Source organism: Pedobacter sp. Leaf170 (genome assembly GCF_920984665.1).
GTDB lineage: Bacteria > Bacteroidota > Bacteroidia > Sphingobacteriales > Sphingobacteriaceae > Pedobacter.
This window is the reverse complement of record NZ_CAKLBP010000003.1, coordinates 1-115,343: the sequence shown is the minus strand read 5'-3', so window position 1 is coordinate 115,343 and position 115,343 is coordinate 1. Positions and strand designations below refer to the sequence as shown.

At 35.1% G+C, this 115,343-nt stretch carries 98 protein-coding genes (1 of these 98 running past the window's edge); 51 read left to right on the top strand and 47 right to left on the bottom strand.

Features of this window, described 5'->3' with window-relative positions; all coding sequences use genetic code 11:
* The 8 genes from LUA90_RS09215 to LUA90_RS09180 all read left to right on the top strand — a co-directional run.
* A protein-coding gene (locus LUA90_RS09215) for an MBL fold metallo-hydrolase (RefSeq protein WP_231490755.1) crosses the window boundary here: on the top strand, nucleotides 1–976 show its 3' portion. The gene continues 107 nt to the left of window position 1, outside the view; 976 of the gene's 1,083 nt are visible here — the last part of the coding sequence; the start codon falls outside the window, past its left edge; the stop codon is at nucleotides 974–976.
* Nucleotides 977–1,032: 56 nt separating this feature from the next.
* The gene (locus LUA90_RS09210) at nucleotides 1,033–1,395 is read left to right on the top strand and encodes a hypothetical protein (protein WP_231459452.1); all 363 of its coding nucleotides are present in this window, start codon (nucleotides 1,033–1,035) and stop codon (nucleotides 1,393–1,395) included.
* Nucleotides 1,396–1,469: 74 nt separating this feature from the next.
* Nucleotides 1,470–2,273, top strand: coding sequence for a hypothetical protein (locus LUA90_RS09205; protein ID WP_231490754.1), 804 nt, complete (start codon nucleotides 1,470–1,472; stop codon nucleotides 2,271–2,273).
* Between the two features lies 1 nt (nucleotide 2,274).
* On the top strand, nucleotides 2,275–3,204 hold the full coding sequence (miaA, locus tag LUA90_RS09200) for a tRNA (adenosine(37)-N6)-dimethylallyltransferase MiaA (RefSeq protein ID WP_231490753.1): 930 nt from the start codon (nucleotides 2,275–2,277) through the stop codon (nucleotides 3,202–3,204).
* A 118-nt stretch (nucleotides 3,205–3,322) separates the two neighbouring features.
* Nucleotides 3,323–3,844 carry a hypothetical protein gene (locus LUA90_RS09195; RefSeq protein ID WP_231459455.1) on the top strand — a complete coding sequence of 174 codons (522 nt, stop codon included), beginning with the start codon at nucleotides 3,323–3,325 and terminating at the stop codon, nucleotides 3,842–3,844.
* Between the two features lie 144 nt (nucleotides 3,845–3,988).
* On the top strand, nucleotides 3,989–4,531 hold the full coding sequence (locus tag LUA90_RS09190; protein ID WP_231459456.1) for a hypothetical protein: 543 nt from the start codon (nucleotides 3,989–3,991) through the stop codon (nucleotides 4,529–4,531).
* Nucleotides 4,532–4,627: 96 nt separating this feature from the next.
* Nucleotides 4,628–5,158, top strand: coding sequence for a DUF3347 domain-containing protein (locus LUA90_RS09185; protein WP_231459457.1), 531 nt, complete (start codon nucleotides 4,628–4,630; stop codon nucleotides 5,156–5,158).
* 132 nt (nucleotides 5,159–5,290) lie between these two features.
* Nucleotides 5,291–6,580: a citrate synthase gene (locus LUA90_RS09180; protein ID WP_231490752.1), complete on the top strand. Its 1,290-nt coding sequence runs from the start codon at nucleotides 5,291–5,293 to the stop codon at nucleotides 6,578–6,580.
* Between the two features lie 67 nt (nucleotides 6,581–6,647).
* Here the strand turns inward: LUA90_RS09180 and LUA90_RS09175 are convergent, their stop codons facing one another.
* From LUA90_RS09175 to LUA90_RS09155, 5 genes are all read right to left on the bottom strand, one after another.
* Nucleotides 6,648–7,772 carry a DUF3667 domain-containing protein gene (locus LUA90_RS09175; protein WP_231490751.1) on the bottom strand — a complete coding sequence of 375 codons (1,125 nt, stop codon included), beginning with the start codon at nucleotides 7,770–7,772 and terminating at the stop codon, nucleotides 6,648–6,650.
* A 22-nt stretch (nucleotides 7,773–7,794) separates the two neighbouring features.
* Entirely contained in the window at nucleotides 7,795–9,180 is a 1,386-nt protein-coding gene (locus tag LUA90_RS09170) for a nucleoside permease (protein WP_231490981.1), read from the bottom strand.
* Between the two features lie 169 nt (nucleotides 9,181–9,349).
* Nucleotides 9,350–9,964 (bottom strand): bifunctional nuclease family protein, encoded by a 615-nt coding sequence (locus LUA90_RS09165; RefSeq protein ID WP_231459460.1) that lies wholly within the window; start codon nucleotides 9,962–9,964, stop codon nucleotides 9,350–9,352.
* 73 nt (nucleotides 9,965–10,037) lie between these two features.
* On the bottom strand, nucleotides 10,038–11,006 hold the full coding sequence (locus LUA90_RS09160) for an electron transfer flavoprotein subunit alpha/FixB family protein (protein WP_231490750.1): 969 nt from the start codon (nucleotides 11,004–11,006) through the stop codon (nucleotides 10,038–10,040).
* Nucleotides 11,007–11,078: 72 nt separating this feature from the next.
* Complete coding sequence (locus LUA90_RS09155; RefSeq protein ID WP_231459462.1) at nucleotides 11,079–11,816, bottom strand: electron transfer flavoprotein subunit beta/FixA family protein; 738 nt, start codon at nucleotides 11,814–11,816, stop codon at nucleotides 11,079–11,081.
* Nucleotides 11,817–11,950: 134 nt separating this feature from the next.
* On the opposite strand from LUA90_RS09155, the gene LUA90_RS09150 reads away from it, so the two are divergent.
* Both LUA90_RS09150 and chrA read left to right on the top strand, forming a co-directional pair.
* On the top strand, nucleotides 11,951–12,286 hold the full coding sequence (locus LUA90_RS09150) for a tetratricopeptide repeat protein (RefSeq protein WP_231459463.1): 336 nt from the start codon (nucleotides 11,951–11,953) through the stop codon (nucleotides 12,284–12,286).
* A 27-nt stretch (nucleotides 12,287–12,313) separates the two neighbouring features.
* Nucleotides 12,314–13,531, top strand: a complete 1,218-nt coding sequence (chrA, locus tag LUA90_RS09145) for a chromate efflux transporter (protein WP_231490749.1) — start codon at nucleotides 12,314–12,316, stop codon at nucleotides 13,529–13,531.
* 485 nt (nucleotides 13,532–14,016) lie between these two features.
* Here the strand turns inward: chrA and dnaB are convergent, their stop codons facing one another.
* Entirely contained in the window at nucleotides 14,017–15,582 is a 1,566-nt protein-coding gene (gene dnaB / locus LUA90_RS09140; RefSeq protein ID WP_231490748.1) for a replicative DNA helicase, read from the bottom strand.
* A 179-nt stretch (nucleotides 15,583–15,761) separates the two neighbouring features.
* On the opposite strand from dnaB, the gene rlmB reads away from it, so the two are divergent.
* Complete coding sequence (gene rlmB, locus LUA90_RS09135) at nucleotides 15,762–16,526, top strand: 23S rRNA (guanosine(2251)-2'-O)-methyltransferase RlmB (protein WP_231490980.1); 765 nt, start codon at nucleotides 15,762–15,764, stop codon at nucleotides 16,524–16,526.
* 101 nt (nucleotides 16,527–16,627) lie between these two features.
* Here rlmB and LUA90_RS09130 read toward each other — a convergent pair whose 3' ends face one another.
* The gene (locus LUA90_RS09130; RefSeq protein ID WP_231490747.1) at nucleotides 16,628–17,719 is read right to left on the bottom strand and encodes a mannose-1-phosphate guanylyltransferase; all 1,092 of its coding nucleotides are present in this window, start codon (nucleotides 17,717–17,719) and stop codon (nucleotides 16,628–16,630) included.
* Nucleotides 17,720–17,734: 15 nt separating this feature from the next.
* Nucleotides 17,735–18,703 carry an SIS domain-containing protein gene (locus tag LUA90_RS09125; RefSeq protein ID WP_231490746.1) on the bottom strand — a complete coding sequence of 323 codons (969 nt, stop codon included), beginning with the start codon at nucleotides 18,701–18,703 and terminating at the stop codon, nucleotides 17,735–17,737.
* 91 nt (nucleotides 18,704–18,794) lie between these two features.
* On the opposite strand from LUA90_RS09125, the gene recQ reads away from it, so the two are divergent.
* The 3 genes from recQ (at nucleotide 18,795) to LUA90_RS09110 (ending at nucleotide 22,646) form a co-directional block, all read left to right on the top strand.
* Nucleotides 18,795–20,984: a DNA helicase RecQ gene (gene recQ / locus LUA90_RS09120; protein WP_231490979.1), complete on the top strand. Its 2,190-nt coding sequence runs from the start codon at nucleotides 18,795–18,797 to the stop codon at nucleotides 20,982–20,984.
* Nucleotides 20,985–21,114: 130 nt separating this feature from the next.
* Nucleotides 21,115–21,927, top strand: a complete 813-nt coding sequence (kdsA, locus tag LUA90_RS09115; protein WP_231490745.1) for a 3-deoxy-8-phosphooctulonate synthase — start codon at nucleotides 21,115–21,117, stop codon at nucleotides 21,925–21,927.
* A 2-nt stretch (nucleotides 21,928–21,929) separates the two neighbouring features.
* Nucleotides 21,930–22,646, top strand: a complete 717-nt coding sequence (locus tag LUA90_RS09110; protein ID WP_231490744.1) for a YqjF family protein — start codon at nucleotides 21,930–21,932, stop codon at nucleotides 22,644–22,646.
* Between the two features lie 514 nt (nucleotides 22,647–23,160).
* Here the strand turns inward: LUA90_RS09110 and LUA90_RS09105 are convergent.
* Nucleotides 23,161–25,047 (bottom strand): OmpA family protein, encoded by a 1,887-nt coding sequence (locus LUA90_RS09105; protein ID WP_231490743.1) that lies wholly within the window; start codon nucleotides 25,045–25,047, stop codon nucleotides 23,161–23,163.
* Nucleotides 25,048–25,085: 38 nt separating this feature from the next.
* Entirely contained in the window at nucleotides 25,086–25,709 is a 624-nt protein-coding gene (locus tag LUA90_RS09100; RefSeq protein ID WP_231490742.1) for a 7-carboxy-7-deazaguanine synthase QueE, read from the bottom strand.
* 106 nt (nucleotides 25,710–25,815) lie between these two features.
* Here LUA90_RS09100 and LUA90_RS09095 point away from each other — a divergent pair, with 106 nt between their 5' ends.
* Nucleotides 25,816–26,151 carry a Rieske 2Fe-2S domain-containing protein gene (locus LUA90_RS09095; RefSeq protein WP_231490741.1) on the top strand — a complete coding sequence of 112 codons (336 nt, stop codon included), beginning with the start codon at nucleotides 25,816–25,818 and terminating at the stop codon, nucleotides 26,149–26,151.
* 104 nt (nucleotides 26,152–26,255) lie between these two features.
* On the opposite strand, the gene LUA90_RS09090 is transcribed toward LUA90_RS09095, so the two are convergent.
* The 6 genes from LUA90_RS09090 to LUA90_RS09065 form a co-directional block, all read right to left on the bottom strand.
* The gene (locus LUA90_RS09090) at nucleotides 26,256–26,675 is read right to left on the bottom strand and encodes a PIN domain-containing protein (protein ID WP_231490740.1); all 420 of its coding nucleotides are present in this window, start codon (nucleotides 26,673–26,675) and stop codon (nucleotides 26,256–26,258) included.
* A 3-nt stretch (nucleotides 26,676–26,678) separates the two neighbouring features.
* On the bottom strand, nucleotides 26,679–26,939 hold the full coding sequence (locus LUA90_RS09085; RefSeq protein WP_231459475.1) for a DUF6364 family protein: 261 nt from the start codon (nucleotides 26,937–26,939) through the stop codon (nucleotides 26,679–26,681).
* Between the two features lie 147 nt (nucleotides 26,940–27,086).
* The gene (locus LUA90_RS09080; protein WP_231490739.1) at nucleotides 27,087–27,968 is read right to left on the bottom strand and encodes a bifunctional 5,10-methylenetetrahydrofolate dehydrogenase/5,10-methenyltetrahydrofolate cyclohydrolase; all 882 of its coding nucleotides are present in this window, start codon (nucleotides 27,966–27,968) and stop codon (nucleotides 27,087–27,089) included.
* An 85-nt stretch (nucleotides 27,969–28,053) separates the two neighbouring features.
* Nucleotides 28,054–29,841 (bottom strand): translation elongation factor 4, encoded by a 1,788-nt coding sequence (gene lepA, locus LUA90_RS09075; RefSeq protein WP_231490738.1) that lies wholly within the window; start codon nucleotides 29,839–29,841, stop codon nucleotides 28,054–28,056.
* Nucleotides 29,842–30,302: 461 nt separating this feature from the next.
* The gene (locus LUA90_RS09070; RefSeq protein ID WP_231490737.1) at nucleotides 30,303–31,727 is read right to left on the bottom strand and encodes an MATE family efflux transporter; all 1,425 of its coding nucleotides are present in this window, start codon (nucleotides 31,725–31,727) and stop codon (nucleotides 30,303–30,305) included.
* A 405-nt stretch (nucleotides 31,728–32,132) separates the two neighbouring features.
* Nucleotides 32,133–32,552 carry a thioesterase family protein gene (locus LUA90_RS09065; protein ID WP_231490736.1) on the bottom strand — a complete coding sequence of 140 codons (420 nt, stop codon included), beginning with the start codon at nucleotides 32,550–32,552 and terminating at the stop codon, nucleotides 32,133–32,135.
* Between the two features lie 350 nt (nucleotides 32,553–32,902).
* Between LUA90_RS09065 and LUA90_RS09060 the strand changes: the two genes are divergently transcribed.
* The 7 genes from LUA90_RS09060 (at nucleotide 32,903) to LUA90_RS09030 (ending at nucleotide 42,531) form a co-directional block, all read left to right on the top strand.
* Nucleotides 32,903–33,727 (top strand): carboxypeptidase-like regulatory domain-containing protein, encoded by an 825-nt coding sequence (locus LUA90_RS09060; RefSeq protein ID WP_231490735.1) that lies wholly within the window; start codon nucleotides 32,903–32,905, stop codon nucleotides 33,725–33,727.
* A 320-nt stretch (nucleotides 33,728–34,047) separates the two neighbouring features.
* Nucleotides 34,048–34,332 carry a 30S ribosomal protein S15 gene (gene rpsO / locus LUA90_RS09055; RefSeq protein ID WP_025146265.1) on the top strand — a complete coding sequence of 95 codons (285 nt, stop codon included), beginning with the start codon at nucleotides 34,048–34,050 and terminating at the stop codon, nucleotides 34,330–34,332.
* Nucleotides 34,333–34,509: 177 nt separating this feature from the next.
* Nucleotides 34,510–36,645: a polyribonucleotide nucleotidyltransferase gene (pnp, locus tag LUA90_RS09050; protein WP_231459480.1), complete on the top strand. Its 2,136-nt coding sequence runs from the start codon at nucleotides 34,510–34,512 to the stop codon at nucleotides 36,643–36,645.
* 255 nt (nucleotides 36,646–36,900) lie between these two features.
* Nucleotides 36,901–37,572: a ribulose-phosphate 3-epimerase gene (rpe, locus tag LUA90_RS09045; RefSeq protein WP_231490734.1), complete on the top strand. Its 672-nt coding sequence runs from the start codon at nucleotides 36,901–36,903 to the stop codon at nucleotides 37,570–37,572.
* Nucleotides 37,573–37,651: 79 nt separating this feature from the next.
* The gene (locus tag LUA90_RS09040; protein WP_231490733.1) at nucleotides 37,652–40,072 is read left to right on the top strand and encodes a TonB-dependent receptor; all 2,421 of its coding nucleotides are present in this window, start codon (nucleotides 37,652–37,654) and stop codon (nucleotides 40,070–40,072) included.
* Nucleotides 40,073–40,440: 368 nt separating this feature from the next.
* A complete protein-coding gene (serC, locus tag LUA90_RS09035) occupies nucleotides 40,441–41,514 on the top strand; it encodes a 3-phosphoserine/phosphohydroxythreonine transaminase (RefSeq protein WP_231490732.1) in 1,074 nt (357 codons plus the stop codon).
* A gap of 66 nt (nucleotides 41,515–41,580) precedes the next feature.
* The gene (locus tag LUA90_RS09030; RefSeq protein ID WP_231459484.1) at nucleotides 41,581–42,531 is read left to right on the top strand and encodes a D-2-hydroxyacid dehydrogenase; all 951 of its coding nucleotides are present in this window, start codon (nucleotides 41,581–41,583) and stop codon (nucleotides 42,529–42,531) included.
* Between the two features lie 78 nt (nucleotides 42,532–42,609).
* On the opposite strand, the gene LUA90_RS09025 is transcribed toward LUA90_RS09030, so the two are convergent.
* The 3 genes from LUA90_RS09025 to LUA90_RS09015 form a co-directional block, all read right to left on the bottom strand.
* Complete coding sequence (locus LUA90_RS09025; RefSeq protein ID WP_231459485.1) at nucleotides 42,610–42,756, bottom strand: hypothetical protein; 147 nt, start codon at nucleotides 42,754–42,756, stop codon at nucleotides 42,610–42,612.
* Nucleotides 42,737–43,309, bottom strand: a complete 573-nt coding sequence (locus LUA90_RS09020; RefSeq protein WP_231490731.1) for a hypothetical protein — start codon at nucleotides 43,307–43,309, stop codon at nucleotides 42,737–42,739. Before LUA90_RS09020 ends, LUA90_RS09025 begins: the two co-directional genes overlap by 20 nt.
* A gap of 143 nt (nucleotides 43,310–43,452) precedes the next feature.
* Nucleotides 43,453–44,232, bottom strand: a complete 780-nt coding sequence (locus LUA90_RS09015; RefSeq protein WP_231490730.1) for an S-adenosyl-l-methionine hydroxide adenosyltransferase family protein — start codon at nucleotides 44,230–44,232, stop codon at nucleotides 43,453–43,455.
* A 103-nt stretch (nucleotides 44,233–44,335) separates the two neighbouring features.
* On the opposite strand from LUA90_RS09015, the gene LUA90_RS09010 reads away from it, so the two are divergent.
* The 5 genes from LUA90_RS09010 (at nucleotide 44,336) to LUA90_RS08990 (ending at nucleotide 48,042) form a co-directional block, all read left to right on the top strand.
* The gene (locus LUA90_RS09010; RefSeq protein ID WP_231459488.1) at nucleotides 44,336–45,295 is read left to right on the top strand and encodes a PhoH family protein; all 960 of its coding nucleotides are present in this window, start codon (nucleotides 44,336–44,338) and stop codon (nucleotides 45,293–45,295) included.
* Nucleotides 45,296–45,326: 31 nt separating this feature from the next.
* On the top strand, nucleotides 45,327–45,605 hold the full coding sequence (locus LUA90_RS09005) for a glycogen/starch/alpha-glucan phosphorylase (RefSeq protein ID WP_231490729.1): 279 nt from the start codon (nucleotides 45,327–45,329) through the stop codon (nucleotides 45,603–45,605).
* 105 nt (nucleotides 45,606–45,710) lie between these two features.
* Nucleotides 45,711–46,655 carry a phosphoribosylaminoimidazolesuccinocarboxamide synthase gene (locus tag LUA90_RS09000; RefSeq protein ID WP_231490728.1) on the top strand — a complete coding sequence of 315 codons (945 nt, stop codon included), beginning with the start codon at nucleotides 45,711–45,713 and terminating at the stop codon, nucleotides 46,653–46,655.
* A 35-nt stretch (nucleotides 46,656–46,690) separates the two neighbouring features.
* A complete protein-coding gene (locus LUA90_RS08995) occupies nucleotides 46,691–47,068 on the top strand; it encodes an STAS domain-containing protein (protein WP_231490727.1) in 378 nt (125 codons plus the stop codon).
* Nucleotides 47,069–47,136: 68 nt separating this feature from the next.
* Nucleotides 47,137–48,042 (top strand): ribonuclease Z, encoded by a 906-nt coding sequence (locus LUA90_RS08990; RefSeq protein ID WP_231459492.1) that lies wholly within the window; start codon nucleotides 47,137–47,139, stop codon nucleotides 48,040–48,042.
* Nucleotides 48,043–48,113: 71 nt separating this feature from the next.
* On the opposite strand, the gene LUA90_RS08985 is transcribed toward LUA90_RS08990, so the two are convergent.
* The 3 genes from LUA90_RS08985 to LUA90_RS08975 all read right to left on the bottom strand — a co-directional run bounded on the left by LUA90_RS08985 (nucleotide 48,114) and on the right by LUA90_RS08975 (nucleotide 50,887).
* Nucleotides 48,114–49,067: an MlaD family protein gene (locus tag LUA90_RS08985; RefSeq protein ID WP_231490726.1), complete on the bottom strand. Its 954-nt coding sequence runs from the start codon at nucleotides 49,065–49,067 to the stop codon at nucleotides 48,114–48,116.
* Nucleotides 49,068–49,241: 174 nt separating this feature from the next.
* Nucleotides 49,242–50,021: an N-acetylmuramoyl-L-alanine amidase gene (locus tag LUA90_RS08980; RefSeq protein ID WP_231459494.1), complete on the bottom strand. Its 780-nt coding sequence runs from the start codon at nucleotides 50,019–50,021 to the stop codon at nucleotides 49,242–49,244.
* A gap of 2 nt (nucleotides 50,022–50,023) precedes the next feature.
* Nucleotides 50,024–50,887 carry an N-acetylmuramoyl-L-alanine amidase gene (locus LUA90_RS08975; RefSeq protein WP_231459948.1) on the bottom strand — a complete coding sequence of 288 codons (864 nt, stop codon included), beginning with the start codon at nucleotides 50,885–50,887 and terminating at the stop codon, nucleotides 50,024–50,026.
* A 74-nt stretch (nucleotides 50,888–50,961) separates the two neighbouring features.
* On the opposite strand from LUA90_RS08975, the gene LUA90_RS08970 reads away from it, so the two are divergent.
* The 4 genes from LUA90_RS08970 (at nucleotide 50,962) to trxA (ending at nucleotide 57,427) form a co-directional block, all read left to right on the top strand.
* The gene (locus tag LUA90_RS08970; protein ID WP_231459495.1) at nucleotides 50,962–53,619 is read left to right on the top strand and encodes a putative LPS assembly protein LptD; all 2,658 of its coding nucleotides are present in this window, start codon (nucleotides 50,962–50,964) and stop codon (nucleotides 53,617–53,619) included.
* 1 nt (nucleotide 53,620) lies between these two features.
* Entirely contained in the window at nucleotides 53,621–54,874 is a 1,254-nt protein-coding gene (locus tag LUA90_RS08965; RefSeq protein ID WP_231459496.1) for a competence/damage-inducible protein A, read from the top strand.
* A gap of 47 nt (nucleotides 54,875–54,921) precedes the next feature.
* The gene (locus LUA90_RS08960; protein WP_231459497.1) at nucleotides 54,922–56,268 is read left to right on the top strand and encodes a dihydrolipoamide acetyltransferase family protein; all 1,347 of its coding nucleotides are present in this window, start codon (nucleotides 54,922–54,924) and stop codon (nucleotides 56,266–56,268) included.
* Nucleotides 56,269–57,130: 862 nt separating this feature from the next.
* A complete protein-coding gene (gene trxA / locus LUA90_RS08955; RefSeq protein WP_231490725.1) occupies nucleotides 57,131–57,427 on the top strand; it encodes a thioredoxin in 297 nt (98 codons plus the stop codon).
* A 144-nt stretch (nucleotides 57,428–57,571) separates the two neighbouring features.
* Here the strand turns inward: trxA and pdeM are convergent, their stop codons facing one another.
* The 4 genes from pdeM to LUA90_RS08935 form a co-directional block, all read right to left on the bottom strand.
* Complete coding sequence (gene pdeM, locus LUA90_RS08950) at nucleotides 57,572–58,210, bottom strand: ligase-associated DNA damage response endonuclease PdeM (RefSeq protein WP_231459499.1); 639 nt, start codon at nucleotides 58,208–58,210, stop codon at nucleotides 57,572–57,574.
* 279 nt (nucleotides 58,211–58,489) lie between these two features.
* The gene (locus LUA90_RS08945) at nucleotides 58,490–60,967 is read right to left on the bottom strand and encodes a ligase-associated DNA damage response DEXH box helicase (protein WP_231459500.1); all 2,478 of its coding nucleotides are present in this window, start codon (nucleotides 60,965–60,967) and stop codon (nucleotides 58,490–58,492) included.
* Nucleotides 60,968–61,287: 320 nt separating this feature from the next.
* On the bottom strand, nucleotides 61,288–62,877 hold the full coding sequence (locus tag LUA90_RS08940) for an ATP-dependent DNA ligase (RefSeq protein WP_231490724.1): 1,590 nt from the start codon (nucleotides 62,875–62,877) through the stop codon (nucleotides 61,288–61,290).
* Complete coding sequence (locus LUA90_RS08935) at nucleotides 62,874–63,929, bottom strand: ligase-associated DNA damage response exonuclease (RefSeq protein WP_231459502.1); 1,056 nt, start codon at nucleotides 63,927–63,929, stop codon at nucleotides 62,874–62,876. The genes LUA90_RS08940 and LUA90_RS08935 overlap by 4 nt, the downstream gene beginning before the upstream one ends.
* 153 nt (nucleotides 63,930–64,082) lie before the next feature.
* On the opposite strand from LUA90_RS08935, the gene LUA90_RS08930 reads away from it, so the two are divergent.
* The gene (locus LUA90_RS08930) at nucleotides 64,083–64,694 is read left to right on the top strand and encodes a SatD family protein (protein ID WP_231459503.1); all 612 of its coding nucleotides are present in this window, start codon (nucleotides 64,083–64,085) and stop codon (nucleotides 64,692–64,694) included.
* Nucleotides 64,694–65,404, top strand: coding sequence for a DUF3307 domain-containing protein (locus tag LUA90_RS08925; protein WP_231459504.1), 711 nt, complete (start codon nucleotides 64,694–64,696; stop codon nucleotides 65,402–65,404). Before LUA90_RS08930 ends, LUA90_RS08925 begins: the two co-directional genes overlap by 1 nt.
* A 193-nt stretch (nucleotides 65,405–65,597) precedes the next feature.
* On the opposite strand, the gene LUA90_RS08920 is transcribed toward LUA90_RS08925, so the two are convergent.
* The 7 genes from LUA90_RS08920 to LUA90_RS08890 form a co-directional block, all read right to left on the bottom strand.
* Nucleotides 65,598–67,766 (bottom strand): S9 family peptidase, encoded by a 2,169-nt coding sequence (locus tag LUA90_RS08920; protein ID WP_231490723.1) that lies wholly within the window; start codon nucleotides 67,764–67,766, stop codon nucleotides 65,598–65,600.
* Nucleotides 67,767–67,858: 92 nt separating this feature from the next.
* Complete coding sequence (locus LUA90_RS08915) at nucleotides 67,859–68,515, bottom strand: DUF4412 domain-containing protein (protein ID WP_231459506.1); 657 nt, start codon at nucleotides 68,513–68,515, stop codon at nucleotides 67,859–67,861.
* Between the two features lie 22 nt (nucleotides 68,516–68,537).
* Nucleotides 68,538–69,314, bottom strand: coding sequence for an enoyl-CoA hydratase/isomerase family protein (locus LUA90_RS08910; protein WP_231459507.1), 777 nt, complete (start codon nucleotides 69,312–69,314; stop codon nucleotides 68,538–68,540).
* Between the two features lies 1 nt (nucleotide 69,315).
* Nucleotides 69,316–71,403 carry a ComEC/Rec2 family competence protein gene (locus LUA90_RS08905; protein ID WP_231490722.1) on the bottom strand — a complete coding sequence of 696 codons (2,088 nt, stop codon included), beginning with the start codon at nucleotides 71,401–71,403 and terminating at the stop codon, nucleotides 69,316–69,318.
* Nucleotides 71,404–71,406: 3 nt separating this feature from the next.
* Nucleotides 71,407–73,437 carry a helix-hairpin-helix domain-containing protein gene (locus LUA90_RS08900; RefSeq protein ID WP_231490721.1) on the bottom strand — a complete coding sequence of 677 codons (2,031 nt, stop codon included), beginning with the start codon at nucleotides 73,435–73,437 and terminating at the stop codon, nucleotides 71,407–71,409.
* Complete coding sequence (locus LUA90_RS08895) at nucleotides 73,427–74,227, bottom strand: hypothetical protein (RefSeq protein WP_231459511.1); 801 nt, start codon at nucleotides 74,225–74,227, stop codon at nucleotides 73,427–73,429. The genes LUA90_RS08900 and LUA90_RS08895 overlap by 11 nt, the downstream gene beginning before the upstream one ends.
* A gap of 416 nt (nucleotides 74,228–74,643) precedes the next feature.
* Complete coding sequence (locus tag LUA90_RS08890; RefSeq protein ID WP_121950206.1) at nucleotides 74,644–74,979, bottom strand: MerR family transcriptional regulator; 336 nt, start codon at nucleotides 74,977–74,979, stop codon at nucleotides 74,644–74,646.
* 117 nt (nucleotides 74,980–75,096) lie between these two features.
* Between LUA90_RS08890 and alaS the strand changes: the two genes are divergently transcribed.
* Both alaS and LUA90_RS08880 read left to right on the top strand, forming a co-directional pair.
* Nucleotides 75,097–77,733, top strand: coding sequence for an alanine--tRNA ligase (gene alaS / locus LUA90_RS08885; RefSeq protein ID WP_231459512.1), 2,637 nt, complete (start codon nucleotides 75,097–75,099; stop codon nucleotides 77,731–77,733).
* Between the two features lie 20 nt (nucleotides 77,734–77,753).
* Nucleotides 77,754–78,341 (top strand): hypothetical protein, encoded by a 588-nt coding sequence (locus tag LUA90_RS08880; protein WP_231459513.1) that lies wholly within the window; start codon nucleotides 77,754–77,756, stop codon nucleotides 78,339–78,341.
* A gap of 36 nt (nucleotides 78,342–78,377) precedes the next feature.
* Here LUA90_RS08880 and LUA90_RS08875 read toward each other — a convergent pair whose 3' ends face one another.
* On the bottom strand, nucleotides 78,378–78,878 hold the full coding sequence (locus LUA90_RS08875; RefSeq protein ID WP_231459514.1) for a hypothetical protein: 501 nt from the start codon (nucleotides 78,876–78,878) through the stop codon (nucleotides 78,378–78,380).
* 115 nt (nucleotides 78,879–78,993) lie between these two features.
* Nucleotides 78,994–79,587 (bottom strand): hypothetical protein, encoded by a 594-nt coding sequence (locus tag LUA90_RS08870; protein ID WP_231459515.1) that lies wholly within the window; start codon nucleotides 79,585–79,587, stop codon nucleotides 78,994–78,996.
* Between the two features lie 142 nt (nucleotides 79,588–79,729).
* Between LUA90_RS08870 and gatB the strand changes: the two genes are divergently transcribed.
* From gatB to LUA90_RS08855, 3 genes are all read left to right on the top strand, one after another.
* Entirely contained in the window at nucleotides 79,730–81,187 is a 1,458-nt protein-coding gene (gene gatB / locus LUA90_RS08865; RefSeq protein WP_231490720.1) for an Asp-tRNA(Asn)/Glu-tRNA(Gln) amidotransferase subunit GatB, read from the top strand.
* Entirely contained in the window at nucleotides 81,187–82,299 is a 1,113-nt protein-coding gene (locus tag LUA90_RS08860; RefSeq protein ID WP_231490719.1) for a redoxin domain-containing protein, read from the top strand. The genes gatB and LUA90_RS08860 overlap by 1 nt, the downstream gene beginning before the upstream one ends.
* A gap of 104 nt (nucleotides 82,300–82,403) precedes the next feature.
* Nucleotides 82,404–83,093 (top strand): response regulator transcription factor, encoded by a 690-nt coding sequence (locus LUA90_RS08855; RefSeq protein ID WP_231459518.1) that lies wholly within the window; start codon nucleotides 82,404–82,406, stop codon nucleotides 83,091–83,093.
* Between the two features lie 159 nt (nucleotides 83,094–83,252).
* Here LUA90_RS08855 and LUA90_RS08850 read toward each other — a convergent pair whose 3' ends face one another.
* Complete coding sequence (locus LUA90_RS08850) at nucleotides 83,253–84,368, bottom strand: PLP-dependent aspartate aminotransferase family protein (RefSeq protein WP_231459519.1); 1,116 nt, start codon at nucleotides 84,366–84,368, stop codon at nucleotides 83,253–83,255.
* A 124-nt stretch (nucleotides 84,369–84,492) separates the two neighbouring features.
* Here LUA90_RS08850 and LUA90_RS08845 point away from each other — a divergent pair, with 124 nt between their 5' ends.
* The 4 genes from LUA90_RS08845 to LUA90_RS08830 all read left to right on the top strand — a co-directional run bounded on the left by LUA90_RS08845 (nucleotide 84,493) and on the right by LUA90_RS08830 (nucleotide 88,298).
* Nucleotides 84,493–84,987, top strand: a complete 495-nt coding sequence (locus tag LUA90_RS08845) for a hypothetical protein (protein WP_231459520.1) — start codon at nucleotides 84,493–84,495, stop codon at nucleotides 84,985–84,987.
* Nucleotides 84,988–85,522: 535 nt separating this feature from the next.
* Nucleotides 85,523–86,716 carry an aminofutalosine synthase MqnE gene (gene mqnE, locus LUA90_RS08840; RefSeq protein WP_231459521.1) on the top strand — a complete coding sequence of 398 codons (1,194 nt, stop codon included), beginning with the start codon at nucleotides 85,523–85,525 and terminating at the stop codon, nucleotides 86,714–86,716.
* Nucleotides 86,717–86,827: 111 nt separating this feature from the next.
* A complete protein-coding gene (locus tag LUA90_RS08835) occupies nucleotides 86,828–87,451 on the top strand; it encodes a histidine phosphatase family protein (RefSeq protein ID WP_231459522.1) in 624 nt (207 codons plus the stop codon).
* A gap of 106 nt (nucleotides 87,452–87,557) precedes the next feature.
* Complete coding sequence (locus LUA90_RS08830) at nucleotides 87,558–88,298, top strand: menaquinone biosynthetic enzyme MqnA/MqnD family protein (RefSeq protein ID WP_231459523.1); 741 nt, start codon at nucleotides 87,558–87,560, stop codon at nucleotides 88,296–88,298.
* Between the two features lie 36 nt (nucleotides 88,299–88,334).
* Here LUA90_RS08830 and LUA90_RS08825 read toward each other — a convergent pair whose 3' ends face one another.
* The 5 genes from LUA90_RS08825 to LUA90_RS08805 form a co-directional block, all read right to left on the bottom strand.
* Nucleotides 88,335–88,649: an HPF/RaiA family ribosome-associated protein gene (locus LUA90_RS08825; protein ID WP_231459524.1), complete on the bottom strand. Its 315-nt coding sequence runs from the start codon at nucleotides 88,647–88,649 to the stop codon at nucleotides 88,335–88,337.
* 62 nt (nucleotides 88,650–88,711) lie between these two features.
* Entirely contained in the window at nucleotides 88,712–89,608 is an 897-nt protein-coding gene (locus LUA90_RS08820) for an AraC family transcriptional regulator (RefSeq protein WP_231459525.1), read from the bottom strand.
* A gap of 59 nt (nucleotides 89,609–89,667) precedes the next feature.
* Nucleotides 89,668–90,672 (bottom strand): aldo/keto reductase, encoded by a 1,005-nt coding sequence (locus LUA90_RS08815; protein WP_231459526.1) that lies wholly within the window; start codon nucleotides 90,670–90,672, stop codon nucleotides 89,668–89,670.
* A 147-nt stretch (nucleotides 90,673–90,819) separates the two neighbouring features.
* Nucleotides 90,820–91,971 (bottom strand): Na+/H+ antiporter NhaA, encoded by a 1,152-nt coding sequence (gene nhaA / locus LUA90_RS08810; protein WP_231490718.1) that lies wholly within the window; start codon nucleotides 91,969–91,971, stop codon nucleotides 90,820–90,822.
* A gap of 373 nt (nucleotides 91,972–92,344) precedes the next feature.
* Nucleotides 92,345–93,346, bottom strand: a complete 1,002-nt coding sequence (locus LUA90_RS08805; RefSeq protein WP_231490717.1) for a LacI family DNA-binding transcriptional regulator — start codon at nucleotides 93,344–93,346, stop codon at nucleotides 92,345–92,347.
* Between the two features lie 241 nt (nucleotides 93,347–93,587).
* Here LUA90_RS08805 and LUA90_RS08800 point away from each other — a divergent pair, with 241 nt between their 5' ends.
* From LUA90_RS08800 to LUA90_RS08765, 8 genes are all read left to right on the top strand, one after another.
* On the top strand, nucleotides 93,588–95,342 hold the full coding sequence (locus LUA90_RS08800; protein WP_231459529.1) for an alpha-glucosidase: 1,755 nt from the start codon (nucleotides 93,588–93,590) through the stop codon (nucleotides 95,340–95,342).
* Nucleotide 95,343: 1 nt separating this feature from the next.
* On the top strand, nucleotides 95,344–96,681 hold the full coding sequence (locus tag LUA90_RS08795; protein WP_231459530.1) for an MFS transporter: 1,338 nt from the start codon (nucleotides 95,344–95,346) through the stop codon (nucleotides 96,679–96,681).
* 11 nt (nucleotides 96,682–96,692) lie between these two features.
* Nucleotides 96,693–97,880 (top strand): glycoside hydrolase 100 family protein, encoded by a 1,188-nt coding sequence (locus LUA90_RS08790; protein ID WP_231490716.1) that lies wholly within the window; start codon nucleotides 96,693–96,695, stop codon nucleotides 97,878–97,880.
* Between the two features lie 4 nt (nucleotides 97,881–97,884).
* On the top strand, nucleotides 97,885–98,799 hold the full coding sequence (locus LUA90_RS08785; RefSeq protein WP_231459532.1) for a carbohydrate kinase family protein: 915 nt from the start codon (nucleotides 97,885–97,887) through the stop codon (nucleotides 98,797–98,799).
* A 104-nt stretch (nucleotides 98,800–98,903) separates the two neighbouring features.
* The gene (locus LUA90_RS08780) at nucleotides 98,904–99,623 is read left to right on the top strand and encodes a carboxypeptidase-like regulatory domain-containing protein (RefSeq protein WP_231490715.1); all 720 of its coding nucleotides are present in this window, start codon (nucleotides 98,904–98,906) and stop codon (nucleotides 99,621–99,623) included.
* A complete protein-coding gene (locus tag LUA90_RS08775) occupies nucleotides 99,608–101,926 on the top strand; it encodes a SusC/RagA family TonB-linked outer membrane protein (protein WP_370635330.1) in 2,319 nt (772 codons plus the stop codon). Before LUA90_RS08780 ends, LUA90_RS08775 begins: the two co-directional genes overlap by 16 nt.
* An 18-nt stretch (nucleotides 101,927–101,944) precedes the next feature.
* Nucleotides 101,945–103,453 (top strand): RagB/SusD family nutrient uptake outer membrane protein, encoded by a 1,509-nt coding sequence (locus LUA90_RS08770; protein ID WP_231459534.1) that lies wholly within the window; start codon nucleotides 101,945–101,947, stop codon nucleotides 103,451–103,453.
* A 75-nt stretch (nucleotides 103,454–103,528) separates the two neighbouring features.
* Complete coding sequence (locus LUA90_RS08765) at nucleotides 103,529–105,568, top strand: glycoside hydrolase family 65 protein (RefSeq protein ID WP_231490714.1); 2,040 nt, start codon at nucleotides 103,529–103,531, stop codon at nucleotides 105,566–105,568.
* Nucleotides 105,569–105,644: 76 nt separating this feature from the next.
* Here LUA90_RS08765 and treF read toward each other — a convergent pair whose 3' ends face one another.
* The 5 genes from treF to LUA90_RS08740 form a co-directional block, all read right to left on the bottom strand.
* Nucleotides 105,645–107,237 (bottom strand): alpha,alpha-trehalase TreF, encoded by a 1,593-nt coding sequence (treF, locus tag LUA90_RS08760; protein ID WP_231459536.1) that lies wholly within the window; start codon nucleotides 107,235–107,237, stop codon nucleotides 105,645–105,647.
* 491 nt (nucleotides 107,238–107,728) lie between these two features.
* On the bottom strand, nucleotides 107,729–107,956 hold the full coding sequence (locus LUA90_RS08755) for a hypothetical protein (protein WP_231490713.1): 228 nt from the start codon (nucleotides 107,954–107,956) through the stop codon (nucleotides 107,729–107,731).
* 365 nt (nucleotides 107,957–108,321) lie between these two features.
* Nucleotides 108,322–108,867, bottom strand: a complete 546-nt coding sequence (locus LUA90_RS08750; RefSeq protein WP_231459538.1) for a lipocalin family protein — start codon at nucleotides 108,865–108,867, stop codon at nucleotides 108,322–108,324.
* Between the two features lie 487 nt (nucleotides 108,868–109,354).
* The gene (locus tag LUA90_RS08745; protein WP_231490712.1) at nucleotides 109,355–109,648 is read right to left on the bottom strand and encodes a DUF3892 domain-containing protein; all 294 of its coding nucleotides are present in this window, start codon (nucleotides 109,646–109,648) and stop codon (nucleotides 109,355–109,357) included.
* Between the two features lie 69 nt (nucleotides 109,649–109,717).
* On the bottom strand, nucleotides 109,718–110,314 hold the full coding sequence (locus LUA90_RS08740; protein ID WP_231490711.1) for a master DNA invertase Mpi family serine-type recombinase: 597 nt from the start codon (nucleotides 110,312–110,314) through the stop codon (nucleotides 109,718–109,720).
* A gap of 152 nt (nucleotides 110,315–110,466) precedes the next feature.
* On the opposite strand from LUA90_RS08740, the gene LUA90_RS08735 reads away from it, so the two are divergent.
* Nucleotides 110,467–111,285 carry a TaqI-like C-terminal specificity domain-containing protein gene (locus LUA90_RS08735; RefSeq protein WP_231490710.1) on the top strand — a complete coding sequence of 273 codons (819 nt, stop codon included), beginning with the start codon at nucleotides 110,467–110,469 and terminating at the stop codon, nucleotides 111,283–111,285.
* On the opposite strand, the gene LUA90_RS08730 is transcribed toward LUA90_RS08735, so the two are convergent.
* Nucleotides 111,269–115,015: an Eco57I restriction-modification methylase domain-containing protein gene (locus LUA90_RS08730; protein ID WP_231490709.1), complete on the bottom strand. Its 3,747-nt coding sequence runs from the start codon at nucleotides 115,013–115,015 to the stop codon at nucleotides 111,269–111,271. The two genes, LUA90_RS08735 and LUA90_RS08730, sit on opposite strands and share 17 nt — an antisense overlap.
* Nucleotides 115,016–115,343 lie beyond the last annotated feature (328 nt).

Here is a 115,343-nt window from a genome sequence, read left to right as displayed (position 1 = left end):
CTTATCAAATTATAAAGATGGAGCTATACAAAATCTATCAGTAACCTTAATGCAACCCGAAGGGGTTAGTTTTTTTGAAGTTTTACGTAAATTTTTATTGTCAAAACAACCAAATAAAACTCCTTCCCATGCCCTGCCTTTTTTACATCCAGCCATTAAAGAGGCTCAGAAAAGTTCGCTACCAGAAATTATTTGGTTCGGGCATTCATCTTATCTGATAAAAGTTGATGGTCTTCGTATTTTAGTCGATCCAATTTTTAGTTCAACGCCATCGCCATTTTCTTTTATTGGAAGCAAAGCTTTTAAAGGAACAGATTTTATAAAGGCTGATGATTTTAAGGATATTGATGTTTTATTAATCACTCACGATCATTACGACCATTTGGATTATCAAAGCATTTTGAAAATAGCACCAAATGCTAAGATTATTATAACTTCCTTGGGTGTGGGCGCTCATTTAGAAAGATGGGGTGTTTCCACCAATAAAATCAAAGAGTTAGCTTGGAATCAATCTGTTAACATATTTGATAGTTTGACATTTACTGCGGTTCCGGCAAGGCACTTTACGGGTAGAAAGTTTAAGCGAAACCAAACATTATGGTCTGCATTTGTATTAAAATCTAGCGCTGCGAAAATGTTTTTAGGAGGAGATTCTGGCTACGATACACATTTCAAAACTATTGGAGATGAATTTGGTCCATTTGATATAGCGCTGCTGGAATGTGGTCAATACAACGAACTTTGGCCATACATACACATGTATCCAGAGCAAACCGTGCAGGCGGCTATAGATTTGAACGCAAAGGTTTTATTGCCGGTACATTGGGGCAAATTTAGTTTAGCTATGCATCCGTGGAATGAGCCGGTGGAAAGAGTTACAATTGCGGCTACAGAAAAGCAATTTCCATTAATAACGCCAAAGTTGGGTGAAACGGTAACTGTAGGCATCTCCCATACAAATGATAAATGGTGGTAATATATAAAATTTAAACAATAGCGGTTTGATGTTGTTTATTTCAAAAATAGCAGATTATGAAAACCGACCTTGTAGAAATTTTTCAGACCATTAGAGCAAGTTTACAACCTTTCGCAGCCTTGGGTTATACCGTTCACGAAAATTCGGAAACGGGATATGACTTATACAGCGAAAAAAATATTGAAGTTGACGGCGAAAAAATTACAGAACGCTTTTTTGCAGGGGTTTATATAAATGGATCTGAAGTAGAAGTGAAGGTAAATACACAAGAGTTTGAACCTTCAAATCCGAATATAATTAAATTTGATTCTGAGAAAGTAGGTTTAAAAGTTAATAGTTTGGATAATGAAAAGCTTAAAGAAATAGATACTTTGGTCGAAATTATAAACGTCCACTTTAAAGAAAAGGAGTGGGTTTAACACCTATTTCAATTCCAAAAGGTAAATTTGTAAGCAATAATTAAAATATTGCTTACAAATAAATAACATTATAATTGGATATCATAAGCAAAACGCTTCCATTAAATAATCTTAAATGGGTCGATGATCTCCTTTCTGCATTAAACGCAGCTGGTTTTAAATTTGAAACCATAAATGAAGAAGGTTATACCTTAATCTATGTTATGGATAGCGCTGTTGTTTTAAATTTAATTAACATAGATTCCAAACATATTCCGCAAACGCTTATAAATATTCAGCAATCATTTTACAGTCGTGGCTTAAGTCTTATCCATCTTTGGGAGGATGTTTTCAGAAATAAGCCACTTTTGGTTTTAGAGCGTATAAAATCTCTAGCAGGAAAAAATTCGAGAATCCATGGCAGAAAAACCAGGGTCTTAAAAATCGATAAACCTACGGCAGACGCATTTTTAAATGAAAATCATCTTCAGGGCGCTGTTATCAGTCGACATAAATTTGGTCTCTTTTTTGCTGATGAACTTGTAGCCGTTGCCACATTTTCTGCATTAAGAAAAATGAACCATACTGAGAACTATAAATCAATAGAGCTAATAAGGTTTGCGGTAAAAGCTGGCTTTTCAGTTAGTGGTGGCTTATCAAAGTTATTGGTATATACCCGCAAAAATCTTAATCCAGATGATATAATGAGCTATGCCGATAGAGATTGGTCGGCAGGTGCTTCATATTTAAAATTAGGTTTCGAACAAATTTCTTACACCAACGCCCAAACTTTTGAACTTGATACAAATTTATCTCGAAGTTTATCAAAAGCTGTTGTTCAAAATAATAAGGCTACCGTTTTTAATACTGGTAGTATTAAGTTTATTTTAAAATTTTAAAATGGATGAAAACCCACTAATTGTTATTTTGGGTGCTACGGCATCTGGCAAAACAAAACTTGCTGTGCAGGTAGCTGATGCTTTGAACGGCGAAATCATTAGTGCAGATAGCAGACAGATTTTTAAGCGTATGGATATCGGTACGGGAAAAGATTTGTCGGAATATTTTATCAACGGAAAAAAAGTTCCTTACCATTTAATAGATATTTTGGAACCCGGAGAGCGGTATCACGTTGATGCGTTTAAAAAGGATTTTTATCAAGCCTTTGAAGAAATAACTGCAGCGAAAAAAATACCAATTCTTTGCGGCGGTACCGGAATGTACATTCATTCTATACTGCAAAACCAGCCTTTTACTGCAGTGCCTAAAGATTTAACCTTGAGGGATAAGCTGGAAGATTATAGCAAAGAAGATTTAGTTTTAAAACTTGAAAATTACGATGATGCGCATATCAGCCATGTGGATAAATCATCTAAAAAACGATTAATTCGGGCTATTGAAATTGGAGAATATTTGAAACATAATACTTTAGAGCAAATAGATTATCCAAAATTTAAACCCTTAGTTTTTGGGTTGAAGAACGAAGTTGAAATAACCCGCACAAATATTTTAAAGCGTTTAGATATTCGCTTACAAAATGGAATGATAGATGAGGTAGAGGAGCTTATTAAGAGCGGCGTAAGTAAAGATATTTTGATTTTTTATGGATTGGAATATAAATTTATTGTGATGTATTTAAATGGCGAGTTAAATCTTGACGAATTAAAACTGAAGCTTGAAATAGCCATTTGTCAATTTGCCAAGCGACAAAATACATTTTTCAGAAAGATGGAAAAGGACGGAATTCCTATTATTTGGCTTGATGCAAAACTCGGAAGCAACCACTTAAAACAAAGCATTTTAGAAATGGTTTTAAAAAAAATAAAATAGGCTATTATGAGTTAAATATGACGTTCTAGTGCATTTAAATGGCATTATTCCATTATTTTGGCATAGGGTTTGTAAACAGTGTAGCTATATATTGATTACCCAAAATAAATAACTCATAATGAAAACAATTACTAAAATTCTCGCTACTTCAGCAGCTGCTGTAGCGTTATTTGTCTCTACAAACGTTAATGCACAAACAACACCAAGAAATTTAGGTGTTGGTATTATTGCTGGTGTACCAACTAGTGATGCATATAGTGTTGCATTAGGTGCTGATTTAAGATACCAATTTAACGTAGATAAACAATTATCAATTCCAGTTACAGCAGGTTATACACATTTCAGCGGAAAAGAAATCGGTAACACAGGTGTAGATTTTCCAAGTTTTGGGTATATACCGGTTAAAGTTGGTGCAAAGTATTTCTTCAATGAATCTGGTTCAGGTGTTTATGGTTTAGCTGAATTAGGTGCTGGTTTTGGCACAAAAGAAGGTAGTGGAACATCATTTGTTTATTCACCAGCTTTAGGTTATTCATGGAGCAACGGTTTAGACCTTGGTGTTAAATACGAAGGTTTATCAAGAAACAGTAACAACACAGGTTACGTTGGTTTACGTTTAGCTTATGGTTTCTCCCTATAGTAAATAATTTTATTCACACATAAAGCCTCTGATAATCAGGGGCTTTTTTTATTTCAAGAATTTCAATAAAATATATTAAATCTGTTTCATGTTATTTTTCGTAAGTAAACTAAACCCTTAATTAAATAACTTAAAAAAATTAACATGAAAACACTTACTAAATTTTTTGCAACAGCAGCAGCAATTGCAATTTTTACTACTGGTAGCTTAAAGGCGCAAACATCAACTACAACAATGACAACTAATAATGGTATGGCATTTAAAGTGGGTGTAGGCGTACAAGGTGGATTATTTCCTGATAAATCTGAAATGGATTATGGATACGGTGCTGATTTAAGATTACAATATGATTTAACTAAAGATGTTGCAATTACAGCTTCTGCAGGTTATACAAAACTTAAATGGAAAGGAAGCCCTTTAAATTTCGAATTCATTCCATTAATGGGTGGTGTTAAAGCATTTGTTGTAGACAGAATGTTCTTAACAGGTGGCCTTGGTACAGGTTTAGCATTAAAAGATGGTGCAAATATGAATTTTATTTACACCGGTGGTTTAGGTTACGAATGGAATAATGGATTAGAAGTTGGCGTAAAATATGAAGGTTACGTAAACAATAGCGATTCTGATTTATACTTCATGAAAACTGGTCAGTACGCTTTAAGAATTGGTTACAATTTTAAATTATAATCGAAACATCATATAATTGAAGCCTCCGAAATTTTCGGGGGCTTTTTTTGTCATTTTAATATTTTAATTGCTATTTTGAGCCGAAAACCAAATACAATGAAAAAAATATTCGGAATAGCGATATTAACAGTTCTCATGGCCTGCAATCAAGCAGAGAAAAAATCTGATGAAAAAGCAGATTCTACAATAGCTAAATCTTCAGGAACTTCAACAAGCGTTGTTATTGAAGATGAAAAAAAAGCAAAAATATTTGCTCATTATGTTCAGCTAAAAGATGCCTTTGTAAAATCAGATGCTGCTGAAGCCCAGAAATCAGCTGTTGAATTAGAAAAAAGTTTAGCCGCTTATGAGGGTTGCGAAACTACCGCAAGCATTGCCAAAAAAATTGCTGAAACAAAAAATCTTGTTGTGCAACGTAAAGATTTTACTGCATTAAGTATGGATTTAATTGCTTTCATAAAATCTACTCCAATAAAAAGCGGTAAAATTTATGTGCAGCACTGCCCAATGGCAAACAAAGGCGATGGTGGCGATTGGTTATCAACAGAAAAAGAAATTAAGAACCCGTATTATGGTAACGAAATGCTCGAATGCGGCAGAGTAACAGATGAAATCAAAGGAATATAATGCATTAATGACTGTTATATAATCATGATTGTTACGTCATTTTGATTAATAATTCATATTAATTTAACAGATTTGCTATGCATGTATATTAATTTTTATATAAATTAGAAGCTATAAACACAACACAATAATATGTCAGATATTGCAGAGATTAAAGTTGATGGTAAGACAATTGAATTACCGGTAATTACAGGAACGGAAGACGAAAAGGCGATTGATATTTCTAAGCTAAGGGATTTAACCGGTTTTGTAACTTTAGATACAGGTTTTAAAAATACCGGCTCTACAAAAAGTAAAGTAACTTTTTTAGATGGTGAAAAAGGTATCCTAAAATATAGAGGTTACTCAATTGAAGAGCTTGCTGAGAAAGCTAGTTTCTTAGAGGTTTCTTATTTAATTGTGTACGGTGAATTACCAACTCAAGCGCAACTTGATGATTTTCAAGGAGAAATTAGTAAGCATACATTGATTCATGAAGACATGAAGAAATTTTTTGATGGCTATCCGTCAAAATCTCACCCAATGGGTCAGTTAGGTTCTTTAATCTTCTCTTTATCAACATTTTATCCTGAGTGTTTAAAGCCAAATCAAACAGCTGAAGAGCAAAATTTAACCATTATTAAGTTATTGGCTAAATTACCAACAATTGTATCGTTCATTTACAAAAAGTCATTAGGACATCCACTTATTTACCCTAAAAATAAATATGATTACGTGACCAATTTCCTTTGGATGACTTTTGGTCAGCGTACAGAAGATTACGATGTAAACCCGATTGTGGTTAGTGCAATGAATAAATTGTTAATTTTACATGCAGACCATGAGCAGAATTGTTCAGCATCAACTGTTCGTATTGTTGGTTCATCTGATTGTAATTTATATGCATCTATAGCTGCAGGTATAGCTGCATTGTGGGGTCCACTACATGGTGGTGCAAACCAGGCGGTAATTGATATGCTCGAACTTATCAAAGCTGATGGTGGTGATACTGAAAAATGGATTGCAAAGGCTAAAGATAAAAATGATCCTTTCCGGATGATGGGATTTGGTCATAGAGTTTACAAAAATTTCGATCCGCGTGCTAAAATCATTAAAAAAGCATGTGATGATATTTTAGAAAATCTAGGTATTGATGATCCGATTTTAGAAATCGCTAAAAAATTAGAAGAAGCTGCATTAACTGATCAATATTTTATCGACAGAAAATTATATCCAAACGTAGATTTTTACTCAGGTATTATTTACAGAGCATTAGGCTTTCCATCAGAAATGTTTACGGTACTATTTGCTTTAGGGCGTTTACCAGGATGGATTGCTCAATGGAAAGAAATGCATGAAAATAAAGAGCCAATTGGTCGTCCGCGTCAAATTTACGTAGGTGAAACGGACAGAGCTTTCGTTGGCATTAAAGATAGAAAGTAAATATAAATAGCATAAAAAAAACCAGGTTTGAAAAAACCTGGTTTTTTTTATGCTATAATTTTGATGGTTATGTTGCTACGTAATAGATTAAGTTGAGCATTACCATTTCTGTAATTTTAAATGCAATAGCATACAGAATAAAAATCGTTATCATTTTGCCGATTACTTTTTTACGTTGATAGAATATTTTTAACGCATTAAACATATACCAGCAAATCCATGCAAAAATCCCCAAACCAATTATATTAGCCATCAAAGAATCTTCCCCAAAAACATACTTAATAAAAGGTTTTGTCAAAATTGATACAATGAAATAAGCGGTCATCCCATGTATGGTAAATATCAAATGGTCGAGGTAATAGATATGGTTTTTTCTAAAATTCCACATGATAAATAGTGCAAGCAAGGGCATTAGCAGAAAGTATTGCTTTGGCCTGTTATGCTCCAGAGTTTCTTGAATAACCTCAGCATTTTGCCCTAAAGTAATAGCACGTTTTTTACTTAGCTTTTCAATCCAATTATCCTGCTCTTCCGAGCTCAGGCTTTTTTGTCGGGATAAGTAAGCCGCATAAGTTGAATCATTGCGTTTAATATTAATCGCATTATATTGCTTAATAATATTGGTTAATGAATCTGTTTTGTTAGCCTTATTCTGTTTCCTAAGTTCCGCTAGTTTAATGTTTTGTTCATTTAAGCTAAGTTTTTTAAAAGCTTCCTTGTCAATTTCTTCTAAAATCTGTTTTTTAGCATGATTAAAAAGTGCGGGACTTGTGTTTTTTAAACCAATTTTGGTCAGTTCCTTATCGGCACTATCAAGTACTTTCTTAGTTTCTGATTTCGTTGGAGCTTTATTTTCATGCTCATTTGTATTAGTCTTGTGCTCAGGCGAATACGCGATTAAAAAGTAAACGATAGATACAAAAATGTACATACTTACCGGGTTGATATATCTAGCTCTTTTACCTGCTAAATAATCAAGTGTAACTTGTCCGGGTTTAGTTAGAAGTGGTGTTAATGTTTGAAAAAACTTATTATCGAAATGAAAATAATGGGCAATACTATGGCTAATAAAGCCCCAAAAGCTTTCTTTTAATTCTAAGTTAGGCTGACCACAACTGCTGCAATAATGGCTTTCTACATGAGAACCACAGTTTAAGCAATTATGTTCTTTTCTGTATTTACCTGCTGACATAAGGAGATTGCGTAATAAAAATTTAGTGTGTTATGGCTTCAATAGCTTTTTCTTCAGCTCGGGTATGCTTATGCTTAAATAAAATGGCAAATAATACGGTAATGATTAAGGCATAGATGGTAAATGAAAGCCATATGCTATGCCAGTCTTTCATGTGAATGGTTTTATCAAATGCTCCGTTATTTAAAATGCTAACGCCCTGACTTTTTACAAACGATAAAAGGTGGCTATTCGTTGATTCTGAACCTACAAATTCTGCTGTAGACTGTACATTTGTGAAAGATTTCGTGAAGTATTTATCTATCATCCAACCAGAAACTAAACTTCCGAACACAGCTCCGAAACCATTTGTCATCATCATAAACATACCTTGAGCGGAAGATCTTGTTTTAGCAGTAGTTGAGGTTTCTACAAATAATGAACCTGAAATGTTGAAGAAATCGAAAGCCATTCCATATACAATACACGATAGAACAATCATCCATAAATTTTCTGATGGATTTCCGTAAGCGAATAAACCAAAACGGAAAACCCAGGCTAGCATAGCGATAATCATCACTTTTTTTATACCGAACCGTTTAAGGAAAAATGGTATTGCAAGGATAAACAACGTTTCTGAAACCTGAGATATAGACATAATTATTGTTGAATATTTCACAACAAATGAATCGGCATATTTTGGGAAGTTTTTAAATTCATCTAAGAAAACATCACCATAAGCGTTGGTTAGTTGCAAGGCTCCACCTAAAAACATCGAGAAGATAAAGAATAAAGCCATTTTGTAATTCGCAAAAAGCTTAAATGCCTCTAAACCTAAGGTATGCATTAGAGAAGCTTCTTCTGATATCAATTTAGTAGGTTTGCATTTTGGTAAAGTAAATGCATATACACCCAACAATAGCGCACCTGTTCCGGCTATGTAAAACTGATAAGCACTAGCTTTATTGCCAGAAAGATTTGTAATCCACATGGCGGCGATAAAACCCACTGTTCCCCAAACACGTATAGGAGGGAAGTCTTTCACAACATCCAGATTTCTGGCCTTTAGTGTGGTGTAAGAAATAGAGTTACTTAAAGAAATTGTTGGCATATAAAAGCACATGGCAACTAATATGGTCCAAAAAAATGCATTCGGACTTTCTACTTGTGGCAAGTAAAATAAAACGGCAGCATATAGCATATGTAAAATGCCATACAAAACTTCAGCGTTAACCCATTTATCGGCTATAATTCCGGTTAATGTTGGCATAAATAAAGAAGCAAATCCCATGGTTGCAAATATTGCCCCGAATTGCGTACCATCCCATTGTTTTGTGCCAAACCAATAATTTGCAATTGTGATAAGCCAGGCGCCCCAAACAAAAAACTGCATAAAGCTCATCAGCGTTAAGCGAAACTTAACATTCATCATATTTTGTTGTGTTTGATTTTGAAAGTAAAGGCTGAATATAGAACTATTTTAAAATATAATTAAAAAATGAACCCAAATTATTTTGAATAATCTGGGTTCATTTTGATTTTAATAGTTATTGTATAAATTATTGTAAATAAAATACATCAGTTGAGCTATTTTATTACTAAGATGTGCCTCGTTTGTTCAATTCATCACGTAAGCGGGCGGCTTTCTCATAAGCTTCATCAGCAATTGCTTCCTGAAGTTTTTGCTGCAACTCCTCTACGGTTAAATCTGTATAACCTTGTTGGCTTGTAGATGTTGGTAAGGTGTCAGCATCAGGTTCTTTGGCAAGGCTATCCATGTTTTCAAGAAACAGAAAATCATTACCTTCAATTACAATTCCTGCAGATGCAAGAATGAATTCGTAAGTATAAATCATTGCGTTGAACCTTACCGCCAACGCGATAGCATCAGATGTTCTTGCATCGATTTCATGTGTGTTTTTACCATCACTGCAAATCAACTTTGCATAAAAAACACCATCAACCAGGTTGTAAATGATAATCTCCTGAACATTAATATGAAACGTTTCGGCCATCGATTTAAATAAATCATGCGTTAGCGGCCTACTTGGAGTCATCTTCTCAATTTCGATGGCAATTGCCTGAGCTTCAAAAGCTCCAATAATGATGGGTAAACGTCTTCTGCCATTAACTTCACCTAACACCAGCGCATAAGCACCAGATTGAGTTTGGCTATAAGATAAACCTACAATATCTAATTTTACTTTCTTCATATATGCTGATGTCACATTGAATTTATAGAAACACTGGTTAAGCTACGCATTTCTATAAACTCGTTATGACAAATTATGCTTTATGTGCTTTTAAAGCTTCAATTAATTTTGGAACAACTTCAAAAGCATCGCCAACAATACCATAATCAGCCACTTTAAAGAATGGTGCCTCAGGGTCTTTGTTAATTACAACAATTACTTTTGAAGAACTTACACCGGCTAAATGCTGAATTGCACCAGAAATACCAATTGCAATGTATAAATTTGGGCTAATTGCGATACCGGTTTGACCAACGTGTTCTGAGTGTGGTCTCCAATCTGCATCAGAAACTGGTTTTGAACAAGCCGTTGCAGCACCTAATAAGCCGGCTAATTCTTCAATCATTCCCCAATTTTCAGGGCCTTTTAAACCTCTACCTGCAGAAACTACCAATTCAGCATCAGGTAATGAAACTTTATCTGTAGCCCTTACAATATCTTTAATAACCGTACCTAAGTCTGATTGTTTAACATCAGCATTAAAATTTTCGATAGTAACATCTGTTGCATTTTCTTTAACGCCAAATGCATTTGGGTTTAAGGCAATAACTTTATTAGCAGAAGTTAATTCTGTAATGGCAAAAGCTTTACCCGAAAACGCCGTTTTTTTAACTGAAAATTTTCCATCAGTGCTTGGTAATTCTACAGCGCCATCTGCTAAACCAGCTTTAAGCTTTACAGCGATGCGTGGTGCTAAACCTTTACCAGAGAATGAGTTCGAAAGTACAACAACGTCTGCGCCTTCTTTTTCAGCTGCGCTTGAAATAACACTTGCATAAGCCTGATTTACAAAAGTTTTTAATTGATCTGTGCTAACATTTAAAACTTTTGAAGCGCCATATTTGCCTAATTCTTTTAATTCGCTTTCGGCAACATCACCAATAGAAATTGCTGTTAAATTAGTTGATTGCTGGTTGGCAATTGCTTTGGCATAAGAAACAGCTTCGAATACTGATTTTTTAAATTTTCCTTCAGCTTGCTCTACATATACTAATACTGACATATATTTATTTCTGAAATCCTTTGGAGGATTGTTTAACTAATTGTTTAATTTGATTGAAATCGTTTAAGCGAATTAAATCACTTTAGCTTCGCTGTGTAAAAGGTTAATTAATTCTGCTGTTTGCTCTGCCGGAATTAATTTCACAGTACCACGAGGCGCTGGCGTTTCATATTTAGCAACTTTTGTTACTTCTTCGATAGAAACTGCTTCTACAACCGTTAATGGTTTAGTTCTAGCACTCATAATACCACGCATATTCGGGATTTTTGGTTCAGCAACACCTTCAGCGCAGCTTGCAACAAACTTTCCAGATACGGTTAAAACTTCTTTACCACCTTCAATTTCACGTTCAATGGTTGCATTTGTGCCATCAGTATCTAATTTTTTTATGATAGAGATTGATGGGATATCTAAAAATTCGCCAACCATTGCAGCAACCTGATTTCCGTTGTAGTCAATAGATTCGCGACCAGTCAAAATCATATCAAAGTCTTTATCTTTTGCGTATTCTGCAATCTGCTTAGCCACAAAATAAGCATCACGAGGCGCTGCATTTACACGTACAGCATCATCAGCACCAATTGCCAATGCTTTTCTAATGGTTGGGTCGGTTGCTGCTTCTCCAACATTAATTACAGTTGTAGTTCCTTTACCTCCCTCTGTTAATTCAATCGCTCTAGCTAAGGCAATTTCATCGTAAGGATTTACGATATATTGAACACCTGCTGTATTGAATTCGGTATTATCATTAGTAAAAGTTATTTTTGTCGTTGTGTCGGGCACGTTACTGATACAAACTAATATTTTCATATGTATAAAATTGGGTTTAATATTATGTTTTTCTCAATATAGATTAACAAATTTATCCACTGGAAAACTCATAATTATTTAGATTTATATATTAGGTCTTTCTGCAAATTTAATTAAAAAAGCAAGGAAATAAAATGTCATCAAGCCGTTTAGCAAAGTTATTGGAGTTTTTAGAAAATGAACCGAACGATCCATTTATTCTATATGCCTTAGCCACAGAGTATAACAATCAAAATGATAAAGAAAAAGCTTATAATTTTTACCTTCAGCTAACTGAAAAACACCCGGATTATGTTGGTACTTATTATCATTTAGGTAAGTTATTTGAAAAAGATGGTGAAAAGGACAAGGCCATCGATATTTATCAAAAGGGTATGTTTGTAGCTAGAAATAAGCGTGATATGCATGCTTTTTCAGAGTTACAAGGTGCATATAATTCTGCCGCAGGATTAGATTACGAGGATGATTAATTTTAAGCAACCGGTTTAAATTTTTAAATGGAAACAAAGTCTATTTCGCCAAAGAGACAACTTCTTTTTTTACGAAATGTTATATTTTTTACATTCACATCTTTTGGAGGTGCTTCGGCTCATTTAGCCTTACTTTTAAAATATTTTGTGCACAATACAAAATTTATAACCGAAGAAGAATTACTAGAATTAAACGCTTTGGCACAGGTTTTACCTGGTCCTGCATCTACACAAACTTTAGTTGGTATAGCCTGGAAGGTTGGTAGAATTAAGTTGGCTGTTATAACTTTTCTCATTTGGATTTTGCCAACTGCAACCATAATGACTTTTGCTGCAATAAGTTATGCAGTTTTAGATCAACAACAAAAATTTGCAGACGTTTTAGAATATATACAACCAATTGCACTCGGCATTGTTGCTTATGGCGCATTCAAGTTAGGCAAAACAGTGTTAAAAAGTCAGGTTTCTATTTTTCTTTCTTTTGCAGCAGTAATAGCAACCTTAGTTTTAAAAAATGCTTACGTGTTTCCTCTGGCTATATTAATTGGTGGCATAATTTCTTCTGCAATAGAAACACCTCACGAAGAAACAGAACTTCGCGTAAACCTTTTTTCGAATATTAATCCACGTAAATTAATTTACTTTTTGGGTGCTTTATTATTGTTTGCTTTATTTGGCGCAATAATAAACCGAACTTCTCCATTTAGTTTGCCTATTCGTTTACTCGAAAATTTTTATCGTAATGGTATTTTGGTTTTTGGCGGCGGACAAGTTTTGGTGCCATTAATGTTTACAGAATTTGTAGAAATGAAGCATTATCTGAAAGCGCCCGGCTTTTTATCGGGTTTTGCATTGCAACAAGCTTTACCCGGGCCAACCTTTTCTTTTACCAGCTATCTTGGCGCACTAAGTATGCGGAATTTTGGTTATGGCATTGGCGGACAAATTTTAGGCGGCGTAATTGGTGTAATCGGGATAAATTTGCCAGGTTTAATTTTAGTTTTATTTATTGTTCCATTCTGGGATGATTTGAAGAAAATATCCAGAATTAGGCACAGCTTATCTGGTATTAATGCTGTAAGTGTCGGTTTTATATTTGCCGCGTTTATACTTTTATTAATGCCAATGGGTTTTAATTGGTTATTTATCGGCATTATGATAATTACATTTTTGCTGCTCAACTTTACAAAAATTAGTACACCATTAATTGTATTAGCAGGAATTTTGGTTGGCTATCTTTTTTAAATATTTTCTTGAAAAGCAGTGGCAGTGCAACTATTAAATGTTAGTCCTGCCATTTGCTCATACCTGCCTGCGGAAGGCAGGCGCCTGCAGGCCTTAAGCTCGAGGCCGGTATCCACACTGTCAGGTTTATGAAATCAGGCCGGTTTTGGTTAAGTATCAGATTTAACGCCATGCATACCCAACACGTCATTGCGAGGCACGAAGCAATCTTAAAGCGTTAGTTAACAAAACCCATAGTGGTAGGATTGCTTCGTGCCTCGCAATGACGAAGCGCAAAAAACCTAACAAATTGAAAGGCAAGAAACTTAAATAATTCTAAAAACTTAAGTTGTCTAAACCTGATGGAAATGACAGCTCCCGATTTTTTCATCGGGACTAAAATGAACAGCAGGGCAGGTTTCTCAAAAGAATTACTGAACATTCATTTTCAAAATATTAATCATAAAAAAAGGAGATATTAAAACATCTCCTTTTCTATTTAAATTTTAAAACGGTGGGTCTTCGTCACTATAATCATCCATTTTGGAAGGGCGAATTATGACGTTTCCTTGCTTTTCAAAATCTTGAGAAGGGTACATGCCGGATGACGGGCTATCGGCAGAGAATGAATTTGGAGCTGTAAAATCCTCTTCCAAATCGGTAAACTTAACAAACTTACCAACAAATCTAAGCGGCACAATTCCGGTTTCACCGTTACGGTGTTTTGCAATAATTACTTCGCCAATACCTGCTTGCGAACGTCCTTGCTCATCTTCTGTAATACCGTAATATTCCGGGCGGTATAGAAATAATACCATATCAGCATCCTGCTCAATCGAACCAGATTCACGCAAATCTGATAACATTGGTCTTTTACCTTGCAAGCCCGGTCTGCTTTCTACCGCACGACTTAACTGAGATAAAGCTAGCACCGGAACATCAAGCTCTTTAGCTACAGATTTAAGCGCTCTGGAAATACTACCAATTTCCTGCTCACGGTTTCCGCCGCCTTTACCGCCTTCGCCTTTACCATGCATTAACTGCAAATAATCTACAATTACCAACTGAATATCGTATTGCGATTTCAATCTTCGGCATTTTGCCCTGAATTCAAAAATATTTAAAGCTGGCGTATCATCAATAAGTAGCGGCGCTTCTGTTAACCTACCGATTTTACTGTGCAGTTGTTGCCATTCCCACTCTTGTAAATTACCTTTTCTAATTTTCTCCTGCTCAATTTCGGCTTCGCCGGAAATTAAACGATTCACTAACTGAACGGATGACATCTCCAGGGAAAATACAACTGTTGGCTTTGCAAAATCTACCGTTGCGTTTCTGGCGCAGGTTAGTACAAAGGCTGTTTTTCCCATCGCCGGACGAGCAGCAATGATAACTAAATCTTGCTTTTGCCAACCACCGGTAATTCTATCCAATCCTGTAAAACCGGTTGGAACACCAGTTAAACCATCAGTTTTTGTTCTTAATTCTTCTAACGTTGCTAAAGATTGTTTGATAATATCGTCCATCTTTTGCGTATCTCTGCGTAAGTTGTTCTGGGCAATATCAAATAAACCTTTCTCTGCGTGGTCTAATAAATCGAAAATATCGGTTGTATCTTCGTAAGCATTTGTAATAATATCTGTAGAAATTCTAATCAACTCACGCTGAATGTATTTCTGAGAAATAATCCTTGCATGGAACTCGATGTTTGCAGCAGAAGCAACACGATTAGTAAGATTTGTGATATAATAAGCACCTCCCACCATTTCCAAAGTTCCCATCTGGCGTAACTCTGAAGTAACTGTTAAAATATCTACAGGTTTAGATTTTTCGAACAGCATGTGTATTGCCGCAAAAATCTTTTGGTGTGCTTCGTGATAAAAAACTTCTGGTTTTAAGATATCAATAACAGCTGACAAGGCATCTTTCTCCAGCATTAAAGCTCCTAAAACCGCTTCTTCTAAATCTAATGCCTGTGGTGGAAGTTTGCCTGCAGTGCTTACAGTTGTGCTTAACCGTGCTTTTCTAGCTGATATACTATTCTTTCCGCCTTGTTCGTTATCGATACTCATATCACAAAAGTAGTTAAAAGTTTAAGGTGTTGTTTTAAGAAGTTATTAGGAGTTGCTAACAAACTGACATTTAAATAATTTGTTTTTTTAGTCGATTTTGACTGGCAAATATTTTTTTAAACAACAAAATGTGGATAAGGATAATTATTTCGGTTACTTTTGCACAACAATTTTTAGTAATGGATAATTTTAGAAGACCGCAACGGGTAAAGGAAAATAATGAGTTTGTTTTTGGTATTAGAGCTGTAATTGAGGCAATTAAAGCCGGCAGAGATATTGAAACAATTTATGTACAAAGAGGTTTAGGCGGCGATTTATTTCTGGAACTAAAAGCATTGCTTTCCGGAACCTTAATTCCACTGAATTCTGTTCCGATTGAGAAATTGAATAGAATGTCTCAGAAAAATCACCAAGGCGTTATCGCGGTGATTTCGCCAATTACTTACCAAAATATTGAAGATATTATACCTGCAATTTTTGAGAAAGGAGAGGTGCCTTTAATTTTAATTTTAGATAGTGTTACTGATGTTAGGAATATGGGTGCAATTGCCCGTACAGCAGCTTGTGTTGGCGTACATGCGATTGTTGTTCCATTAAAAAATGCTGCACAAATAAATGCTGATGCAATTAAAACATCTGCTGGCGCATTATTTAACATTCCAATTTGCCGACACGCAAATTTGCACAAAACCTGTTTGTTTTTACAAGATAGTGGTTTGCAAATTGTGGCTTGCACAGAGAAAACAAGCGATTTAATTTACAATCCTGATTATACAATGCCAACAGCAATTGTTATGGGCTCGGAAGATGAAGGAATTTCTAACGATTTGCTAAGAGTTGCTGATCATCTTGCAAAAATCCCTATGGCTGGCAAAATAGAATCTTTAAATGTTTCTGTTGCTGCTGGTGTCATTTTATACGAAGCCGTTAGACAAAGAGTTTAAGCCTTCTACATTTGGACTATAAAATCGAAGCCGCAGATTTACAGATTATCTTAAATGATATCTATAAATCTGTGGCTTTTTTATAATTGCTTCTTAGCTAATTATATGTATTTATTCCCAAATCTTGATTTAACTTCGGCAACAAATTCTTTTACTTTCTGTTCTTCATCTCTCGGACAAATCATTAAAGTATTATTACTTTCTACAATTATAAAATCATGTAATCCGTTTAAAATAACCAATTTATCTTTAGGTACGTTAACCATACAATTAGATGAATCGAACATGACAACCTGTTCTGATGGAATTACTGCGTTACCAACATAATCCTTTTCTGCCATGTCGTAAATAGATGCCCAGGTACCTAAGTCTGACCAGCCAAAATCTGCAGGTAGTACATAAACATTATCTGCTTTTTCCATAATTCCAAAATCTATTGAAATATTTGTGCATTGCAAATAGGCATTGTTTATAAAAGATTTCTCACGTGGTGTATTTAGTTCCGACCTGCCTGCGTTAAAAATATCATACATATCAGGTAAATGATTGCTAAACGCATTTAAAATTGTTTTAGCAGACCAAATAAATATACCGGCATTCCATAAAAAATCACCACTTTGTATGAATGATTTTGCGAGCTCTAAATTAGGTTTCTCGGTAAATGTTTTAACTTTATGTAAATCCTTATCCGTATTTAAAACGTGGTCAGTATGCTGGATATAGCCATAGCCGGTATCAGGTCGGTTTGGTCTTATACCCAAAGTTATCAAACAATCGTTTTCTGATGCTGCTTTTAAAGATTGTTCTATAGTTTCTGTAAAGGCAGGTAAATCAGCAATTGTATGGTCTGAAGGTGTTACAACAATTGTAGCATTTGGATTAATTTCAGCAATTTTTAAGCATCCATAAGCTATACAAGGTGCAGTATTGCGCAGTAGCGGCTCGGCCATTATCTGATTTTCAGATAGATTTGGCAATTGCTCTTTTATTAAATCAGTATAAATTTCATTCGAAACTATAAAAATATTCTCCGCAGGGCATATTTTTAAAAATCGTTCGTATGTACTTTGAATAAGGGTTTTGCCAACCCCGAAAAAGTCTATGAATTGTTTTGGGTATTGTGTTCTGCTTACTGGCCAAAAACGGCTTCCGACACCGCCGGCCATAATAAGTACGTAATAATTTTTATTCATTTGATGATTTGAAAATCACACAATTCCTTCGTTAAGCAAATCGTGTAAGTGAATGATGCCAAAGTAGGCATTTTGTTCTAAAACAATTAACTGTGTAATGTTATTTTTTTTAATAATATCTAATGCGTCAACAGCTAATGCATCGCTTTCAATAACTTTAGGATTTTTACCCATTATATCTTTTGCAAGCATTGGTGTTATATCAACATTATTCTCCAACATGCGCCTGATGTCGCCATCAGTAATAATGCCCAATATTTGGTTATTACCATCAACAACAGCTACAGCACCTAAACGGTTTTTGCTAATTTCAATTAATACTTGCTTAACCGATGCTTCTGGTTTTATGGATGGTTTTTCATTACTTAAAGCTAAATCTTTAGCCTTAAGATAGAGCTTCTTACCTAATGAACCTCCTGGATGATATTTAGCAAAATCTTGTTCATTAAATTCGCGTTGTTCTAAAAGGCATATTGCTAAAGCATCTCCTAAAGCTAACTGTGCAGTTGTGCTTGTTGTAGGTGCAAGGTTATGCGGGCAAGCTTCTTTTTCAACCGAAGTATTTAGAACCAAGTTTGCTTGTTGTGCTAAAAACGAATTTAGTTCGCCAACCATTCCAATTAAGATATTGCCTGCACTCTTTAATAGAGGCGCTAATACTTTAATCTCAGGTGTATTTCCACTTTTAGAAATGCATATAATGATGTCATCAATCTGAATCATGCCTAAATCCCCATGAATAGCATCGGCGGCATGCATAAATATTGCAGGTGTTCCGGTTGAATTAAATGTCGCAACAATTTTTTGAGCAATTATTGCACTTTTACCAATACCCGTAACAATTACCCGGCCTTTACATTCTAAAATACTCGAAACAACTTTTTCAAAGTCACTCCCTAGGTTTTTAGCAACGTTTAAAATTGCCGCTGCTTCTAGTTCAAGTGTACTTATTGCCGATTCTGTAGTTGATTTTTTACTTTTCAAAGAGAAAAAAATTGTTTGTTAATAATTGAAATTCTTGTAAAATTATGTTATTTTGGATAGAAAAATAGCATCGCATATTTTATTACACAAAATGGACGTGAAAAAGTCGTTATTTGATAACCTACAGAATTTTTTTGGGTTTGATAATTTCAAAGGTGATCAGGAATCGATCATTACAAATATTTTAGAAGGCAATAACACATTTGTTATAATGCCAACGGGTGGAGGGAAGTCTATTTGCTATCAATTACCGGCTTTAATGAGCGAAGGAACAGCTATTGTTATTTCTCCATTAATTGCTTTGATGAAAAATCAGGTAGATCAGTTAAGAGCATTTGGTGGAAATGATAGTATTGCACATTTTCTAAATTCATCCCTAAATAAATCTGAAATTACTCAAGTAAAATCTGACCTGCTAAGCGGGCAGACCAAACTATTATATGTTGCGCCAGAATCTTTGGCTAAGCAAGAGAACATTGAGTTTTTAAATCTGATAAAAATTTCATTCGTTGCTGTTGATGAGGCACACTGTATCTCAGAATGGGGGCATGATTTTAGACCAGAATACCGAAAAATTAAACAGGTTATTGCCGGATTAGGTAATAACATTCCAATTATTGCTTTAACAGCTACAGCTACTCCAAAGGTTCAGCAAGATATTATGAAAAACCTTGGCATGTCTGAGGCTACTTTGTTTAAATCATCCTTTAACCGACCGAATTTATTTTATGAAATCCGCCCGAAAAGGGATATAACAAAGGAAATTATTAAATATATCAAATCTAATCCTGGTAAATCTGGTATTATTTACTGCTTAAGCCGTAAAAAGGTAGAAGAAGTTGCCGAAGCTTTAAACTTAAACGGAATTAGTGCCTTACCATACCATGCTGGCTTAGAGCCGAAAGTTCGGGCAGAAACTCAGGATAAATTTTTGATGGAAGATGCAGAGGTAATTGTAGCTACAATTGCTTTCGGGATGGGGATTGATAAACCTGATGTTCGTTTTGTTATACACCATGATGTGCCTAAAAGTATGGAAGGCTACTATCAGGAAACCGGCAGAGCTGGTCGTGATGGTGGTGAAGGCGTTTGTATTGCTTTTTACGCACAAAAAGATGTTGATAAGCTTGCCAAGTTTATGAAAGATAAACCAGTTGCCGAGCGTGAAATTGGTACTCAGATACTTAAAGAAGTAATTGATTATGCCGAGTCCGGCGTTTGTCGCCGTAAGCAGATTTTACACTACTTTGGAGAGAATTTTAATGAAACCGGTTGCAACTGCATGTGCGATAATTGCAAAAAACCTAAAAAGCAGTTTGATGCTGAAGAGCAATTATCAACCTTGTTAAAATTTATTAATACCGCTGGAGAAAAATTTGATGATGCACATTTGCTGAATGTATTTTTAGGTTTAGAAACGGCTCAAACCATCGCTTATGAGCATAGTAAATTGCCTGAATTTGGAATCGGCAAGCAAGATGGAGAGTTACTTTGGAAATCAGTTATCCGCCAGGCGGTTTTAAATAATTTTCTTTTTAAGGATATTGATAATTATGGTTTACTAAAATTAACCAAGCAAGGGAAAGATTTCATCATCAATCCTTACAGCTTGAAGTTTATTTTAAATGAGCTCATAGAAACTAATGTTGCTGATGATGAAGACGATGTAAAACAAGGCACCGGAGCTTTAGATACTCATTTGCTACAGCTGCTAAAAGATTTGCGTAAGAAAATCGCGAAGCAAAAAAATGTTCCACCTTTTGTAGTTTTTCAAGATCCATCTTTAGAAGAAATGTGCACGCACTATCCAATTACTTCTGAAGAATTGAAACAGATTTCTGGTGTTGGTTCGGGTAAGGCTATGAAATTTGGAAGTCCTTTTATCGAACTGATTAAAAAATATGTGGAGGATAACGACATTGAGCGACCAATTGACCTGATTATCAAAACCCAGGCAAATAAATCGCAAATGAAAGTATCTATTATCCAAAATATTGACAGGCAGATTGGATTAGAAGATATTGCAGATTCTAAAGGTATAACCTATGAAGAAATTCTGAAAGAAGTTGAATCGATTGTAAATTCTGGTACCAAACTAAATTTGAATTATTTTATTGATGAAGTGATTGATGATGATAGGCAGGATGAAGTTTTTGATTACTTCCGTGCTGCAGAAAACGATTCGATTGATGAAGCACTAAATGAGCTGGGAGAAACAGATTACACCCGTGAAGAGATTCAATTAATGCGAATTAAATTTATGTCAGAACTAGGAAACTAGCTGTGATGTATGATGGTACATGTGAGATGGATGATGTGTCTTTTCGGTTATCCGATCTGACATCTTCCATTATCCATCTCACATCTTCCATTTTCTATCATCCATCTACCATTTTACATAACCTATCAAAATGCTTAACTACTTACACAATATAAAAAATACAGATTCGGGTAATTTCTTTTTAATGGCTGGCCCTTGCGCTATTGAGGGCGAAGACATCGCCATGCGTATTGCAGAAAAAATTATTACGATTACGGATAAACTTCAAATTCCTTACATTTTTAAAGGCTCTTACCGCAAAGCGAACAGAAGTAAAGGCAGTTCTTTTACTGGCATTGGCGATGAAAAGGCGTTGAATATTTTGGCAAAAGTTGCCAGGGAATTTGGCGTGCCAACTGTAACAGATATTCATGAAAGTGATGAAGCTTCTATGGCTGCTGCTTACGTTGATGTTTTGCAAATCCCAGCTTTTCTTTGTCGGCAAACAGATTTGTTAATTGCTGCAGCTGAAACCGGTAAGGTGGTAAATGTGAAAAAAGGTCAATTTTTATCTGCAGGTTCAATGAAATTTGCAGTAGAAAAAATTAAAGAGGCCGGAAATGATAAAGTAATTTTAACCGATAGAGGAAACACTTTTGGTTACCAGGATTTAATAGTTGATTATCGCGGCTTACCGGAAATGCAGAGTTTTGGTGTTCCTGTTGTGATGGATTGTACACACTCTTTACAACAGCCAAATCAAAGTAGCGGCGTAACTGGTGGTAAGCCCGAATTAATTTCTACAATTGCAAAGGCTGCAATTGCTGTTGGTGCTGATGGTTTGTTTATCGAAACCCATCCCGACCCGGCAAATGCAAAATCTGATGGCGCAAATATGTTGCACTTGGATTTACTAGAAGAAACACTTAGCAAATTAATCCGTATCAGACAAGCAATTTTGTAATTGTGGCGAATCCCAACGTCTTCCTTACTGCCGAATGGCGGAAATTAGCATTAGCTCAATATGCTGTTGATGCAGAAATTCTGAAAAAATATTTACCTGCGAATACAGAATTAGATGATTGGCAAGGTAAATATTATGTTAGTTTGGTTGGTTTTATGTTCGTTAACGTAGAGTTGAGGGGATTTAACATCCCTTTTCATACCAATTTTGAGGAAGTAAATCTTCGTTTTTATGTTAAATTTAAAGATGGCAATGAGTGGAAGCGAGGTGTAGTTTTTCTAAAAGAAATTGTGCCATTACCTGCGATTACTTTTGTGGCTAACACAATTTATAAAGAACATTACCAAACTTTACCCATGAAACATGCTTGGATTGAGCATAAGCAAGAATTAGAGGTTGAATATCTTTGGAAAAATAAATCATGGAATAAATTTTCTGTCGCGGCTTCACCAAAAGCTGAACCAATTGCAATTGGTAGTGAAGAAGAATTTATAACCGAACATTATTGGGGTTACACAAAGCTAGGTGTTAACAAAACATCTGAATATGGTGTAGAGCATCCTCGTTGGGAAGTATATCCAATTAAAGATTACAAAATTGATGTAGATTTTGGCGTGAATTACGGACCTGATTTTGCCTTTTTAAATAATGCAAATCCAGATTCTGTAATGCTAGCTGAAGGTTCTGAAATCAGGGTTTTAAAAGGGAAGAAGTTTTAGGTTTTACTATCGCCTTAACAATGTTAATTTTCTTTCGTAAAAGTTTAAACGATGTCTTTAAAACAGTCGTTATTGCGAGAAACTATTTTTCATAGTTTCGTGGCAATCTTATTGAGTTGAGCAAATCTCACAAAATTAGCATCACATGATTTTGGCCTAGCCTGACAGGAATTTTTCTTTGACAACAAAAGAAACAAAGCCGAGCATTTCTGGGAGTTCATTAATGCAATTAAAATAATAGAAACAGGTTAATAATCGCCGGCTGAAAATTTTTGTATTAAAGTAAGTGGTTCGGCTTTGACAGCTCATCCCAATTCCGTAAGTTCGGGATATTAGCCCAGTTTAAAGTGAAACGAAGAGTCGCTGCTTAGGTTTAGCTAAATGTCCAAATACCAGAAATTAATATCCTTGATTATTTCATATAAAAGGAACTATTGTGCATTAATGAACTTGTCTAAACAATTATTATTTTAGCGTTAACGATCTAATCAAAGCCATAACAGTTGCAGTAATTTTAGATTTTAGTAATTACAAAAGATGTTCTGCGGTTGTTTTTTCTCCCAAACTCTGTTTTGTTGTCTGCAATCGGTTTACTTGCACCAAATCCATTAAAAGTAAGTCTTCTTGCTTCTATATTATTTTTCAATAAATACTCATACACAGCATTCGCCCTGTTAAAGGATAATTTCTCATTCAATTTAGCATCGCCAACATTATCAGTATGACCTTGAATTTCAATATTTACTGTTGCATTTTGGTTGAGAAAATCAATCAATAAATCTAACTCTCTTATAGAAACGGGCAGCAGATTAAACTTATTGGTATCGAAGAAAATATTTCTCAGCGTAACATTTCCGCCTTGCTTTATTTTTTCTATCGATACTTCAATTAGATAAGGCTTATTGATATCCCCGGTTTTTAACTCAAAATTTTCTGAATAAAACAGGTAACCATCTGCATTAACATTAAACAAATAATTGCCTCCAATTGGCATTACTGCTAAAAACTGACCTGTTTCAGCATCGGTATAATCATCAAAAACAGTTTTATTTGTTTTTAAATCAATAACCTGAACATTGCTTTCAATCGTTTTTTTAGTGTCCTTATCTCTCACAATACCTTTTACAAACGATATTTTTAACGGCTTTGCCGCTTCGGGGATACCAAAACTGTAAATGTCTTGTCCGCCGAAGCCATTTTTAAGATTTGAAGAAAACATTCCGAAGTTACCATCGGCACTTACAATTAAGCCGCTTTCATCCTCAAATGAATTTATTGGATAGCCAAGGTTAACCGGCTGTTTAAATTTGCCAGCATCATCCATACGGTTATAGTAAATATCTTTATTTCCAAAACCCGGCCAGCCATCAGATGAAAAATAAAGTGTCTTTCCATCAGCATGAAGAAATGGAGTGTTTTCATCATTAGCCGTATTAATTTCTGGTCCAAGGTTGATAGCAGGTCCCCATTTTGCATCATCGGTTATGGTACTTTTCCAAATATCATAACCGCCAGAACCACCCGGCCGATTGCTAATGAAATATAAAGTTCTACCATCCGGACTAATCGCTGGTTGCGATTCCCAGTACTCAGAATTAACAGGTTTGCCAACGTTATAGGGTTCACCCCAATCTTTTCCTTCGCGATGAGAAACATAAATATCGCATCTTCCTAAACCATCCGGGCGATTACATCCCGTAAAAAATAAATATTTTCCATCAGGAGATATGGTTTGTGCACCTTCATTATATTTGGTCGTATTGATTCTGGTTGATAGTGGCGTTGCCAGATTCCATGAATTATTTTTGAATTGTGAGGACCAAAAATCTTCGTTTCCATTTACCTGACGTGTAAAAATTAAGGTTTCGCCATCAGCAGTTAAGGCTGGAAAATATTCTGAATCTGTAGTGTTTACACCTTCGCCAAGATTTATCGGTGAGTAACTAACAGGTTTTTTAATTGCTAGGGCGGCAAAATCACAATCTAAAAGATATTTCTTCGCTTTACCCGCTCTTGCGGATGAACCATCTAAAGCTAAAAACTCTAAAAAATGTTGTTTTGCTTTGTCAAATTCTTGTGTTGCAAATTCTACTTCTGCAAGGTTATAGATTACTTCTGGAGCTACTTTACTATTAATTTTAATAGCTTTTTGATAAGATAATTTTGACTCGGCGTATTTTCTTTGCAACTTATTTACAGCAGCCAGCAAAAAATATGCATTTTGAAAAAGTGGGTCGGCTTCTGTAGCGCTTTTTAAAACCCCTTCGGCAGAGGCGTAATCATTTTTGTCGATGTATGGTTCAGCTTTCTCAAAAAAAGATTGTGCTTTTCTATTTGAAGAATTTTGAGCAAAACAAAAAGCGCTAAATGAGCTAAAGAGTAAGAGAAACCAGCATTTCATTACATTAACATTTGGTTATCAAAGCTAATGTAAACTATTTAAGGAATATTTAAAAATTTGTGCGTTTGCAATGAAATTTCCCATTTTGGGTTAGCCTTTACGTATTCAATAATCATCGGTGTAATTTCTTTTGATTTTGACCATTCTGGCTGTAAATATAATTTGCAGGTAGGAGATACCATTGCCGCATATTCCTCTGCCCATTTAAAATCACTTTTGTTAAAAACGATAACTTTTAATTCATGTGCAAAAGGCGTGATGTCTGGTCGTGGCGCCTTAAATTTTTTAGGTGATAAACAAATCCAATCCCAATTGCCAGATAAAGGATATGCACCAGAGGTTTCTATGAAGGTTAAAATTCCTCTTTCTTTAAGTTTATTAGTTAAATAATCCAGGTTATAGATTAAGGGTTCGCCACCTGTAATCACAACAGCTTTCCCCGGAAATTTATCAGCATTTTCTACAATAACATCAGCAGGCGTCAACGGATGCATTTCTGCATCCCAGCTCTCTTTAACATCACACCAATGGCAGCCAACATCACAACCGCCTAAACGAATAAAATATGCTGCTTTTCCTGTGTTAAATCCCTCGCCCTGTATTGTGTAGAACTCTTCCATTAATGGAAGTAATGTGCCGTCTTCTGGTATTTCTTGTTTCATTTTTGAGGTTGCAAATATCCAAAAAAAATATGGTGTAATCGTTTCTGGTTTAAAAAATTAATGTAAAGATGAAAGAACACTGATATTTTAGTAATAATTTAGCTTAATGAAGTGGATAAAAGCCTTGCAAAAGAATCAAATTCCGGTTAGTGGAGATATAAAGACGGTTGAGGTAAATGGTAAACAACTTTGTATCATCAACAATGAAAATAAAATTATTGCAACTCAATCATCATGTCCACACGCGGGAGGTCATTTTTCTGGTGGATGGTGTAAAAACGGACATTTAATCTGCCCGATTCATCGCTATGCTTATCACTTAGAAACCGGAAGAGGTGCTGAAGGTCAAGGCGATTACATTAATATATATCCTACAGATTTAAGAGAAGATGGTTTATACGTAGGTTTTGAAGAAAGCTGGTGGAGCAAGTTGTGGAACTAATATTACCCGTTTACTAAAGTCATCGGTATGAAAATTATGCGGGACTGAAAACTTATTCAATCAGTTGTTCGCATTCTTTGCCGTCAGATTCAATAGACGGATTATCAATTCATTAAGTGTCTTTGAAAAAACTCCTGGCAATTCAATACTTCAATATCAGCGAAATAAAAGTCTTCAATATCTTCTGTTATGATACATTTGCAACCAGCAGAATCGGCAGCATAATATTCTAAACCATCTTCAAAATCGTGAATTGATTTATTTACCAGAGTATCAAAAACACCCATTGCCGAATTTGGTGCAATTTTAATATGTTGACAAAGCAAATCTATTTTCTGCTTAGCCAATTGAGATTTATGTTTCTTTTCGGCAAAATAAAAAGCGATTGCTAAGCAAAGTGGCGACGTATAAACATCAAATTTTGGGTGCGATGCTAAGCTCAAAATCCTGGAAGAGTAAGTAAAAAGTGGATACTCTTTATTGAGTACAGAAACCAGAACATTTGCATCTAAAAATATTTTCATTTATTATTTTTTAGAAGAAAAGAATTCATCTTTTGAAGCCTTCCGACCAGCTTTCACGGTTTTTTTGTATTCTACTTCGCCCTCGGCAACCATACTTACCCATTCAGAAATGGGGTAATCTTCAAGAGATTTGTAATCACTTGATGTTACTTGAACTAATAAATGCTCAATTAAACGAGATAGGCTAATATTGTTATCAGCAGCATATTTCTTAGCTTTTGTAACTACGTCCTGGTTAAAGCTTAGAGTTAGTTTCGAATCCATAACAGTTCATTTAAACTCAAATATAATAATTTTACGTATAATAAAAAAAATTTACACGTAAAAAAAGCAATTCAATTATTTGAATTGCTTTTGTGATTTTTATAACAATAGGTTTTACCCTAAACCCTAAACCTTTATATCTTTTAGCTAATTATAGATTTCTTTTCTAGCCGATGCTAATGTATTCTTCAATAAACCTACAATTGTCATTAAACCAACACCACCCGGCACTGGTGTAATGTATGATGATTTAGGCGCAACATTTTCAAAATCGACATCGCCGTAAAGTTTAAAGCCAGATTTTGTATCAGTAGAATTTTCGCGGTTAATACCAACATCAATAATTATCGCTCCAGGTTTTACCATATCAGCAGTAACAAAATTCTTTTTGCCTATTGCTGCAATAATAATATCTGCCTGTAAAACTTGCTCTTTTAAATCCTTCGTACGCGAGTGCGTAAGGGTAACCGTACAATTACCCGGGTTTGCGTTACGAGCCATTAAAATACTCATCGGACTACCAACAATATTACTTCTGCCAACTACAACGCAATGCTTTCCAGTAGTATCGATATTGTATTCTTGCAACATTAATAAAATGCCATAAGGCGTAGCAGGAATAAAGCATGGTAAATTTCGCATCATTCTACCCAAATTTACCGGATGGAAACCATCAACATCTTTACGGTAATCAATTTTTTCGGTAACTTTTTCAGGGTCGATATGTTTTGGTAAAGGTAATTGAACAATTAAACCGTCAACGTCAGCATCTTGATTAATTTCTTCAATTTTAGCTAGTAATTCTACTTCAGTAACTGAGTTATCATATCTGTAAAGCGAAGATTTAAAACCTACCTTTTCACAGTTTTTCATCTTGCTGGCAACATAAGTTTCGCTACCGCCATCATTACCAACCAAAATGGCAACTAAATGGGGTTTTCTGCCGGTCTTACTCAAAAAATCAGCAGCCTCTTCAGCAATTTGCACTTTAACTTTTTCTGATACGTATTTTCCGTCTAGTAATTTCATTTAGTATTGAGTATAGCGTATTGTGTATTGAGACAAAAGGCATATTGCAAATCGCAATACGCTTATCGCAATACGCAATACTAGTTTAATCCAATTTCAAAACTGCCATAAACGCAGATTGTGGAATTTCTACGTTTCCAACCTGGCGCATACGTTTTTTACCTTTTTTCTGTTTCTCTAATAACTTACGTTTACGAGAAATATCGCCACCATAACATTTAGCCGTAACATCTTTACGTAAAGCACTAAGCGTTTCGCGGGCAATAACTTTTGCACCGATTGATGCCTGTATCTTAATTTCGAATTGCTGTCGAGGGATTAACTCTCTCAGTTTTTCGCAAATTTTCTTTCCGAAATCGTAAGCATTACTGCGGTGAATTAATGATGATAAAGCATCAACTGGCTCATCATTTATCAGCATATCTAAACGAACCAAATCTGATTTTCTGTAGCCAATCTGATGATAATCAAAAGACGCATAACCTTTTGAAATTGTTTTCAGTTTATCATAAAAATCAAATACAATTTCGCCCATTGGCATTTCAAAAACCAACTCAACTCTATCTGATGTTAAATAAGATTGATTAACGATTGTACCTCTCTTCTGAATACAAAGCGACATAACAGGACCGACAAAATCGGCTTTTGTAATAATGTTTGCTTTGATATATGGTTCTTCAACAGAATCTAACTTACTTGGATCTGGTAAATCTGATGGGTTATTAACGAAAATTTCATCGCCTTTAGTTGTATGAGCAATGTATGAAACGTTAGGAACAGTAGTGATTACCGTCATGTCGAATTCACGCTCCAAACGTTCCTGAATAATCTCCATGTGCAACATTCCAAGAAATCCGCAACGGAAACCAAAGCCTAATGCAGCAGAACTTTCAGGTTCGAAAACGATAGAGGCATCATTTAATTGCAGTTTGTGCATCGCTTCGCGAAGTTCTTCAAACTCATCAGTATCAACAGGATAAATACCTGCGAAAACCATTGGTTTTACTTCTTCAAAACCTTGAATAGCTCCTTCTGCTGGTCTTGCGGTTGTAGTAATGGTATCACCAACTTTAACCTCTCTAGCTTCTTTAATGCCCGAAATAATGTAGCCTACATCGCCGGTTTTAACCACATTACGTGGCGACATATCAAGTTTTAAAATGCCAACTTCATCAGCTAAATATTCTTTACCAGTATTGATGAACTTAACTTTATCACCTTTTTTAATCTCTCCGTTTACAACTTTATAGTAAGCAATAATACCTCTGAAAGAATTAAAAACTGAATCGAAAATTAAAGCTTGTAAAGGCGCTTCAGGCTCACCAACAGGAGCAGGTACGCGGTCTACAATAGCCTGAATAATATCAGGAATACCCATTCCCGTTTTACCCGATGCAGGAATAATATCATCACGTTTACAGCCAATTAAATCAATAATCTGGTCTTTCACTTCCTCAGGCATCGCCCCAGGCAAATCCATTTTATTTAAAATCGGTATAATTTCAAGGTCGTGCTCAAGCGCTAAATATAAGTTCGAAATCGTTTGTGCCTGTATGCCTTGCGATGCGTCTACAATAAGTAAAGCACCTTCGCAAGCCGCTATAGATCGCGAAACTTCATAAGAAAAATCTACGTGTCCGGGTGTATCAATTAAGTTAAAATTATATTCAATATCACCAACTTTGTAGTTCATTTGTATGGCATGACTTTTAATAGTAATGCCTCTTTCACGCTCCAAATCCATATTATCGAGCAATTGCGCCTGCGCCTCACGCTGCGAAATTGTCGCGGTATATTCTAATAACCTATCGGCCAAAGTACTCTTACCATGGTCAATATGTGCAATAATGCAAAAATTACGTATATGCTTCATCTTTGCGCAAAGATATGCTTTTTAATGGAAAATTTAAGGTCGAAAAGATGGCCGGATTTTTAAATTTCTGAAAAGCAAAAGCAACAATTTTTTGGTTGCTGCAGTCCTGCTTTTCCTGCCCGTCCCGCAGGCGGGCATTAAAATCTTTTTATCATTGTGTTATACTCAAAATTCCGTCATTGCCAACCTGCGGCTGGCGGCGAGGAGGAACGACGCGGCAATCTATTTCTGTATATTACCAAAAAGGATTCCACTATAATGAGGTACTTAGCAACAAGACAGAAGTTCTTCTAAATGTTTTCTTTCTAGATGCCTAAATTATTTTTGCCACGGAAACACAGAAATCACTGAATTTTGGTTTTTCTATTATTTTCAATCCATCTGTGTTTATCCCGTTTATCTGTGGTTATTAAAAAAAATAATTCCATGTAAATCCGTGTCTCCGTGGCAAACTAAAAAAGTTAAACCATCGTTTTCTTCCATTTACCTTTTTTAAACAAGATAAAGGCAGCAATGGCAATTCCGGCTTCTGCACTCGGTATAGCAATAAAAACTCCTGTCGGGCCCATTTCTAAATATTTCGCTAAAAAATAAGCTAATGGAATTTGAAAAAGCCAAAAGGCAAAAACATTAATTTTTGTTGGTGTCCAGGTATCGCCAGCACCATTAAACGCACTGCTAAAAACCATCGCCGAACCATAAATAACAAAGCCAATGCTTAAAATTTTTAAGGCTCTGCTTGCAATCTCTATCACTTTAACATCAGAAGTAAAGAAAGATGCAAATAAATGGCCGCAGGTTAAAAATACCACACTAACCACAGCCATAAAAATAATAATGTATTTTAACGTTTGAAAAACTGATTGTTCTGCTCTATCAATGTGACCTGCACCTAAGTTTTGACCAACCAACGTTGCTGCTGCATTACTTAAACCCCAAGCAGGTAGCAAGAAGAACATCATTAACCGAAGTGCCGTTTGATAACCGGCAGAACCTTCGTCACCACCGGTTGTGGCGACTAATTCTGCAAGAAAAACCCAACTGCAACTTGCTATAACAAATTGAAAAATAGCAGGTGCAGCAATTTTTACGATAGCTTTAATTTGCTCAAAATCTGGCAGGAAATGACTGATTCGAATTTTTAATGCATTTTTACCGTTGAATAAATTGTAAACCTGATACGATACACCTAAGCCTCGTCCAATCGTTGTTGCAATCGCCGCACCGGTTAATCCAAATGCCGGTATTGGTCCGAAACCATTAATAAAAATAGGGCAGAGAATGATGTTTGCAATATTAGCAATCCATAAACTTCTCATAGCGATGGCTGCATTCCCGGCGCCTCTAAAAATTCCATTAATTAAGAAAAGTAAAACGATAATTATACTTCCGCCCATCATTATGCGGACAAAATTTACACCATGGTTTGCAGTTTCTGCAGAAGCACCCATTAATAGTAAAATATCTTTAGCATAAATTACACCTGCAATACTTATTAGAATATTTACGGCAACTGCAATTACAATGGTTTGCATACCTGCTTTTGATGCAGCTTCCGGATTTTTTTCGCCAATTCTTCTGGCAACTACGGCTGTTGCGGCCATACTTAAACCTATTGCCAATGAATAGATAATCGTTAAAACTGATTCTGTTAGCCCTACAGTTTGTATAGCAAGGCTGCTGTTTTCTAAATGACCAACAAAATATAAATCAACTAAAGCAAAAACTGATTCCATAGCCATTTCCAACATCATTGGAATAGCCAAAAGAATAATTGCTCTTTTAATGCTGATTGAAGTTAAATCAACTTCATTACCTTTTAACGATTGTACGAGTAGCTCGAAAAAAGAAGATAGTTTGCCCTGCGCCTTAGTTGACTGTGACATATATTGATATTATGAAATGTAATGAATAAACCAAAATACGCTAAAAAGCGTTTATAATCTGTAAAAATGGGAGGGAATCCTTGGTTTTTTAAAACCTCAAACGGATTGCAGATACTATCATGGTTTTTTTCCTTTTGATGTGGTAAAGATAAATAAAATTTTAATTTCTAATTATTTTTTTGCCACGGAAACATGGAACTCACGGAAATTATATTTTTTCAAAGATGAGTTTATTTGCTTCGATTCGTGGAGATACGAACCTAAGTTTGGGATAATCTAATAACGAATCGTCATTTCGACTGGAGCGCAGTCCCGAACATTCGGGAGAGAAATCTTTGAATATTGATTTAATCAGCTTCAAAGATTTCTCGGCTTCGCTCGAAATGACGGTTTAATTAAACATGACTAAATACTATATGCTTTAATCATTTCTTCTGTAACCTTCGTTCCGCGGTTTGTATTTAAATCAATTAACACATAGTCGAAAATACCATCAGAGGCGATTTTACCTGTTTTTTTATTAATGATTTCGAACTGAACGGCACAGCCTTTATCATTCATAGTTAAAATGCCTGTTCTAATCAGCATTAAATCGTTCATTAAAAGTGGGCGTTTGAAATTAATTTCTACCCGACTTACTACCCAGCCTAAACCTAATTTAGTAAAATGTTCCCAAGGCATTCCATAGAATTTCTCCATTTGCTCGTAACGGGCAGCTAATACATAATCAAGGTATTTGCTGTTGTGCACATGGTTGAACATATCTATATCATCAGGGCGTACACGTAATTCGCTTTCGAAAATGCTAAATTGATTCTTTTCCAAGGGTAAATGTTTTGTGCAAAAGTATGGTTTTTAATATTAGATGTATTTTAAGTTTTTTGTAATTTTAAATTATGGGTCGATTGAAAATGTATCATTCGGATGTTAATTGAGATGAAATCGAAGTAAATCGAGAAGTTAAATTACTTTCCATTTCGATAGAAGATAGGTTTTTTAAACTAATTAAACTTAATAATTTAGCTGCTTTGATGAATGGAGGGTAACCACTAAAAGTTCCTTAGGAAAAAGGGATTGTGATTCGTAAACCAAATATTTAATTACTATAAAATATTTTAGCTGTTAAATGTTGTTAAAGTTTTGTTTGTGAATACTTTAATGCATTTCTTAGTAAGATGAAGAAAAACCTCTCAATTATTTTAGTAACCAGTGCTTTTGTTTTAATTACTTCTTCTTCCTTTGGTCAATTCATAATATCTGGAAAAGTCGAGAGTAAACAGAGTGAGGCAATTCCGTATGCCAATATTGGGATAAAAAGAGGTAAGATTGGTACAGTAAGTAAGGATGATGGAAGATTCAATATTTCAATTCCAGATTCACTAGCAAATGATTCTCTTACTTTTTCAAGTATTGGATTTAAAGATAAGAGCTATTTAATTAGTTCACTTAAAGATAAAAATAATCTAATTGTTGTTCTTGACGAAAAGATTATTTCACTTACTGAAATAAAAGTAACCAATAATAAATTAAAGCAATATAAGCTGGGTATAACTGGCAGAACACCGATGTTATCTATCCCAACCAAAAGTTATCAGAAAACTGATATAATTGAGCAGGCTAGATTAATACACCTAAAAAAGCCTGCGAAATTACTTAATGCAAATATATATGTTATTTCAGAATCTTTGAAGGATGTTAATATTCGCTTAAATTTCTATTCTTTAGAAAATGGCTTACCCGGGAAAAGATTGATTGAGAAGAGCATAATTAGAAATGCTAAGATTAATAAAGGTTGGTTTAGCATAGATTTAAAAGACCAGGCTATTTATATTGATGAAGATTTCGTAGTTGCTTTTGAATACTTGCCTGGTACCCAGAACACAATTGTATTCGGTGCAAAATTAGGTGCATCAGATAGTTTTTTAAGAAGCAGCAGTCAAGGTATTTGGAGGAAAAATGTTCTTGGTGGTTGCAGTATCTATATTACTGCTGAAATGTAAAGATTACAGTAAGGGAAATTATGTTTATTTCACAATCTTAAGTGTATAAACCCGACTTAGCGGAAATACTTTTTGCAATATTTTCCAAATGAGATTGCTTCGTCGTTCCTCCTCGCAAAGACGACAAAGGAAATACGGTAAGCAAAAAGATTGCAGCGAGGGCGGGAGTGTAGCAACCGATGGAAAACAGAACCTTGCTTTCCAAATAATCAAGCGATTAGCTTAAAAAAGCTATCTGCAAATTACACTTGCTTATAACCAAAAATACCTTATCTTTGCGCCACATTTAATTAATTTTTACACTTTAATATTATTCAAGAATGTATTTAAGTCCAGAAAAGAAAGCCGAAATCTTTAAACAACACGGCGAAGTTGAAACCAATACTGGTTCAGCAGAAGGTCAGGTAGCGTTATTTACATACCGTATTGCGCACTTAACAGAACACTTAAAGAAAAATCGTAAAGATTTCTCTACACAGTTATCACTTCAAAAATTAGTAGGTAAACGCCGCGGTATTTTGGCTTACTTATACAAAAAAGATATTGAGCGCTACCGTGCTATCATTAAAGCTTTATCGCTTCGTGATATCATTAAACAAAAATAAGCGAATTTTATCAGCAAAAGCCATTCTTTCGGGAATGGCTTTTTACGTTTCCTGTTAAATATTTTAGCAAGATTTACTTATAGATAAGCGATTATGTCTTATCTTCGTTTGCAAAAACAAATACATATATAAACAACGGTGTGTAGAAAGAGGAAAACACACCATAATTCTATTTAAATGAATGTAATAAAAAAATCGTTCGATTTGGGCGATGGCAGAATTGTAGAAATTGAAACTGGTAAATTGGCTAAACAAGCTGATGGTTCGGTTGTAGTTAAAATGGGCGATACGATGTTGTTAGCAACGGTTGTATCTACTGTTGGTGCTAAACCAGGAACTGATTTCTTACCATTATCGGTTGATTATCAAGAAAAATATGCGGCTACTGGTCGTATTCCAGGTGGGTTTTTACGTCGCGAGGCAAGATTATCTGATTACGAGGTTTTAATTTCTCGTTTGGTTGATAGAGCTTTACGCCCAATGTTCCCAAGTGATTATCACTCTGATACACAGGTGATGATTTCATTAATTTCTGCTGATAAAAATATTATGCCAGATTGTTTGGCAGGTTTAGCTGCTTCGGCTGCATTATCGGTTTCTGATATTCCTTTTAATGGTCCAATTTCTGAAGTACGAGTTGCTAAAATTGATGGTAAATTGGTAATCAATCCATACGCTAGCGATTTAGAGCGTGCAACTTTAGAATTTATGGTTGCTGGTTCGGCTAACGATATTGGTATGGTTGAAGGCGAGTGCGATGAAATTCAAGAAGATGAAATGGTTGAGGCTTTAAAATTTGCACACGCTGCAATTAAAGTTCAATGTGCTATTCAGGTTGAATTAACTGAAGCTACTGGTAAAACAGTAAAACGCGAATATAGCCATGAAGACCACGATGCTGATTTAAAAGCGAAGGTTTATGCTGATACTTACGATAAAGTTTACGCAGTTGCGAAATCTGGTTCGAATAAAGATGAGCGTAAAGTTGGTTTTACTGCAATTATTAATGAGTTTTTTGAGGCAATGCCAGAAGATACAGCAGATTTAACTAAAGCAATGGCTAAACATTATTACCATGATGTTCAGTACGATGCGATTAGAAATTTATTGTTAGATGAAGGCATTCGTTTAGATGGCCGTAAAACTACAGAAATTCGCCCTATTTGGAGTGAAGTTGGTTATTTACCAGCAGCACACGGTTCGGCGGTATTTACACGTGGCGAAACTCAATCTTTAACATCAGTTACTTTAGGTAGCAAAGATGATGAGCAAATGATTGATGGCGCTTTCTTTAATGGTTATCAAAAATTCTTGTTGCACTATAATTTCCCAGGTTTTTCAACAGGAGAGGTTAGACCAAACAGAGGCGCTGGTCGTCGTGAAATTGGTCACGGTGCTTTAGCACAACGTTCATTGAAAAAAGTTTTACCTGAAGGCGAAGCTAATCCATATACAATCCGTGTGGTTTCTGATATTTTAGAATCAAACGGTTCTTCATCAATGGCAACTGTTTGTGCTGGTACTTTAGCACTTATGGATGCAGGTATTAAAATCAAAGCGCCAGTTTCTGGTATTGCAATGGGTTTAATTACTGATGAGAAAACTGGTAAATATGCAATCCTTTCGGATATTTTAGGTGACGAAGATCACTTAGGTGATATGGATTTTAAAGTTACTGGTACTGAAAACGGTATCGTTGCTTGCCAAATGGACTTAAAAATCAATGGTTTATCATACGAGGTGTTAACTAAAGCTTTATTACAGGCTAAAGAAGGCCGTTTGCACATCTTAAATGAGATGAAGAAAACGATTGCTCAGCCTAACGAAGACATGAAGCCACATGCTCCACGTATTGTTTCTATCACTATTGAGAAAGAGTTTATAGGTGCAATTATCGGTCCTGGAGGTAAAATTATTCAGGAAATGCAACGCGAAACTGGAGCTTCAATCTCTATCGAAGAAGTTGATGGTAAAGGTATCGTAGAAATTTTCGCTGATAATAAAGCTGCAATTGATGCAGCGGTTACTCGTATCCGTAACATAGTAGCTAAACCAGAAATTGGTGAGGTTTACCAAGGTAAAGTAAAATCAATTATGCCATTTGGTGCATTTGTTGAGGTTATGCCAGGAAAAGATGGTTTATTGCACATTTCTGAAATTTCATGGGAGCGTTTAGAAACTATGGATGGTGTATTGAAAGAAGGTGATAAAATCGAGGTTAAATTATTAGACATTGATAAACAAGGTAAAATGAAACTTTCTCGCAAAGTTTTATTGCCTAGACCAGAAAAACCAGCTGCGCCAAAAGCGTAATAAGGTAGATTGTCATCCTGAGCTTGTCGAAGGATAAATAATACAAACCCTTTCAGTTTACTGAAAGGGTTTTTTGTTTTATTTAAAGCGAACTTAGTTCTTTCTGATTTAAAACTTTCAGACTTGTTTTGTAACTTGCCTTATTAGTGAAATTATATAACTAATTCGTAATTTCAAGGCACGAAGCAGTCTCCTAAATTACTCTCGTTTTAAGATTGCTTCGTGCCTCGCTATGACGAAAAATATAAATACAAAATGAAACATATTATTGCGCCATCCATACTTTCTGCCGATTTTGGTAATTTACAACACGATATAGAAATGATCAATCAAAGTGATGCTGATTGGTTTCATGTTGATGTGATGGATGGTGTGTTTGTTCCAAATATTTCATTTGGTTTCCCGGTGATGGCAGCTGTAAAAAAACATGCTGAAAAGCCTTTGGATGTACATTTAATGATTGTAGAGCCAGATAAGTTTATTCCAGAATTTGCAAAAGCTGGTGCAGATATGATTACAGTACATTATGAAGCATGCACCCATTTACATAGAACAATCCAGTTAATAAAAGCATCTGGATGCATGGCGGGTGTTGCCTTAAATCCACACACGCCAGTCAGTTTGCTGCAAGATGTTATCGAAGATTTAGATTTAGTTTTAATTATGTCTGTTAATCCGGGTTTCGGCGGACAGGCTTTTATCCATAATACTTACAAAAAAATTAAGGATTTAAAGCAATTGATTAAAGGCGTAAATGAAAATTTGGTTATTGAAGTTGATGGCGGTGTTGGTTTACAAAACATTGGTGCATTGGTATCTGCTGGTGCTAACGCTTTTGTTGCCGGCAATGCAATTTTCGCAACGGAAAGTCCTACTGAAACCATTTCAAAAATGAAACAATTAACAACTAGTAGTGTGAGTATCTAATTGTTTAATTGAGAAAATAAGCCTTTACTTTGCCTTATCTTAAACTTGATACCTGATGCTCTTATCTTGATATTAAAAAATGCTCAAATTTCGGCTAATCCTTTTTTTTCTAATTGCTGGCTGCAGTTTAGCGGTTGCGCAGCCATTAGTTAGGGTATCGGGAATAGTTTATAGTGGTGATAAATTGCCTCTACCACAAGTCACAGTAATAGTTTTGGGGCAGGGTCAATCTACTGTAACAGATGAGTTTGGTATGTATACCATATATTCTAAAACTAAAAGTTTCAGTATAAAATATTCTTTATTAGGATATCAGCCTCAAACTTTAAAGTTTAACGAACGCTCTGGTGCCAGAATAATGCAAATGGTAAGTTTGGTGGCAAATGTTAATGAGTTAGAGCAGGTTTACATCACCGATAAGCAAAATCAGCTCAGTAATACAACTACAATAAATATTGCTGATATTGCTTCTATGCCGATGGTTTCTGGAAATTTTGAAACCATGCTTAAAACCCTGCCAGGTGTTTCTACCAACAATGAGTTAAGCGCTCAATATAGCGTTAGAGGTGGAAATTTTGATGAAAATCTGATTTACATCAACGATGTTGAAATCAACAGACCAGTATTAATTCGTAATGGGCAGCAAGAGGGTTTAAGCTTTATAAATTCTGAATTAGTTAGTAAGGCGAAGTTTTCAGCGGGTGGCTTTGAGGCAAAATATGGCGATAAACTTTCGTCGGTTTTAGATATAAGATATGATAAACCCGATAGCAACGAAACGATTTTAAGCACTAGTTTGTTAAATACATCTTTAACCGCAAAGCGGATTTACAAACGGAGCTTCTTTTTAGCAGGTTTGAGGTATAAAAATAACTCAAATGTATTAATTAAGCAGGATGAGAAGGGAAGTTATAAACCAAATTTTGCTGATGCACAGTTCTTGTATCAATATGATTTTTCGCCGAAATTTAACATAAGCATTTTAGGTAATTTAAATGTTGGCCAGTTTAAATTAGAGCCCACAAATCGAGAAACGCAATTTGGAACGTTAAATACAACTTTGCGCCTTAATGTTGATTATACTGGAAAGGAAATTGACGATTATCAAACCTTTGGTACGGCGGTTACCGCAACCTATTCGCCAAAACATAACCAAATCATCAAATTTATAAATAGTTATTTCAATACGATTGAGAGAGAACGGTTCGATATTAATGGCAGTTACACTTTTGACGAAATTGATAGCAATTTTCCCTTAGGAACTTTTGGGCCCGTTACTAAAAATAAGGGTATTGGCAATTATTACAATTACGGGAGGAATAGTTTAAATACACAAATTTTTGCTTCGGAAATTAAAGTCGACCAAAATTTTAATAATCATGTTTTCTCTTGGGGATTAAAGTTTGATAATTCCAGATATGATGATAAATTAAATGAATATAATTATACAGACTCGGCTGGTTATATTTTACCCAATGATTCAAAAAATATTCTGTTGCAAAACGTAATCAATGTAGAAAATAATATTGATATAAAAAATTATAGTGCTTATATTCAGGATAGTTATTCATTATCAAGTAATGCAGAGCTTCAGCTGGGTGCACGTGCAACATACAGCTCTTTAAGCAAGCAATTATTAATTAGCCCAAGGGTTTTAATAGCATACAGGCCTAGTTCAAATAATAAAATATTAAGATTTACAGCCGGGGTTTACAAGCAGCCGCCATCTTACAGAACCATACGAGACTTTACCGGAAACCTGAATATCCATCAAAAAGCCCAAAGCTCTTATAACACTTCTATAGGTTATGATTATGCTTTTGATGCTTTCGGTACAAGATTAAAATTTACCTCCGAAGCTTATTTTAAATATTCAGATAGGTTGATTCCTTATAAAATTGATAATCTCCGAATTAAGTATTTAGCTAATGAAAGCTCTAAAGGTTATGCTTATGGTGCTGATTTTAGTATAGGTGGTGAATTTGTAAAAGACTTGGTTTCTTACTTTCGCATGTCGGTTATGCATGCTAATGAAGATATTACTGGCGACAGCTATATGCAAAATGGCGAAAGGATTTATCCGGGTTATTTAAAACGACCTACAGACCAAAGACTTAATTTCTCTGTTTTTTTTCAAGATAGATTGTTGAATAGTCCAACTTACAAGGTTCACTTAAATGCTTTGTATGGTTCAAGGTTACCAATTGGCCCATCGCAAACGCCAAGATATTTAGATAAGTTTTACATACCATCGTACAAACGAATTGACATTGGCTTTTCGAAAGATTTTCTGGATGATGCCGCTTTACACAAACCTAAGTTTTTAGATAAAAATTTTAATTCTGTTATCTTATTTTTTGAGGTTTTTAATATGCTCAATATTAATAACACGGTTTCGTATTTATGGCTTAAAGATATTGATAATGTGCAATATGCTATTCCAAATTATTTAACGGGCAGACAATTTAATTTGAAACTGATTGTGAAATTGAAGAATTAACCTTCGTAAAAAACGGAAGATTAGGCGTTGAGAACAGAAAACCTCCCAAAGAATTATCAAAACCAAATTCTCTAAACCAGACAGGAACGTAAATACTTTTTGTTGCAATAAATGGACAAGTTTATAATTGCGATAACAAAAAGATTGAAGTAAATGGCGGGACTGTGTTAACCTAAGTGCTGCTTGATTGCTTTACAAATTATAAAAATCTATATAAACGTAGGTTAAACGTTTTATTACAAAAACCATAATGAATTAGTTAAAATCGGTACTATTTTTAACAAAATTTAATTTTTTATGATACGATTTTGTAGCCATTAGTGCTTTAAAAATTTTACATTTACGCCCATAATCATTTACATAATAAGATGAAGCATAATTTTGGCGCAGGCCCTTGTATTTTACCTCAAGAAGTGTTTAAACAAGCTGCACAGGCAGTTTTAGATTTTAACGATGGATTATCAATTTTAGAAATTTCGCATAGAACAACCGAGTTTGAGGCTGTTGTTGCTGAAGCTGAAAAATTGGTAAAAGAATTACTAAATGTGCCATCGGGTTATTCCGTTTTATTTTTACAAGGCGGTGCTAGTTTGCAGTTTGCTATGGTACCGATGAATTTATTGGGCGATGGACAAACCGCAAGTTATTTAGATTCTGGCGTTTGGGCAACCAAGGCTTTAAAAGAAGCTAAATTTGTAGGTAATGTTAATGTTGTTGCATCATCAAAAGATGCAAATTATACATTTATCCCTAAAGATTTTGAAATTCCGGCTGATAGTGCTTACTTCCATTACACCTCAAACAATACAATTTATGGTACCGAACTTTTTGAAGTGCCCGAAACAAGTGTGCCTATCGTTTGTGATATGTCATCGGATATTATGAGCCGTGTGATTGATGTTTCCAAATTTGATTTAATATATGCTGGAGCACAGAAAAACGTTGGTCCTGCGGGTTTAACTATTGTTATTGTTAAGGATGAAATTTTAGGTAAAATAGACCGTAAAATTCCTTCGATGTTGAACTATCAATCTCATATAGACAATGGTTCGATGTACAATACGCCACCTGTTTTCTCTATTTATGTTGCTTTGCTAAACCTTCGTTGGTTAAAATCTAAAGGTGGTGTAGCTGATATTGAGAAGGAAAACAAGCAGAAAGCTGAAGCACTTTACCGGGAGATTGACCGAAATCCATTATTTAAGGGTACTTGTGCCATTGAAGACCGTTCGAAAATGAATATTTGTTTTGTGATGCAAAATGCTGAACTGGAGAAGCCATTTTTAAAATTTGCTGAAGAGCAAGGTATTGTGGGCATTAAAGGACACAGAAGTGTTGGTGGTTTCCGTGCTTCTATGTATAATGCCTTACCAATTACAAGTGTACATGCTTTAATCGATGCTATGCAAACCTTTGAAGAAGCGCAGGCAAAAGCAAATTAATTTAAATTATTAAAAATAATTGATACTCATTTAAGCGTAATCAATTTGGTTATTGAAAATCATATTATGATTAAAATATTAGCAAACGATGGAATAGACCCTATCGGAAAAGAATTATTAGAAAAGGCGGGTTTTCAGGTTGATACAGAAACCATCCCACAAGAGCAATTAGCTGAAGCTTTGAAAAATTATGATGCCATAACGGTTCGTAGTGCTACAAAAGTTAGAAAAGAATTAATTGATGCTGTTCCAAATATCAAACTGATTGGTAGAGGAGGAGTTGGTATGGATAACATCGATGTAGAATATGCTCGTAGTAAAGGTGTAGCTGTGGTAAATACGCCGGCTGCTTCATCGCTATCTGTAGCAGAACTGGTTTTCTCTCACTTATTTACCGGTATAAGATTTTTACAAGATGCGAACCGTAAAATGCCTTTAGAAGGTTCTACGCAATTTAACAACCTTAAGAAAGCTTATGCAAAGGGAACGGAGTTAAATGGCAAAACTATCGGTATAATAGGTTTTGGCCGTATTGGTCGTGCTACCGCAAAAGTTGCCTTAGGTTTAGGTATGAATGTTTTAGCCTATGATTTGTTTCCTTCTGAATCAGAAATTACTTTAAGCTTTCAAGGTGGACAATCGGTTAGCATCCCAATTAAAACGGTTTCTTTAGATGAAGTTATTACCGGAAGTGATTTCTTAAGCTTACATACGCCATTTGCCGATAAACCAATTTTAGGCGCTGAAGAATTTGCGAAAATGAAACCAGGTATTGGTATTGTAAATTGCTCTAGAGGTGGTACAATCGACGAGCCAGCTTTAATTGAGGCTTTAGATTCTGGTAAAGTTGCTTTTGCAGGTTTAGATGTTTTTGATAATGAGCCAACCCCATTAGCCGAAATTTTAACACACCCAAAAATTTCATTAACACCACACATTGGTGCCTCAACTAATGAAGCGCAAGAACGTATTGGTACAGAACTAGCGACTTTAATTATTGAGCATTTTAAGAAATAAGTAATCTCGCGTCATTGCGAGGCGAAGCAATCTCCAGGTAAAAGTATAAGAATTGGCCAACTGCAAAGTTGGCCTTTTCTAATCTAAAGCATTGGTTAATACCCAATAACGATAACCCAAAATTGCTTTCTGGATGTTTGTTAGCTTATTTGGGTCTTTCTTATATAAGCTCGGTAAAATTGCTTTGTTTATTTTTGCTAAAATCTTAAACAATTCTTTTTTCATAAGCACGTATTTTTTTATTGAAAAAGAAAAAACCACCTGCCATTATTAAAAGAAGAAAAACGATAATGTAGGTTGATAAACTTTTGTTGTCTTTTCTGCTTAATTCGACTTTTAATGTTTCGTTTTGGTCCTGAAGTTTTTTGATAGTTAGCATGTAATTCTCAATTTTTTCTTGAGAATTATCTGCAACTGCAACTTTCTGCTCGTTTTGTAGGTCTTTGTAGTCCATCAATATTTTCAACTCTTTGAAAATATTATTATCTGTTAATACAACCTGACGAAGGATTTCATTAGAATTTTTAATGTCTTTTTTAGTTTGCCATCCAAATATTCCTGTTCGCTGATTTAAGCTTTCATCATACTGACCGAATTTTGTACTTCGCTCTTTAAGTAGCGAATTTACTTTAACACGCTGTGCTGCATAAGCAGTTGTATCTTGCTGGGCAAACAATTGAATATTCAGGAATAGAATAGAGATTAGGCAAAAATATTTCTTCATCTGATATAAACGTATAAAGAGGAGGAGTTGTTTGAATGTTAGTTCATTCGTCATAGGTTCATTGGTTGGCAAAGTTTTGTCACTGCTAAAAATCAAGCAATTAAGACTATGTATAAATAGGTTGACAAGATGGATTTACAGATTACTTTTTGGTTTCCAAACTAATGATCTATTGAGCCAATGAACTACTGAACTAATTAAGGATGAAACTCCACGCGAACAATATCGCCCAAATGTAAACCTAACAAGCCGCTTGCCTTACCTTTGTTTATGGCAATTTCCAAATGATTACTGATTCCGAACAGACAAAGTTTTTCCCCCTCAGATACTTCGTTGTAATGCCAGCTTAACTGAGTAATGGTTTCGCTTTTTCTAAAGTATAAAGTAAAGTCGCGGTTTCTTTGAATTTTAGTGAATAAATCTTTGGTAATATTTGTAATTACATTGCAAAAAGTATCAATATATACAACGCTTCCTCGAATGATATCTCGCTCGATAACAGGATGTAAAAGCATCTTTTGTTCAATCTCTGCTACAGGTAAGCCTATGTCTTTTAATCTTCCACCTTTAGCCAAATGCGTTGCTGCTTTAACAAAAATATCAACTAATGGAAAATGCAGATATTTTAAGTCTTGCATAATGTTTAACTCTACAACATCTTCGGGCATTTCATCAAACAACAAAGAAAAAATACCATTATCAGCACCCACAAAATAGTGGTCTTGATGCTTTATGGCGATATATTTTGTGTTTTCACTGTACACAGAATCTATACCGATTAAATGAACTGTGTTTTTAGGAAAATACGGATAAGCATTTTTTAGTACAAATGCTGCGTAAGATATATTGAAAGATGGAACCTCGTGGGTGATATCAACTAAATTAACATTAGGCATAAGACTTAGCAGACTACCTTTAAGGGCACTCTGGTAAAAATCTTTCGAACCTAAATCTGTTGTTAAAGTAATTATCCCCATTAAAAATTCAATATTATTGCTTATTCTTGTGTAGAGGCATAAGCGTCTGCAAATATTCAAATTTTAATTAATATACCCCGATAACTTTTTAAAATACTCTAGTTTGAACGAATTAAAATTAACTCTGGATACCGTAAATCCTGCTCACTTTTGGGGAGCAAACAATGAGAATTACGAAATGATTAAAGGTGCTTTCGCCAAGTTAAAACTAGTAGCGAGAGGTAGCGAAGTAAAGGTTCTCGGTGATGAGCAGGAACTTAAGGCATTTGAAACAAAATTTAGCCAGTTGGTTGCACACCTAGAAAAATATAGTTCGTTAACAAATAATGATGTAGAATCTATTTTAGGTGCAAAAGCTGCTGGTGTAGCAAAAAAAGATGTAGAACAACCAACCGGTGGCGGTGGTGAAGTGATTGTTTTTGGTACAAATGGCTTGTTGGTAAAAGCCAGAACGGCGAATCAGCGAAAAATGGTAAGCAGTATTGCTAAAAATGATATTCTTTTTGCAATCGGCCCTGCCGGAACCGGTAAAACCTACACCGCCGTAGCTTTGGCCGTTCGTGCTTTGAAAAATAAAGAAATTAAACGCATAATCTTAACTCGTCCTGCGGTTGAGGCAGGAGAGAACCTTGGTTTCTTGCCTGGAGATTTAAAAGAAAAAATCGACCCGTATTTACGCCCTTTGTATGATGCTTTGGATGATATGATTCCGGCAGAGAAGTTAAAATTTTACATCGAAAACCGCACGATAGAAATTGCACCATTAGCCTTTATGCGTGGCCGTACCTTAGATAATTGCTTTGTAATATTGGATGAAGCTCAAAATGCTACGGATATGCAATTAAAGATGTTTTTAACGCGTATGGGACCAACAGCTAAATTTATCGTTACGGGCGATGTTACTCAAATCGATTTGCCTAAGAAACAAATGTCGGGCTTGTTTAATGGTTTAAGAATTTTAGAAGATATTAAAGGCATAGATATTATTTACCTAAGCGGAGAAGATGTTGTTCGCCACAAATTAGTAAAAGATATTTTAAAAGCTTACGGAGATATACAGTAAGCCGGTATTTCAATATGAACTTGCAAGTTTAGTGGAAAATATTTCGTTAGATAATAAGTTTAAGCTTTCTTTTGAGAAATTGCCGCACACCATACGGTTAATCGTTTCAAAGAATAACGATATATGGGTTTGTAAAAAGGAGAAATTAAAAAATCTCTTTGCTTTTGCTGATGATGGTAAAGAGCATCTTTTTAAAGGCAGGCTTCAATTAATTAAAAGAGATAATAAAATTGATATCCGGGTTAAGCATGAATTAATTGATACAATTTCCACCGAAAGCTTTAAGCAAGTTTTAAGCAAATTAAAATAAATGAACCTCGCAGCTGATAAAACTGCGGGGCTTTTTATTTAAACATTTTATCTCCTCACTCCAGACTTCGGACTTTTAAGACTTTTTTACTATTTTTATCCCCTCATGAAAGCACAAAAAGAAACTAATTTTAATTTTCCAAATCAAAGCAATTTTTACAAAGGTAAAGTGCGTGATGTTTATACAATTGCCGATAAATTAATGGTAATGGTGGTTTCAGATCGTATTTCTGCATTCGACGTAGTTTTGCCTGAAGCAATTCCATACAAAGGACAGGTTTTAAATCAAATTGCCGCAAAATTTTTATCTGCTACGCAGGATATTGTGCCAAATTGGGTTTTGAATGTTCCAGATCCAATGGTTACTATCGGACGTATTTGCGAACCGTTTAAAGTTGAGATGGTTATCAGAGGTTATTTAGCTGGTCATGCTTGGCGTGAATATAGTGCTGGGAAACGCTCTGTTTGTGGTGTTTCTCTACCAGATGGTTTAAAAGAAAATGATAAATTACCGCAACCAATTATCACACCTACTACCAAAGCATCGGTAGGACATGATGAAGATATTTCCAAAGAAGACATCTTGGCTAAAGGAATTGTATCTATAAGTGATTACGAACAATTAGAAAAATATACTTACGCTTTATACGAACGCGGAACTGAAATTGCTGCTAAAAGCGGCTTAATTTTAGTTGATACAAAATATGAATTTGGTAAAGCTGATGGCGTGATTTATCTTATTGATGAAATCCATACACCAGATTCTTCACGTTATTTTTATGCTGAAGGATATGAAGAACGCCAGAATGCAAACGAGCCGCAAAAGCAACTTTCGAAAGAATTTGTAAGAAAATGGCTTATTGAAAATGGTTTTCAAGGCAAAGATGGTCAGGTTATTCCAGAAATGACACCAGAAATCGTAAACTCAATATCTGAGCGATACATCGAATTATATGAAAAAATTGTTGGTGAAGCATTTATAAAAGCTGATGCTGATGCAATTTCAAACCGTATAGAAAGTAATGTTTTAAAGGCTTTGCAAACGCTTTAAAATTTTATACATTAGTAAAATAAAGAGTAAGAGAGATGAAATTTTCGGTAGATAAACACGAGAAATATGTAACCTTAAAGTTAGAAGAACATAAGTTTACAAATGAAAATGCACCAGGATTAAAATCAGAGTTGTATTTGCTTAATGCTGAAGGGTTTAAAAACATTATTGTTGATTTAAGCTATATAAAAGAGTGTAACGACGCCCAAGATTTAAGCAGTCTTTTAGTTGGCGATAGATTATGCAAAGCCGCAAATGGTTTATTTATTGTAACCGGAATTAATGATGAAATTGCCCCAATAATCGAATTATCAAACATATTTCAATCTGTAACGTTTGTTAATACATTAGAGGAAGCAACTGATTTCATCTTTATGGATGAATTGGAAAAAGAGTTTAGAGGCGATAAATAACCTGTATATTACTAAAGAAAATGGCCTCGTAGTTTCTAAAATCTACGAGGCTTTTTATATATCAACATATGAAATTTGAAGTTACAATTCTTGGCAGCAGTTCGGCAACACCGGTTTTTAACAGGAATCCATCGGCACAGCTTTTAAATTGTAATGAAAAATATTACTTAATAGATTGCGGCGAAGGTACACAGCAACAATTAATAAAGTATAACCTTAAAGCCGCTCGGATAGATCATATTTTTATCAGTCATTTGCATGGCGACCACTATTTCGGGCTAATTGGTTTATTATCAAGTCTTCATCTTAACGGTCGAATTAAACCAATGCAAATATTTGGTCCAAAGCAACTGCTAGAAATTCTCGAGATTCAATTTAAATATTCGGACACTACATTAAGATATCCAATTGAATTTTTTCCGGTTGATAATGAAAACTCTTTACAAATTTTCGAGAATAGTGATTTGATTGTTAAGACCATCATTTTAAACCATAGAATCCCAACTACTGGTTTCTTATTTCAACAAAAAAAACGACAAAGAAAACTGATTAAAGATAAGGCAGATGAAATTCCGATGGCTTATTACACGGCGCTTAAAAAGGGCATTGATGTAGAATTACCGAATGGAGATATTTTAAAGAGTGAAGATTACACAACTGCTGCAGATGCCCCTCGTGCTTATGCCTATTGCTCGGACACGCTTTATGATGAAAGATATTTTGATACAATAAAGAATTGTGATACGCTTTACCATGAAGCAACCTTTACACACGATCTTTTAGACCGTGCAAATGAAACCCACCATACAACAGCTTTGCAAGCAGGAGAGGTTGCCAAAAGAAATGGTGTAAATAAATTGTTGATTGGGCATTTTTCTTCAAGATACAAAACACTGCAAATGTTATTAGAAGAAACTCAATCAGTTTTTGAAAACACCGAACTTGCTGTTGAGGGGAAAACTTTTCAGTTGTAGAGATCCAGAATTTTGCCACAAAAAAAGCCTTGCATTTTGCAAGGCTTTTTTTGATTACAAGTTTTATTTATTTATTTATCTTTCTTGTTACCGCCTCCAAATACAGAGAAGTGTACGTAACGTTTAGGATTAGCCTTTAAATCAATCATTAATTCATCTAAGTTTTTAGATGCATTGTTCAAATTGTTGTACATTTTATCGTCATTAAGCAATAAACCTAAACTGCCTTTTCCATCTTTCATTCCAGAAATTACACTTTGCAAATCAGCTATAGCATTATTTGCATTATCTAAAGTCTGCTTAAAATTAGCAGCAGCAAATTTATCCGTAACGGTATTAATGTTCGTTAAAATATCGCTAATCTTTTTATTGTTGTTGTTTAAGTTGGCAGTAATGCCTTCTACATTTTTAAAAATGGCTTCAATTCTAGCACTTTCAGAGCCAACTAAACCATCAACTTTTTTAGATGTAGTTTCTAAAGATGCTAAGGTTCCAGCAATGCTGCTAAAGCTTTTATCAACATTTTTCTGAAAATTTGGATTTAAGATAGAGTTTACACTGGTTAAAATAGAATCCATTTTACCAATAATTAATTCAGCTTTCTTTTGCACCGGCTGAACCTGCTCCATTAAACCTTTCTCCACATTTGCATTTAATGTAAAACCATCTTCAGCCATTTTCTTTGAGTCACCTAACGACATTACAATCGCTTTGCTACCCAAAAGGTCGGTGCCTTCTAAACGGGCAATACTGTTTTCCGGAATATCATATTTACTGTTGATGCTTAAAGTAGCCAATATAGTTCCGCCTGGCTCTAATTGTAATTTCGCAACCCTTCCAATCTGATAACCATTAATCAAGATTGGTTTAGAAACGGTTAAACCATCAACTCTGGTGTATCTTGCAAATAGGGTAGTTTCGCTAGAAAAAATGGAATTGCCCTTTAAAAAGTTATAGCCAATAATTAGTAAAGCAATGGCGAATGCAGCTAAAATACCTACTTTGGTCTCGTTCTTAATTTTCATGTGTTCTTCTTTTGTGGCCGCAAATGCTAATGTTCGCTATTAATATTTGCCAGAGCGCTATCTTAATATTTTATGCAAATGTATCTATAATAGATAATGTTTACACTAAAGGTTTTGTTTGGTATATGTTATTTTATTTGATAATTAAAGCAACAAGTATTATCCTTCAATTAGTTATTTTACTTCAATGTTCTTTTTATAAGTCTTTATCGCTTCAAAAATAGAATTTGCAATCTCGTTTTGACCGTTTGAAGAATTGATATATTTTTCTTCTTCCTTATTGGATATAAAACCTACTTCAGTTAAAACAGCGGGCATACCACATCGTTGCAAAACTAACAAACCCTGTTCTTTAACGCCTCTGCTTGCTCTATCATCTCTGTTTATGTAGCTATTTTGAATAAGTTTGGCAAATTTAATGCTTTTATCCCGAAAGGTATTTTTTAGTAATGATAATAAGATAAATGTACCAGGATTATTAGGATCATAACCATCGTACTTACTTTTATAATTCTTCTCTAGCTTAATATCGGCATTTTCTCTTATTGCGGCATCTTGCTCCTTTAATCTATGAGAACCAGCTACCAGGGTTTCGACACCTTTTATATGCTTGTTGCCTGCAGGCATAGAATTGCAATGTATCGAAATAAACAAATCTGCATTGGCTTCGTTAGCAATTTCTGCCCTTCGGTACAAATCAACATCCACATCTTTTGTACGGGTATAAATTACCTTTATGCCCGGCAAATACTCTTTCAGCTTTGCACCTAATTTCAAAGCGATTTTCAACGCTATGTCTTTTTCTTTGGAAATGCTTCCAGATGCACCAGGTTTTTTGCCTCCATGCCCAGCATCGATAACAATGGTTTTTAGTTTATAACCTTGAGCAAATAGCTCAGAAATCTGAAAGAAGAAGATAAATAATGAAAGGATTAGTAGAACTTTTATCTTCATTACTAAAAGGACGTTTCTGCCAGGCGTTTATAATTTTTAATGGCTTTAATTATTCCATTAACAATTTCTGTTTGCCCTTCGGGCGAGTTCATATAGTCTTCCTCTTCAGGGTTACTTACAAAACCAATCTCCGTTAAAACCGCAGGCATTGCTGCTCTGGCTAAAACAGCTAAACTTTTCTCCTGAACGCCACGATTAATTCTGCCTGCTGCAACATATTCTTGCTGAATCATTGATGCAAATTTCAAACTTCTATCGCGGTTGGTTTGCTTCATTAACGACAACATTATATCATTTTCCGGAGTATTGGCAATAAAGCCCTCGTAGTTTTTTTGATAATTATCCTCCAGAAACATTGATGCATTCTCACGCTTTATCACTTCATCTTGCTCACTTAATCGTCCTGTACCTGATACAAAAGTTTCTGTACCACGTGTAGAAGTGCTTTTTGAGGTTATAGTGCGGTAAACCGGAACTTTTCTGCCTTTAACTTTTTTATAATAATCTACCACTCTTGAAACCCTTACCGGCATATCATTTAAGTGAATCGAAATAAATAAATCAGCTTTTGCGTTATTGGCAATATTTATTCGCTCATATAGTGGAATAAATACATCAGTTTCTCTAGTAAAAATAACTTTAATGTCTTTTATGCTATCTTGTAAAGCTTTGCCAAGGTTTAAAGCCGTTTTTAACGCAACATCTTTTTCTTTTGAATAAACACCATGAGTTGCGCCATCTTTGCCTCCGTGCCCTGCATCGATAACAATTGTTTTAATTTTATATTCTTGTGCAAATGCTTGATTATCAATTGAATTGAAGGTTATAAAGCAAATAATAAATGTTAAAAGGTTTTTAAGATACATCAATGGTATATTTTTCACTAATTTTGAACGTTTTTGATTAAACATTTGTGCAAAAATAACATTCAAATACGAATTTGAAACTTCTTAGCAACTCTATTTTACTAATTTCTGTCATTTTATTAACACTCTCTGTTAATAAAGTTAACGCATATTCTGCTTTTTCATTGCAACAAGTGGTTAAACAAGATACTTCCAAACGGGATACATCAAAAGTAAAAACAAAAAATAACAGCGACTTAGAGAAAAAAATTGAATATAAAGCAAACGATTCTGTAAGGTTTAGTAAAGACCGAAGCATTATTTACATGTATGGTAATGCCAGGGTAATTTACGATGATTTTGAATTGGATGCGGATTATATCCGTTACGACCAAAAGAATAACCTGATTTTTGCCAGCGGCAGAACAAATCCTAAAACCAAGAGATACGTTGGCCGTCCGATTTTTAAATCAGGTACAGATGGTTCTGCAATTGCCGATTCACTTTATTATAATTCAACGACAACTAAAGCGAAGGTTTTTGGTGTTTTCTCTCAGCAAGATGAAGGTTTCTTCTCTGGCGGACAGAGTAAAAAGCAACCCGATAATGAGTTGCACATCAAAAATATGATGTACAGCACTTGTAATCTCCCTCATCCGCATTTTGGAATGATGATTAGTAAGGGCATCGCCACAGAAAAACAAATTATCACTGGTCCGGTTTACATGATTATAGAGGATGTACCTACACCTTTTGCCTTGCCTTTTGCTTTTTTTCCTAAACAAAACAAACGTACATCGGGTATCATATTACCAACACCTGGTGAAGATGCAACCCGAGGTTTTTTCCTTCAAAATGCTGGTTACTACCTTGGTTTAAGCGATTATTGGGATGCAAAGCTAATGGGTTCAATTTATACCAATGGTTCATACGAAGCTTCTTTAAATACAAATTACACAAAACGATATAAATATAACGGTAGCATAAATTTAAATTATGCCAATACCAGAAATGGAATACAAGGGCAGGAAGATGTCGGGAAAAATTTCCGTATTGGTTGGTCGCACTCTCAAAACCCAAATGCTAACCCAGGTACAACTTTTAGTGCAAGTGTAAATTTAAGTTCTAGCACATACTACAGAGCAACGGCGGCTAATTTGACCTATGATTTAGGCGCAATTGCAACCAATAGTTCTAACAGTAGTATAGCTTATTCAAAAGTATTGGCGGGCGGTTTGTTTAATTTTAGTACCGCCTTGAGTGCACAACAAACGTTTAGTACACGAGAGATTGCTTTGCAATTGCCAACTTTTAATTTAAACATGGCAACCATTAGTCCATTTGATTCTAAAAACAGGAGCGGAGAACAGAAATGGTATCAAAAAATTACAGTTGGATATAGTTTGCAAGGAAATAACAACATCACAACAAAAGATAGTTTATTGTTTCAACCAACAGGTTTAAGAGCATTAAAAAGTGGTTTTAGCCATAATATTCCGATTAGTATGAACTTTACGGCCTTAAAGTATTTAACTTTTACAATGGGCGGAACTTATAATGAGGTTTGGAATTTTCAAACGTCGAACAGAAGATTTACAACATTCTCAGATGGAACTTATACTTCCAGACAGGATACCGTAACAGGTTTTAAGCGTGGTGGTAGTTATAATTTATCAACAAGTATGACGACCAAGATTTACGGCAAAACAAAGGAGTTTAAAAATTTAGGAAACATTAAGCAGTTACGCCATGTAATGACGCCATCCGTTAGTTTAACTTATTCTCCTGATTTTACCGATCCATCAAAGGGTATTTATAAAGAAGCGATAAATCAGTCTGGTCAAAAAATTATAAATCCTAGCACAGGCCTACCATTAACTTATTCGATATTTGAAAACAGTGCATTTCCGGGGTCTTTCGCCGGCAAACAGGCCTCATTAGGTTTTACTTTAGATAATACAACAGAACTTAAGGTTCGTTCGAAAAAAGACACAACAGGTACAGGAGAAAGAAAAATACCAATTATTCAAGGCTTAACTTTTAATGGCTCTTACAATTTTTTAGCCCCAACCCGTAAATTATCAGATATTAGTTTCAGTGGGCGTTCTCAGTTTACCGATAAACTTGGCATAACCTATAATGGAACGTTTAACCCTTATGCACTTCGTGATTCGACTGCTGCAAATGGCGAAATAATAAAGCTTGAAGATTCAAAATACTTTTTTGAACGCGGTAACTTCTTTCCAAGATTACAGAATATTGGCTTTTCATTTGATTATAGTTTAAACCCGGAAGCGCTTAAACGTAAAAATGAAGCTTACGATGCAACTAAAAAACAGATGGAGAATCAAGGTATGACACCTTTACAATCTGAACAATTAAATGCATTAAACCGCGACCCGAATGCTTTTGTTGATTTTAATATTCCATGGAATTTTGCATTTCAATACCGTTTTGATTATTCGAACATTTTAGGGAGAAGCACCATTACAAACACTTTAAACTTTAACGGTGATTTTAACTTAACCCCAAAATGGAAGTTTACATTTAACTCGGGTTACGATTTTAAAAATAAAGGTTTAGCGCCAATGCAACTTGCAATTTACCGCGATTTACATTGCTGGGATATGAATATTAACTGGGTTCCTTATGGTGCTTACAAAAGTTATTCTTTAAACATCAGAGTTAAAGCATCAATCCTGCAAGATTTAAAACTGAGCAAAAGATCAGGCTTTTACAATACATATCAATAATATGCTAGCTGAAATTATTACCATAGGCGATGAAATTTTAATCGGACAGATTGTTGATACCAATTCGGCATGGATGGCCAAACAACTTAATTTGATAGGTGTTTCAGTTAAACAAATCACTTCTGTTTCTGATGATGAGCAACATATATTATCAAGCCTGGCTGAAGCAGAAAAACGTGCCGATATTATTTTAATTACCGGCGGTTTAGGCCCAACTAAAGATGATATTACGAAGAAGACATTAGCGAAATATTTTGGAATGGGTTTTCGTAGAGATGATGCTGCATTGGAAATGGTTGCTTCAATTTTTAAGAAATATAACCGCCCGTTACTTGATATTAATATGCAGCAGGCCGATGTTCCTGATGGTTGCGAGGTTATTGTAAATCAAAATGGAACGGCTCCTTGTATGTGGTTTGAACGAAATGAGAAGATTTTTGTATCCATGCCAGGCGTTCCTTACGAAATGATGTATTTGATGGACGATGAAATTTTGCCAAGAATTAAATCGAGGTTTACATTGCCGTCAATCGTTCATAAAACCATTCTTACCGCAAATATTGGCGAATCTTTTCTGGCAAAAGAAATCGAAGAAATTGAAGATAGTTTGCCCCAACATATCAAACTAGCCTATTTACCGAAGCTTGGACAGGTACGTTTACGTTTATCTGCCATTGGCGATGATGAAAATACCTTAAAAACCGAAGTAGAGAATTTCGCAAAGCAGATTGTTAGTAAGGTAAAAAAATACGTTGTTGTAGATGATGACATACCACTGGAGAAAGCGATTATAAACATCATGAAGGCCAAAGGTTTAACTTTATCAACTGCCGAAAGCTGCACAGGTGGATATATTGCCCATTTGATTACGCAACATCCGGGTTGTTCATCGGTATATTGGGGCGGTGCCGTAGCTTACGCATACGAGTTAAAAGAATCTATTTTAGGTGTTAAAGAAACTACTTTAAATAAATTTGGTGCCGTAAGCGAAGAAACCATTGTTGAAATGGCACAAGGTGCATTAAAGCAATTCAAAACTGATTATGCCATTGCTGTTAGTGGAATTGCAGGTCCTGATGGTGGTACCGCAGATAAGCCAGTTGGAACCGTTTGGATTGCAGTTTCTTCTAAAAATAAAACTGTAGCTAAGTTGTTTACTTTCAGCAACAAGCGTGTTCAAAACATAGAACGTTCTGCTGCATCGGCTTTAACCATGTTATTAAATCTACTTAAAGAAGACTTGCCGAACGAATAAAAAATGTATTTTTGTCGCAATACCAATATATAATACTGTAATTTAATATGGCTCAATACGAACTATTGTTACCAAAAATGGGTGAAAGTGTTGCAGAAGCAACAGTGATTAAATGGGTAAAGCAAGTTGGCGATTCTATTGATTTAGATGATACGATTTTAGAAATAGCTACCGACAAGGTAGATTCTGAAGTTCCGTCGCCAGTTGCAGGTAAATTGGTAAAGCAATTATTTAGTGAAGATCAGGTTGCGCAGGTAGGTGAGGTTATTGCAATTATTGAAACTGATGGCGCTACTGATACCTTAAATGAAGATATTCCTGCTGATGCGCCAGCTGTTGTGGAAGAAAAACCTGAAACGATACCAGGCCTGGAACAACTTCCAACTGAAAAAGCTGTAATTCAAAGTGATTTCACTTCATCAGAACGCTTTTACTCTCCATTAGTAAAAAGTATTGCTGCGCAAGAAAACATTTCTATTGATGAATTAGATTCTATAAAAGGTTCGGGCGCTGATGGTCGTTTAAACAAAGATGATTTATTAAATTATATTTCTGCTAAAACTGGTGCTAAGACCGAAGCTGCTCCATCAATTCCTGCTGAGCCGGTTAAGCAAGTTGCAGACAGTAAACCGGTAACAGCACCAGCTGCTACTCAAAATAAACCGTCAACTACATCAGTTTCTGGTGGCGATGAAATTATTGAAATGGATAGAATGCGTAAACTTATTGCCGACCACATGGTAATGAGTAAAAGCACTTCGCCACATGTAACATCTTTTGTTGAGGCCGATGTGACCAATTTGGTTTTATGGCGCAATAAAGTAAAAAATAGTTTCGAAAAGCGTGAGAATGAGAAAATTACATTTACACCAATTTTTGTAGAAGCTGTTGCGAAAGCGATAAAAGATTTCCCAATGATTAATGTTTCGGTTAATGGAACACAAATTATTAAGAAAAGAGATATTAATATTGGTATGGCAGCGGCTTTACCAAGTGGAAATTTAATTGTTCCGGTAATTAAAAATGCTGACCAGCTAAATTTGGTAGGCTTAACTAAAGCGGTAAATGATTTAGCAGCAAGAGCCAGAATTTCAAAACTTAAACCAGATGAAACACAAGGTGGAACTTTCACTTTAACAAATGTTGGTTCATTTGGCAATGTAATGGGTACGCCAATTATTAACCAACCACAAGTTGCAATTTTAGCAGTAGGTGCTATTAAAAAGAAACCGGCTGTTTTAGAAACCGAACACGGTGATGTAATTGCCATCAGACACATGATGTTCCTTTCGCTTTCTTATGACCATAGAGTTGTTGATGGCTCGTTAGGGGGTATGTTTGTTCGCCGCGTTGCAGATTATTTGGAGAACTGGGATTTTAACAGAGAGATTTAGGACTGGATAATTATCGGGGCAGGCTTTGCCTCGCAATAACTACCGCCATTAAATTTGAAACCAATCTTTTCCGTCATTGCGAAATCGATTTTTTATCGATTGAAGCAATCTCATTTTAACAATTTTTTTTAATAAAGGGAGATTGCTTTCCAGAATGGTCGGGATAGATTGTGCCTCGCAATAACAACCGCCATTAAAATTAAAACCAATTTTTTCCGTCATTGCGAAATCGATTTTTTATCGATTGAAGCAATCTCATTTTAACAATTTTTTTTTAATAAAGGGAGATTGCTTTCCGGAATGGTCGGGATAGATTGTGCCTCGCAATAACTACCGCCATTAAATTTGAAACCAATCTTTTCCGTCATTGCGAAATCGATTTTTTATCGATTGAAGCAATCTCATTTTAACAATTTTTTTTAATAAAGGAGATTGCTTTCCGGAATGGTCGGGATAGATTGTACCTCGCAATAACAACCGCCATTAAATTTGAAACCAATCTTTTCCGTCATTGCGAAATCGATTTTTTATCGATTGCAGCAATCTCATTTTAACAATTTTTTTTAATAAAGGGAGATTGCTTTCCGGAATGGTCGGGATAGATTGTACCTAGCAATAACTGCCGCCACAAGATTAAAACCAATTTTTTCCGTCATTGCGAAATCGATTTTTTATCGATTGAAGCAATCTCATTTTAACAATTTTTTTAATAAAGGAAGATTGCTTTCCAGAATGGTCGGGATGAATTGTGCCTAGCAATAACTACCGCCATTAAATTTGAAACCAAATTACTTTTTTCCTGTTTTTAATTACTAATTACTAATTACTAATTACTAATTACTAATTACTAACAACTAAAACCATGTCTAAATTTTCAGCATTAATTATTGGCGATAAACCCGTGTTGGTAGATTTTTTTGCAGAATGGTGCGGACCCTGCAAAATGATGAAACCGATTTTAGAACAGCTAAAATCTCAGGTTGGAGATTCGGTATCTATTATTAAGATTGATATTGATAAAAATCAGGCTGCTGCATCTGCTTATAGTGTTCAAAGTGTGCCCACATTAATGCTGTTTAAGCAAGGCAAACAAGTTTGGCGCCAAAGTGGTGTTTTGCAAGCTTCGCAGCTAAAGCAAATTATTGATTCGTTCGCTTAATTCGTAAATATTTTAGCAAACAGATTTTGTTAGACCTGATTGAACGGAAAGCCCGAAGTGTGGGGGAATTGTGAAAGGGGCGGACTTGAAGGGAAAGCAGGGGTGACTTTAAAAAATGCTTCTGTACTTGCTCTTCTAAATATTTTAAACTTCTAAAACACTATTTGGCGTAACTGCAAATATCTGCTCTTGCGCTTTAGGGTAAATGTTAAAAAGGCCAGTAAAGGTGCTAAATGCCGGCAAAACAGCGTACGCTTTGCCAAAATAAAAGCATGGAAACTTTAATCGCTGCTTAGCTTTACCAACAATGGTTACGCCGGGATGGATGTGCCCGCTGATTGGATAAAGCTCTTCTTCGGTACATTTTGGAGCATCGTGAATGAAACAAAAAGGACCGAGGCAAAAGCTGGGTTCATGAATATCAATCTTCATGGATGCGTAATCTGCATTTGCCAATCTATCATGGTTACCTTTAACCAATAAAAAACTGAGCTCTGCATATCGGTTTCGCCACTCCGAAAACTCATCGATATCGGCATTTAAGCCATGATGAAACATGTCTCCGTTTATTAATAGAGTTTTCGGCTGGTATTTTTCGATAAGTAAACCCAATCGCTGCAAATCGTTTTGTGCGATGGTGGATGGCACCTGAACACCAGCCTGCCTGAAATGAGCAGATTTGCCCAAATGTAAATCGCTAATGGCTAAAAGTTGATGTTGCGGTAAGTATAAAGCCCTTTCTTTATCTAAAATCAGTTCTTCACCGTGGCTTGTTATGGTCATTAATTTATTTTTATTTTGTCATACTGAGCTCGTCGAAGAACATAAAATTTTCCGATGAAATCACTATAATAACTTTTTTTAGTCCTGGCCGGACAGGCTTTTTTCTTTTGACAACAAAAGAAACAAAATTGCCGGCTGAAAATTTTTCTATTAAAGTTTCTGCTTAGGACTAATGGTGCCTCCCGAAAAATTTGTTAGGCCGGATTTAAGGAGAATGAAGATGTAATGCTTTGGCCTAATAAAATGGTCATGCTAATTTTAAAATTTGTTAATTAATTATTATTTAAACTTCTCCGATTCTGCCTTCATCCTTGCAATTCGTTGCTCTAATTCTTCCGAACTCATATTTTCCCTCAAACTATCAACCTTAATTGGAAATGATAGCGGAGTAAAACTTTTAGGATTTGTAATTACAACAGCTCCATTCTGAATTCGCTCTAATGCAGCGGCCAATCTGGGTTCTTCCAATTGCTGATAAAAAACTTCATCGTATGCTTGGCGCAAAAGTAAATTATGTTTATCATAATCACTAAAAACATTAAAAAATAAACCTGCAGATGACTGGAGATGTTTATTTGCGACGTATTTACCCGGATATCCCTGAAAAACCAAACCCGAGATGCAAGCAATATCTCTGAATTTTCGGCGAGCCATTTCTGTAGAATTAATGCTTAAAGTAATGTCTTCTGTTAAATTTTTTGGTGAAAAAACCTCGTAAGCAATCGATTCATCCATCGGTATTTCAATATCGCTTAGTAATTCGAAACCATAATCGTTCATGGCTATAGAGAAACTAATTGGCAAAAGTTTACTTAATCGATAAGCAACCAAAGCAGCTAAAACTTCGTGAACTAACCTACCCTCGAAAGGATAAGCAAATAAATGAAAACCCTCTTTATTATTAATTAATTCGATTAACAATTCATCGTTTCGCGGAACATGTGATCGTTTTTGCTGCAATAAAAATAATGGATAAACTACATCCAATTCTTCATCCTGATGGGTTTTATCCAAAGCTTCATTATATTTTTTACGCAAAACAGAGCCTAAATTTGAAGATAATGGTAAGCGTCCACCATTCCAGCTTGGCGATATGGCATTGTGTTGTTTACTCACACGAACGATAACCGTCATATCTTTAACGTGGATAAATTCTAAAACACGACCAGCCAGTCTAAAATTATCACCAGCTTTAAGTCGGGTTACGAAATATTCTTCTACCATGCCAATATAACCGCCAGATAAAAACTTCACTTTAAGCATGGCATCACTTACAATGGTACCGATATGCAAACGATGTCGCATGGCCAATTGTCGGCTCTTTACTTTCCAAAGGCCATCTTCATCTTTTGTTACCTTTTTAAATTCATTATAAGCGCCTAAGCTATCGCCACCTGAAGTAATAAATTGCATAACCCAAGTCCACTCTTCTGGTAAAATGAGCTTAAAAGCATGTGTGTTTTTAATTTCCTGATAGATGATTTTATCATCAAAACCATCGCCAATGGCAAGGGTAACCAGATATTGAACGAGCAAATCAAAAACCATAATAAAAGGCTCTCTACTCTCTATATTGTTGGTTTTAGCGGCTTCTTTTATCGCGGCAGCTTCTACTAATTCTAAAGCATGGGTTGGTAAAAAATATATTTTAGAAACCTCATGCGGTGAGTGACCCGAGCGACCGGCTCTTTGTAGAAAACGGGCAACACCTTTCGGCGAGCCAACTTGCACAACAGTATCAACCGGCTTAAAATCTACGCCCAAATCTAAAGACGAAGTAGCAATAACAGCTTTTAACTGACCAGTGTGAAGGGCATCTTCAATCCAGTTTCTGAGCTCAAAATCTATAGAGCCATGATGTATGGCAATTCTACCAGCTAAATCTGGCTCAATATTTAGCAAATGCTGATACCACATTTCCGATTGTCCGCGGGTATTGATGAAAATTAAGGTGGTTTTACTTTTTTCTATAATCGGGAGCAATTTGTAAGCGAGCTTTAAGCCCAAATGCCCAGCCCATGGCAAGGTTTCAATATCATCAGGTAAAACCGATTTTATAAGGATTTTCTTTTCCAAATCTGCTTTAACGATAATTCTTTTTGCCTGCTCATTCGGTTCCAGTACATCCAAAGCTTCTTCAATGTTGCCAATAGTTGCAGAAATGCCCCAAACCCTTAAAAATTGGTCTTTTTCTAACTTTTGTAAGCCTTTAATTCTTGAAACGGCAAGTTCTACCAAAACACCACGTTTACTACCCAAAAGTTCATGCCATTCATCGGCAACAATACATTTTAAGTTCTTAAATAAAGTTGATGAACCTTTTTGAGCCAATAAGAGGTGTAAACTCTCTGGTGTAATCAGCAAAATTTCTGGCATCGATTTTTTTTGCTGCACTTTTTCTGCCTGCGATGTATCGCCATTGCGAACACCAACATGCCAATCTACCTCCAATTCGAGCAAAGTTTCTCTCATGGCTCTTGCTAAATCTTTCGCCAGTGAGCGTAGAGGTGTAATCCAGATGAGTTGCAGGCGGTCTTTTGCTTTTTTGTTGCTCGCTTCTGATGCGTTTAGTGCCTCGATTATAACTGCTAAAAAAAGTGAAAATGTTTTTCCAAAACCTGTAGGAGCGTTAACCAAGCCACTATAACCGTCAAGATAATATTGCCATGCGTCTTCCTGAAACTGAAAAGGCTTGCGCTTGTTAGCTTTTAGCCAGCTTTTTATCTTCTTATAACCTTTGGTTTTGGTTTGATCCATTAATTTTTATTTTCTTTTTTTTGAAAAGCGATTTCAGTGGTTCTTTGGTAAAATCAGCCCTGCCTTTTGCTATATCTTTTTAAACATGTACTGCTGTACCGATTAAGTAAGTTTCTTTTTCATCGTTGGCAGATACTTCGTGCCTCAGTATGACAGCATATTTTGGGATTGTGCTCTCAAAAAGTATATCGCTTCAGTCAGGTTTAAATAGCAAGGTAAACCTAATAAAAATATACATTCTAACAGTTATCGTCATTGCAAAGCAAAAAGCCCAATCTAATGTGAATAGATTGTTTCGTGCTTTGCAATTACGAAAGCCTTTAAATTGTTGATTCCAGCAACTGTCTCAAATCTTCAAGTGTATTAATTTCTGCTGCTTTTTTATCTTTTCGCCAACGTAAAATACGTGGAAAACGCAATGCCAAACCTGCTTTATGGCGCTTACTTTCGGCAATGCCTTCAAAGGCAATTTCAAAAACCAGTTCGGGCTTTACCGTTCTCACCGGACCAAATTTTTCAATAGAATTTTTGGTTACAAAAGAGTTTACTTCTTTAATTTCTTTATCCGTTAAACCCGAATAGGCCTTCGCAATGGTTACTAAATTTTCGCCATCACGTACCGCGAAAGTATAATCTGTAAAGAAATTTGCCCTTCGGCCACTACCTTTTTGTGCATAAATCATCACTGCATCAACCGTATATGGGTTAACTTTCCATTTCCACCAATCGCCACGCTTACGCCCGCTATGATAGTGAGAACTTAACTTTTTGAGCATAATGCCCTCACTATTAATAGAGCGTGATGTTTGTCGTAACTCAGCCAATTCTTCCCAGGTTTTGCAATTTATTACTGGCGATAAAATAACTGCACTTTCTTCTAATCCTCCAATTAATTTTTCTAATATATTTCGGCGTTCGCTTAAAGGTTGCGCTCTGAAATCGTTAGTTTCAAATTCTAAAATATCATAAACGAAGAAACCAATAGGCGCATCTTCAAGCTGTTTTTTGCTTATCGTTTTACGATTTAAACGTTGCTGTAATGTGCTAAATGATAAAACCTGTTTATCTTGCACAGCCAATATTTCGCCATCCAAAACTACGCCGTCAGGTAAAACATCCACTAAAAAATGCAATTCCGGGAACTGCTCTGTTACCAGTTCTTCGCCACGGCTCCAGATAAAAAGTTCGCCATTTCGCTTTACAATTTGTCCGCGAATACCATCCCATTTCCACTCAGCTTGCCATTCCGAAATATCGCCTAATTTTTCTGGTTCCTGCTCTAAAGCATATGCTAAACAAAACGGATAGGGCCAAGAGTTATCTGTATTTACATGCACTCCGTTAATAAGTTCGGTAAAAGTAATCTCATAAGGATTCCATTTACCCATAATGCTATGCATAATTTGAGCGCTATCTAAGCTGCTCTGTTTCGCCAACGCATTTACAAGCATTTTGTTAGAAACACCAATCCTGAAATTACCAGAAATGAGTTTATTAAAAATAAAACGTTCCTGGGTTTCGAGTGTGTTCCATGCATTTAAAATGAAATTCTTCTTTGTTTCATCGTCTTTTCCTTCCAGGTCATGCAATTCTTCAATCCACTTGTGTAGCTGTAAATCAGATGTGTTTTCGGCAGGCGGCAGGAGTAGTGCAATGGTTTCACTTAAATCGCCCACGTTTGAATAACTTTCAGAAAATAGCCATTCTGGTGTTTGCGTAATGTCTATTGCCCAATATTTTAGCAAGGCTGATTTTATCGGACGTTTAGGTTTCTTACCCGTAAAAAGCGCAATTACCCAAACCTTATCTTTGTCATCAGCATAATTAAAATAATCAACCAATGCAGCGATTTTGTCGTTGGTTTTATTGCTCTGCTCTAGCTTTTGTATTAATTTTGCAAATTTCTTCATTCTGATTTTGGATTATTGGTTTCAGAATGCTGATTATCTACTTCTGCTAAATCAACTTTATTTTCTTCATCGTCTTCTTGCCCGAATTTGGTCATCACTTCTTCCGATTCAATTCCCTCATCATTTAAAAACCGACTAAAAGCTGCTGTAAAACCATGTGTTACGTAAACCTTTTCTGCTCCAGTTGCCGTAATGGCATCCATTAAACCGGGCCAATCTGCATGGTCGCTCAAGGCAAAACCCGCATCGGCACTTTGCCAGCGGCGATGCGCCCGAACTTGCATCCAACCAGAGCAAATTCCTGTAACCGGATGTGATAGGTTTTTAATCCAGCGGCTATCCCTCATTGCCGGCGGAACAATCACGATTCCTTTCTGCAACTCATCTTTGCTTGTTTCAGGTGTAATCCTAATGGTTTCTGGTAGGTTTACGCCGGCATTAATAATTACTTCGTTAAGGTTTGCTATACTGTTATGAACGTAAATTGGTACATTGCCTGCAAGGTTTTTTATTAAACGTTGGGCTTTACCTAAACTATACGCAATAAGCACACTGGTTTTTTGTTCAGCAATGTTATCACTAATCCAGTTCTGCATTTTATCAAATACAATATTTTGCTTTTGCCAATTGTAAACAGGTAAACCAAAAGTACTTTCTGATACAAATGAATGGCATTTTACAGGCTCAAAAACATCACTAATACCATCATCTTCTGTTTTATAATCGCCAGAGATTACACATATTTCGCCTTTATATTCTAAACGAACTTGTGCAGAACCAATGATGTGGCCGGCTGGAAAAAATGAAATATTTACCCCATTTCGAACAATACTTTCTCCGTAGTTTAGTGTTTCTACATCTAAATCTTCACTAATTCTACGTTTAATTATTGGTTTTGTTAAGGTATGGCAGAGGTAATGTTTATTACCGAAACGTACGTGGTCACTGTGGCCATGTGTGGTTACGGCATAATCTACAGGCCACCAAGGGTCTACGTAAAAATCGCCTTGTTTGCAGTAAATGCCTCTTTTGGTAAATTCTATTAAAGCCATGCGTATTAAACAATAAATTACAGTTTAAGTTTTAACCTAATATCGGCTAATTAGCCGATAAATAAGAATATCGGGTAATTAGCCGATAATTTGAAATATCGGGTAATTAGCCGATAATTTTTTAAAAACAAAGATAAATCATATATTAGTGATATGATTTGCATTATAACAGGCGATATTATAGGCTCAAGAAAAATTAAAGATAGTTGGTTATTGAGCTTAAAAGCTGCACTTAAAGTAGTTTCTGGGCAAAATAACAAGTGGGAAATTTACCGTGGAGATAGTTTTCAATTGGAAATTGATGCAGAAGACGCCATTAAAACAGCTGCATATTTAAAAGCATGTATTAGGATAAACAAACCTGCTGATGTGAGAATGGGAATAGGCATTGGCGAAGTAAAAACCAAGCGAAAAAAACTTTCAGAATCTAGCGGAGATGCATTTGTAAACTCAGGAGCCGCTTTTGATAGCTTAAAGCAAGCTAAAGTTAACCTCGCCATTAAAACTGAACACCCTGAATTTGATGAGGAGATAAATGTTTTAATTAAACTATCTTTAATTGCAATGGATGGTTGGGGAATTGTTGCGGCTGAGATGGTGAAATTAGCCTTAGAAAATGAAAAACTATTACAAAGTGAACTGGCAGCTATATCAGGCAGAACGCAATCTTCAGTTAGTGAAGCACTAAAACGTGCTCATTATTCTGAAATTTTAGAAATGGATAAATTATACCGTAGAAAAGTAAAACAACTTATATCTGAATAATGGATATCATTTTAATAAAGCTCATTCTTGCGCATTTAATTGGCGATTTTTTTCTTCAACCAACATCGTGGGTTAAAGATAAAGAACGAAAAAAGCTTAAATCCGGTAAGCTGTATTTACATGTTGTGGTGCATGTGGTTTTAATATTTGTTGTTTTTTTGAGCTTTAATGTTTGGAAAGTAGCATTATCTATTGGTGTTATACATTTAATAATCGATGCCTTTAAATCATTATTGCAAACCAAAAAAAATGCAAGAATACTGTTCTTTGCCGACCAGGTTTTACATTTTAGTTCGATTATTTTGGTATGGCATCTTTTTTACAAAGGTTATTTAGATATAAGTTATTTAAATAATGTAAAAACATGGTTTTTTATTGTTGGTGGTTTGTTTTTAACCATGCCTACATCAATAATTATGAAAGTGATTATTGCGAAATGGCTACCGGAAAATGATGATGAAAGTCCGAAATCATTGCAGAATGCCGGAAAATACATTGGAATTTTAGAGCGTGTTTTAATATTCGTTTTTATACTAACCAATCATTTTGAAGCGGTTGGTTTTTTATTGGCAGCAAAATCTATATTTCGGTTTGGCGATTTAAAAGAAGCACACGATTTAAAATTGACAGAATATGTACTTATAGGAACTTTATTGAGTTTTGGAATTGCTATAGTAGTTTCTTTAATGATTACTAACTTAATTCTGTAGGCTTATTTCAGATAAGCATTATGCTATGCATCGTTAATAGAAGCAAAAAACTTGTATTTTAAACCCGATTGAAATGTAAATACTTTTGATTAAACCTACAAGGTTTTCAAAACCTTGTAGGTTTGAAAAAGATTGAAATGAAAAGCGGGGCTATCGAAACCGATTCCCCGCTGAAATTGCTTTTCTAGATAAATTATTTTGCTCCCGGAGGACAATTATCTTTCAAAAATTTGGTATAAGTAAGGGATAAGTGTTCGCTGGTGCCTTCGCCTTCAGATATACTGTGGGTTCTGTTAGGATAGCTCATCAACTGGAAAACCTTTTTGTTTTTAATCAATTCGTTAATTAACATTTCGGCATTTTGATAATGAACGTTATCATCGCCAGTACCATGAATGTAAAGCAAATTGCCTTTTAAATTTTTGGCATAAGTTATTGGCGAACCTTTTACATAAGCCTCTTTGCTGGGGAAAGGTGTGCCCATATAGCGTTCTTGATAAACATTATCGTAAGTTAACTGATTCCCAACTGCAGCAATTGAAATGCCTGTTTTATAAATTTCCGGATATTGAAACATTAAATTTAAGGTAGATGAACCACCGCCACTCCAGCCCCAAACCGCAACACGGTCTTTATCCATAAAAGAATTTGTTGCCAATAACTTTTTGGCTGCCATTGCTTGGTCGCGGATGTTAATTACGCCAATGTTTTTGTAGATGCCTTTGCGCCATGCAGTACCTTTCGGAACCGGTGCACCACGGTTATCCATTGAAATATAGATGTAGCCATCTTTAGCCATATCGCCGGCATATAAAAAGTTTCTGCCTGCGCCATAAGTATCTGAAGCCGTTGCAGATGCCGGCTCGCCATATACATAAAACACAACAGGATATTTTTTATTGGGATTAAAATCATCAGGCTTTTTCATCCAGCCATCTAATTCAACTCCATCCTCGGTGGTTACTTTAAAAAATTCTACTTTATTTTTAGGTGCTTCTTGTTTAGCAAGCTGTGTTGTAATGCTGCCATCCATTGTAAAAGGATTTCCTGTAGTGAAATTCATCCACTCATTTATTGGTCTCACCAATGAACTATTATAAGTATGGCGGGCAAAAGCTGCGTTAGGAGAAATATCGTAATTATGAGTTCCGGGTAAAATTGATGGCGTTACTTGCTCTAGTTTACCCTTTCCATCCAATTTAGTTTTGTATAGGTAACGCTGTGTAGCATTAGTTGGCGAAGCGATAAAATAAACGTAATTATTTTTTTCGTCGATTAATTTAATGTCTGTAGCATCATAATTTCCTTTGGTTACCAAGGTTTGTTTTTTACCATCGCGACTAATTCTATACAGATGATTCCAGCCATCTTTATCAGATATGATTGTAAATTCCTGATTGTTATTTAACCATTTCCATTCATCCTGGGCATCTATCCATGCTTTAGCAGTTTCTTTATAGATGGATTTTGCTGAACCACTTGTGGCATCGCAAATAAATACGATGCTTTCGTTTTGCTCGCGATTAAGTTGTTGCAAAATAATTTCATTACTATTTGGAACCCATTGCATACGAGGAATATAGTGCTGTACATCATCGCCAGGCACATTTAACCAATTTGTTTTTGCTGTGGCAATATCAACCACGCCAACTTTACAAGCCGATGGGTTTTCGCCAACTTTCGGATATTCTACCGGAATAGTGAAAGGGTAAATAGAATCGGTATTGTTAATCATTAAAAAGTTTTTGATTTTGGTAGCATCAATTTGCCAATAGGCGATTGATTTTCCATCCGGACTCCATCTAAAACCATCTCTACAATCAAATTCTTCTTCATACACCCAATCGAAAGTACCGTTAATCATTCTATCAGTTCCGTTTGTGGTTAAAGCTTTAGCGTTTGTTCCGTCAATATTTTCAACGTATAAATTATGTTTGCTTACGTAAGCAACTTTATTGCCATCAGGAGAAAGCTTAGCAAACATTAAGGATGATGCAGGTTTGTCTTTTCCTATTTGGTTGATTTTGCTGGTTGCTAAATCGACTAACCAATAATCGCCACGGGTATCGTAACGCCAAACTTTTTTGCTGTTTGTGTAAATTAATGCTTTTGTACCATCAGCAGAAAACTGAAAACTTCTAACTGCAATTGGCGCATTTTTACCTGCTGGCGTAAGCAATGCTTTGGTTACAAGTGTTTTTTTATCGCTTTTGGGTAATGTGATGCTCACAATTTCTCCGCCAGCAATTTGATAGTAAGAATTACCATCTTTAGCCCAGTTTATGCCTTGAGCTTTAACATCAGCTGCCATAAAAATGGCAATGCAGATAATAAATAATTTGAAGAATAGGTTTTTTATCATAAAAAATTAGTCATAAAAAAAGCTTTTTAACTTTCGGCTAATTTATAAAAAGCCGGCGGTTAAAAAGCCTTAAAATTTAAGATTTTGGTTAATTATTCGCCACCACCTTGTTGTTGTAATGCTTTCATTTCAGCATAAGTAATTTCATCGTAACCTGCAGGTATTTTAGTTACAGAAAGTTCTCCAACTTTACCTTCTGTTAATGATTTTAAAGTAACAGTCGCCATTGATGTATCAACAGAAACAATAAAGCCTTTTACACCTTTAAAATCTGCAGTAGCAATGGTTACAGGTACATCAACATCTGTTGTTGCCCAAAGTTCACCAGTACCGCCTTTGTCATCTTTAAAAGTATATTTCTCTGCATTGTAACCTGCTACAGTTTTCTTTTCGCCTGTTGCTTTAAAATCAGAATATTTAGGTTTTGCAGCGTTAGATTCCTCCATTTCGGCTTTAGTCATTTTTGAAGCTAGCTGTTTTTGAGCTACAGGTATATCTACTAAAAGTAAACCCGAACCACTCTGGTTATCCATAAATACGGCCACCGAAGCAGGACCAAGGTCTAGCTCTAATTTAGAAATATCTCCGTTAAATTTAACTTTTTGTTCTTCTGGAGCGCCTGGAGCACTAATCTTATACTTCATTGTATAAACTAACGTGCCTTCAGTAACTTTCTTTTGTGCATGAGCAATAATTGCTGTACTTACTAAGATTAAAGCTACCACACTTGTTTTGATTGATTTTAACATGTTTTTATTTCAGTTTAGTTTTTTACCAGTTAATTTTTTCTTTGTTTAAAAATGAAGCTATTCCTTTTTTAAAATCTTCACTTTCTCTTACTCTAGCATTAATATGAACGGCTGTTTCTAAAGTTTTTTCTAAAGATGGATTTGTTGTTTGACTGATTAATTGTTTAGTAATCATTAAAGAGTTACCCGAACTTCCTTCACACAAACTTAACGCAAATTCTTTAACCTTTTGATGAATTTCTGCTGATTTTGTTACAAAATTTATTAACTTATAAGATAAGGCCTGCTCTGCATTAAAGGTTTTGCCGGTTAATAGAATTTCCTTTGCAATAGTTTCGTTCACTTTTTGAACCAAAAAGCACGAAACAATTGCAGGTACAAAACCAATTTTAACTTCTGTATAACCGAAATTGCTTTCGGGTGTGGCAAAAACAATATCGCAAATTGTAGCTAAGCCGCAGCCACCTGCTATTGCATGACCTTCAACTTGCGCAATTACAATTTTTGGTAAATAATAAATAGTTGTAAAAAGCTTTTTCAGATTATTTGAATCTGCTACGTTTTCTTCAAAACTATTATTTTGAAGTTGTTGCAGATATTCTAAATCTGCACCAGCACTAAATGTTCCTCCATTTGCGTTTAAAACAACAATTTTAACCTGGTTATCTTCTTCAGCACGAATAAAAGCCTCAGTTAATTCGGCTATTAATTGCGGGTTTAAAGCATTTCGTTTTTCGGGGCGATTGATTGTAATTGTAGCAATTCTTTCTTCTACATTGTACAAAACCATGTTTTCCATATTATTGGGTTAGTTGAACCAAATATGCAGGATTTTTCTTTAAAACATGTTGAGGAATGCTATTATTCTCGGCAAAAGTTTTAAACGATGCAATTTTGTAATCTTTATTTGTTGCATCAATAATTAAAGATTTAAACTCGATATGCCTATTAAGATTTTCTAACATAAATCGTGTATTTCCTGTGAGCCAAAGACTTGAGAATTTACCCTCAATATTTAGGTTTTTATAATTTAAGAATTCATCAATAAGCAAAATTCTGTATCCCTTAAAAACGATTTGATTATCTTTTTTTATAAAATGATTGATGAGAGTATCTCTGTTTAAATTAATGAAATTGATTTTAGAAATCTGTGCTTGTTCAAGAGCTGGCTTTACAAAAAAGTGAAAGTTTTTATCATTAGCATTTAAATCTGTAAGTAATATGGTCTCTCTACCGCTTATAAAGGCTGCCGCATAATTTTTTCTCAAGGTGAAAAAGATGATTTTTTGTTGCTTTGTGGCTACCCAATCATCGTAAACGATTAAAGATGCGTAAAAGATATATAACAATATGGATGCATAGATGAGTTTTTTATTATAGTTGGTAAGGGCGTAAATAAACAACCCTAAAGATAAACTGAGTAGTAAAAGCTCTGGTAAATTAATCCAAATTGATGATAAAGTAGAATATGGTAAATCTGCAATCCATTTTAGAATCTGATTGGTAGATACGATAATCCATTCAAAAATTGTTGAAAGTTTATCTGCAAAAGGGATTAAGACGATGATACCTAAAATCATAATAACCATTAATGGAAGTGAGATAAATAGATTTCCTAATAAAAAATAGATTGGAAATTGATGGAAATAATAAATACAAAGCGGAAAGGTTACTATCTGGGCAGCTAAGGAAATCGCAATTAATTCCCATACTTTATTTAGCCATTTATTTTTGATGTAAATCCATTTATAAATTTTTGGTTGAAGATAAATTAATCCAAAAACCGAGATGTAGGATAATTGAAAACCAACATCCCATATTAAGAATGGATTATAAATTAACTGACAGAAAGCTGCAAATGCAAGTGTATTGTATCCGTTTTTATTTCTTGCAAATGTTTTCGCAGTAATGAAGATGCCAATCATAATTGCAGAACGCACAACAGAAGGCGATAAACCGGTAATTAATGCATAAATCCATATTAAGCTAAAAATTAAAATGAACTTTAAAATTTTTGTTCCTCTTTTCCTATCTAAAAATATCAGCATAAAATCTAATACAAAGAATATAATAGCTACGTGGCTGCCAGAAACAGATAGTGCATGTATTGTTCCTGTTTTTGAGTAAGCGGCTAACGTTTCCTTACTTAAATCTGCACGATAACCCAATATTAATGTAGATGCAACGGCAAAAGCTTCATCATTTTTAATGAGTTTACGATATTTATTCACTTGTGCTTCCCTAAGTTTTAAGGCAAATTTTAAAATAGGATTTCCAATATTTCGATTTGTTTTTAAGATATGATTTTGATTGATAAAGGCTTGCTCAAATACATTCTGATTAGCTAACCATTGCTTAAAATCAAATTCAGCGGGGTTATATGGCGGTTCAACATCTAAATATTTCGCGGAAACAATTAACTCATCGCCATATTCTAAATGAATAGGGTTAAGGCTGTCTACCTTTAATGCTAAAAGTATTTGACCGCTTTGCTTAAGCTGATTATTATTTAGATAACCAGAAATAACTCTGGCTTTAAACCTCAATATATCATTTGTTTGCTCGGGTTCATCGTTTACCCATATTTTCAAAAGTTTATAATCTTTCTTCGCAAAATAATCAGCCTTAAGTTTTTCATTGTTTAACAAACAAAGCAATCCACCGAAAGAAAAAAAGAATGTAAAAAACAGAAATCCGCTTATGCCTTTAAATTTATAAGCATTTAATATTTTATAAGTGAAGTTGATAACGAATAACAATAAAAATATAGCTGCTGAAATAATCGATAAAGTGACTATTAAATTTTCTGTTGGGAAAAAGTAAAATACACCGATACCTACAATTAAAGGCAAAAGAATACGAGCGAAAATGTAATCAGCTTTAAACATAATTTAGAATTGATATCTTAATTGGAGTTTAACATCAGATTTTTTATTGCCCTGTATTTCATCTAGATATGTTCCAACGGTTTCCACATCCTTGTAAATAAACATGGCATATCTGGCCCAAATGTTTAGCTTTTTGGCTAGATTGTATTTTAGATTTAAATAAGTTCTAAAGCCTTTGCCATTATACATACCAAAGGCAAAGCTGTATAAAACATCATCTTCATAAGCATATATTCTACTGTTATAACTTGCGGTGTTAAAATATGCGATTCGCAGATTTCCTGTTATTTTGGAAAACATTGGAGAATAATCAACATCTTGATAAATCAAATAACCGAATTCTGCCTGAGTATCTCCTTTTTTGTATTGAGATACTTCTACACGGTTTTGAAAACTCCATTTTTTATTTAATTGCCAGCTTACTTCAAAACGGTAGCCTTCTTTTTTTACATCATCCAAAAAACTTATTGGCACTTCCAAATCCGTATTTTGCTGTTTATTTTCGGTTTTAAATCGGGCCAGGATTTTAAATGTTTTAGTCGGTGTGTATATTGCCTGACTCAAAATTTCATATCCGTCTGAGGGTGCATCAATCCTAAATTTTAACCATGGAAACTGAAAATAATCTCCATAAATTGAAAACATCCACTTTTTATTTGGCGTAATATTTAAACCCGTAAACAAGCCGCGTTCGTTCACAGCTTCACTTGCTTCGGCCAAACCCTGATTAAAAAAGTTATGATAATTTTTTGCATAATTACGATGTGTAATAGAAGCAGAAATTATTGGTGTGAGGCTGATTAAAGCACCATTAAGGTATGCAAATCCACTTTTTAAACTTTTGCCGGCTTCGCCAAACAAATAAATATTTTTATAAGTGTAGTTGTAAAATGCACCAATGTTTGTAAGCTGTTTTCCAGTAAAACTGAATTTATCGTAAAGAGCAGTTTGCGTGATGAAACTATTTCCGTATTTACTCTGGTAAGCGATTGCTCCAAAAGCAAGTTCGTTTTTACTGTATTGAATTATTGCTCCGTACACATTTTGTTTCAAAGAGTTTTTGTTTGATATTTCTGTTGGTGTTCTGTGTAATCCGGTTTGATTTATTGTAGATTGTACCAGATTTCCATCAGCATCTAAATCCTGACTTGCATCCAAATTTCTGAATGATAAAAAAGGAGTGAGGTCTATATTTTTAAATAGATTGATGGTTGCTGATGCACCTCTCAGAAAAGAGTACTCATTAGTAGATGTGTAAGGACGTAAGCCTAAATCTTTTTTGGCAATGCTAACGATATCAGGTCCTTTACCAAATGCAAAACCCGACCACATTGTTAAACCCTGCCCAAATTGCAATTTGTAATCGCCAACTACCAATTTTTTAATTTTGCCTAATTTAAAGAGTGCTATATTCCCAGAGAAAAAATCGAAGGGCTTGCCAATAAATTTTTCTCCTGCATCTTTATCTAATGTAATGGAGGCAGAAATAATTGTTCCGTAGTGATAACGGTATCTGGTTTGAAACCTTTCCGGTGAACCTAAATATCTGTTTCCTGGTAAATCTGTAAAGCCTTTTTGTGTTTGAAGCGTTTGGGCGTAACGTACAATTAAATCATTATCGCCGATAGTAAAAATGTTTTTAAACCTGAATTTTTCATATTCAGTAGCAGAATTTAATGTAACAAATGGAAGTAAATTCTGTACAGTTTTAACATCAAAGCCATCAATGGTTTGTAATTCTAAAACATCAGCTAAACTTCCGTTTTCTTTTATGTGCTTAAAAAAATTACTGATTTGCAAAGGAGATAAGAATACCAGCGTTTTTAATTCCTCTGGTGTGGTTTTGCCTAAGTTAATCGGGTGCTTTTTTAATCTGGTTAATACCTCAATTAGTTCGGTCATATCGTAATCATCCGGTAGGTTCTCAGCTACGCTTTCGATAATATCCCGTATAGCAACCTCATTTTCAATGCTTTGAGCTTTTGCAAAATATCCTATCAGTACAAAAGCAAATAATAAAAACCTAAAAGGCATAACCTAATGCAATTTGAGGTGCATAACCTAAGTTAGTATCGTAGGTTGTTGCCATATCAAACAAAAGTTTTCTATAATTTAGCCCGAAACCTGCATATTGTTTAAAAGGTTTTGCACTTAAACCACCGCGTAAACTCAGCAATGCCGCGATTTTGTAATCAATCCCTAATGACACATTAATTGATTCCTGTAGATTTTTGGATACCGATGTAGCAATTAAAACTTTATCTGATGCAAAATAACTCGCTCCGACATTAAGCGTAGTAGGAATTTCAGTCATAACCAGCGTACTGCCATATTTTTGCTTAGATGGGTTACTAATAAATGTTCCAATCGTAAGTAAATCTGTAAGGTGATATATGACTCCAAAATCAACAGAAAACCCATTTGAAGCACCATAATTTGAGATTTTCAGCTGATGATAATTACCGTTTAAACCAATAGATAATTTGTTGCCAAATTTCTTTGCAAAAGCAAAACCAACCTTGCTTTCAAAATATTCGGAAAAGCCATATCGTTGCAAACTGGCACCAATAAAATTATTTTTAAATGGAATTACAGCAACAAAACCTTGAGTACTAACCTCATCACTAAAAAGATTTTTAATGTAGTTTACAGATGCTGTTGGCTGCTTTAAATGAGTAATGGCAGCAATATTGGCTTGCAAACTCCAAACATCATTTACAGCTGCGCCATTGTTGCCAATAGCCGTTAAGCGTGGTCCCAAATTGTTTTGGGCAGATAAATAAAAAGGTATGAGGGAGATTATCAATACATTCCATATCTTCATTTGAGGGCGTTAAACCGGTAAATAAAAAATAGGGAGGTACGTTGTTCGGTTATTCTAATATAGAAAAATTTAATATAAAACAAAAAAATGTTGTTGATGTATTTATTGATTAAATTTAATAATAGATAAATAATTATTTATGGAATAACAGATTGATATAGGTTTTGAGCAGTTGGTTAAAGTACTTAAGAAGATGCCGCAAAAGCAATGGTTAAAACTTAAACAAGCTATAGACGATAAATTGATTTAGATTCAGATCGCGAAGAATATAAAAAAAAATTACTTAGTGGTCCTACCTTTTCTGATGAACAATTAGAACTTGTAAATGATACGAGCTATTTCGAATGGTTTATCATTAGCAGTCTTAAATGTGAAGCATTTCGAAAGAATTGAGGCCCTAAATATTATCTCATAGCTTACAACTCCTGAGCCAAATTAACCAGAAAACCTTTAAGCTTTTCTAATGAATCAATAATTTTCTGATTCTCTTTTACATCACCTTTGTTGTTTTTTAAATGTTCTTTGGCACCTTTTAGCGTAAAACCTTTTTCATCAACAAGGTTGAAAATAATTTTAAGGTTTTCGATGTCTTCAGGTGTAAATAATCGGTTGCCTTTCTTGTTTTTTTTGGGTTGAAGGATGTCGAATTCCTTCTCATAAAAACGAATTTGCGAAGCGTTAACATTAAACATTTCAGTCACTTCGCCCATAGTATAATACATTTTGTTGATGTCTCTTTCTTTGTACGGCATATTTTGTGATTGATTATTAAGGTTTTACAGCGATTAATTAAAGTATTCAAATGTAGCTCGATTTTTCCTTATTAACGCAATAAAGTTTTAATTTTGTTGCTCCAATTATAAAATGTAATGACAGCAAAAGAGATTAGACAGGCATTCCTTAATTTTTTCGAATCGAAACAACATCAAATAGTTCCATCGGCGCCAATCGTGGTTAAAAACGACCCGACTTTAATGTTTACAAATGCCGGTATGAATCAATTCAAAGATTTGTTTTTAGGCGAAGCGACTGTTAAATATACACGTGCTGTTGATACTCAACGCTGCTTACGCGTATCTGGCAAGCATAACGATTTAGAAGAAGTTGGAATAGATACTTACCACCATACCATGTTCGAAATGCTTGGTAACTGGAGTTTTGGCGATCCTGCCCGTCCGACAGGCGGGTATTTCAAAAAAGAGGCGATTGCATGGAGTTGGGAATTATTAACCGAAGTTTATAAAATTCCGAAGGATAAATTATACGTTACTTATTTTGAAGGTGATGAAAAGGAAGGTTTAGAAAAGGACCAGGAAGCTTACGACCTTTGGAAGCAATATGTAGATGAAAGCCATATTTTACCAGGGAATAAAAAGGATAATTTCTGGGAGATGGGTGATACCGGACCATGTGGACCATGTTCTGAAATACATGTTGATTGCCGCACGGATGAAGAGAAGGCTTTGGTTGATGGCGCTACTTTAGTTAATGCAGATCATCCTCAGGTTATCGAAATCTGGAATAATGTATTTATGCAATTTAACCGTTTAAAAGATGGTTCGTTGCAAAGTTTACCAGCAAAACATGTTGATACAGGAATGGGTTTTGAACGTTTGGTGCGTGTATTACAGGAAAAAACTTCTAATTATGATACTGATGTTTTTCAACCATTAATTCAGTTTATTGCTGAAAAATCTGGAACAAAATATGGTGCTGATGAAAAAACGGATATCGCCATGCGTGTTATGGCTGACCACATTCGTGCCATTTCGTTTGTAATTGCTGATGGTCAGCTGCCTTCAAATAATAAAGCCGGTTACGTAATTCGTAGGATTTTACGCCGTGCTGTTCGTTATGCCTATACTTTTTTAAACTTTAAAGAGCCATTTTTAAATCAATTGGTGCCTTTATTGTCCCAACAATTTAAAGGTGTTTTTGATGAATTGATTTCACAACAGGATTTCGTCCAGAAAGTTGTTTTAGAAGAAGAGATTTCGTTTTTAAGAACACTATCAGCAGGTATCCAGAGATTTGAGAAATATCAGGCACAGAACAATACAGTTGAAGGAAGTTTTGCATTTGAATTATCTGACACGTTTGGTTTTCCAATCGATTTAACCGAACTAATGGCTCGTGAAAAAGGCTGGACGGTTGATTTAAATGCTTATGAACAAGCACTTAAAAAACAAAAAGATGATAGTCGTGCTGCCACGGCAATTGATACTGGCGATTGGGTTATTATTAATTCCGATGAACAAAGTGAGTTTGTTGGTTACGATGATTTAGAAATCGAAACAGAGATTTTAAAATATCGCAAGGTAAAAGCGAAGGGCCAAGAACAGTATCAAATTGTTCTACGGCAAACGCCTTTCTATGCTGAAAGTGGTGGTCAGGTAGGAGATACCGGACGTTTAGAAGACCATAGCCGTCAGTTTTGGGTAGATATAACCGATACCAAAAAGGAGAATGGCTTAACTGTTCATTTTGCAGATATTCTTCCAGATAATTTAGAAGGAAAATTTTGGGCAGTTGTAGATGAAGATAAACGTGTTCTAACTGAAGATAACCACTCTGCTACCCATTTATTACACGCAGCATTAAAGCAAGTTTTAGGCAATCATGTTAACCAAAAAGGTTCGTTGGTTAATGCTGATTATTTACGCTTCGATTTTTCGCATTTTGCAAAAGTTACCGATGAAGAACTGGCGCAAATTGAAGTGATTGTTAACCAGAAAATCAGACAGAATATTAAGCTAAAAGAGCAGAGAAATGTTCCTTATCAGGATGCAATTGAAAGTGGAGTAACCGCTTTGTTTGGCGAAAAATATGGAGATTTTGTTCGTATGATAACATTCGATGACCATTTTTCTAAAGAACTTTGCGGTGGTACACATGTTAAAGCTACCGGACAAATCGGTTCATTTAAAATAATTTCTGAAAGTGCTGTTGCTGCTGGTGTTCGCCGTATTGAAGCAATAACTGCCGATAAAGCAGAACAATATTTCTTAAACCAAAGAAAAGAATTAGGTCACTTAAAGGCTTTACTAAACGGCAGCAAAGATTTATCAGCTTCTGTTCAAGCTTTGCTTGATGAAAATGCAAAACTTAAAAAGGAAATTGAGAAATCGACACTAGAGCGTGTTAGCAATTTGAAACATGAAATTGTTCATCACGTTCGTGGCATAAACGGTGTTAACTTAATTGCTAAACACATTGATTTGCAAAATGCTGATGCAGTAAAAAACTTAGCTTTTTCTTTAAAAGACATGATTGACAATTTATTTCTGGTTTTTACTACAGAAATTGATGGTAAACCGGGCGTTACCGTAATGCTTTCTGATGATTTAGTAAAAAAGGGAATGAATGCATCAAACATCGTTCGTGAGTTAGGAAAAGAAATCCAAGGCGGTGGCGGCGGACAACCTTTTTACGCCACAGCTGGCGGTAAAAATAATGATGGTTTACCAATTGTATTAGAAAAGGCAGAAAGTTTTATAAATAAGTAATCAAATAATTAACCTCTCAAATGAAAAAACAAATTTTATTCATCCTGTTTATTGGCGTTTCTTTAGTTTCCTTTGCCCAAACAGATAGTATATCTAAATCAGTTAAAGCAAAATCTGAGGCAATAGGGCATGGTGGAAATAATGAGATAAAAATTAATTTATTATATACAGTTATTGGCTTACCTGAAGTGTCTTATGAACGGTTGTTAGAAGATAACATGGGGATTGGAATATCAGTAGCAATTAATTTAACAGACGAAGATGTTTTTGGTAGTCGTTTAAATTATATTATTGCACCTCATTACAGACTCTACTTTGGCGCAAAAAAGGCTAATGGATTTTTTATAGAAGGTGGCGCTGCAGTAGTTTCATACAAAGAATTTGATTATTCATCATTAGCGTATACAAGCTACCCGGCTGGTTATGATTATTCAGAGCTTAATAAAAATTACACAAATTTTGGATTAGGTGCAGCAGTTGGAGCCAAATTTTTAACAAGAAACGGATTTACTGGTGAAGTTTATGGTGGAATTGGACGTCTGTTAGGTAACAGTAATGCTATTGAAGCTTACCCACGCATTGGAATAACAATCGGTAAAAGATTTTAAGCATAAAAAAAAGAGGCCAAAAGCCTCTTTTTTATTTTAATGTCTACCTCTGTGACCTTTATCATGATGACCTCTACCTTTTCCTTTAAAGTCGTGGCCTCTATCATAATATTTTACGCTTTTGTATGATCTGCCAGGTGAAACGTATCTAACTCTGTTTCCGCCGCCACCATAAGAATTGCGGTAAAAATTTGAATGATTTGCGTATCTCACTCTATGTGTATTATAACTACGGTAAGGGCTATTTCCATAAACAACTACTTTTCTGCCGCGGTTTAAGTCATAACCTCTGTATCTGGCAGGTAAATTCCTGGTTCTTACCCATCTGTTACCATTTAGATAAACAAATTGCCTTTGTGGCACAGAATAATAAGATTGTACTTCTGGTAAATAATAATAGTTTACGTTTTGATAACCTACGGGAACCCAAGCTGGCTGAGTACCGATATTTACATTTAAACTTACTTGAGCGTTAGATTGATTTGATGTTAAAGCCACGATACCTACAATCGCGGAGATGATAACTAACTTTTTCATAATCGTTTCTATTTGTGTAGTGTTATAAATTCAAACGCTGTGCCAAAAATTTAATTGTAACAGAGATATAAAAAAAGGAGCTTCTTTCGAAACTCCCTTGTCACAACTAAAAATATTATCCACGGCGATTGCCTCTGTCGCTATTGTTTCTTTCCGGGCGATTACCGTTAGCATTTTTATTGCCTCTATCGTTATCTCGATAAGGTTGATTATTTCTTTCGACTCTTACAACCGTTTTTTGTGTATGCACCGGCCTTTTATTTACTACAACAGTTTTATTGCTATTATAATTCGGATGACCTTTTACAACATAATACTTTGCATCACGGCTATCTCTTATTATATTTTGATGACCTGAATAGTTTTTATACTTGCCATATTTAGAGATGTATATATTATTTCGTAAATATGGTTTTGGCTCATTAACCACAACTTTATAAGAGCGGTATAAATCAAAATTTCGGTATTGAGCAGGCAGGCTATTTACTGTAACCCATCTATTACCATTCTGATAAATGTATTGTCGAGTCGGCACATAGTAATACGTATTGATATCAGGCAAATAATAATAATCCACATGGTCGTAGCCTGTTGGTCCCCAGGCGGGTTGAGCACCAATATTAATGTTTAAGCTAACTTGTGCTTTTGCAGTGTTAAGGCTGAATAATGAAACCATCAGAATTGCAGCAAATAATACTAACTTTTTCATGGCATTTAAAATTTAGGGTTTCTCTTGTGTGTTAATTATTGAAATAGACATAAGCTTTACACAGTAGTTTAATTGTGGCAATCTGTTTTAACATACTTTAACTATATTTGCCAGCACAATACACTAAAAGGCATCATTTTATATGAGTTTAGGTACAAACCAAAACAATTACGAGCTCGTTTCAGGACTAGAAATTCATGTTCAGTTAAATACAAATACCAAAATATTTTCTGCTGATAGTGCTTCTTTTGGTGCCTTGCCTAATCAAAATATATCTACAGTTTCTTTGGCTTTGCCAGGTGCTTTACCCACACTAAATAAAGAAGTTATCGCAAAGGCCGTTCGTATTGGTTTGGCTTTAAACTGTATAATTAACCAGATAAATCATTTCGATAGAAAGAATTATTTCTATGCCGATTTACCAAAGGGATATCAAATTACGCAAGATAATCAGCCAATTTGTGTTAATGGTTTTGTAGAGGTTGAGCTATCTGATGGTTCTACAAAGAAAATTGGCATCAACAGAATACATTTGGAAGAAGATGCCGGCAAAAGTATTCACGATCAGGATGATAATTATTCTTTAGTTGATTTAAATCGTGCGGGCGTACCTTTAATTGAAATTGTTACCGAACCAGATATTCGTAGCGCAGAAGAAGCATCAGCTTTGCTTACGGAGATTAGAAGGTTAGTGCGCCATTTAAATGTGAGCGATGGTAATATGGAAGAAGGTAGTTTGCGTTGCGATGCAAATATTTCTATTAGGGAAGAAGGCACAACTGCTTTTGGAACCCGTTGCGAAGTAAAAAACTTAAACTCTATGCGTAACGTACGTAGAGCTATGGAATTTGAATTTGGCAGGCAGGTTGAAATTATATCAAATGGCGGCGAAATTATACAAAGCACTTTAAATTTTGATGCTGATAAGGGAACAACATCGCCAATGCGAACCAAAGAAGAAGCAAATGATTATCGCTATTTCGCCGACCCTGATTTGCAACCTGTTTTTATTTCGGATGATTGGTTAGCTGAAATTACATCGGCTATGCCAGCCTTACCAAATGAAATTAGTAAACAGATGATTGCAGAGTTTGGAATTAGCAAAGCTGATGCAACATTATTTGCTGAAGATTTAGATTTGTTGCAGTATTTTAAGAAGACTTTGCCAAACGTTAACACTAAAAAAACTTTAATAAATTGGTTAATTGGACCTATAAGAGCTGTTTTAAGCGAGAACGAAATAACAATTTCTAATTACAAAGTATCACCAGAACAACTTGCCGCAACAATTAACCTAGTTGATGATAAAAAGATTACACAACAGATTGCCTTACAACAATTATTACCTGCGTTAGAAAAAAATGACGGTGAAAACGCTGCTGATTTAGCAAAATCATTAAACTTGCTTATTACAGAAAATGTTGGCGAGTTGGATGGTTTTATTGATGAAGTGTTAAATAAATACCCACAACAGGTAGAAGCATATAAGAAAGGTAAAAAAGGCGTTTTAGGTTTGTTTGTTGGCGATGTTATGAAACTGGCCAAAGGCAAAGCGGATGCTAAAAAATTAAATGAATTAATACTTGAAAAACTAAAATAATGAAATTAAAAAACCTGAGCCTATTCGTATTAATTGCGATTGCTTTTACTGCATGTAAACCAAAAGATAGTTTTAATATCGACGGAACTTTTCAAAATCCGGGTACGGAAAAGAAAGTTTATTTGTATGGGATGGAAGGTAGCCAGATGATTGCTGTCGATTCTACAAACTTATCTGAAAAGGGAGAATTTAAATTTATCAGAAAAACACCTTCAGTCGATTTTTTCAGGGTTTCAATTGGTAACCATGAGTTTATGCTAATTGCTAAAAACGGCGATGACATTAAATTGGAAGCAGATTTAGCAGATAAAACAATGGCTTATAAAATTTCTGGCGCAAACGAAGTTGATAAGCTATCGGAAGTTAACAACCTTCGTAATAACTATGCTAAGCAAGTTGAAGATTTACAAAAGGATTTTGAAGCGAAGGTTGCGCAACATCCAACAAACAGAGCTGCAATTTTAGAACAGTTAAAACCACAATATGAATCATATACTAATCAGTTAAATGCTTCAATTATAAAATTTGCGAAAGATAATAAAGGTACGTTGGCAAGTTTTTATGCAATGAATACTTTAAGTCCGCAGGAATATGAGGCCGAATTGGTAAAGTTTGCTGATGAAATTAAAGATGAAATTAAAGGTAATGCAACTGTAGATACATTTATAAAACAAAAAGCTTTGTTAAAGGCTGTTCAGGTTGGGCAAATAGCGCCAGCATTTACCATTAATAGTGTTGATGGAAAGCCTGTAAACTTGTCTGATTATAAAGGAAAATACGTTATGGTTGATTTTTGGGCATCGTGGTGTCAACCTTGTCGCCAGGAAAACCCAAATGTTGTTAAGGTTTACAATCAATACAAAAACAAAAATTTCAATATTTTAGGCATTTCATTAGATACAGATAAAACGGCATGGTTAGCTGCAATCAAAGCTGATGGATTAAGCTGGACACATGCTTCAGAATTGAAAGATTTTAATGGTTCTACCGTTAGAAAGTATCAAGTGCAAGGAATACCGGCTTCATTTATAATTGCTCCAGATGGTAAAATTGTTGCCAAAAACCTACGTGGCAGCGAATTGGAAGCGTTTTTAGCAAAAACGTTACGTTAAAAGAAACTCAATGTTAAAGAAATTGAAGTTATTAACAATTTCTTAACTTAGGCTTAACTGAATATTACATCATAGACAGTACTTTCGTAACAAATATTTAACTAATGAACAACGTAGGTCAGAAAATATTAATTGTTGATGATGAACCAGATATTCTGGAACTGATTGAGTACAACCTAAAGAAAGAAGGTTACCAGGTATTTACTGCTTCTAATGGACAAGAAGGAATTACTGTAGCTAAAAAGGTTCATCCAGATTTAATTATTTTGGATATCATGATGCCGAAAATGGACGGAATTGAAGCTTGCCGTTTGATGAGAGCAATACCTGAGTTTAAAAATACTTTCATGGTTTTTTTAACCGCCAGAAGCGAGGAATATTCAGAAATTGCAGGATTTAATGTTGGTGCCGATGATTATATCGCAAAACCAATTAAACCAAGAGCATTAGTTAGTCGCATAAATGCTATTTTAAGAAGAAATGCCGGCACAGAAGAAGTATCGGAAAATAAGTTAGAAATCGGCGATTTAGTTATCGACCGTGAAGCTTATTTGGTTTTTCAAGATGGTAACAAAGTGGTGTTAGCGAAAAAAGAATTTGAATTACTTTATTTGCTAGCTTCTAAACCAGGTAAAGTTTATACAAGAGAATCAATTTTAAAGAATATTTGGGAAGATTCTGTTGTAGTAACTAATCGAACCATCGACGTTCACATTCGTAAATTACGCGAAAAATTAGGCGAACGTTATGTATCTACAGTAAAAGGAGTGGGTTATAAATTTGAGCTATCATAAAATAACCTAATAAAATATAAGCCCCGGATTTATAAAAATTCGGGGCTTTTTATTTTATGTCACGTTGAGCTTGTCTACACGCTGTCTTAGATGTTTAGAAATTTCTTCGATAAGCTGAGAATGACCAACAATTAATGATGCCGTTTTTTATTTAGGTCATTAGCTTAAAGCTTGTTCTAAATCGGCAATAATATCATCAACATGCTCTAATCCAACTGAAATTCTGAGTAAATTTTTAGGTGTTTTGCTGTCTGGTCCTTCAACAGAATATCGATGTTCGATTAAACTCTCTACACCGCCTAAACTTGTGGCTTGTGCGAATAATTTTACCCTATTTACTACTTTACTGGTTTCTTCAACATCTCCCTTAACCAAAAACGACATCATACCACCAAAATCTTTCATTTGTTTTTTAGCAATTTCATGTTGAGGATGTGTTGTCAATCCAGGGGAAAAAACAGCCTCAACTTTAGGATGATTAACTAAATAATGAGCAACTTTTTTACCATTTTCGCAATGGCCTTTCATCCGGTAGGCTAAAGTTTTTATGCTTCTGCAAAGTAAAAAGCAATCAAACGGAGATGGAACAGCCCCACCGGTTTGCTGAATGTTTTTAATTTTCTCCCAAAGCTCATCTTTCTTTGCGGTAACTAAAACTCCACCCAAAACATCGCTGTGGCCACCAATATATTTTGTACTGCTGTGCATTACAATATCTGCACCTAATAAGATAGGATTTTGCAAAATTGGCGATGCAAATGTACTATCGCAAGCCAAAGTTATTTGATGTGACTTTGCAATCTTCGAAATTTCTTCAATATCTGTAACCTTTAGCAACGGGTTTGATGGTGTTTCAATCCATATTAATTTTGTATTTGGTTTGATAGAAGATTTTATCAGTTCTAAATCGGTCTGGTCAACAAAATCGAACTCTAAAATTTCATTAAAAATAGTAAGCAATTGTTTTTTTATCCCCCAATACATATCATCGGGTGCAATAATATGGCTGCCGGGTTTTAGCGCCTGAAATAAGCTGAGACCGCAATTATTGCCTGAGGCAAAGGCTGCTGCATCTTCTCCATGTTCCAATTTCGCCATTGTGTTTTCTAAAGCAGACCGGTTTGGGTTGCTCACGCGACTATACATGTGTCCGCCGGGATATCCGCCGTATTCATCTCTAAAAAAAGTTGTAGATAAGTTTATTGGTGGCGTAACATCTCCGGTAGTATTTTTAATAAGATTAGAAGCGTGAATAGCAAGGGTTTCGGGTTTCATGATGATTTATTTTTAAAACGAATATTTGCAGTGCAATTTAATAATTCGATGCTAATTTAAGGTTCATTATTGTTTTGGCAAGATTTATGTATTCAGTTTCGCATAAAATTAAAATTAAACTAAAATGAAAAGATTTTTTATAGCTATTGCAATAGCATGTTCTACTTTGGTAATGTTACAAAGTTGCTCATCAACAAAAAATGCAACAACTGGTATTAATGGTGGTAGAGGTACAGTTACTGGCAACTGGGTTTTGAATAATATTACTTTAGAAGGTTTGCCAGATCAAGCCGTTCAAGGGTTATTTGGTGAAAAATCATACAAATGCTTTGAAGGTAGTACCTGGAGATTAACAAATAGCGGAAATGGATCATATACATTACCAGCAACAAGCAGTTGCGGTGAGGTGATGCAAACAATTTTCTGGTCATCAACTCCATCAGAAGAAACTTTTCAATTCAAGAAAATTTTTGAAGGTGATAAAGCTAAAAATGTAACAGAAGGTTACCGTTTAGTTTTATCTCAACTTTCTAAAGGTAATATGGTGATGAAATCTCCAATCGAATTTGGTGGTAAAACAGCTAATATCGTTTTATCATTTTCACCAGCGGTAAAATAAGGCTCAGTTCTATCAATATAATGGAAAGCACTTCTGAAAAGAGGTGCTTTCTTGTTGGCGACAGATTTTTATATTCATATCTCTCTGCCACGGAAACACGGATTTAAGAAGATAAATTTCCCGTGTGTTCCGTGCATCCGTGGCAACTTTAATTTCATTTACTTAATGCCTAATAACAAAAATCTGTTAATCTGTGGCGAGCCAGTTTGTAAAATACTTTCCGTGTTTTCGTGGCAACTACTATTTCATTGCTCAATTTAACAAATACCAAATCTGCTAATCTGTGGCAACCAGTTCATAGAATATTTTCCATGCTTCCGTGGCAACTACTATTTCATTGCTCAATTAGGAAATACCAAATCCGCTAATCTGTGGCAAACCAGTTCATAGAATATTTTCCATGTTTCCGTGGCAATCTATTATCGCACTGTTATAAACAAAAAACCTAATAATCTATGGTTAACTCATGGTTTGTTGCAAGAAAATGATGTTCTAATCGACTCATTATTGTATTTTTGTTTAAAATAAATCAGGAATGAATACAACTGAGCAAGTTGAAAAAATATTAGCTGATACATCATTATCAACTGAATTACAAAATATAGCGCACAAAGTACTTAACAAAGAACGAATTACTTTTGATGAAGGTGTTTATCTGTACGAACACGCCGAATTAGGTTATTTAGGTGTTTTAGCCAATTTTATCAGAGAGGCAAAACATGGCGATAAAACATATTTTAACCGTAATTTTCATTTAGAACCTACAAACCTTTGTGTTTACGATTGTAAATTTTGCTCTTACTCCCGTTTAATTAAACAGAAGGAAGAAGGCTGGGCGCTAACTATGGAGCAAATGCTCGATATCGTTAGGAAATATGATAACGAGCCGGTAACAGAAGTTCACATTGTGGGTGGTGTTTTACCGCAATACGATATGGAGTTTTACGCAGCCTTATTTTCTGCAATTAGAGCGCACAGACCAGATTTGCATGTTAAAGCTTTAACACCGGTTGAATATCATTACATCTTCAAAAAAGCGAAGGTTGATTATGCTACCGGAATGAAGTTAATGAAAGAGGCTGGCTTACAATCTATGCCGGGTGGTGGTGCAGAAATTTTTCATCCGGAGATAAGAGAACAAATTGCGAAAGATAAATGTACTGGCGAGCAGTGGCTGACAATACATGAAGAATGGCATAAATTGGGTATGCGAAGTAATGCAACCATGCTTTATGGACATATTGAGAAATTTGAGCACCGTGTTGATCACATGCAAAAGCTTCGTGAATTGCAAGATAAAACAGGAGGTTTTCAAACATTTATTCCTCTAAAATTTAGAAATCAGCATAACCAAATGAGTGCAGTTCCTGAATCTTCAGTGATAGAAGATTTGAGGAATTATGCTATCGCGAGGATTTACATGGATAATTTCGACCACATAAAAGCCTATTGGGCAATGATTAGCAGAGAAACTGCTCAATTATCTCTTAATTATGGCGTTGATGATATTGACGGAACTTTAGATGATACCACAAAAATTTATTCGATGGCTGGTGCTGAAGAGCAAACACCTGCAATGAGTACAAAAGAATTGGTAAACCTTATTAAACAGGTTGGCAGACAAGCTATCGAGCGTGATACTTTATACAATGTGGTTACCGATTTTACAAATGTAGTTTTTGAAGAAGAAAAGAAACCAGCATATTATAAATTACCAGTTATAAATTAATGAGTGATAGATTAAGTGAATTCTTGCAACACCCTTACCACAATCTATCATTCAAAATGCAATCAATCAGTCATTCTATAATTCAAAACTCAAATCACCCAATAAATTAAAATGAAGCATATTTATATCATCCGCCACGGCGAAACAGAACTTAATAAGCAAGGAATAGTACAAGGTAGAGGTATAAATTCTGATTTAAATGATACTGGTAGGGCTCAAGCGGATGCTTTTTATCAAAAATATAAAGATATTTCTTTTGATAAAATTTATACCTCAGATTTAAAGCGCACCTGGCAAACCGTACAAAAGTTTATAGATGCTGGATTACCCTGGGAAAAACTTTCTGGCTTAGATGAGTTAGCATGGGGTGTTTGGGAAGGCAAACCTAATACGCAAGATTCTAGAGATGCCTTTCGTGAAATGTTACAAGCTTGGGAGCAAGGCGACTACTCTGCTCATTTTGAAGGTGGTGAAAGTGTTCAAGATGTTTATGAACGTTTGAAACAACCAATGGAATTGTTAGCTTCCCGACCTGAAGAAAAAACAGTTTTGCTTTGTATGCATGGTAGAGCAATGCGTGTTTTTCTTTGTTTGCTGCTTAATAAACCATTGAGTGAAATGACAGAATTTCCTCATCAAAATACAGTTTTATATAAAATGGGTTTTGAAGACGGCAAGTTTAGCGTACTTGAGTTTAATAGCGCTGTTCATTTGGATGGGCTGGTGATTGGGTAATCGGATAATTCATCATTGCGATGTGAGATGCAATCTCTACCAAAGCAATTTAAGAGTGCTTCATGTCTTGCACTGGCAGCATAAATTTTAAACTTAAAATAATTCCTTGAATAAAATTAAAATATCGGCTGTTGCTTACACCAACACCAAAGCATTTATATATGGAATTGAGCATTCTGATATTATAAATAAAATAGATTTAAGCTTAGATATTCCTTCAGATTGTGCTGCTAAAGTAATTAGTGGTCAAGTAGATATAGGTTTAATGCCTGTGGCTGCAATTCCGTTTGTGCCGAATGCTAACATTGTTGCAGATTACTGCATAGGGAGCGATGGCGCTGTTAATTCAGTTTTCATTTTTAGCAGTGTTCCGGTAAGAGAAATTAAGACAGTGATGTTAGATGCGCATTCCCGTACTTCAAACAATCTGGCTAAAGTTCTGCTTAAATTTCATTGGAAACGAGATGTTGAATTTACAACAACTATCACGGAAGAAACAGATGCCATAGTTTTAATAGGCGACAGAACATTTGGTAAAAAGGATGATTATGCTTTCGCTTATGATTTAGGAGAAGAGTGGAAAAATTTTACCGGATTGCCGTTTATGTACGCAGCGTGGGTAGCCAATAAAGAAATTTCTTCATCCTTTAAAAATGAATTTAATGCAGCTCTGAAACTTGGTTTATCCCATCGGGATGAGGTTTTAAAACAATTGCCTCAAACAGATAATTTCGATTTGAAAGATTATTTGTACAATAAACTTCAGTTTGAAGTAACAGAGGATAGAATGAAAGCTATGAAGCTATTTCTAGGCTATATTGAAGCCCTCGAGAAAGAGAAAGTATAAGCAAAAGGCAATCTGTTTTAGATTGCCTTTTATATTTTAATGTGTTTTTAGCTTTCCGGCTATGGTTTCTAATTTGCTTTTAAGTTTAGATAACGCACCTGTAATGGCTAAATCGTATGTATTTCCAAAACTGGTAACCGCAACTGGCTCTTTACCAGAAATTCTGGCTTCTAATAAGCAGCGTTTATCTTCTAAACCATCTTTACTTCCATTTTCATCAGTAAGGTGAACTTCTAAACGGGTTATTAAATCACTAAAACGGCTCAAAGATTCGGTTATCTGTGTTTGTATTTTTTCTTCGTATTCCTGGTGTATCGTTAGGTTTTTGTCGGTATTCAATTGAATCGTCATAATAAAGGAATTAGGTTAAATAATAATATTATAACAGACAAAGTAGCTAAACGTTTTGAATTTTAGTTAAATGATTGTCTAAATTCTACTGGCGACATATCCGTTTTCTTTTTAAAAAGTGCGCTAAACGACTGTGAATGTTCAAAACCCAAATAATAAGCGATTTCGCTGATAGATAAATTTGATGTTGATAGTTTCTCTTTAGCCTTTTCAATGAGTTTCTCGTGGATATGTTGCTGCGTATTCTGACCAGTATGCACCCTTAATAAATCGCTTAAATAATTGGGAGATAAATTCATGTGTTCAGCAATTAACTTCACGGTCAGCAAACCTTGATTAGTTTTATCATTGTTTGCAAAATAACCATCCATAAACTGCTCAAAGCGAACTAAAATTTGATTGTTGTTGTTTTTTCTGGTGATAAATTGCCGCTCGTAAAAACGTTTGGAGTAGTTGAGTAATAACTCTATCTGCGAAAGAATGATTTCCTGAGTATGGCGGTCGATATGTTTGCACTCTACATGGATTTTGTTTAAAATGTTTATAAGGTTATCCTCTTCATCTGCAGAAAGGTGAAGTGCTTCATTTACCGCATAATCGAAAAAACCATAGGTGCTAATGGCATTTGCTAAAGGATGTTTTAGTAAAAAGTCTGGATGAAAAATAAGTAGATAACCCGAACCACATTCCATCGTTTCTAAATCCAGATATTGTACCTGATTAGGTGCGGTAAAACTAAGCACACCTTTGTCATAATCATAATGCTGCTGACCGTATTTAATTTTTCCTTTTGCATCCCTTTTTAATGCCACGCAATAAAAACGATTCACAAAGCCTTTCCAAATATCATCTTTCAAAAAACAAGTTTCTTTTAGATTAATCATACTGATAAGTGGATGCAAAGGCTCAGGTAAAGAGAGCAGGCGATGAAACTCCGAAACAGACTTAATTGAATTCATATTGCTAAATTATACATTATTAATATTAGCGACTGCAAAACAGGCAGTCGCTAAATATTTTAATCGATTAAACCCATACTAAATTCATCGTATGGATTGCCGGTATCGGTGCCCAGCGGAACTATACTTTCAATTCTAGCCAATTCATCTACAGTTAAATGAATGTTTGTAGCCTCAATATTTTGCTCCAAATATTTTCTTCTTTTTGTTCCCGGTATCGGTACAATGCCTTTACTAATAATCCAAGCGAGGGCCAATTGAGAGGATGTTACATTTTTTTCGGCAGCAAGTTTTTCTATAGCTTCTACCAACTCAATATTTTTATAGAAATAGGCTTCCTGAAAACGCGGTATCGCCCTGCGGAAATCATCAGCTGGTAAATCATCAATACTACGGATTTCACCAGTTAAAAAACCTCTGCCTAACGGCGAGTATGCCACAAAGCCTATTCCAAGTTTGTTAAGTGTATCCAGAACACCTCGCTCTTCAGCTGTTCTTTCAAATAAAGAATACTCGCTTTGAACTGCAGTTATCGGATGGATACTGTTTGCTCTTTCAATCGTTGCAGGAGAAACTTCAGATAAACCAATATAACCAACTTTTCCTTCTTTAACCAATGCTGCCATTGCTTCAACAGTTTCTTCAATAGGTGTATTTTTATCTAATCGATGCATATAATACAAATCAATGTAATCGGTATTTAGATTTTTTAAAGAACGTTCTACTGATTTTTTTATGTAATCTTTTTTTCCGTTAATTGCCCAGGTCACGTTGTCATTATCATCAATTTCCCATCCAAATTTAGTGGCAATTACATACTTATCTCGGTTACCATTAACCGCTTTGGCAATTAGCTGTTCATTTTTGAATGGGCCGTATAAATCTGCAGTGTCCAAAAAATTACCTCCTAATTCTAATGATCGATGTATGGTGGCAATTGCTTCCTCTTCATCGGCTTTGCCGTACATATTTGCATCTTGAAATCCGGTCATGCCCATACAACCTAAACCAATGTTTGGAACAATTAAACCTTGATTTCCTAATTTTACTTTCTGTATTTCCATTATTCTCTTTTTTTATTCAAAGTTATGCTGACAGAACCTTTCGGTTGTATGCAAAGCCCTGAATCTTGTATGCAAATCAAGGCGTTATGAAACCTTATAATTTCTTACAATAAAAATAGAGGCAAAGAAAATATGCGATTCGAATGCTTAAGATTTATTGGTTTTCAAAAAAATAAAACCAATAACTCCCGATAGGATAGATGCGGTTAAGATGGCAAATTTTGCTTCGGCAATGTGTAAATCATCATTAAAAGATAACAAGGCAATAAAAATCGACATGGTGAAGCCAATTCCGGCCAACATAGCTAAACCCAATACGTGTTTCCAGTTTGTGCTGGTTGGTAATTCGGCCCATTTTAGTTTTACAGCAAGCCAACTAAAACTAGTTACGCCTATTGTTTTTCCGATGAATAAACCACCGATAATACCTAAGCCTAGTGAGCTGGTTAAGCCGCCAAACATGTTTTGTTCTATAGTGATGTTTGTATTAGCCAATGCAAAAATTGGCATTATTAAATAATTTACTGGGAAGGTTAATGCGTGTTCCAGTTTCTCTAGAGGAGATTCTACATCTGTATTATTAGTTGGGATGGTAAATGCTAACAGCACACCAGCAATAGTGGCGTGAATGCCAGAATGGTGAATAAAATACCAAAGAAACACGCCGGGAATTAAGTAGAAAAACAAATTTTTTACACCGAAATAATTCATTAAAAATAGCAGGCTAACCACTGCAGCTGCCATTGCAAGGTATTCGAAATGAATTTGATTTGTATAGAATATCGCGATGATGAGAATTGCGCCTAAATCATCAACAATAGCCAAGGCAGCTAAAAATATCTTCAACCCAGCCGGAACATTTTTGCCTAGCATGGCTATTATTGCCAACGCAAAGGCAATATCTGTAGCCATGGGTATACCCCAGCCACTTGCAGTTGGCGTATTTTTATTAAAAATGACATAGATAATTGCCGGAACAAGCATTCCGCCCAAGGCTGCAATTACTGGTAAAGCTGCACTTTTTACAGATGAAAGTTCCCCTTCAACCAATTCCCGCTTAATTTCTAATCCAACTAAAAGGAAGAAAACTGCCATTAGCGCATCATTAATCCATGTAAGTATGCTGTAATTTGCAATTTCGAAGCCTAGCCTGGTTTCTAAAAAGGTTTGGAAACCATCTTTTGCAGATGAATTAGCGATATATAATGAAACCCCAACACATATTAATAGGAGGAAGCCCCCCACTTGCCCGGATTTTAAGAATTGTTTGAAGATTTTTAGATTGATGATTTTTGCCATTGCGGTAAAAATAACAAAATCAAATAAGTTTCATTCCTAAACGCAAAATTTAGATGTGTTACAACCTTGCTAAAACGAACGTTTATAAAAAAAGCCGAAGGCTATGCTTCGGCTTAAGGTTTAAAGTTCACGCTTGCTGTTTGGTTTTACAAGTGCAATTAAAATCCCGAGACTGGTAAGCATGGTTAGTACTCCAGCAACTAAGTTGAATTTCTCTATCATGTATTTTTTAGTTTAGTTTTTGAAAATTATAACTATTCTGTTACAAAGTCAATAGTGCTAAAAAATAATTCTTACAACAATTAGGGGTAATATTTGAGTGTCTGTATGTTTCAGCATTTACCAGAAATTTAACTTTTTAAAAATTTTTGAATTAAATAGAACCACCAACAACAAGTTTAGATTCATCAATAATGGTTTGTGCAAAAGAACTTCCCGAAATACACCTCATCATCCTATCAAAGGCCAACTTGCCCAGATTGTAACCACTTGTTTCAGCATAGGTTATTTCCGGATAAAATAATTTCGGAATCATGCCATCGCTAATGGCAATAACGCCTAAATCATCAGGAATTACTAATCCTTTCCGTTGTATTGCTTTCATAGAACCCGCCAAAACTTCATCGCTCATACAAAAAACAGCAAATTTTCTACCTTCAAATTCTGATAATAAAGACATGGTTTGTATTTCAGATTCTTCAGAACTGTTTGCATAGGCAATTTTCAAATCCATATCGGTATGATTAGATGCTAAAACAGAATTAAATTTAGATAACCTTGCTTTAGTTATCGACATATTTTTGTTGCCAAAAATGCCGATAACATTAGTAATTCCCTTTTTAATAATTTCTTCTGCAGCTATGGTTGCAGCAAGTTCGTCACCAACACATATTTTATTACATGATTCATATTGCGGTACTTTATCGAAAAAAATAACGGGAATTCCATGAACATCAAGTTTTAAAAATGGCTCCATTTCTTTTGTTTCTGATGTAATGGCTATAAAAATACCCGAAACCCGTTTATGGCGACAACTTTTTAAAATTTCTTGTTCAATTACTGGGTCGTTTGATGAGCGATAAATGATTACAGAATAACCAAACGACCTTGCATGCTCTTCTATTGCGCTTATAAAAGAATGATAAAAGAAGTTTGAAAGGCTCGGCACAACCACAGCGAATTCTTTACTGCTATGTGTTCGCAAATTAACAGCGTAAGGATTAGGGTCGTATTCGAGCAATTCTGCTAATTCATTTATCTTTTTTTTTGTTTCTGCAGAAATATCAGGATGATCTTTCAATGCCCTTGATACAGTTGAGATGCTTACACTTAATCGCTCTGCAATCTTTTTCAACGTTGGATTCTGTTTCATCATTTTATATTTGGTTATTCAAATATAACTTTTCCACAACAAACATTTTCGCAAATGTTTCCGCAAACGTTTGCGGTTAAAAATTTATTTTTTAGTAACTTTTTTAATACTTATAATCTTATCTTCATTTTATAAATAATTCGAATAAGCAAATGCGCTAACCAGATTATTTAAAACAATTAACCAAATATATCCAATGCTAAAACTAGGTATCTGCTTTTAAGTGGATGCTTATTAAACTTATATGAGAAAATCCATAGTCCTTATTTTTTTCATTGTAGCAAGTATTATTTTGTGCGGAAATGCTCAGGAGCAGTCCAACATTAAAAATAACCAAACAAAAACTTGGTGGAAAGAGGCTATAGTTTATCAATTATATCCCAGAAGTTTTAAAGATAGCGATGGTGATGGGGTTGGGGATTTGAAAGGTATTATCTCAAAACTTGACTATTTAAAAAGTCTTGGTATTGATGCCGTTTGGTTAAATCCAATTTTTTCTTCTCCAAATGATGATAATGGTTACGACATAAGCGATTACCGAAACATCATGAAAGAATTTGGTAGCATGAAGGATTTTGAGGAATTGCTTGCCGGATTGCATAAGCGAAAAATTAAATTGGTATTGGATATGGTGCTTAACCACAGTAGCGATGAGCATGAATGGTTTAAACAAGCAAAATCCTCAAGAACAAACCCTTATAGAAATTATTACCATTGGTGGCCCGAAGAGAAAGGCAAACCTACACCTCGTTACAGTTTTTTTGACGTAAATAACGATGCCTGGAAATACGAGGCTGAGACAAAATCATATTACCTGCATTATTTTTCTCAAAAGCAACCTGATTTAAATTGGGAGAATGAAAAACTTCGGAATGAAGTTTATGACATGATGAAATTTTGGCTGGATAAAGGCATTGATGGCTTAAGAATGGATGCTTTTCAATATGTTTCAAAAGATACAACCTGGAAAAAATATCCTGATGGTTACGAAAAAGACATCATCAAATATTATGGTATGGGTCCAAATCTGCATAACTATCTTAAAGAAATGAATAAATCCGTTATCAGCAAATATAATGTAATGACGGTTGCTGAAGGTGCAGGCAGTACTTTGGAAGATGCTCATTCTTTGGTTGATGAAGACAGACATGAGTTAAACATGGCGTATCATTTTGAAATAATGGATATCGGGAACGATCCCAAAGGTTATAAATTATCTGATTTAAAAAAGGCTTTTACCAAATGGGATTACTCTTTTGCAAATAAAGGTTGGTTAGCCATATTTCTAGGCAACCATGATGTACCTCGAATGGTCAGCAAATATGGAGATGATAGTCAGCAGTTTAGAGCGTACTCTTCTAAGTTGTTAACAACTTTGATAATGACCATGCGTGGTACGCCATTTTATTTTAATGGTGATGAATTAGGTATGTCAAATATCAAATTCAATAACATAGATGATTATCGCGATATCGCAACTGTAAATGGTTATAAAACTGCCAAAGCAAAAAGAGAGGATTTAAAGGCTTTTTTAGACAAGCAAAAATTTATTTCGCGTGATAATACACGAACACCTCTTCAATGGGATGCAAGTGCGAATGCAGGTTTTAGTACCGGTAAACCATGGATTAAGGTAAACCCAAATTATAAAACTGTAAACGTTGCAACCGAAGAAAAAAATCCATTTAGCGAACTTTCTTATTTTAAAAAGATTGTCGCTTTGCGCAAATCTCAACCGGTTTTTGTTTACGGTGATTATAAAGTTTATGATATTGAAAATCAGGATGTTTACTGCTTTACACGCGTTGATGGTAATGATAAAGTACTGGTTATATTAAATTTCACTAAAAAGGATTTAAGCTACACAATTGATAAAAATATAAATACAGTTAATGCGAAATTGCTTATCAACAATTATGAGGGGATGAATGCTATCGATAATAATACTGTAAAATTGAAAGCCTGGCAATCATTAGCCTTTAAAATTCATCAACCATAATATGATAGTTGCTCCAGCAGAAAAGGTTGATAACGTAACATCAGCCATTAAGTTAAATTTCGGTTCAATCATTGCCATGAATCTGGGTTTCTTTGGGATTCAGTATAGCTTTGGTTTGCAACAAACCAACATGACGCCGATTTATTCTTATCTCGGAGCAAATGCAGACCAAATTCCGCTATTGAATCTGGCTGGCCCGATGACAGGTTTAATTATTCAGCCTATTGTTGGCGCAATGAGCGATAAAACCACAAGCAGATTTGGTAGAAGAAGACCATATTTTCTAATTGGAGCCATCATCTGCAGTATTTGTCTGTTTGCTATGCCTTACAGCAGTTCTATATGGATGGCTGCCGGCATTTTATGGATTTTAGATGCGGGAAACAACATTACCATGGAGCCCTATCGTGCCTTTGTTAGTGATAAATTACCACCAAATCAACATGCGCTAGGATTTTTAACTCAAAGTTTTTTTACCGGTTTAGGTATTACACTTGCAAACCTAACACCTGGGATTTTAATTGCTGCAGGTATTATAAGTTTAAATGCCAGAAGCGAAAATAATATACCTTACACCACTTATGCAGCATTTTTTATCGGTGGCGTTGTTTCAATAGGTTCTATAATGTATAGCTGCCTTACCACAAAAGAAACACCATTAAGTGCTGAGGAAATTGAAAAGATAAAGCAAGAACCTGGTGGTGTGAAAATGGTTTTGACTGATATTGTGGATGCTTTTAAAGTTATGCCATCCATCATGAAAAAATTGGGTTTTGTTTATTTATTTAATTGGTATGCCATGTTTATCTATTGGCAGTTCATCACCCTGTGTTTAGCAAAAACAATTTATAATACCAGCGATGCCGCTTCTGATGGTTTTGCATCGGCGCAATTGCTTACGGGTAATGTAAACGGAGGGTATAATGTAGTCACTTTTATGGTTGCATTTCCTTTAGCCTTTTTTGCGAGAAAGATAACCGCTCAAAAGGTACATTTATTGAGCCTGTTATTTGGGGGTGCATGCTTGATTTGCCTTCCAATGATTCATAACCCATTGCTACTTATTATCCCAATTATAGGCTTGGGCGTAGCCTGGGCAAGTATGATGGGTACACCTTACGCAATGTTGGCGGGCAGTATTCCTAAAGCTAAAACAGGAATTTTTATGGGCATACTAAATATGTTTATTGTACTGCCTATGCTTTTAGAAACCATTACTTTCAAATATGTATATCGTTATTTATTAGGTCATAAACCCGAAAACGCAATCATTTTTGCTGGGATATTAATAACGATAGCCGGCTTTATGGTATTACGCATCAAAAGAAAAGACAGTTAAATTATTTAGATATGTTAAAATCACAATCCTATAATTTGGCTATTGAGTTGCTACGTGCGACTTCAACTCCCTATGGATTTGTGGCTGCTGTGCATGAGCATGATAATTATAAACGGGTTTGGACCAGAGACGGTGTAATTACCAGTATAGCTGCATTGTTAAGCGGTGAAGATACTTTAATTCATACCGCTAAAATAACCATTGAAACATTGTTTAACAAACAGAATAAAAATGGTTTCATGCCATCCAATGTATCTCCCATTGATGGAACTGCCAGTTATGGAGGTACCACAGGTAGAGCTGATAATCCATCGTGGGCTGTTATTGGTTTAGCATGTTATACCATTTTAACTAGAGATAATAGCCTTTGGGATAAATATAAATCAGAAGTAGATAAGTGCTTTTCGGTTTTAGAATGTTGGGAGTATAATGGTAAGCATTTAGTTTATGTGCCACAAAGTGGAGACTGGGCAGATGAATACATTCAGCATGGCTACATTTTGTTCGACCAGTTATTGCGGCTTTGGGCACTCAGATTGGCTTCAAAAGTATCAAACAAACAAGAGTGGAAAGATAAAGCAATGCTGATTACAAATAGTATCGAATCTAATTATTGGAAGTACAATGAACAAAAAAATGCTTACGCTGGAAATTTGCTTCATCAGCTTAAGGATGCATCTACACATTATTGGTTGATGGGTTTTAATCCCGCCAGGATTTACAAATACTTTGATTTGCAGGCAAATACCTTCTGCTTGTTGCTTGGAATTGGAAGCGATGACCAGAAAAATAATGTTTTAGCATACATCAAGAACCTTTATGAAGAAAAAAGATCTATGCTGCCATCTTTTTACCCAACAATTGAGGAGACTGATGTTGATATGCATGAATTAGTTAATAACCATGCTTACGGATTTAGAAATAAACCGGGTTACTTTCATAATGGAGGCTTATGGGCTGTATGGAATGGATGGCTCGTTGCCGCTTTAAATCTTAGTGGTGAAGCAGATTTAGCAAAAACTTTATTGGCAGAAATTAATGAAGCGAATAAAAAGGATGATGCATTTAATGAATGTCTGCATGGAAGTACGAAAAATCCATGCGGTGTACCTAATTGTACATGGAGTGCCGCGGGTGCAATTATTGGCGAACAAGCTTTTATAAATAGAGATTTCAATAAAATTTTGAGTTTTAATTAAACTAATGAAGCAGATGGAAGATTTTTCTACAAAAAAGGTTTTGGTAGTGGGTGAGCTACTTGTGGATATTATTTCTGATGATAATATTGCATCATTAGCAAATCCAGCTCAATTTACACCATATCAAGGCGGCAGTTCGGCTAACCTATGCGCCAATTTAAAATGGCTTGGTGTAAATGCTGAATTGGTAGCTACTGTGGGCGATGATAATATGGGAACGTTTTTGTTGAATGAGCTTAAATCCGCAGGATTAAGCGATGCCCATATTTGCCGTTCTGCCAACCGCCAAACCAGCATCATCTTAGTTGGTAAAAACGAACATACGCCTGATTTTATAGCTTACAGAAATGCTGATTTTGCTATTAAAAGAATTGAAGAATCATTAATAGAATCGGCAACAATAATGCATACTACTGCATTTGCTTTAAGTAAAGAACCCGCCCGCAGCAATATTTTATCGGCACTAAGCAAGGCAAGCGAAAAAGGTAAATTTATTTCTATTGATTGGAATTTTGCACCATCCATTTGGCAGGAAGAAGATGGGAAAGATGTTTTTAAGCGATTGATAAAACTCAATCCATTACTTAAAATTAGTTTAGATGATTTAGAACGTTTCACCGGCGCACCCTTAAGTATACAAGAATCTATGGAATGGCTAAACAACTTACATATACATAGCATTTACCTTACCTGCGGAAAAGATGGAGTTTGGTTTAAAGAAGCCAAACAGCAATGGAAACACAAAGAAGCAATTCCGGTAACATCTGTTGCCAGCGTTACGGGAGCAGGTGATGCATTCTGGGCAGGCTTTTTATCCAGCTTTTTGTATGGAAAATCAATTGAAGAAAGTATAAACGATGCCCTTCAAACTGCTAAAATCAAAATAGAAAAACCATACGCATTATACAAATCAAAATAATCTATCATTAACATAAACCGACTCGTAAATATGACATAGAAGCCTAATTAGATTTAGATTTAAATCCCTAATAAATAAATTTCTAACCATTTAACAATTAAAATATGAATATTACTCTACCAAGCAATTGGTCTGCTAAATCAACAAAGCAGAAATTGTATGCCTTCAAGAAACTTATTACATTAAGTTTGCTTATGGCTTTTTTAAGCACGGCAGCCTTTGCGCAAACCGTTGTAAAAGGTGTAATTTATGATAACGATAAAGCACCATTGGCCGGCGCCACTATTCAGGTAACCGGCACAAGTACAAGAACACAAAGTGATGCAGAAGGTAAGTACCAAATTACGGTTCCTTCATCAACATCAAGATTAACGGTAAGCTTTGTAGGCTTTGAAACACAAACCGTTAGCGTTAACAACCTAACTGTATTAAACATTACACTATCCTCATTAAATAATCTTGATGCTGTTGTTGTAGTAGGTTATGCATCAGTTAGAAAAAGCGATTTAACGGGTGCAGCTACAACTGTTTCGGCTAAAGATTTTAACAAAGGTCCACTAAACGCACCTGATCAGTTAATTCAGGGTAAGGTTGCCGGTGTACAAATGATTAATAACAGCGGACAACCGGGTGGCGCATCTACAGTAAGAATTAGGGGTAACTCTGCAATTACTGGTACAGGCCAACCGCTTTATGTTGTAGATGGGGTAGCGCTCGATGGACGTTCGGCAAGACCATCATCTAGTGCTGGTATTGGTACCGCTCCTGATGGAAATCCATTAAACTTTATCAATCCAGCAGATATTGAATCGATGGAGATTTAAAAGATGCATCTGCAACCGCAATTTATGGTTCTCGTGCAGCTTATGGTGTTGTATTAATTACTACAAAACGCGGTAAATCTGGCGATACTAAAATTGATTTCAGCGCTTCGGCAGGGGTAAGTAACATTGCCAGAAGAGTAGATGTTTTATCGGGCGACGAATACCGTGCTGCTTTAACAAAATACGGACTTGCCAACGGAAATTTTGGTACAAGTGTAGATGCGCTTGATGAAATTACCAGAACAGCTTACAACCAAAATTATTCGGTTGGTATTAGTGGTGGTGCAAATGGAAATACTTTCCGTGCTTCATTGGGTTATCAAGATCAACAAGGTATTATCAAAACAACTGATTTTAAAAAATATAGTGCTGGCTTTAATGGAAACTTCAAATTTTTAGAAAGTAAAAAATTAGGCTTAGACGTTAACATGATCAGCAACCAATATCTTGAAAAAATTGCTCCAATTACTACCGATGCAGGTTTTACAGGAAGTTTGATTAGTCAGGCTTTAGCATGGAATCCAACTCAATCATTTTATAACAGTAATGGTGGCTTGTTTATCGATTACGGATCTACCACTATCAATCCACTTGCGGCTTTAGCGGCAAATGATGATAAAGCTAAAGTATCCACTATACTAGGTAGCGTTTCGCCATACTATAAAATTACACCTTGGTTAGAATATCGTATGTTGGCTAGTGTTAATTACAGCACAGGTATAAGAAGAGCGTCAACAAGAAGCTTTCTTAACTTACAAGGTATTCAGCCTTCAGGTACTTTCTTAGGTGGTTATGCCAGTTACTCAAACAGCGAGTTAATTACGCAACAGTTTACAAATACTTTAAACTTCAACAAAGAAATTGCAAGTAAATTAAACTTAAACGCGATTATCGGTTACGAATATTCAAACTTTATAAACAAAGGAACAACGAATACCGCTACAGGTTTTGGTGAGATTGATGCAGATTATACAGATGCTTTTCAAACTACTGCACCAGCAAACCGTACATTCTCTGCGTTTAACAACCCAACAACAGAGTTACAATCTTACTTTGCAAGGGCTATTTTTAACTATGATAACCGATACATTTTAACTGCAACTTTCAGAGCGGATGGTTCAACAAAGTTTGGTAAATCTAACCGTTATGGTTATTTTCCTTCGTTTGCTGCAGCCTGGGATATCAAGAAAGAAGCATTTATGGCAAATACCGAATGGCTTGACCAGTTAAAATTAAGAGTTGGTTATGGTAAAACCGGTAATCAGGATTTCCCTTCCGGATCAGCTCAGCAACGTTATGATTTTGGTAACTCTAACGGAGCTCCAACATTAGTAGCAATTAATAATGCAAATCCAAACCTTAAATGGCAATCTGATGTGCAAACGAACGTAGGTATTGACTTTGGATTTATGAAAAGCAGATTTACAGGCTCAATTGATTACTTCCATAAAGAAACCAACGACTTATTATTTCCGCAAATTTCATTCGTACCGGCAGTTGGTGGTAACGTACCAACATGGGTTAACTTACCTGGCCAAATCATCAATAAAGGTTTAGAGCTTACGCTTAACGCCAATATTGTTGAAACAGATAAAATTTCTTGGTCTTTAGGCGGTAACGCAACTTTCATTAAAAACACCGTTCAAAACATCAACGGTATTATTAAAACAGGTTCATTAAACGGACAAGGCTTAAGTGGTGTAACTACAGAGGTTATCCAAAATGGTTTGCCATTGTTTGCAATGGTTACCAGAGATTACAAAGGCTTAGATGCTAATGGTTTCTCTATCTATACCGATGATGGTTTTACTAATTACTACGTAGGAAATCCTAATCCTAAAGTTATTATGGGTTTAAGCACTAATTTCAGATACAAGAAATTATCTTTCACTGCAAACTTTAATGGTGCCTTCGGACAAAGCATTTACAACAACACTGCCAATTCAGTTTTGGCAATTTCAAACTTAGGTACAAGAAATATTTCTTCAGCCCTTGTTAGTTTACCGGTTCAAGAATCGTTGGCAAATCCAATTGCCGCATCTTCTAGATATATAGAGAAAGGTGATTATGTTAAATTGGCAAATGCAACGTTAAACTACAACTTTGGTAACATCGGCAAAGCCATTAAGGCCCTTAATGTTTATGTGAATGGTCAGAACCTTTTCGTAATTACAAATTATACAGGTTTCGATCCGGAGGTTAACGTAAATAAAGGTGTAAGTGGTGTTCCATCTGCAGGTATAGATTACACAGCATATCCAACGGCCAGAACATTCAATTTCGGGGTTAATTTTTCTCTTTAATTTTTAAAAAATACAGATATGAAAAATAAATATATTATCGGTTTTACTATGGTTGCCCTAAGTTTTGCGGGTTGTACCAAGTTAGATGAAGGCCTGAATGGTCAGGTTGGAAGTGCGGGAGTGAGCGGGGGCAATGTTGCCAGTTTATTAGGCGCATCGTATGCAGCAATGATTGGTCCTTACCAGGCACCATGGAATTGGGCTGCTCTGCAAGAAGTTACATCAGACGAAATCATTGTACCAACAAGAGCTGGTGACTGGGATGATAATGGCGCATGGCGTTCCTTGCATTTACATAAATGGGCACCAGACCATTCAAGAATTTCAGACGTATTTAGAGATTTAAATAGTATTTCTTATGTAGCAACAAGTGTTTTGGGTGCAAGCCCAACACCTGCGCAAGCTGCTCAGGCAAGATTTCTACGTGCTTTTGCTCAGTTCTCTATTTTAGATGGATGGGGTCAGGTTCCTTATAGAGATTCTGGAGAAGACGTTACAAAACCTTCACGCGTTAGAAGCGCAGCTGATGAAGTTGCTTATTTAATCGCCGAACTGAACGCAATCATCCCTGATTTGCCAACCGGTCCGGCCAATGTTGCTAACAAAAATGCGGCTAGAACACTTTTGATGAAAGTTTACTTAAACAAAGGTGCTTTCTTAAACCGTACTGCTCCAACTTTTGATGCAGCAGATATGGCGAAGGTTATCTCTTTAGCTGATGAAATTGCAACAGGTGGTTATGTATTACAGCCTAACTATTTTGATAATTTTGCGCCAACTAACGATGTGCTTTCAAAAGAAAACATTTTCACTGCACAAAATATTGGCGGTGCAAATGGTAGCGATTTAGACGGACAATGGAAATGTACAACACACTATAACCAAAATCCAAATGGTTATAACGGTTTTTCATCGCTATCAAATTTCTATGGTAAATTTGAAGCTTCGGATACCAGAAGAGGTGGAAGTTATGCAGGACAAACCAATATTTCAGGTATTAGAGTTGGTTTTCTTGTTGGTCAGCAATTTGACCAAACAGGTGCAGCTTTAAAAGACAGAAAAGGTAATCCATTAGCTTTCACACCCGAAGTTGCCATTATTGAGCGTGATCCAAATCACCTTGAAGTTGCCGGAATTCGTGTAATTAAATATCCAATTGATTATGCTAACGCAGGTTCTAGAAAACCAGAAAATGACTGGGTTTATTTCCGTTATTCAGATGTTTTATTAATGAAAGCTGAAGCTCAGTTAAGAACTTCATTAACTGCTCAGGCTTTAACTCTGGTAAATTCTTTGAGAACAGTTAGAGGCGCTTCGCCATTAACAAGTTTAACATTAGATGTTTTGTTAGATGAGCGTGGTCGTGAACTGTATTGGGAAAGCTTCAGAAGACAAGATTTAATCCGCTTCGGTAAATTCCTTGCTGCTTGGCAAGAAAAACCAGCAAGTGAGGCTAAATATCTGGTTTTTCCTATTCCAGATAATCAATTAGGTAACCCGAATTTGGTTCAAAACCCAGGTTACTAGGTTATTTATTACTAATATTTAAAACTAAGCCTGATTAATTTCAGGCTTAGTTTTTTTATTGCAAACAATTCTATTATGAAACATTGTACTTCGTTATTGCTACTAATTCTGCTATTTGGATTGGTATCTAAAGCTCAGGATCCATGGAAAATTAAAGCAAACCAAATTGACCCTGCAAATTATAATGGTGTAACCGTTGCCAACGGAATTATTGGTATTGTTTCGGCGCCGCAGCCATTTAAAGTAAAAAATGTGATTTTGGCTGGCGCTTATGATACTTATGGTCGAGGCCGGGTAAGCAACTTTTTAAATGGTTTCAACCTGCTTAATATGTACATCGAAATTGATGGTAAAAGGCTTGATGGACAGAACACTAAAGGCATGCAGCAGGAATTGGATATGCAACACGCTTCTTTTACCACAAAGCTAACTTACGGTAGCAAAGCTGATGTAAAATATACTTATTACGCTTTAAGGCAATTGCCTTTTTCGGTATTGATGGATGTAACCATAACAGCTAAAGAAGACATGAAATTAACCGCCGCTAGTGTAATGGAAACACCAGATGCGCTTCGGGATGTAGAGAATTATTATAACGAAATCGACCGACCGCATGTTACGCTGAGCTTGTTAACTTCTACAGCGAAAAGTCCGACGGGTAAATTACAGTTGTGTGCATCGAACAGTTTTTTGTTTAATGAGCAGCATGGAACTGAGCCAAAAATTATCCACGAAATGTGGGATAATAATAGCCATTTGATGAAATTTAATAAAACATTAAAAGCCGGAGAATCTTACACTTATTCGGTTGTTGGCAGCACGATTAGCTCTGCACAACATGCAGATCCACTCAATGAAGCAGAAAGAATGACCATCTTTGCCAAGCTTGAAGGACACGATAGGTTGGTAAAATTTCATAATCAGGCTTGGGATGAACTTTGGAAATCTGATATTCAGATTGATGGCGACCCGCAAGCACAGCAAGATGTTCGGAGCATGTTGTACCACCTTACTTCGTTTTCGCGTGCAGGTACCTCTTACTCGCTATCGCCAATGGGTTTATCTGGCTTAGGCTACAATGGACACATCTTTTGGGATACCGACATCTGGATGTTCCCGGCCTTATTGGTGCTACATCCTGATATTGCAAAATCTTTAATAGAATATAGATTTGAGCGCTTGGAAGCCGCCAGAAAAAATGCATTTTCTCATGGCTTTAAAGGCGCTATGTATCCATGGGAAAGCGCAGATACAGGTGTAGAAGAAACACCGGTTTGGGCTTTGAGTGGTCCTTTCGAACACCATATTTCTGCAGATGTTGCACTTGCTGCCTGGAATTATTATTGTGTTACTCAAGATAAAGTTTGGCTTAGAGAGAAAGGCTGGCCAATATTATCGCAAACTGCAGATTTTTGGGCTAGTAGGGTAGAGCGAAATGGACCAAATCAGTATGATATTAAAAATGTAGTAGCTGCCGATGAATGGGCCGAAAACGTAGATAATAATGCATTTACCAATGCTGCGGCTAAAATAAACCTAAAAAATGCGAATCTTGCCGCCGCTGTTCTAGGTATCCCACAAAATAAAGATTGGACATTGGTTGAGCAAAATATTCCGATTTTAAACTTTGCTGATGGTGTTACCAAAGAACATGCAACTTATAAAGGCGAAGGCATAAAACAGGCTGATGTAAATTTGCTGGCTTACCCTTTAAAAACCATTACCGATAAAAATGCAATTTTAAAGGATTTGGCTTATTATGAAACCCGTATTCCGGATGAAGGCACCCCGGCAATGACGCATGCAATTTTTGCTTTGCTTTACGCCAGAACAGGCAATGGAGAAAAAGCCTATAAATATTTTAGTGAAGCCTATCAGCCTAATTTAAATCCTCCCTTTAGGGTTATCGCAGAAACTAAAGGAGGCACTAATCCATACTTTGCCACAGGTGCAGGCGGTGTTTTACAAAGTGTGCTTATGGGCTTTGGCGGATTAGACATTACCAACAAAGGCATCATTCAAATTCCGAGTGTTTTACCAGCCAAATGGAAATCAGTTAAAATTACCGGGGTTGGTTTGGATAACAAATCTTTTGAGGTTACCAGAAAAAATTAATTCGCAAAACTCTTAAAAAAAAAAATGGTTGCAGAAATTCAAATCTGCAACCATTTTTTGTATTGATTAATTAAAACTATTTCTTCATTAATTTTAAAAGCACGCCATTGGTCCATCCAAAACCATCCTGCAAAGGATATTCGCCACCGCCGCCTTTGCTATTGGTTTCTACAACATTGTATTTTTCCATCAACTTGCCAGTTTCTTTAAACACAGCAATATTTTGATTAATCCATCGGACTGTAATTTCATCCGCTAATTTATTAAAGCCATAATTTTGTAAACCTTGTATGCTCATGTACTGCAATGGCGCCCATGCATTTGGCGCATCCCATTGTTCTTTTGTGGTGGTTAAAGTGGTTATTAATCCACCGGCTTTTAAAAAGTCTTTTTCTATTTTATCAGAAACTGATTTTGCCTGCAATGGTGTTGCCAGTTTAAAATACAGCGGAAAAGCTGCCGCTAGTGTTAACTGATTCGATAGAGATTTTTTCTTCCAGTTATAATCCGTAAAAAACTGCAGTTTTTCATTCCAAAAGTATTTTAATATGGCCACTTTACGTTTTTCAGCTTTAGCTAAAAACAGGGCGGATTTAGCTTTGTTACCTGCTTGTTTGTTTGCATCAGCAATAGCCATTTCCATATTATACATCAAGGTATTTAAATCTACAGGTAATAAATCCGTGGTGATAATCTGACTAAAATTTTTACCATCAGCAAACCATCTGCTGCTAAAATCCCAGCCAGACTCTGCCGCCGAACGTACATGGCGAAGAAACACTGCCGGCTCTTGTTTGGTCAGCTTTGCCGCTTCAAAATCTTCACGATAGGATTCTTCTCGGGGTTGATTGCCTGCGTCGTAGTATCTGTTTAAAACTGTTCCGTCATTAAGCTTTACTACGTGGTTAACCGCATTACCACTCTTTAATCCATCCACACCTTTCATCCAAAAATTATATTCCTTTTCTAACACGTCCTTGTACTCGCTCAGCTTAACTTCGGTATTGTTTTTAGTAAGCAATTGTACCATGGCTGCAAAAAATGGTGGTTGCGAGCGGGTTAAATAATAACTCCTATTTCCATTAGGAATAAAGCCATATTTATTTATCAGGTAAGCAAAATTATCAATCATATCTTTCATGATTTTGGTTTTGCCTGCTTTTTGCAAGCCCAACATCGTAAAGTACGAATCCCAATAATATATCTCCCTAAATCTTCCACCGGGCACAATGTAAGGTTTTGGCAGTGGGAGTAAAGAGGTTTGATACTTTGAAGCCGTATCCGGATTTCTCTTCAAAACCGTCCACAATGTATCTAAATGCTTTTCTATACCTGCGCTAATGTCTGATTGATAAACCGCATTGTGATTTTCGGGCATCGAAAAATGCTCATTCACAAAACTTTTTAAATTAAAGCTTTTCAAATTTTTCTGACTTTGAAAAGCAGCTAGAATTTCAGCTGGTTTTATTTTAGGAATTGCATCAACAAAAGATTTTCCATCGGGAAAGATTTGCTGCATCTGCACTTTTTCAAATAGGCCCGGGTAAATTTGCCGCGGACTTAATTCTTTCTGAGCCTTTGCTGATATAGAATTTACCAACAGGAATATAAAAAATACGACTTTTGATAAAGGATGATTTAAAATAGGATAGGTTTTCGTTTTGCTCATTATTTATACGTTTATGTAGATAAATCTAATCAATTTAGACTTAAAAAATATAGTTGCTGAGCAGAATTGTTCGAATTTGCTGTTATTTAAATAACGTATTTACACTTATACAAAGTCATAAATTCCTCGAAACTCGGAATGACAAAATGACGAAGCAGCTATTTGAGATGTGCAGCTATTCGAGATGTTCTGAAAGGCATCTCGAATGTTTAATTGATGGGATTTGTAATCCCGTGATTTAAAGCATGATGATATCTTTATCAATATTTTAATATTAACGCATAGATTCCTCGAAACTCAGAATGACAAAATGGTGAAGCAGCTATTCGGGATGTTCTGAAAGGCATCTCGAATGTTATATTGATGGGATTTGTAATCCCATGATTTAAACCATAATAATATCTTTATTTACGCAAAGATTGCTCGAAACTCTGAATGACAAAATGAACCGCAAAAACGGGAATGAAAATTTGTGAAGTGATTAAATTACCCTAATCTTTATCATGCTTAGTCCATATCAATTCTTCAGTTTTGTAACCAAGTGCTTTTGCTTTTTCTAAATAGGCATTTTTTACAATTTCCGGGATGGTTTTAGAGCAGCTATTCGGGATGTTCTGAAAGGCATCTCGAATGTTATATTGATAGGATTTGTAATCCCATGATTTAAACCTAATAATATCTTTATTTACGCAAAGATTGCTCGAAACTCTGAATGACAAAATGAACCGCAAAAACGGAAATGAAAATTTGTGCAGTGATTAAATTAGCAGCTATTCGGGATGTTCTGAAAGGCATCGAATGTTATATTGATGGGATTTGTAATCCCATGATTTAAAGCATGATGATATCTTTATCAATATTTTAATATTAACGCATAGATTCCTCGAAACTCGGAATGACAAAATGGTGAAGCAGCTATTCGGGATGTTCTGAAAGGCATCTCGAATGTTATATTGATGGGATTTGTAATCCCATGATTTAAACCATAATAATATCTTTATTTACGCAAAGATTGCTCGAAACTCTGAATGACAAAATGAACCGCAAAAACGGGAATGAAAATTTGTGAAGTGATTAAATTACCCTAATCTTTATCATGCTTAGTCCATATCAATTCTTCAGTTTTGTAACCAAGTGCTTTTGCTTTTTCTAAATAGGCATTTTTTACAATTTCCGGGATGGCTTTAGTTCTTGATAATATCCAAAGGTAATCCAGGTTATTGCCGGCAACCAAAGCATATTTGTAATCCGGGTCAATCTCAATTACATTATAACCTGCATAAAAAGGTCCGAAGAACGAAACCTTCAAGCGTGCTTCATCATCGCCTTTAACAAATTTGGCTTTACCAATACTTTGTTTCCATTCGTTTTTTACGAAATTATAGCCTCGGTTATCTACTTTTATGGTGCCATCTTCTTTCGCAGTATAAGTTGCAGTTACGTTGTTTAAATTCTTTTCAAATTTGAAATCCATTCTTGCAATTTCATACCACTTGCCAAGATACCTATCTTTTTGAAATGGCTTTACAGCGGTTGCTCCTTTTGGAATAGAAACGCTGCAGCTCTCCATACTAACTACAATAACGGCAAGAGATGCAGCCAGGATTGCATGTTTATAATTTATCTTCATATATGCGATTTAAACAACGGAGAACAGATGCAAACCATAAAAGTTTTGCTTTAGCGCTGTAACTTGCATTACTGCATGGTTAGCACTGACAGTCTGGATACTTTTACAATCAAACTGGATATAAACTAGCTGTTCGAGATGTTCCGTAGGGCATCGAACTAAATATAATTTCGGATTTTTAATCCGATAGAATAAAACCTTGTCTTGTTTAAGTATTTACAAGTTCTGTGCTCACTCAAATCTAAAGGAGAAAAAATATACTCCATCCGGAAATCATGCCAACAAAAAAGCCTCCAACTTTCGTTGAAGGCTTCTGTGATCCCGCTGGGATTTACACCTAGTGTAAAAATCAGCGTTTAAATAGTATTTGGGGCTGTTTTGCAATTCTACTCATCGAATTACTCACTATTTTTTTAATACGCTTTAGCTGCAATTGCTATATTTAAAAATACGTATTTTTTTTAAAAAAGCAAAGCAGTTTTTGTAATTATTTACACTCTGGCAATCTCAATAAGTTATCTGTTTTGGTATTATCAGCAATGGTTTTTACGTACTTAGTACCTCTTGGACTTATTGCAGTTGTAAGATTAGCCTTATTTCCATAATCATCTTTTACATAAGCTATTCCTTTATCATCTTTAATAAAAGTATACATATCAATCCTAGATGTGGTACCAGATTTTCCATTTTCTTCATTTACCCATCTCAAGGAACTTATCGCCAGATATGGATTTTCATGATCTCCGTCAGCTTTTTTAATACAAGTAATTTTTACTGCCATAGCGTTCTATATTTACAATTGATTATAAACTAAATATAAACAAATAAACGAAGAACTTTTTGAGCGTGATTAACCTGGAATTCTACTAACAAAACTGGAAACAGTTAAACGATGTACATTAAGGATTCTCCCAATCGCACTAAATGATACCTTTTTATCCAACAACTCTTGTATTTTCTTCTCTTGACCAGTTAACTTAGTTCTTGCAGACCTACTTCCTTTTGGACGACCTAGTATTACACCTTCAGCTCGCTTTCTTGCTAGAGCCTCTTTAGTGCGTTGTGAGATTAGATTTCTTTCAATTTCCGCTGATAATCCGAATGCAAAAGCCAGTACTTTGGAGTTTATATCACTTCCGAGGCGATAGTTATCTTTTATTGTCCATACTTGAATATCTCTATTCATGCACTCATTTAAAACTCCCATTATCATCAATAAATTTCTCCCCAATCGAGATAATTCAGAGCAAATTAGTATATCTTCCTTTTTCATCTTTTTGAGAAGTTTACCCAGCTTCCTATCATCAACACTTTTTGCTCCAGAAATAGTCTCTTCTATCCATTTATCAACAACGAAATTGTGTTTACCACAAAATTGGTTGATTTCGTAGCGCTGATTCTCTACCGTTTGTTTATCCGTACTTACTCTAATGTATCCGTAAATCATAATGTAATTCTGTTTAAATAAACTGTAAATGTATTGTTTAAAATAAACCAAAATAGCTTAAATAAAGGCATACCATTATTATCGACAGCATATCAGCGTTTTTTTTTAGACAATATGCTTCAACTACAGAATTTGGAACTAGTGAAAGTTGGGTGATTTTAAGCGACATTGAAAAAGGTATAAAAGCTAAAATTGAGGCAATTGGAACACGAATAAAAGATTGGGATATTAATATTTATCGTGGCGTATTAACTGGATATAATGAAGCGTTTATAATTGATAAAAAGAAAAAGGAACAATTAATAGCAGAAGACCCAAAATCTGCCGAAATTATACGACCTATTTTACGTGGCAGGGACATTAAAAGATACACTTATGACTTCGCAGATTTATGGCTAATAAATACCCATAATGGAATTAAAGAAAAGGGCTTAAAACCAATAGATATAAACGATTATCCAGCTATTAAACAACATTTGGATAAATACTATACTCAACTAGTAAAGAGAACGGATAAAGGAGATACTCCATACAATTTGAGAAACTGTGCTTATATGGAGGATTTTAATAGCCAAAAAATCATTTGGATTGAATTAGTTGACAAAGGTCGTTTTGCTTTAGATGTGAGTGATAAATATCTGACATTAAACGGCACCTTTATCATGATTGGTGAGGATTTGGAATTCATATGCTCAATTTTAAACAATCCTGTCAGTAGTTGGCATTTTAATACTTTTTGTATTAGCTCAGGGGTTGGTACAAATCAGTGGAGAGAACTTTATGTGAAAGAATTGTATATACCCAATATCCCTAAAAATGAACAGCAACCGCTGCTTGATATATTTAATGAATTGATGATACTTGAAAAAACAAAACAAAACATCTACCATAAGATCAAAGAAATGAATAATATGGTGTATTCGATTTTCAAGTTAACACCGGAAGAAATAGCGTTTATTGATGCTCAATAAACGCTATTTCTTCCGGTGACAAATCAAATTCTTTGTATATCATATCATTAAGTTGTTTTTCTAGCTGATGAATTTTAATTTTATCTGCTTGATATTCAATTATTTGATTAGCTATTTCTTCATAGGCCTTTTGCTTTTCAGGGGGAATGATTGGAACCAGTAATTGCTCAATGGTAAATTTTTTCCATCTAACTGTTCCAACGCCCGTCGTAGTTCCAATCTTAGAAAAAATATACTCAGAAAGTTTAGAATTTAGGAAGCTTACTAGATATATTAAAGAATGTCCTACCATCAGGAACGTGGTGGCTTCAGCAACAAATTCTCCAGTCAACTCGATCGCAAACTTTGTTTTATCTGAAATCTCACCCCAAACAATTTTCTGCCTAGAAAAATCCTCCCAATAACTTATACTATCTTGCGTCTCAAACCACTTATTATTAGTCTTTTTTCTTGCCCCCTTATCGCCTGTTTGCTTCAATCTATCATATCCGAAACTCATAAGATGATGTTTTACAGCGGGATATAAATCAATGTCAATTTGCAAACTTGGAAAGGTCGTAATTATATATATATCAGCAAATTCATATGCATATCGCTTAATATCTCTACCTCTAAGTATCGGTCGTATAATATCAACACTTTTAGGATCTTGCTCAATAAGTTCTTTTCGTTTCTCTTTATCGATTATAAACGCTTCATTAAAGCCAGTTTTAATTCCATAATTTATATTTATATCCCAGTCTTTTAAAGGCGTTCCTATTAGCTGAATTTTGTCTTTTATTTGCTTTTCTATAGGTAGCAACACCACCCAGCTATCAGAGGAGCAGAATGAACTGACATTACTATATTGTCTAAAAAAAACGCTCAAATTATTTAACACCTTTTCTTTTATGATGCAGGCTTGAGTTTGTTGTCTATTTTTATCCTTAGAAAACATTAAAATATTCGTATCTACCGTAGCTGTATCAAAGATTTGTGATCCTCCAAAATCTATTAACATTAAAGGATCAGTTTTCTCTACAAAAAACTTTCGCAAACTTTCTCCATAGGCCGCTCGCATCCATTTATTAGAGGTGATAAAAATCAATAGACCTTTATTTTTTAATATCCGATGTCCTAATTCGTAGAACAAACTATATATATCGCCGGTGCGAGCAAATGTATCGTAGCCTATCTTCTCTAATGCATCGCTATCTACACCCATTTTTTGTAACTGGATATAAGGGGGATTTCCAATGACTGCATCAAAGCCGATGAAGTTTCCTTCGTCGTCCAACGTTTCTGGAAACTCGAAACGCCATTCAAAAGCATTCCTATAGATTACATTGTTAAGAATCTCTCCTTTCTCTTTTAATGTTTTATCTGCTTTGTCTTTTAATTTTCTAAGATTGTCTTTTTCAGACTTTTTCGGTTTTTCATTAAACAATAGAAGGTTTTGCAACCGCTGCTCTTCTTTTTGATAATCACCAACTGTTTTAGATATCCTATCCTTAATTTTATTATCTAATGTTGATTTAAAATTGTTTTTTACGATATCAATGATTTCCTCTATTTCTCTTTTTTTAATCTTAGAGTTAGTTGTCTTGTAGTCCTTAACCGCTTGTTTATATTCTTCTATCGTGTAATTGATTTCCTTGTTTTTAAAAGCTGACTTGAGACTGTCATCTAAACCAAAACGGCTAATCAAAGAGTTGCCACATTTAATATTTATGTCAATATTTGGAAGAGTTTGTAGTTGCCCTTCATCCGTGTAATAGGCATTCTTTAACAATTCAATCCACAAGCGAAGTCGGCATATATTAACGGAATTTGAATTGATATCTACCCCAAAAAGAGAATTCTCTATTATAGTTTGTTTTTCGTGGAATATTGATTTTTGTATTCTCAGGCTATTAGGATCATTCCTTTGATACTCAAACAAATCACCATTAGCATCGGAAATATAAAGCTCATCATTTTCAATTTGAATTTCACAAGGTAGTGCGTTTCCATTTTGATCAGCCAAAATATGCATCTCGCTTTTTATGGCAATCATCTCATTTAATGCAGATACAAGAAAATGTCCTGAACCAACGGCGGGATCACAAATTTTTATATCATTGATAATTGAATTAAAACGCAGAATATCAGCTTTCTTGAAAAATTTTCCACAGTAATCTTTTACATCATCAAACGTTTCTATATGATCACTTACTTTCTCTCTAAATTTTTGAGTTACTATCTTTTGCAAGGTTTCCTTACACATGAACATGGTTATCAAACCAGGTGTGTAAAACGAGCCGTCTTTGTAACCATTAATTTTTTCAAAAATTAAACCTAATACTGACGCATTTATTAGCGTTTTATTTTCATGGTGTTCTTCTATCTCTATACCAGCTTCTGTCGAAAAATCGTAGGCATCCAAAAATTTGAATAGGTATTCTAGTGTATTCAATTTTCCTTTGAGCCTTTTCCCCCCTGAATCCTTTAAGACGGTTGACGGAGATATTTCCATTTCCTCATCCTTTAACGCCGTTACATCGAAAGTCAGGCTTTCAATTGGACTATGCTCAAATAAGCTACTATTTAAGTATGGTATGTATTTAAACTTGCCTGCATATTTTGGATGTCTTTCAGATATTGGCTTTGCTAGCGCAGAAAAAAAGAGGTCATTTAATTCGTCGAATCCGTCAATAAAATTGAAATTTAAAAATTTGAATGCAGCGTTGTTATTATTGTAGTTTAAGAGTTGAGACTCAAGAAGTTTTAAAAAAAGTATTCTATTTACCCATGTCAAACATAGTTCAAGCCCAATCACAAAACTTTTTTCTTCAGAATTAGGGATGTATTTGACTTTATTTAAATAGTCACGATCTTCCAATGTAAATATGGTATTTTCAAGAAGTGAGGAATAATCTCTTTGGGAGGCTTCTTTACGCTGGATAATCTTTTTGGAATTATCTTTTACTTCTTCAAGCCCTATAATATGCAATAGTTCGTTATAGAATTCCTTGTTTAGTCTATTACTGTCATTTCCAAAGCTTTTCCCTAGCAAATGAACATCGGAAAATAATTTATAAATAATAACAATCTCCTTATCCTTCAACTCGGAAATGCTTTTACTTCTGAAATCTAAATAGACAAATGGCAGTGTGTCTTTTACTTCCTCAATATATTTATACGCTATTTCATTATAGAAAAGCTCATTTTTAGATGTATCTTTTAATTTGTCCCTAAACTGTTCGTATTCTTTTACCAGCTTTTTATTCTTATAAAAGAATTCATAAAAGTCTTCCGCTTTGAAAAAGAACCACTCAAATCCATTGGTAACAACTAATTGTTTGATGTTATTATTTTTGTAATCAACTCTTTCTCTTAAATAATAAAGCAAAAGTTCGTGTAGAGCTTTTTTATTGAGACTTTTTACAGATATAAACTCTGTTTTATTGCTTGGCCTTTTTGCTTCTATCACAACTCCCACATCAGAAGCCGAATCTTTGCCCAAATAAATTGCCAAATCAATTTTCTCTTTGGTGTTAATTTCGTTTTCAGCGTAAAACGTGGTTTCTAAAAAACGTTTTATAGGAGATTTTAAATGTTCTTCACTCTCATTTCGCTCGTCAATTAACTTTATAGTAGTTATGCAATCCTCCAATTTGGTAACAAAGGTTTCGACATCTTTTCGTAAAGGTTTGTACTTCTTGTAGGCAGGATTTAGTGCTTTACGAGGATCGAGTTGGTTAACTTTCATTTATTATAATATAACATTTCAATTAGTAAATGTAACACATTTTATCAAGTTGCTATTTTTGTTAAGACAGACAATGAAACATAGTATTTCATTTCTTAAAATAAAACTTAGGAGCAGCCTGAAGTTATATTTGCGAAAAACCTAATAAATTTCAACTTTTTGATTTTTCTACGATATGATAATAATAACTGAAGGCCTTATTGTGCACTTCCCAAAATTCAGACCATTTAAAAGTAGAATTCTAGACCGAGCGCAGCGAGGCTATTAGAAAAACTATTAATTTTAATTGGCAATATGAAAAGAATCAAGTTTACGGAATCCCAGATTG

Coding starts and splice junctions, on each gene's coding strand:
- LUA90_RS09210 (WP_231459452.1), top strand. CDS start 1,033: ATGAAAACCGACCTTGTAGAAATTTTTCAGACCATTAGAGCAAGTTTA.
- miaA (WP_231490753.1), top strand. CDS start 2,275: ATGGATGAAAACCCACTAATTGTTATTTTGGGTGCTACGGCATCTGGC.
- LUA90_RS09195 (WP_231459455.1), top strand. CDS start 3,323: ATGAAAACAATTACTAAAATTCTCGCTACTTCAGCAGCTGCTGTAGCG.
- LUA90_RS09190 (WP_231459456.1), top strand. CDS start 3,989: ATGAAAACACTTACTAAATTTTTTGCAACAGCAGCAGCAATTGCAATT.
- LUA90_RS09185 (WP_231459457.1), top strand. CDS start 4,628: ATGAAAAAAATATTCGGAATAGCGATATTAACAGTTCTCATGGCCTGC.
- LUA90_RS09180 (WP_231490752.1), top strand. CDS start 5,291: ATGTCAGATATTGCAGAGATTAAAGTTGATGGTAAGACAATTGAATTA.
- LUA90_RS09175 (WP_231490751.1), bottom strand. CDS start 7,772: ATGTCAGCAGGTAAATACAGAAAAGAACATAATTGCTTAAACTGTGGT.
- LUA90_RS09170 (WP_231490981.1), bottom strand. CDS start 9,180: ATGAATGTTAAGTTTCGCTTAACGCTGATGAGCTTTATGCAGTTTTTT.
- LUA90_RS09165 (WP_231459460.1), bottom strand. CDS start 9,964: ATGAAGAAAGTAAAATTAGATATTGTAGGTTTATCTTATAGCCAAACT.
- LUA90_RS09160 (WP_231490750.1), bottom strand. CDS start 11,006: ATGTCAGTATTAGTATATGTAGAGCAAGCTGAAGGAAAATTTAAAAAA.
- LUA90_RS09155 (WP_231459462.1), bottom strand. CDS start 11,816: ATGAAAATATTAGTTTGTATCAGTAACGTGCCCGACACAACGACAAAA.
- LUA90_RS09150 (WP_231459463.1), top strand. CDS start 11,951: ATGTCATCAAGCCGTTTAGCAAAGTTATTGGAGTTTTTAGAAAATGAA.
- chrA (WP_231490749.1), top strand. CDS start 12,314: ATGGAAACAAAGTCTATTTCGCCAAAGAGACAACTTCTTTTTTTACGA.
- dnaB (WP_231490748.1), bottom strand. CDS start 15,582: ATGAGTATCGATAACGAACAAGGCGGAAAGAATAGTATATCAGCTAGA.
- rlmB (WP_231490980.1), top strand. CDS start 15,762: ATGGATAATTTTAGAAGACCGCAACGGGTAAAGGAAAATAATGAGTTT.
- LUA90_RS09130 (WP_231490747.1), bottom strand. CDS start 17,719: ATGAATAAAAATTATTACGTACTTATTATGGCCGGCGGTGTCGGAAGC.
- recQ (WP_231490979.1), top strand. CDS start 18,795: ATGGACGTGAAAAAGTCGTTATTTGATAACCTACAGAATTTTTTTGGG.
- kdsA (WP_231490745.1), top strand. CDS start 21,115: ATGCTTAACTACTTACACAATATAAAAAATACAGATTCGGGTAATTTC.
- LUA90_RS09105 (WP_231490743.1), bottom strand. CDS start 25,047: ATGAAATGCTGGTTTCTCTTACTCTTTAGCTCATTTAGCGCTTTTTGT.
- LUA90_RS09100 (WP_231490742.1), bottom strand. CDS start 25,709: ATGAAACAAGAAATACCAGAAGACGGCACATTACTTCCATTAATGGAA.
- LUA90_RS09095 (WP_231490741.1), top strand. CDS start 25,816: ATGAAGTGGATAAAAGCCTTGCAAAAGAATCAAATTCCGGTTAGTGGA.
- LUA90_RS09090 (WP_231490740.1), bottom strand. CDS start 26,675: ATGAAAATATTTTTAGATGCAAATGTTCTGGTTTCTGTACTCAATAAA.
- LUA90_RS09085 (WP_231459475.1), bottom strand. CDS start 26,939: ATGGATTCGAAACTAACTCTAAGCTTTAACCAGGACGTAGTTACAAAA.
- LUA90_RS09080 (WP_231490739.1), bottom strand. CDS start 27,968: ATGAAATTACTAGACGGAAAATACGTATCAGAAAAAGTTAAAGTGCAA.
- lepA (WP_231490738.1), bottom strand. CDS start 29,841: ATGAAGCATATACGTAATTTTTGCATTATTGCACATATTGACCATGGT.
- LUA90_RS09070 (WP_231490737.1), bottom strand. CDS start 31,727: ATGTCACAGTCAACTAAGGCGCAGGGCAAACTATCTTCTTTTTTCGAG.
- LUA90_RS09060 (WP_231490735.1), top strand. CDS start 32,903: ATGAAGAAAAACCTCTCAATTATTTTAGTAACCAGTGCTTTTGTTTTA.
- rpsO (WP_025146265.1), top strand. CDS start 34,048: ATGTATTTAAGTCCAGAAAAGAAAGCCGAAATCTTTAAACAACACGGC.
- pnp (WP_231459480.1), top strand. CDS start 34,510: ATGAATGTAATAAAAAAATCGTTCGATTTGGGCGATGGCAGAATTGTA.
- rpe (WP_231490734.1), top strand. CDS start 36,901: ATGAAACATATTATTGCGCCATCCATACTTTCTGCCGATTTTGGTAAT.
- LUA90_RS09040 (WP_231490733.1), top strand. CDS start 37,652: ATGCTCAAATTTCGGCTAATCCTTTTTTTTCTAATTGCTGGCTGCAGT.
- serC (WP_231490732.1), top strand. CDS start 40,441: ATGAAGCATAATTTTGGCGCAGGCCCTTGTATTTTACCTCAAGAAGTG.
- LUA90_RS09030 (WP_231459484.1), top strand. CDS start 41,581: ATGATTAAAATATTAGCAAACGATGGAATAGACCCTATCGGAAAAGAA.
- LUA90_RS09025 (WP_231459485.1), bottom strand. CDS start 42,756: ATGAAAAAAGAATTGTTTAAGATTTTAGCAAAAATAAACAAAGCAATT.
- LUA90_RS09020 (WP_231490731.1), bottom strand. CDS start 43,309: ATGACGAATGAACTAACATTCAAACAACTCCTCCTCTTTATACGTTTA.
- LUA90_RS09015 (WP_231490730.1), bottom strand. CDS start 44,232: ATGGGGATAATTACTTTAACAACAGATTTAGGTTCGAAAGATTTTTAC.
- LUA90_RS09000 (WP_231490728.1), top strand. CDS start 45,711: ATGAAAGCACAAAAAGAAACTAATTTTAATTTTCCAAATCAAAGCAAT.
- LUA90_RS08995 (WP_231490727.1), top strand. CDS start 46,691: ATGAAATTTTCGGTAGATAAACACGAGAAATATGTAACCTTAAAGTTA.
- LUA90_RS08990 (WP_231459492.1), top strand. CDS start 47,137: ATGAAATTTGAAGTTACAATTCTTGGCAGCAGTTCGGCAACACCGGTT.
- LUA90_RS08985 (WP_231490726.1), bottom strand. CDS start 49,067: ATGAAAATTAAGAACGAGACCAAAGTAGGTATTTTAGCTGCATTCGCC.
- LUA90_RS08980 (WP_231459494.1), bottom strand. CDS start 50,021: ATGAAGATAAAAGTTCTACTAATCCTTTCATTATTTATCTTCTTCTTT.
- LUA90_RS08975 (WP_231459948.1), bottom strand. CDS start 50,887: ATGTATCTTAAAAACCTTTTAACATTTATTATTTGCTTTATAACCTTC.
- LUA90_RS08965 (WP_231459496.1), top strand. CDS start 53,621: ATGCTAGCTGAAATTATTACCATAGGCGATGAAATTTTAATCGGACAG.
- LUA90_RS08960 (WP_231459497.1), top strand. CDS start 54,922: ATGGCTCAATACGAACTATTGTTACCAAAAATGGGTGAAAGTGTTGCA.
- trxA (WP_231490725.1), top strand. CDS start 57,131: ATGTCTAAATTTTCAGCATTAATTATTGGCGATAAACCCGTGTTGGTA.
- pdeM (WP_231459499.1), bottom strand. CDS start 58,210: ATGACCATAACAAGCCACGGTGAAGAACTGATTTTAGATAAAGAAAGG.
- LUA90_RS08945 (WP_231459500.1), bottom strand. CDS start 60,967: ATGGATCAAACCAAAACCAAAGGTTATAAGAAGATAAAAAGCTGGCTA.
- LUA90_RS08940 (WP_231490724.1), bottom strand. CDS start 62,877: ATGAAGAAATTTGCAAAATTAATACAAAAGCTAGAGCAGAGCAATAAA.
- LUA90_RS08935 (WP_231459502.1), bottom strand. CDS start 63,929: ATGGCTTTAATAGAATTTACCAAAAGAGGCATTTACTGCAAACAAGGC.
- LUA90_RS08930 (WP_231459503.1), top strand. CDS start 64,083: ATGATTTGCATTATAACAGGCGATATTATAGGCTCAAGAAAAATTAAA.
- LUA90_RS08925 (WP_231459504.1), top strand. CDS start 64,694: ATGGATATCATTTTAATAAAGCTCATTCTTGCGCATTTAATTGGCGAT.
- LUA90_RS08920 (WP_231490723.1), bottom strand. CDS start 67,766: ATGATAAAAAACCTATTCTTCAAATTATTTATTATCTGCATTGCCATT.
- LUA90_RS08915 (WP_231459506.1), bottom strand. CDS start 68,515: ATGTTAAAATCAATCAAAACAAGTGTGGTAGCTTTAATCTTAGTAAGT.
- LUA90_RS08910 (WP_231459507.1), bottom strand. CDS start 69,314: ATGGAAAACATGGTTTTGTACAATGTAGAAGAAAGAATTGCTACAATT.
- LUA90_RS08905 (WP_231490722.1), bottom strand. CDS start 71,403: ATGTTTAAAGCTGATTACATTTTCGCTCGTATTCTTTTGCCTTTAATT.
- LUA90_RS08900 (WP_231490721.1), bottom strand. CDS start 73,437: ATGCCTTTTAGGTTTTTATTATTTGCTTTTGTACTGATAGGATATTTT.
- LUA90_RS08895 (WP_231459511.1), bottom strand. CDS start 74,227: ATGAAGATATGGAATGTATTGATAATCTCCCTCATACCTTTTTATTTA.
- LUA90_RS08890 (WP_121950206.1), bottom strand. CDS start 74,979: ATGCCGTACAAAGAAAGAGACATCAACAAAATGTATTATACTATGGGC.
- alaS (WP_231459512.1), top strand. CDS start 75,097: ATGACAGCAAAAGAGATTAGACAGGCATTCCTTAATTTTTTCGAATCG.
- LUA90_RS08880 (WP_231459513.1), top strand. CDS start 77,754: ATGAAAAAACAAATTTTATTCATCCTGTTTATTGGCGTTTCTTTAGTT.
- LUA90_RS08875 (WP_231459514.1), bottom strand. CDS start 78,878: ATGAAAAAGTTAGTTATCATCTCCGCGATTGTAGGTATCGTGGCTTTA.
- LUA90_RS08870 (WP_231459515.1), bottom strand. CDS start 79,587: ATGAAAAAGTTAGTATTATTTGCTGCAATTCTGATGGTTTCATTATTC.
- gatB (WP_231490720.1), top strand. CDS start 79,730: ATGAGTTTAGGTACAAACCAAAACAATTACGAGCTCGTTTCAGGACTA.
- LUA90_RS08860 (WP_231490719.1), top strand. CDS start 81,187: ATGAAATTAAAAAACCTGAGCCTATTCGTATTAATTGCGATTGCTTTT.
- LUA90_RS08855 (WP_231459518.1), top strand. CDS start 82,404: ATGAACAACGTAGGTCAGAAAATATTAATTGTTGATGATGAACCAGAT.
- LUA90_RS08850 (WP_231459519.1), bottom strand. CDS start 84,368: ATGAAACCCGAAACCCTTGCTATTCACGCTTCTAATCTTATTAAAAAT.
- LUA90_RS08845 (WP_231459520.1), top strand. CDS start 84,493: ATGAAAAGATTTTTTATAGCTATTGCAATAGCATGTTCTACTTTGGTA.
- mqnE (WP_231459521.1), top strand. CDS start 85,523: ATGAATACAACTGAGCAAGTTGAAAAAATATTAGCTGATACATCATTA.
- LUA90_RS08835 (WP_231459522.1), top strand. CDS start 86,828: ATGAAGCATATTTATATCATCCGCCACGGCGAAACAGAACTTAATAAG.
- LUA90_RS08825 (WP_231459524.1), bottom strand. CDS start 88,649: ATGACGATTCAATTGAATACCGACAAAAACCTAACGATACACCAGGAA.
- LUA90_RS08820 (WP_231459525.1), bottom strand. CDS start 89,608: ATGAATTCAATTAAGTCTGTTTCGGAGTTTCATCGCCTGCTCTCTTTA.
- LUA90_RS08815 (WP_231459526.1), bottom strand. CDS start 90,672: ATGGAAATACAGAAAGTAAAATTAGGAAATCAAGGTTTAATTGTTCCA.
- nhaA (WP_231490718.1), bottom strand. CDS start 91,971: ATGGCAAAAATCATCAATCTAAAAATCTTCAAACAATTCTTAAAATCC.
- LUA90_RS08805 (WP_231490717.1), bottom strand. CDS start 93,346: ATGATGAAACAGAATCCAACGTTGAAAAAGATTGCAGAGCGATTAAGT.
- LUA90_RS08800 (WP_231459529.1), top strand. CDS start 93,588: ATGAGAAAATCCATAGTCCTTATTTTTTTCATTGTAGCAAGTATTATT.
- LUA90_RS08795 (WP_231459530.1), top strand. CDS start 95,344: ATGATAGTTGCTCCAGCAGAAAAGGTTGATAACGTAACATCAGCCATT.
- LUA90_RS08790 (WP_231490716.1), top strand. CDS start 96,693: ATGTTAAAATCACAATCCTATAATTTGGCTATTGAGTTGCTACGTGCG.
- LUA90_RS08785 (WP_231459532.1), top strand. CDS start 97,885: ATGAAGCAGATGGAAGATTTTTCTACAAAAAAGGTTTTGGTAGTGGGT.
- LUA90_RS08780 (WP_231490715.1), top strand. CDS start 98,904: ATGAATATTACTCTACCAAGCAATTGGTCTGCTAAATCAACAAAGCAG.
- LUA90_RS08770 (WP_231459534.1), top strand. CDS start 101,945: ATGAAAAATAAATATATTATCGGTTTTACTATGGTTGCCCTAAGTTTT.
- LUA90_RS08765 (WP_231490714.1), top strand. CDS start 103,529: ATGAAACATTGTACTTCGTTATTGCTACTAATTCTGCTATTTGGATTG.
- treF (WP_231459536.1), bottom strand. CDS start 107,237: ATGAGCAAAACGAAAACCTATCCTATTTTAAATCATCCTTTATCAAAA.
- LUA90_RS08750 (WP_231459538.1), bottom strand. CDS start 108,867: ATGAAGATAAATTATAAACATGCAATCCTGGCTGCATCTCTTGCCGTT.
- LUA90_RS08745 (WP_231490712.1), bottom strand. CDS start 109,648: ATGGCAGTAAAAATTACTTGTATTAAAAAAGCTGACGGAGATCATGAA.
- LUA90_RS08740 (WP_231490711.1), bottom strand. CDS start 110,314: ATGATTTACGGATACATTAGAGTAAGTACGGATAAACAAACGGTAGAG.
- LUA90_RS08730 (WP_231490709.1), bottom strand. CDS start 115,015: ATGAAAGTTAACCAACTCGATCCTCGTAAAGCACTAAATCCTGCCTAC.